Here is a 115,343-nt window from a genome sequence, read left to right as displayed (position 1 = left end):
TGTCTTGCGCTTTTTGGTAATCTTTTACGGTGATCATGCCTTTTAGTTTAAACGCATCATCAACCACTAAGATTTTTTCAATGCGGTGTTCGTGCATTAAACCTAAAATTTCTTCGCGCGATGCGCCTTCTTGAACCGTTACCAGTTTGTCTTTTTTAGTCATAACGCTAGAAACAGGCTGTTCAAGCTTCGTTTCAAAACGCATGTCACGACCAGTAACAATACCTAGTAGGTTATTTTCGCTATCAGTAACCGGGAAACCCGAGAACCCTTTTTCTTGCGAAAGAAGCGTCGCATCTGCAATGGTTAAATCGGCAGACACAGTAACAGGGAATGACACAATACCTGCTTCGTAGGTTTTAACTTTACGTACGTTTCTCGCTTGTTCTTCAATGGTCATGTTTTTATGGATAAAACCAAGACCACCTTCCTGCGCGAGGGCAATAGCTAAACGAGCTTCTGTAACAGTATCCATAGATGCTGAAATAAGCGGCAAGTTAAGTTTGATACCACGCGTTAAGCGAGTTGAAATATTTGCCGTGTGTGGCAAAACAGTAGAATGACCAGGTACTAAAAGTACGTCATCAAAGGTAAGAGCTTCTTTAGCGATTCTAAGCATTTTGGCAACTTCTCACATGTGGATCTAAGATAAGGAATTGCGGCCAAATTTTAACAGCGTTGTGGGCATTCGTAAATAATATTTCGCAAATATTTATGATAAACTTGCCTTATAACTTGCCTCATAATAGTTTTAGGTTGTTTTTTATGTTTTCGAAGCCTTCGCAAACGGTTTACACCGTATCGCGCCTTAATAGAGAGATTCGTACAGTTCTTGAGCAGGGCTTTGCATCGCTAATTTTAACAGGCGAAATTTCTAACTTTATTACCCCTGCTTCTGGGCACTGGTACTTCTCGTTAAAAGATGAAAAAGCACAAATTAAAGCGGCTATGTGGCGCGGCAATAACCGCTCTCAAAGTTACCGCCCCGAAAACGGCGCACAAGTAACAGTAAGAGCCCGTGTTTCACTTTACGAACCACGCGGTGATTATCAGCTTATTGTTGAGCATATGGAACCTGCCGGTGAAGGCCAGCTTAAGCAAGAGTTTGATGCATTAAAAATGCGCCTAGCCGCTGAGGGGTTGTTTAGTTCAGCCTATAAAAAACCACTGCCGCAAAATATAAACCGTGTAGGTGTAATAACCTCAGCAACGGGCGCTGCTATAAAAGATATATTAACCGTACTTAAACGCCGCGCACCGCAATTAGAAGTCATTATTTACCCAGCCATGGTGCAAGGCAAAGAAGCTCATGTGCACTTAATTAACCAAATACAGTTAGCCAATGCACGCAATGAGGTAGACGTACTTATTGTAGGGCGAGGCGGTGGCTCGTTAGAAGATTTATGGTGCTTTAACCATGAGCAGCTTGCGCGTGCTATTTATCAAAGTGAATTACCCATAGTCAGTGCGGTAGGCCACGAAATAGACACAACCATCAGTGACTACGTAGCCGATGTACGCGCAGCAACGCCTTCAGCAGCCGCTGAGCTTGTCAGCCCTAACACGCAAGAGCTACATAGCAAGGTTATTGAGCTCATTAACCGGTTAAATAATGCCTTTAAACACGATATGGCCGATAAGCGCGCACTAGCAACACAGTTACAGCATCGGCTTAACTTGTGTCATCCGCGCAATCAACTTAATCAAAAAGCGCAGCGATTAGATGAGTTAACTATTGCCTTACAACAAGGCATGCGCAATCGCCTTTACCAACAAGAGCGCACGCTTAATAATTTAACCCCGCGTTTAATGCGTCAATCGCCTGATAAAAAGTTATCGCAGGCCAGCCATCAGCTTATGCAGATACAAACTCGGCTTGAGCAAGCAATGCAGCACAAGTTGCAACACGCGCAAAATAGCTTAGCGCTGCAAGCGAGTAGGCTTGACTCGGTAAGCCCACTTAATGTTTTAGCGCGCGGTTACAGCATAACCAAAACCCCGCAAGGCAAAGTGGTTAAATCGGTAGATCACATTAAAACGGGTGACGTGCTAATTACAGAGCTGGCCGATGGCGCTATAAAATCAACGGTGTTGTAAAGCTCTTTCAGTTAAAGCTCTGTGGCCATTAGTAAGGTTAGCTCGGTGTCGCTTGACGTTGAGGTTGTTCTTTTAAATTGCAACCAAAACTCTTGCTTCATTAACTTATCGTTTAGCTCTCGCCATTGGGTATGATCAAACGAGTCGTTATCAGTAGGTGCAGCAAGTTCAAATTTACATACGGTGGTTTTACACGCTGCACTAACAATCTCTGGGATAGAGCTTAGATCAGAGGTAAGTAAAAAATCTTGTAAAGCTATTTCTGTTTGATAAGCCCACTCTTCATTACGTATTTGCTCATCAAATTGCGCTTGCAAAACGGCTTGCGCATCAGAGGGGTCACGCAGCTGCTGCGCCGCGTTTTTCATCAAGGCTTTTTGCGCTGCTAATTGCTGTTTAAGCTGCGATACTTGCTCTTCTAAAGGAAGCTCATCTACCGGTTCTGGTTTAGAGGGATTATCTTTTTGCTCTATACGAGCGCTTTGCTCAGGGACTGCTGGTACAACACGCTTTGCTGTTGCCTCACTGCTTTTAACTGGCTGAACAAAAGATGCCTGCTGTTTTGTATCAGCATGTTGTAACTTTGCGGGGTTTGCGTCACTTGAAGATAAATTAAAGTAGCTCCACGTTAAACCTACACCCGCAATAAATCCTATCCCTAGTGTTAATAAGCTATTTTTGTTCATTTTAATTCCTTTTAAAATTATTTTTATTTATACAGGCTGCTATTACAGCATGGCGCTGGTGTGTGATTCATTTTCAGGCTCTGGTGTGGTTAAAAAGTTTTGGTTCATACTTTGCGCCGGACACGGACAATCCGGTCTGCCAATAATTTTAGCCGGTACGCCTACAGCGGTGGTATGTGGCGGTACCGCAGTTAAAACGACTGAACCTGCGCCAATACGTGCGCCCTCGCCTACTTCAATATTACCCAGCACTTTAGCGCCTGCACCAATAAGCACACCGGCTCTAATTTTAGGATGACGGTCGCCCTGCTCGTTACCCGTACCACCAAGCGTGACCGATTGCAGTATTGATACGTTATCTTCAATTACCGCCGTTTCACCAATAACAATACCGGTGGCGTGGTCAAACATTATCCCTTTACCAACCTGACATGCAGGGTGAATATCAACCCCAAACACTTCTGAGGTTCGGCTTTGAATAAAACGAGCAAGCTCTTTACGGTTTTGCTGCCACAAGCAGTTAGCTAAACGATGCGCTTGAATAGCATGAAACCCTTTTAGGTTTAAAATAACCGTAAGGTAGGTTTCGGCTGCCGGGTCTCTGTCTTTAACGGCTTTAATATCTTCGGCCACATAGGTAAGCATACGGTCGCACTTTACAAACGCTTGGTCAAACAACTCACGTATTGTAAAAGCCGATACAACAGCATCTGCCAACTTATTAGCAACAATAAAGCTTAACGCCGAACCTAAACACTCATGATTTAAAATGCATGAATACACATGACTTGCTAAAAGTGGTTCGCGAGTTACAACTTCATTCGCTTCACTACGAAGCTGTTGCCAAATTTCATGACGCATAATACTACACTGCCTTAAATTGATATAAAAAGAGCCTTTTCCTAAGTTTAACGGATTTAAAGCCTAAGGTGTTAACGCCTTAGTTATTTGTTCTGGTTATTAGGTATAACTAAGAGTAAAAAAATTATATGAGTGCTAAATCACTCACACACAAAGCATCTTTTCCTTTATCTTTTGCTTTATAAAGTAAATCGTCTGCTTCTTTGATTAAATACGCGCAGGTAAAGTCACTACTGGGTGTAATAGTAGTGAGGCCTACACTCACTGTAAGGGTTTGGCTGGGTAATGAATGTTTATTTTCAATGTTTAAATGTTTTAATTTTTCTAAAATATCGTTCAATACTAACAAGGCCTGATCTGAGTTTGTATTTCCATACACTAATACAAATTCTTCACCACCAAAACGGGCACATAAATCCCCTGGGCGTTTAGTAAATTCATTGAGTACTTTAGCCACCCTTTTTAAGCATGTATCGCCTTGTTGGTGGCCGTAAGTATCATTGAGTAATTTAAAATCATCTATATCAATAATAGCCAACGAAAGCGGCATACCTAAACGCTGACAACGATTCCATTCTTGCTCTAAAAAGGTATCAAAAAAGCCTCGGTTAGCAATATCAGTTAAGCCATCAATAGCGGCAAGTTTTTGTACTTGCTCTTCAGCCAGTTTACGCTCGGTAATATTTTGATGGCTAATAGCGTAATACGCTTTATCGGTATGGCTAAACGACACTACTCGCATCATAAACCAACGCTTTTCATCTTCACTATGGCATGGATATTCTAAATAGAAGTCGTCATTAGCCCCCGAAATAACTGATTTAATGCCGTTAAATGCCTTTAAGCCAAAGCTATCTCCTTTTTGCGCAGCTTTTTCACACTCTGCTAAGTAATTTTGCTGCTCCCACATATCACAGCAGGCACAGTCGTTTTGCTCACCAAAGCTTTGCCAGCTTCGGTTTATATAAACTATGTCGCCGTTAGAGTTAATAACCACTACTTGGTCGGGCGTGGTATCTAGTACCAACTTAAAAAACGCTTTATCGTCAATCACGAGCTTTCCATTTTAGCTTTGTTGTTAATCAGTATAATCAATAACAATTTTTTAACACAATATTGTTACTTTACTTCACGCTAGTTGCATAATTTATTAATGTGAAGTAATACTCCGTATGACAGCTAAGCAGTCTATAAAAAATATAAAAAATTTACTTTTACATTAAAAATCAGATACTAAAGCAGCATGACAGGGTTACTGTCATATGCCAAACTAGCTACTGGCATACTACTGACGGCGTAAAAAATAAAAACAAACGCTAAATTAGCATCATCAACTCAACAAGGATAACGATGATGAAAAACGATATATTGAATACAAAAAAGCTTGGTTATAAATTTTACTTTCAAGATGGCGACAATCAAATAGCCTGTTTTGGAAGCTACTTTACTGGTAAAGAAGAAGTATTTGTAAACGATGACCTATTCAGTAAAAAACGAAATATCTACTGTGCAAGCACGCACTCTTTTGCTTTTGAGGGTTCACAGTACCAAGTAAAATTTGACATGCTTAATATACTTACGGGGCGTCTGGAGTGCACTCTTTATAAAAATAGCAGTGTGATAGCCAAACAAGTTCAAAGTAGTCTTTCAGACGATCCTAAAAAGGCAGCATTTTTTCTTGCTGGCTGTACATTAGGTGGGGCGGTGTTTGGCTATACAACGGCAACTATTGTTGAACTATTTGTAGGGAAGCTTTAACGTGCAATTAAATCCTACAACAGTTAAATCGCTTAGAAATAAGTTAGATTGGACGCAGCAACAGCTCGCAGATGCCTGCGATGTAAGTTTGCGGACCATTCAACGGGTCGAAAAAGAAGGCGCCGCTTCTAAAGAAACCACTATGGCGCTTTGCGCGGTACTTGAAGTACGCCAAGGCGAGCTAATTAAACTTGATGAGCCTATAAATAATGACGTTAAAAGTACGCCAACTAAAAGCTTTTTAGCGGGAGTGGTTATTAGTTCCTTAATAAGCTTTGCTCTAGGCGCAGGCTCAGTGCTTTTAGCGACTAACTAATATTACGCTTTAATAGCATTAATTAAATAAAAATGCCCCAGGCTATAAGCACTGGGGCATTTTTTATATGTTATAAAAAGAGATTAATTACTGAAACACTTTTTCAACAGCCATTACTTCAATGTTGTTAGCTGGAATAGCTAATTTATAATCGGCAATGACTTTATCCTCAGCAACAAGCGCTGCTGGTTTTTCTGTGTTGTAAACCATTGGCGATGTTTGCTCTGACACTAAACGTTTTTTCATGTCTTCCCCGTCACCGGTAATAAACACGTACTGTACGTTATCTGTTTGTAGATTATCTTTAATCACGCGATTAACATCAGCAAGCGTTAGCTTTTCAAGTTTACTTGTCACGTATTTTACAAACGACTCTGTGTTATAAAATTCGCTATCAAGTGCATAACCTAATTGGCGGTTTTGACTTGCGACAAGCTGCGGTACGTAGTTAATTAAAAAGTTACGTGTTGCTTCAAAGTCTTTTTCGGTTAAGCCATTTTTAATAAGCTTATCCAGCTCAAACAACGCGGTACGTGTTGCAAAGTGTGCATCGTTATTAGAGCGCAGCGGGCGTAACCAAATTTGGAATATTTGCTCAGAGCGTCCTAAGTTTGCATCAGGCTTAGTTTGAAACATGCCACGTGGGAAGTACTCAATGTAGGCGTAATCGCCGTAGTTCATACCACGTGTTTGACGAATTCGCTCATACAGATATGAGTTAGAACTACGGTGCTCACCAAAGTACGAACGCACCAGCCAAAGGGCTGTCCAATCTTCACTACTACGAATAGTATCAATTGGAAAACCAAACGATACCGCAGTAGATTGCGCCGACTTTTCTACAATCGTGGCATGGTGACCTTTAAGCGCTGGCGCATCAGGAATACTTAAACGGCTTTGCTCGCCTTTAGGTAAGGTTGCTAAGTCGCTCATGATTTCTGCTTTAAGCGCTTTTGGCACAGCGCCAATTAAACCCAGTGTTAGTTTAGATTGGGTAAGCTCTGTGTTGTAAAATGCTTTTACATCATCAAGCGTTAGTGCTTCTAAATCCGAAATATCACCGTAATTATAGCTTTCGTATGGGTGGCCTTTGTAAAGTGTGCTGTAAAGCACTTCTTTACCTAGCTCTTCATCATTAGAGGCTTTTAAGCCCGATTTAATACCGTCGATCATTTCTTTTTTAAGGCGCTTAAAGTCATCGTCTCTAAAACCTGGGTTAAGTAACTGATCGCTTACAAGCGCATACCATGTGGCAGCGTTATCTTTATGAATACGCCCTTGGAATGACAGCATTTCTTTATCTATTTGATAACCAAAGCTGCCAGCAAGCGGATAAAGCGCTTTTTGTATGTCTTTGTAACTTGTACTTTGCGAGCCACCTTGAGCAAGCATAGCGGCTGTGAGCGCAGCAACCCCTTTTTTACCTTGCGGGTCTGCAGCAGCCCCTGTATTGAATAAAAAGTTTACATCAATCAGCGGCGAGCTATTCGTTTTATCAAGTACTTTAAATACTGGTGCCTCTGGCGCTTTATCATGCTTAGCTACTAATGCGTTTAAGTTAGCCTCTTGCTCAAAGCCTGGCGCTTTATCAAGTGCCGACATAGTTACGGTAGTACGCGCGTCATCTACAAAATACTTATTAGCCACGGTTTTAATGTCTTGTGCTGTGATGTTGTCGGCCGATTTATAAAGCTGGTTAATAACCTCTGGGTCGCGCTCAAAATGCATATAACTTGCAAGGGTTGATGCAATCGCTTGTGATGAATCTAAGCCGTTAATAAAGCTGTATTTAAGGTTAGACTTTAAATCACTTAGTTTTTGCTCATCAACAAGTTCGGTTCGTGCTTTTGCGTAAGTGCGGTTAATAGCATCGCGTGCTTTTGCTAAATCATCTTCGTTTTCTACTTTTACAAACACATGCAGTAAGCCAGGATCTTTTGTCTCTGGGTTGTAGGTAAACATTTGACTCGCTATTTGTTTATCAACAACTAGCTCTTGGTATAAATCGGAGTTATTAGAAAAATAAAGCTGTGAGATTAAATCAAGTGCGGCTCTGTCCTTTTTAGCAGGCTCCCATGCAGCACCTTTGTAAGATACAAGCAACCAATGACCAGGCAAACCTTCGTTTTTCTCATGTACATATTTAGGTGCTTGCTGCTTTGGCTCAGCTTTAATATCGGCAACGTAATCGCCTTTTTCCCAGCCACCCCAATGTTTTTTAACCATAGCCATTGTGGCTTTAGGGTCAACATCGCCCACAATCACTAGCGATACATATTCAGGCTTATAAAACTTATCAAAAAATTCTTTACCGTAAGCCATTTGATCTGGCATGGCTTCTATATCTTCAAAAAAGCCCATGGTGGTATGTTTATAAGTGTGCGTATCAAACGCTTCTTCGCGTACTGCGCTCAATAACTTACGAATTGGGCTGGCGTTATTTTTTAAATATTCCCCTTTAACCGTTAGCGCTTCGGTTCTAAATTGCTCTTCGGTGTAGGTTAAGTTTTGAAAAATATCGGCTTCAATTTCAAGTACTTTATCAAGGTGCTGCTTTGAAAAGTTTAAATGGTAGTTTGTGTAATCGTTAGTGGTGTAAGCACGGTTATCGACCCCTGCATTTTTAAATATGGCTGTGTATTCGTCTTGCGGAAATTTTTTAGAGCCTTTAAACATCATATGCTCAAAAAAGTGAGCAAAACCGGTTTTACCTGCTTTTACTTCATTACGTGAGCCAACCGATACCGGAATTTGCAGCGAAACGACATCGGGGTAATCAGTTTTAACAACCATTACACGTAAGCCGTTATCAAGCTCTTCGATTAAGTACTTTTGCGAAAATACACGTTCGTCAGCTTTTGTTGTTTGCTGTTGCTGTGCCGGTTGGGTGTTTTCGCTTTGCTGTGTTGCGCAGCCTGTTAGTGCCAGCGATACCGCTAAGCTTGTTGCTAGTAATTTAAATTTCATTGTTGTCCCTTTTTAAATTGAGCAAATTTTTTATTAGGTTTAATACTAACTCGCTTAAATTATGCCCCAAAGCCACTAAATATAAGAGCCCATCGGCTATTTATAATGTAAACAACTGTGTCAATTCCCCATTTTAAAAACATTTAAGTATGAAAAAAGCTCAAGTTGATTGAAAAACTTTCACTAAATAAATCTATCTAGACGTCTAAATGGCTGCTATATTAAATTACATACATTGGACTAAGCTGGAATGAGGATTATGGCTTTATCACTACAAGAAAAAATAGAAGACACCAATCAAGGTGTTTATCTTATTGGTACTACTCCACCTAAAATTGGTACTGATAAAGCGCAACTAAAAATCATTGCAGAAAAACTACTTGCTCGCTTACACGAAATTGAATACGACGGCGTGATAATTTACGACATTCAAGATGAAAGTAGCCGTACAGATAAAGCACGCCCATTTCCGTTTAAACAAACTGTAGACCCACGTGAATACAGCCACTTACTACGTAATTTATCTGCTCCAGATGTCATTACTTACAAAAGTGTGGCACAACGTGGTGTAGAGGAGTTTAAAGGCTGGTTGGATGAAACTAAAAACGACTACGATTTAAAAAATGTCGTTTTAGTGGGTAGCCCCTCATCGGTAGGTGATATAAAACTAAGCTTGCCCGATGCCTATAAAACGCTTGCAGAGCAAAGTGATGACTTCTTTTTAGGGGGCGTTACCATTGCTGAGCGACATTCAAATAAGCGAAATGAACACGAGCGCCTTATAGAAAAAACAGCACAAGGTTGTCAGTTTTTTATATCGCAAGCGGTTTACGACGCGCAAGCAACTATAGAGCTAATAACAAGTTACGCGCGTACCTGTAAAGCACAAGGTATTACACCAAAACGGATTATTTTAACGTTTACGCCGTGCGGTGGCGATAAAACCTTAGAGTTTATGCAATGGTTGGGTATCTCAGTGCCAGAGGCCACTAAATGGCGCATGCTTGATGCAGACAATACCTTAAGTGAATCTGTACGTATTTGCCGAGAAAATCTCGACCTAATACTCAAAAGTTGTGCGCACCTAGATGTGCCACTGGGCTTAAATATTGAAAGCTTAACAAACCGTAAAGAAGAAATTGACGCATCAATAAACTTATACCGTTTATTAAAAGCCATTATGGAATTAAACCTAGCCGAAAAACAAATCGCTTAAAGCCTAATTATCCCCGTTTATAGCAAGCCTAATGGCTTGCTTTTTTGTTGCTATGTTTAAGTGTATTACTTTTATTATTATGCTTTTTAGCCAATTTGTACGCTTGTTTATTTTTATACATTTGGTGATCGGCCAAATTTAATAACGTATCAAAAGGTTGCTTTTGTTTATTAGTAAAACTTTCGCCTATGCTGAGTGTCAGCGCGCACACGTTGTTTTCTAATAGTGCGTTTTTATACTCAATTTTTATTTTATCAATAATATGGCTAAGCTTACTTCTATCACTAATTTGCATCACAGCTACAAATTCATCGCCGCCTAAACGCCCTACTATATCAGCCTCTCTTAAATGTGTTTTTAAGGTATTTGCTAAGAGGATTAACGCTTGATCGCCTATTTCATGGCCATAAGTGTCGTTTAGTTTTTTAAAGTCGTTTACATCAATAAACAAGCAACACACATCAAAACCTAAACGCAGCGCTAAATTAAGTTTGTGTTGGGCAAGTAAGCTAAGTGCACGGCGATTATAAATATTGGTAAGCGGGTCGAGCATGGCTATTTCGCGCATTTGCTCAAAGCTATAAATAAGGGCTAAATCGTCTTCAATTAAATCACGAAGCTGCTCTATTAGCTCAAAATATTCATCGGTATAACTGGTTTTTTTTGAATCTTTTAAACACAAGGTGCCAAATACTTCACCTTCAGGCCAGTGAATTGGCAAGCCCAGGTAGGATTCAACGCCATCTTCAATAACCTCGGGCATGGTATTCCACTGCGTATCGCTGCGGGTATCGCTAACATACAAAGTGTTGTTGTTTTCGGCTACATATTTACAAAATAAGGGAGTTTCGGGAGGGAGTATAGGGTTGGTTTCAAAGTGTGAGCCACCTTCATTAGCTCTAATAACTACACGATAACCTTTACTAGTAGCTTGCACTATATAACCAGAGGGGGCCGAAAAAAGCCCCGTAATAAGATCAATGGTTTTTTGCCATTTATGTAATGATATTTGGCCATCGACACCAGAAAACGCCCATTGATCTGTTTCAAACATAACTATACCTCAGCTATTTAGTGGCCTTAGTATAGCCAAATAAATATGTTTAAGGCTACTTTCTGCGGCGTTTACTTGGTGCTCTTTGCCCGGTAATGCGCTTTTTATCGCGATCTTTACGCGCTTTGTTGGTGTTTTTACGGTTATCTTTAGGGGGCTTGTTTAAATCAGGCTCGTAACCTTCTAGCCATTGTGGTGCTAAGCGGGTATCCAGTAGTACTTCAATTTCTTCCAGTAACCACTGCTCGTCAATACTTACCAGTGACATAGCAAGGCCTTGCTCGCCAGCGCGCCCCGTACGGCCAATTCGGTGTACGTAATCTTCTGCTATGTAAGGTAGCTCAAAGTTTATTACGTATTTAAGCGCTGGAATATCTAAACCGCGGGCAGCTACATCGGTAGCAACTAAAACCCGCGTTGTGCCTTCTTTAAAGTTTTGTAATGCACGGTCGCGTGCACCTTGAGTTTTATCGCCATGGATAGACTCAGTTTTTAAGCCGTCTTTACACATTTCTTTGGCAAGTTTATCGGCCATTTGTTTTGTGCGTGTAAATATAAGTACTTGGCGCCAATTTTTCATGCCAATCATGTGTGATACAAGCTCACGCTTTCGCTCTTCATCTACTGCGTAAATAACTTGTTCAACCTCTACAGCAGCAGAGTTGCGTTTATCAACTTCAATCAGCTCGGGGTTTTTAAGTAGTTTTTTACTCAGCTCAAACACGCTGTCATCGAATGTGGCTGAGAACAATAAGGTTTGGCGATCGCCCGGAATGTGGCGCAAAATACGTTTTATTTCATCAATAAAGCCCATATCCAGCATGCGGTCGGCTTCATCAAATACTAACGAATCAACACTTGAAAGCACCACACTGCCTTTAACGATATGATCAAGTAAACGCCCAGGCGTTGCGACTATCACTTGCGCCGTTTTAAGCGCTTTAATTTGCGGGCCAATACTTGCACCGCCATACGCTAAAGCGCCTTGAATATTTGTGCCTTGAGCGTATTTTTCAAAGCTTGCAAACACTTGCTGAGCAAGCTCACGCGTGGGCGTTAAAATAACCACTCGGGCTATGCCTGGCTCATCTTTTTTTGGTGTATTTAAAAGCTTATGTAGTAGTGGTAATACAAAGGCGGCTGTTTTACCTGTGCCTGTTTGCGCGCTGCCCATTACATCGCTGCCCGCTAATATGTGCGGAATAGTTTTAACCTGAATTGCGGTAGGCGTGGTGTAATTATTTTGCTCAATTGCGGTTAGTAATAACGAATCGAGTTTAAGAGATGAGAACGATGTGGCAGACATAGGCTTAGCTTTAAAATAACAAAGAGCGCTATTGTACGCATATTACGGTACTGCGTAAATTAACCAGCTCAGAAAAGTATTCAGCCTAGCTGCATTCGCTAATCAATAAAAAAGGCGCTAAATAACAATGTATTTAGCGCCTTTTTTATACCAATCCGCTTAATTAAGTGAGCTATTTTGAGGACAGATAAACGTGTTGATAGCTAGGTAAAAAATTCGCTATTTAGTTGTTCTAAATGAGAATTTCTTAATGCAGATAGCAACACTTTTAGCCCCTAAAAATGATTAAGTATTATTGCGGATAGGTATTATAATTTAATAACGTTTTAAACCGGTTTTAAGGTGGCTTTTCGCTCATTATAAAACGCGATTAAGTCATCGACCGTTGCTTGGCAGTATTCACGAATACCCGACACCACCATGTGCTTTTCACCAAAACCCACTTTTTCGCCGTTTTCTAGTAAATTAAAGCGCAAGGTAATTTTGCCGCGCTTACCCGTGTACTCAAAACTTGGCTCAGCAAACTCAAGGGTTGGCGCTTGAATATTAATGTTATCAAGGTTAATGATCATCGACTCGTAAATAACCATAGGGCGCGCTGGGTTAATCATTACATCTTGCTTACCCATTAGCGGAATAATTACGTGCGGAAATGCAGCACCAGAAAACTCAACATAGTTTTTTATTAAGCTATTTGTAAGTGTTGGGCATTTGCTGGTTTTACCTTCGCGTTTTACCTTTAAAATTACTTTGTCGCCGTTGGTTACATCAAACTCGTCATCCCCTTCTGGGAAGTTAAGTTTGGTGTTTTCATCAACCATACCGGCAAAGGTAAATTCCATTCGCTCACTTATACCGTAGCGGTCTAACACTAAAGAAAAAAGTAAGTCTCCTGGCGCGCAAAACTTTTTGGCATCTTTGTCATGAAGTGGGTTGTAATCATCGGCAACGCACTTTGCGAAACGACACCCTTGCTCACGAGAGATAGAAACATAATCAGCATGCTGCTGAAAGTAAGGACTTAACATAGATTGTTCACTGCTTAAACTGCTTATAACCTGCCCATACTACCAGAAAAAATTTAAAGAGAGGTCGAATCACTTACAAATTCATACAATTAACTTAAGAGTAAATGTTGCACACACCTGTTTTAGTTAGTAATTTAGGTACCAAACTAAATAAGGGACTAATTATTATGTTACGTGTTTTTGCAGTAATAAGCGTACTCACTACTTTGGCTGGATGTTCTAGCGTGACTTTTCATACCGATATAGATAACGATGTTTTATCTGAGGAAATTGGTACGTACGTTAAAAAACGAGATTTACAACAGTTTTATAGCGACCAAGAAGCACACGAAAGTGGCGCCACACTTTTAGGCCGAATTGAAGGCGAAAGCTGCAATGGCGACGGTAGAGGCGACAATAATATAAGCTACAATCGCTTAAAATCAAATGCTATAGATTTACTTAAAGCAGATGCAATGCGCAGAGGCGGTAATGCCTTTACTATAAATTCTTGTAGCGAAATCTCTGTATCGTATTGTGACCTGTCTGTTTTATGCAGCGGACAGGCCTACGACTATTAATAAATTATATATTAAGCGCAAAGCTAAGTAGTACGCGCTTTCCCGACTCAATTTTAGAAACGCTATGCTCGTATTTGTCGGGTCTAAATAAATACACGCGGTTAAACCAATTAATAATGCATTTTGAGCATTTAAAAACCCCACCAGCTTTAGGTTTTACTAGTACAAAATTAAGTTTGTAGTAGCGCCCTTGCTGTACTGGGTCTATATGGTTCATCACACTGTGATGTGTAGGGTAAGTAACTAGGTTTATTGAAAAGGCATTACTGCTAAATAAAGCTTTATTTTTTACAGGTGCAATCATACTGCCTCCTTTTAATTTACATGCAGCATTGTAGCATTTGCTAAAGCGCCACGGCTTGCGCTAAACAATATCAAAACGCGATGACATATAGCCAAACGGCCTGAAACAAAAAAGCCGAGCTTAATTAATAAGCTCGGCTTTTTATAAAGTACGACTAAAGATTATGCACTTGGGTATGTGCGGTACGCACGCTCAATATTTTTAGCCTGCTTTTTAGAAATGCCTAAATGAGCAAGCGCTACACGTAAACGCGCACGTGATAAGTCTGAGCCTAAAATTTCCATTGCATCAAGTACTGACGTTGAAGACGTTTTACCCGTGATTGCTACAAATATTGGCTCTAAAAAGTCTTTAATTTTAAGCTCGTGGAATGTAGCAACTTCTTTTGCAATGGCAAAAATAGCTGGCTTATCAAAACTACGTAAACCTTCAAGCTGCCATACAAAAAACTGTAGCGCTTGGCGTATTACGTTTTCGTCAGCTTTGCCCGCCGTTAACAGTGCTGGGTCGTAAGTTGGAATGCCGCCTACAAAATGCCCTGCTAAATCAACCATGTCCGAAAGTGTATTAATACGCGTTTTAGCTTCTGGTAATACTTTAGCTAGCATTTCGCCATTAAACTTCCAATCAACAAAGCGCTGTACAAGCTCTTCGTCTGTTAGGTTTTCGCGGATCCACATGCCGTTTAACCAGCTTAGCTTATCAACATCAAATACTGGGCCACCAAGTGATACACGCTTCATATCGAAGTGTTCAATCATCTCGTTAAGAGTGAATTTTTCACGCTCATCTGGCATTGACCAACCCATACGGCCTAAGTAGTTAAGCACGGCCTCTGGTAGGTAACCCATTTCTTTATAGTAATTAATAGACGTTGGGTTTTTACGCTTAGAAAGCTTTGATTTATCAGGATTACGCAGTAGTGGCAAATGCCCTAGTACGGGTGCTTCCCAACCTAAATCTTCGTAAAGTTTTAATAGTTTAGGTGCTGAGTTAATCCACTCTTCGCCACGGAAAATATGGCTTATTTGCATGTGGTGGTCATCCACTACGTTTGCTAAAAAGTACGTAGGGAATCCATCGGCTTTTAATAGCACTTGCATGTCTACGTTTTCCCACGGGATCTCAATTTCGTCGCGTAGGTAGTCGTTAAATTTAAAAGTGCCTTCGCTTGGTATTTTCATACGTATAACGTAAGGCTTGCCTGCAGCTAGGTTTGCTTTAATTTCATCTTCGGTGTGGTTTAAGCCACGGCCGTCGTATTTAGGGCGCAGACCTTCTGCCATTTGCTCTTCACGCATTTGGTCAAGCTCTTCGCTGGTTGCAAAACAGTAAAATGCTTTACCTTGCTCAACTAATTGGTGTGCGTATTTTTTGTATAAATCGCTGCGCTCTGATTGACGGTAAGGGCCAAATTCGCCACCTACGTCAGGGCCATGATCCCACTCAAGACCTAACCAACGTAAGCTATCCATAATCGCTTGTTCTGACTCTGGCGTGCTACGAACTTGGTCTGTATCTTCAATACGAAGCACAAACTCGCCACCTTGTTGTTTAGCAAAACAGTAGTTAAATAAAGCAATATAAGCGGTGCCAAGATGCGGGTCACCTGTTGGAGATGGGGCAACACGAGTACGGATTGTCATGATAATGTCTCTTTTAATAAGTGAGATAAAAATTAAGGGGGTCGTTTAAGCCGCTACTTTGTTTAAGTAAGCAATAATATCGTTAGATTCGTATAGCCACTCTACTTGGCCATTTTTTTCTATACGAAGGCATGGCACTTTAATTTTGCCGCCTTGCTCTAACAGCTCTTGACGAAATTGTTGATTATTTTTTGCATCACGCGTTTCTATTTTTAAGCCTTCGCGCTTAATTGCACGGCGTACTTTTACGCAAAACGGGCATGCTTTAAATTGATAAAGTTTAAATTGTGAGGTTTGCTGATCAAGCTGCGCTTGCACATCGCTTGCACGCTTTTTACTGCGAGGAGTAAATACAAAATTAAAGAATAAAATTATACAACCTAAAAACCAACGAACGAATTTCATGTTTTGTGCCTGCCTACAACAATTTAAGGAGCCAGATTTTAGCACAAATTTACAATCAAAAAAGCTCAATACTATTATCGGTGGTCACTTCTTCATTTACCTCAAGCTCGCTATAAGCGGTCACTTTATTACGGCCGCTATTTTTAGAATGATACAGCGCCATATCGGCTTGGTTTACGATACTAGATACAGTATCAATACTTGCCAGCTCTAAAAAGCCAATACTTATTGTAAGCTGCCCAACTTGCGGAAAAGGATACTCAGCAATATTTGAGCGTAAACGGTTAAGTGCTATATGTGCTTGTGCCTCGGTTTTGGTTTGAAATAACACTGCAAACTCTTCGCCTCCATATCTGAATACGTAGTCTTCTAGCCTAAAGTTATTTTTTAACAGCCGCGCCACAAGTAAAATAACTTCATCGCCTATTACATGGCCGTAGCTGTCGTTTACGCGTTTAAAGTGATCGATATCTGCAATGGCTAAATACCATCGTCGCTTTTCGTTGGTATCATCACGGGGTAATAAAAAGCCTTTGCCTGAGACAATTTCGATCACTTTTTTATCAAAGGTTTGTCTATTTAAAAGCTCGGTTAAAGGGTCTAATCGCGATTTATGTAATAGCCCTAGCTGGTTGGCATAAATATTTAAAATATGCACGGCGAGCATTGTGGTGGTTTGCGCTAACTCTTTTGTGGTTTCTATTAGTAATATGCCAATTACTTTACCAAAGTAATACACTGGCACATACGTAGTTACTACACCTAAGGCACGGCTTACTCTTATTTTGTTTTGGGTTACTTTATTAAGCAGCGCTAAGGCTTCGTTAGACTCTAATACTTCAAGGCGGGTGTGGGTGTTTATTAGCGTAGGCGGTAATTGCGCACTAAAGTGCTTATTAATATAAATAGCAAAATTTTCAACTTCGAGTAGGTCGCCAATAATCTGCACTAATGATGCATCTAAATCACTTTCTTCTTCTTGCTGAGTTAGACTGATTATCCATTCGTGCCCGCAATTGTTTGCCTTCATTAGTTTGCCTAAACTGTTTTAACTTCAATCAGTTTAGACAAAATCATCAACTTTGCTAATTAATTAACCAATACTTTTGAATTAGGTCGAATTGAGCTATGTGGATTAAAGTTTGTTTTAGCTAAGCGCTATTAAATCGTAGCGCGAGCTTAGTAACTTAGTGAGCTCAATAACTACTGCGGTATTATTTAATAACTTACACACAGCAGAGCCTAAAACAGCCTATGCTTTGCATTTATGCTTTGTATTTATGTTTTTGTACAACCAGTTATTCTAAACACAACATAGGCTCTGCCTTGCTTAAATACCGAATATACGGCCGCAACACGCGCTATTTAAAAAAGCTAAATAAAACTAAAGCAAAACTAAGTCGTCTCTGTGTAGCACCACAGCGCCACTATCAAAGTCGAGTAGCTCGCCTATTTGCTCTGAATGAGCACCTTTAATTTTATTTACTTCAACTTGATTAAAACGTGTTAACCCTCGTGCAATAACTTGGTTGTTGGCGTCTATTAAATCTATTAAGTCGCCCCGCTCAAAACGGCCAAACGCATTAGTTATGCCTTTTGCCAGCAGGCTTGCCCCTTTGTTTTGTAGCGCCGAAATAGCCCCTTTATCAATCATTATTTGGCCGGTACTTTTAGGCCCTGCCATTAGCCATTTTTTACGGCCATCTTTTGGCGCAGTAAGTTTTAAAAACCGCGTGCCGGGTAATTGCTCACTCATGCATTTTAAAATAACGTTGTTGCCAGCGCCTTTTGCAATAATAACCTCTACCCCTGCGCGCCTTGCTACGTCGGCGGCTTGTAGTTTTGTGGCCATACCGCCGGTACCTAAACTTGTACCGCTACCACCAGCCAGTTGGCGTAACTCATCGTTTATATGAGTGACTTCGTCAATCAGTTTTGCGTCGGTATTTGTGCGCGGATCGCTGGTAAATAAACCTTCTTGATCGGTAAGCAGTAATAGCTTATTGGCATTAGCTAAAATAGCCACCAGCGCCGATAAATTATCGTTATCGCCTACTTTTATTTCGGCGGTTGCTACCGCGTCGTTTTCATTAATAATAGGCACCACATCGTGGCTTAATAACGCATTTAAGGTATCGCGCGCATTTAAATAGCGTTCGCGGTCATCTACGTCTGCACGGGTAAGCAGCATTTGCCCTACGTTTATGCCATACAAGGCAAATAAGCTTTGCCAAATATGTATAAGCTGGCCTTGCCCAACGGCTGCCAACATTTGTTTATCTATTAGGCCACGGCCACAGGGTTTAATAAGTTGTTCGCGACCCGCAGCAACCGCGCCACTTGATACTAATATAACTTGGTGGCCTTGCTTTTTTAATTCGCTACATTGGCGAACCAGCTCAACCATATGGGCTTTATCTAACTTATCGGTGCCGCCGGTTAGTACACTTGTACCAAGCTTAACAACAATTACCTGTTCCCTACGCATTATTATTTACTATTAAAATGAAAGATAAATAAACTTATACCAGCTCGGTATTTTTGAACAAGTTAAAATTATTCATGCTAGGATCGGCGTTAATTTAATTTGATAAAATTTCATTTATGCCAGCCAGTTTATGCCTAATTATTGCCACCTTTTTATGGGGTAGCTCCTTTATTGCACTTAAGTATGCTATTGCCGTTTACGACCCTGCACTTGTTATATTTTTACGCATGCTAACCACCTTAGTTTTATCGCTGTGTTTATGGCGTTATGTAATTAGGTTTGAGTATTTAAAAGGCGATTGGAAGTACTTATTAGGTATGTCGCTCGCAGAGCCATGCTTGTACTTTTTATTTGAAGGCCACGCAATGGAATACACCTCGGCCTCTCAGGCGGGAGTTATTGTTTCGTGTTTGCCTATTATTGTGGCGTTGATGGCGTTTTTTATGCTTAAAGAGTATATAAGTAAAGCCATTGTGATTGGGTTTACCCTATGTATTGGCGGCAGTATTTTACTTACTTTGCTTTCACCAAATACCGATCAGGCCCCTAATCCATTATTGGGTAACTTTTTAGAGCTTATGGCCATGGTATGCGCGGCGTTTTACACCATTAGCATTAAGCACTTGGCCAATCGCTACTCGCCGTTAACGCTAATTGCTTTACAAGGCATAAGCGGCAGTGTGTTTTTTGCACCGTTTTTGTTTTTTATCGACTTACCCAGCGAAAACCAGCATGACCTAACCGCCCTTATGAGTATTTTGTATTTAGGCTCGTTTGTCACCTTAGGTGGCTATGGTATGTATAACTATGCAATTGGCAAAGTGTCGGTATTAACGGCTGCGGCTTATTCAAATTTAATTCCTATTTTTACGCTTATTTTATCGGCCATTATTTTGGGTGAAGTACTCGATTTTTGGCAATGGGTGAGTATATTTGTTGTTTTTGCAGGGGTGATGATAAGCCAACGACATCAAGAGCTGGTGGTAGACATACCGCTTAATGACGCTGGCGATGACCCTATCAACTCAGCCGATACAAGCCATCTTAAATCAGTACCTGATGCCAGCGAGTCAAAAGGGTAACAGGTTAATAAATAAAGGCCTGGGGTTTGTAAAAATGCCTGCTGGGATTGATGAATAACCTCAATCCCCTTCACTTTATAATGCTGTATTACGCCACTTTGCAGCTGCAGCGTAAACGTTTCACCCACTTTGGTGTGTTTTAAAAATGCAAAGTGGGTATCGTTGTGACCCGCTATTAACGCACCGCCATGTTTATCTCCAAGCTTTGCCCCTGGTAAAAAATGGCTTGGTGCAAATGCTAAATTACGACCACTTGCCCCAGCTAAAACGCTAAGCACTTTATTATGCACAGGCCAGTTAAGCTGCGCGGTTACAAAGCTGTCGGCGTAAAACCACGGTTTAACACGAGCGTGTGGCGTAATAAGTGCCTCTTGCCAGGCCTGCTCTATTAATACTTGGGCAAGCCATGCCTTAGCTTGCATATAAGCACCATGAGAAAACAGCCCCAGCCCGGCGATTAATAAGCCCGCACTTAGCCACTTATTCATTTAGGCCCTCGGTTTATTTTAAACGCGCCATAGCCAAGTAATAAAATGCAGCCCAGCAATATGTACAGTCGGCTTTGCCCATCAGTTTGTGGTAAACGCATAGCCAGTCCTTGTGGCGCTGCGTTCTTAGCCAGTGCCGTTTGCTTTGCAGGCTCGTTAATTTGAGTGTGTTCAATAGCTATAAAAGCAGTAAACGGGCTCAGTAGTTGATGTGTGAGTGCAAGCCCCTGCACCTCATTTTTAACTGACTGACGGTCATTATACAAAAGCAACGATTTAATTTTTTGGCGCGCCCACAGCTTATCAATCCCTTTTGCGCTGGCGCTATTTTGTGCGCTTAGCTTTATATTTAAAGGGCCTTGAGCGGTTTGCCCACTAAGCGTAATTTGATTTGTATCATTTAGTTTTATAGCCACCATTATTGGCTCGCCAAAATATAAATCAGGCAAAGGTGATGGCCAAAAATCTAAACTGTGAGTGCTTTCATCGCGAAGTGCTAAATTAGTGATAGCGGGATGAGCAAGCTTATCAAATAACTGCTGCATTTTAGGCTGCACCTCATTTGTGCTGCCAATAAACGTAAATGACCCTTTACCTATATCAGCTGCGCGGCGCATAAAAAAGCTATTGGGTGCACTGCCAATGCCTACAGTAAATAAGCGGCTATCACCCAATTTACGCTGAATATTTTTAAATAAGGCATCTTCGTTACTCACACTGCCATCCGTTAAAAACACCACTTGGCGTACAAAGCCTTCAAAGCTGCTGCCATCAAGTACCGCATCAAGCGCACCTTGTATTTCGGTACCACCGTCGGCCTCTAGGCTATAAATAAAGCGCTCAGCGCGGCGTAAGTTAAAGTCACTAGCAATAAGGGGTTTATCGCTCATGGGGGTAACCACGTTATCAAAGCCAATAATGTTAAAACTGTCGTCGCTATCAAGCAAAGACAGCGCATAAAACAGGGCCTTTTTAGCTTGCTCCATAGATTGCCCGTGCATAGAGCCTGAGGTATCTACAACAAACACCATTTCGCGAGGTAGGCGCTGCGTTTGTGTAAAGTGATCTGCTGGCGGCATTAGCATAGCAAGCCCGTACCGGTCGCCGTTTTCAAACTGCTGGGTAAAAAATGCTGCTTGTGCGCTTTCTTTTTGCAGCGGTTTAAACTCAAGTACAAAGTCGCGATTAGCCCCCGCTTGCTCATTTAAAGCAACCGTATATTGCCCAAAGGCCGGGTTTTGTACTTCTACACGATGAAATTTAGACGTTATATCTACAAGCTCTAAGCCTACATCTATATCAATATTTAAACTAAATTGGCTGTTTGGCGCCTCACTGTGCTGCGTTTTGCTATACACAGGACTTAACCATCCTTGTGGTGCATGGGTTAGGCTAGTTTGCTCAGCTTCAATATTTGCGCTTATTGTGTGATAGCGCGGCGTAATAGTACTTGGGAAGCGAATAGCAAATGTGCCATTGCTGTAATCAATAATCTCTTGGTATTCAAGCTCTATCACAATTTGCTCGCCAGGGCCTATATTTGCCACGTTAGTAATAAACATATTAGCGCGCTGCTGGCGTACAAGTGCGGCTTGCTTGCCAGCATTTTTAGCTGCCTGATACTTTTTTTCGGCCTCTACTTTTTTATCTATTTGGCCTTTTATGACTCGCTCACCTATGCGCATCGTCATCGCATGTACGGCGCTTTCATCAGGTAACGGAAACACATAACGCGCATTTACCGCAAACGGATTATCGTTTTGATAAGTTTGCTTAACGACCACGTGATTTATCAGCCCGGTTAGGGTCATGTTAGCATCGCTTTTTAATATAATTGCCGGCGCGACAGGTGTACCGCTGCTGTCAAAAAGTTCAAGCTTGGGCGACTGTGCACGGCTATTAAAACTAAGTAGAAGCACAGCCACTAAGAAAATAAAAATGCTTACTTTAGTAAGCATTTTGGTTGGGTTACTCAACATAAAATCACTCCATCGAACGCTTAACTTTACTCAAATAAAAGTGGCTTTAGTTACTTGCCGTTTGGCCATTTACTGGGTTTATTGAGCGGGTAGTAAGTGTTACGCGTCGATCAAAAAAGTTATCTTCTACGGTATTGCTGCGCGCTAATGTTTGTTGCTCGCCAAATGCCTGCGCACTTAAACGTGTATGGCTAATGCCGTGCTTTATAAGGTAACTTTGCACTGCGTTTACACGTTTTTTAGACAATAAAAGATTCGCTTGCTCATCACCGCGCTGATCGGCAAAGCCACTTAAATCTAATGCTAGTTGCGGCTGATTTTTTAACAGCACCACAAGCTGGTCTAACTGCGTAGCAAAGTGCGGGGCAATAGCACTTGAGCCTGTTTTAAATTGTACTGTCATGGCAAGTAAGTTATTTATTTGCGATTGTGTTAACTGCTCATTTTGATTAGTCAGTACATCTAACTGCTGTTCTAGCCTATTGTTTTGATTAAGTACCTGTTGGTAGTCACTGGTTTTTTGCTGCATCACTGTTATTGCTCTCTGCTGCTGGGCAATTTTGTCATCAGCTACTTTTGAATCACCAATTAAGCCCCCGGCAAATGCGCCAATAAAAGCACCAATTGGCCCACCAACGACACCACCAATAATGGCGCCAGTACCTAAGCCGATGGCGGTTTCTTTATGTGCTTCTTTAGAAGGGGTGTTAGCGGCTGCTGCAAATGCAGGTGTAAACACTGTGGCTACTAGCGTTAATGCGATTAATGTCTTCTTCATAATGTAATCCTTAAACTTGTTTTAATTTGTGATGTTTTGTTTTGATGGTTGTATTAAAACAGCTGCAAGTGGCAACAAAGGGGAGCAAAAATGGCAAACCGCTGAGCAATTGTGGCAAAAAAATGGCAATTGCCTTTTTAAGCGTACATAACTGAAAAACTTCGATATAGTGCGTTTTAAAATAAATAAGGGTGAGTAGAATGAAAAAAATAGCCATCATTGAAGATGAAACCGCCATCCGCGAAAACTATATTGAAATGCTTAGCGCCCAAGGTTACCAGGTAAGTGGTTTTGCTAACCGCGTCAGCGCAGAGATTGCATTTAAAGACGCCTTACCCGATTTAGCCATTGTTGATATTGGTTTAGGCCACGAAATAGACGGCGGTTTTTTACTTTGCCAAACCTTGCGTACGCTTTCTAAAACACTGCCTATTATTTTTTTAACCGCCCGCGATAGTGAAATAGATACCGTATGTGGCCTGCGTATGGGCGCCGATGACTACCTAACAAAAGATATTAGCTTAGCCCACTTGGCTGCCAGAATAGGCGCGCTATTTAGACGCATGGAAGCGCTTGAGCAACCCGCCGATGCCAATGCATTAATTACACGCGGCCAGTTAACGCTCGACACCCAGCGCATGCAAGTATTTTGGCAGCAGCAATTGGTTGATTTAACCGTGACCGAATTTTGGATGTTGCACTCACTTGCGCAGCGCCCAGGCCATGTAAAAAGCCGTAACGATTTAATGAGCGATGCAAAAATTTACGTAGACGACAGCACTATCACCTCGCATGTAAAACGCATTCGTAAAAAGTTTATCGCCCTTGATAACAACTTTGACTGCATAGATACGGTGTACGGCATGGGCTACAGGTGGGAACAACGCTAATGTTACGATTTGGCCTGCGCAGTAAATTTATATTACTGTCGTGTTTTTTGTTTTTACTGCCTTGGCTTGGCTACGAGTACGTGTGGGAAATGGAAAAATTTTTACGCCAAGGCCAAGAAAAAACCCTCGTAGGCACCACACGGGCGCTCGCCACCGCCCTGCATGAACGCCCAGCCCTTTTTGATGAGCAAACCAACTTTTTAGACCAGGTAGTAAAAGGGCGCGACTTATATGCGTACAATGTTAAAAACGCCATTCAACTCGATGGCAAACTGAGCGACTGGCAAAGCTATCAACCACTCTTTTGGCATTACGATAAACGCTATTTACAAAAAGCAGACAAGGAGCATAAAGCTGAGGATTTATCGTTTGATCATATGGTTGGCAAGTTTGATAACTATTTATATGCCGTGTTTAAAGTAACTGACGCTCACCTTGTATATCGTGCTAAAAATAGTTTAAGCATTACTAATAACGACCATTTAATAATTGGCCTAAAAAGCCCAGACGGAGATTTTAATACGTACATTATTGCCCCACGCCAAGATGGCTGGGTAAATGCGTTTGATGCTAATACCAAAACACCGTTTACAAAAATTCAGGGCTATTTTATACGCACTGAATCGGGATATAACGTAGAGCTGCGCTTTCCTATAAATATGCTTGGTAACAAGCTAGGCTTTGCCGTGGTCGATATTGACACAAAAAAAGCGCCGCTCGATTTTAAAACAATGTCGACCTCTAATTTAAATAACCCAAGCGATTTAGGCTCGGTATTGGTGCCCTCACCAGAAATTAACCGAATTTTAAAAGGTATGGGTCACAGTGGTAGCCGTATTTGGGTGGTTGATAATCATCATCGCGTATTAGCGCAGTCGGGCACAATTCAAAATGCCGATGGCGTATGGGCCGACGGCCTTAAAAACCAGCCGCCTAAAAATGCCTGGCAACGCTTTGAGCAAACGTATTTGCACCCGCTTTATTATAAAATTTTAACTCGCCCCGAAAACGAATTTTTAGATACCCTGCACGATGTTGCCTCAATGCAAGGCACGCATTTAGCTAAGGCACTGAAGGGGCAACCAGCGTCGTCTTGGCGGTTAACCCCCGACAGTAAAGCCGTTATTTTATCGGCGGCTTACCCTATTTGGATAGAAGATAAAGTGATTGGCGCAGTAATCGCCGAGGAAACCACTAACGGTGTACGCACCCTGCGTAATAAATCGCTCGAAAAGCTTTTTAACGTTATTTTAGCGGTGATGCTAATTGGCACCGTTACGTTGTTCTTTTTTGCCTCGCGTATTTCGAGCCGCATTAGGCGACTGCGCGACACCGCAGAGCAAGCTATTGATGCTCAAGGGCGCATTACCGGCAGTATTAATTACAGCGACTCAAACGATGAAATAGGCGACCTTTCACGAAGTTTTGCCAATATAGTTGGCCGCTTAGGCGGGTACACGAATTATTTAGAAAATATGTCATCGCGGTTATCTCATGAGCTACGTACACCGGTGGCTGTGGTTCGCTCTTCTTTAGAAAACCTACAAAGTTTAGAGCAAAATGAGCTTAGCCAAAAATACCTAGAGCGAGCTAGTGAAGGGGTTGAGCGATTAGGTAAAATAATAACCACCATGAGCGAAGCCACGCGCCTTGAACAAAGCATTCAAAGCAACGAGAGCGAGCCGTTTGATTTACAAAAAGTAATTAATGGCTGTATGCAAGGCTACCAGCTCACTTACCCTGAGCAGTTATTTGAGCTTGATGTATGCCAAAGCCCTTTACCTATGCAAGGTGCTCCCGAATTTATAGCTCAGCTACTTGATAAGCTTATTAATAATGCGCTGGAATTTAGTGAAGCAAATACAGCTATTAATGTAGGTCTTAAGCAGAGCGAAAATAAAGCAATATTAACAGTGAGTAATACAGGCCCCGCCCTGCCTGAAGGGCTAACTGAGCATATTTTTGATTCTATGGTGTCGGTGCGTAGCCAGCAAATGCAGCAACAACCGCACTTAGGCTTGGGGCTTTATATTGTAAGGCTGGTGTGTGATTACCATAAAGGCAGTGTCACTGCGCAAAACAACGAGTGCGGTAATGGCGTGGTGTTTAAAGTAACCCTGCCTTTACAAAGCTAGGCTGTGCATAAAGTGGCGCCTTGCTGAACCGCCCTTATTTTTTGCACATCGATTACAATTTACTACAACTTAAAATGTAACTATTCACTTTTAATTCAGTCAAACGGCCATACCCTGAACGCTAATTAAGGAGAATAGATCATGAACAACCCACTTGAGCGTGAAGAGATCGAATTTATTTTTGATCTATACAGGCCCCAAGAGCAAGCACCTAGCTTGCCTTCAGAGCCTGCCACCTCTACATATAAAAACTTACGACAGCCAGAACAAGTTAAAAACGAAGGCGTGTCTGAATACCTCAGCTAGGGTATTGCCTATTGCGTTGCTTGCTCGTTTTGTAAAAACGCTTTAATGCAGTTTATTTCTGCCAGTTTTACCTCTTCGCCTATTTCTGGGCCTTTTTTGCCATTTTTAAGTGCAGTTTGCACTACCTGCTTTTTATCCATTTTTTGTAATTCATTAAAAATTGCACGCAGCTTAGCCCCTTGCGGATAGGGCTTATTTACGAGCGTTTCTCCGCGCCCTTGCGCATCACATTGGCATGCTTGGGTAAACGCAATAAATCGCTCAGGGTGCACTAATGCATTTAAATTAGCGACGATTAATTTATGAATCGTTTGTGGCCTTAATTGCTCAAGCGTATGACATAAGGTGTGATTATCACTGGTGAGTACGCCAATATCACGAAAACGATTAGGCACTTTTAAACGCTTACAAAACTTTTCTATTACGGCTACCCCTTCGCGTTCATGACCGCGTAAATTACCGTGTTTTTTAAAGCTCAGGGCCTTACCAAAATCATGAGTGAGTGCCGCAAACCGTGTTTCTAAATTAAAATTTAAATCGGCAGCGCGCCTAAGTACCAACATAGTATGAACAAATACATCACCTTCTGGGTGGTGGTTTGCAGGTTGCGGCACCCCTTGCATACTCTCTATTTCAGGGAAAATACCTAAGCCATGTAATGCTTGAAAATACAGTTCAGGGTGTTTTTCACCCAGTGCTTTTTCGGTTTCGAGCCATACGCGCTCGGGCACTAAATGATTAAGCTCACCTTTGTTTTTAAGCTCGCGCATTAATGCATAAGTACTTGGGTGAATACGCCATTCACTTCCGTAGCGTGCTAAAAAACGCGCTATGCGTAATACCCTTACTGGGTCCTCTACAAAGGCTTCTGTGGTGTGGCGCAGTATTTTATTGTGTAAATCGCTTTGGCCATTAAAAGGGTCAATAACGGTGCCGCTTTCATCAAGTGCCATTGAGTTGATGGTTAAATCGCGCCGTGCTAAATCTTCTTCAAGGGTGACATTAGGGCTGGCATCTACCACAAAGCCGGTATAGCCTTTACCGCTTTTTCGCTCGGTGCGACCCAAGGCGTATTCTTCTTTTGTTTTTGGGTGTAAATAAACCGGAAAATCACTTCCTATAGGCACAAAACCAAGCGACTCCATAGTTTGGGGTGTTTCGCCTATAACAACATAGTCGTTATCTTTTGATGCTATATTAAGTAGCTGGTCGCGTACCGCGCCACCAACAAGGTAAACTTGCTTAAGGTTGTGTTTCACTGTTTATCCTAATCACACTGGGTGGTTATTTGATGTCGATCATACCATTAAAATCACCATAGTTTGCCAAGCTTAAATAAGCTCATTACAATAGCGCTTTATTTTAAGCCATAGCCTTACACTCAATGAAAAATCATTCATCAAAAAAAGAACTTATGCTACTGCCTATATTACTTGTGGTTATTGTAATGTGCGTGGCGGGTCACTTTTTACTACAGGCTAACTTTCAAGATAGCAACATGGTTGAATACATGTTGGCAGCGCTGCCCTTTGCGATGTTTGGCCTAGTTATTGTGGCATTTAAAATGGCAGCTAAAAGCGAAGCCAATGAGCAAAGCGAGCAAGACTCTTAATTTTACTGTTAAAGAATATAATACCCAAACCAATCTGGTTTTATTGGTTGAGCATGCCCACTTGGTGTAAGCTTAATATTTAGTTGGCTGTCGAGCAGGTCTATAGCAAAGCAGTCATCTACATCATGTAAATCATCTTTATGAATATGCCTAAGGCCTGCAAGCAAATCGCTTTTAGCGCGCTGCTTGGCCTCTGCTGCGCTACTGGCAACATACAATGCAAAGTCGTGTTGCTCAGCCATAGAGTCGCTTCTGTAAGCGCCTAAATTAACAAAATACAGCTGCTTATTTTGCTCAACGTAGGTATCAACGACTTCTACTTTATAACCGTCGATATGGTTAATTGCCATGTAGCTGTCCATATGCACATTGTTTTTATCGCCCACCCATTGGCTTTTTAGCTTTGAGTAGGTTTGCTCAATGCTTTGCCCTACAACAAAGCGAATATCGTGCATTTCTATGTGGCAGCCTTGAATTCGCCCGCCTAGATACACCATAAATAACTGCATTTAATAACCTTACTCTTAAATTACACTAAATTATCGACATCAATATTGTGTTTTTTTATTAACTTATAAAAATCCGAACGATTACGTTTGGCAAGCTTTGCGCCTTCGGCTACGTTACCGCCGGCCATTTTTAGGGTGTTTATTACATAATCGCGCTCAAACTCTTTTTTGGCATCATTTAGAGAAAGCGGCTCTGCACTGGCTTGGTTTGAGTTAAGTGCGTTTAACACTAAGTGCGCAGAAATTACCTCGCTGGCGCTCAATGCGACCACTTGCTCTACAACATTTTGTAGCTGGCGAATATTCCCAGGCCAGTCGTAACGTACTAGTGCATGCATGGCATCGTTTGCAAAGCGCTTTTCTTTTTGGTTCATACGTTTAGCAATACTTGCGCTAAAGTGCTGGGCGAGCAGGCTTATGTCTTCTCGGCGCTCACACAGCGGCGGTAATTTTAAATTAACAACATTTAGCCGGTAGTATAAATCTTCCCTAAATTGTTGATTACTAATCGCATCGGGTAAATTTTTGTGAGTGGCCGATACAATGCGCACATCAATAGGAATCTCTTCTTGAAAGCCCACCGGGCGTATGGTTTTTTCTTGCAGTACACGCAGTAACTTAACTTGTAAATTAAGCGGCATATCGCCAATTTCATCTAAAAATAAGGTGCCGCCTTGAGCTTGCTGAAACAAACCTTGGTGATCTTTCACCGCCCCTGTAAATGCGCCTTTTTTATGGCCAAATAATTCTGACTCTAAAAGCTCCCCAGGCACTGCGCCACAATTAATAGCCACAAAAGGCCCTTCACTTACATGACTGTGTTGATGAATCGCCTGAGCCAGCAGCTCCTTACCTGTGCCGCTGGCGCCTGAAATAAGTACATTTACTTGGGTTGGCCCCAGTAACTTTACTTGCTCAAGGAGGTGCAACATAGCGCCACTGCGCGTTACTATATTACTTTTTTGGGGCGATTCTTCCGCGTTTACGCCATGTATTTCAATGGCTTTGGCTAGGCTGTCAAACAGCTCGTCTTTATCAACCGGTTTTGTAATAAACGCAAAAATACCTTGTTTTGTCGCCTCCACCGCATCGGGTATAGAGCCATGCGCTGTCATCATTATAACCGGCAGCGCTGGGTAACGGCTTTGTAATTGGCGATGTAAGGCCATGCCGTCCATTTCGTCCATACGCAGATCTGTTATAACTGCATCAAACACTTGGTTTTTAAGAATTTGTAATGCAAGTATGCCGCTTTCACAGGTTGTTACGTCATACCCTTTAGACTCGATTCTTAGCGCGAGTAATTTAAGTAAACTTGCATCGTCATCAACGAGTAATACTTTTGCACCTTGTGGTGTGTGTGTTGCCATAATTACTGCTCCTTAGTGTCTTCGCGTAGTAACAGCTGCTGCTCTATGGTGGCTAAAGACGATAACGTTTGCTGCATTTTGTCATTTAACGCCTGCTGCTCTTTTAGAGCATTTATTTGCCGAGTAACATGCTGCTTTTGAAGCCATAAATATTGTTTTATTGGCTCAGGCCAAAAGTAGGCTAAATCGAGTTTTTGTAATCGTGTCATTACCTCCTCTGGTGCACTTGAGGTGTTAACACACATGAATTTAAAAAAACGTTTTAGCTCTTTTTCACCTAAATAAGTATGTAGGCTTGGTTTTACTTTAAAACCGCCACATTGATTAGCATGCCATGCAACAACACGTTCTGCGCTGGGGTAAACGGGGTCACTTTTAGGGCGCTTTTTAGGATTTGGCACCGCATTTTTTGCAGGCTTAACCTCCTGCGACACTGCTGTTTGTGTGTTATTTGTTTCACACCCAGCTAAAACAACCGTACTACTGAGCACACATAAAATAGCTATTAAACGCGTACGCATGCTATTAAACTCCTTGATTAATTAAAGGTATTTTTATTGTAAATAAGCAGCCTTGGGGCTGGTTATGCTCAACACTAAGCTGGCCTTGTAACTGCTCAACCGACTCTTTTACTATGGTTAAACCTAAGCCACTGCCTTGCAGCGTAACATCTTTATTATGCTTGCCTTGGTAAAATGCGCTGAATATCTGGGTTTTTTCTTGCTCTTTAATACCACAGCCTTCGTCGCGCACTTGCATTATTAATAGCTTTTGCTCAAGTGCTAAGGTTACATCAACACTTTGCCCTGTATTTGAAAATTTTAATGCATTAGAAATGAGCTGAATGAGGGTCATTTCTATCAGCTCTGCGGGTAATGCAAGTGGCTGTTTTGTTATGCTGTTGTGCCAATTTAAGCGTTGCTGCTTAGCCTTTAAACGGTGCTCAAAATGGCTGTTTATTTTATTTATTAAATTGCCAAATTCGACTTCGCTAACGCTGTCTTTACTGGTTCTGATAGCGTTATAACTAAGTAGGCTGTCAATCATAGTGCGCAAACGCACCATAGATTGGCTAATAAGCTCAAGTACGGCTTGCTGCTCTTTTGTAATGGGGCCGACTATTTCATCGCTAAGTAAATCGGTGCCCTCGACCATTGAAGCCAACGGCGTTTTAAGCTCGTGGGTTACATGGCGTAAAAAGGTATCTTTTTGTTGTTCAAGCATATGTAACTGCTCTTGCACCCATTGTAGTTTTTCGCCTAATTCCACTAACTCACTTGAGCCTTGCACTGCAATTTTTTGCTGCCAGTGGCCTTGCCCTAGTTTATCTATTACCGACGTAAGCCCTTTTAAGCGCTTACTTATGCGCCATAAAAAGCCCCCACCCACTAGTAAAGTAAGCGGAATAAGCGCCACTAACCAGTTAATAAACGAGCTTTGTAAAGTACTTAATTCACTTTGGTTGTTTTGAATTTGTGCTGCATTCGTATCGCGCAACCACACCGTAAGCTCAGCCACTAAATCGCTAATAGGCACAAACAATGCAGCATCTTGTTGGTTATTTTCAATTAAAGCTTGATGAGTGCTACGCAATGTTGTTGCTAAGCGGCGCCACTGCATAGTGTATTGCTGTGTGGCACTGGCTTGGCTGAGCGTGTCGATTGTTTGTAAGGAGGATTGCCACTTTTCGTTTATTAACGTGTCGAGCGACTCGCTTTTTAACACCCAGTTTTGTCGCGTTGCCCGCTCTAGGCTATTAAGCTCTTGCTTTAAAAAATTAAACGACTTAGTAACTTGGTAATTATTACTGACAATAAGCTGGGTAACAGCGAGCTGTTTGTTTAACGCATTTAAAAAAACAATAACCACCAAACTAAGCGGCAGTAACGACAGCAGCATACTAATTATAAACTGACCTATTAAGTTAGGCCGCCAATTAAGCATTGCACGATACTTTTTAGCCAACGTTACAGGCATTATCATTTCCTTTTATTATTTTAAGCGCCCTATTTTAGTTACTTACCTTATACTCTCGCTGAATCAACTTCTATATTTAACCCAATATATCCACCTGTTGCCATTTAGCAACACACTAAGCTATTGATAACTATATCAACGACTAATAGCACGTTCCGCCTGTTGCAAAAATAACACACATTTAAGTAAAAAATTCCGACTAGCGCCCCTCAAACAACATAAACCTTTGATTTTAAGCATTTATTTAAATTGGCACCATTTTTGTAATAGTGAGTGCAACTTTAATCAATAAGGAAATTAAATGAACAACCGCTTTTTAGTAATTTTACCCATGCTGGCTTTTGGGTTTATGGGCACAGATGCAATAGCTATGGACGTTCAAGCTACATTTAATGAGCTAGATAAAGACAGTAACGGCACACTTAGCGAATCAGAAGCGGGTGAAGATGCCGTACTACACGAAAACTTTTCACAAATAGACACTAACCAAGATGGCCAGTTGTCGCTAAGTGAATTCAAAAAGTTTATTCAGTAAATTCATTTAATTAGGGAACATGATTATGAAACAACTTATCGCAGCATTTGCATTAATGTTTTTAGCCATTAGCGCCACGGCTTTAGCCTCTTCTGTCAACATTCGCTTTGCTCATTTAGACAAAGATATGGATGGAGCAGTATCGCTTGCAGAAGCCAAACAAGATAAAGAAGTAATGAGGCAATTTGCCGATTTAGACGAAAACCAAGACAAGAAAATTTCTAAAGAAGAGTTTCAAAATTTTAAACCTTAATTGTGATTAAGCGCTTTAATAACAAACTCAATAGTAACGATGTTTAAGTCTTTTTCTCTGGCTAGAAATTTTAAGCAGTTAGCGCTAAAGCTGACTGCTTAAATTAGATTTATTATCCACCGCTGAAGTTAATTAAGTTTTACTTAAGCTTTTACCTAGTAAGGTAGGTTTCAAAAGCATTTGCCATAATCCCTGAGGGAATGTGTAAACGGATTTAATGTTGGGAAGTTAAATTATGGCAAGTGCTTTTTTTATTAATCTACAAACACTGTATGTTGGAAGGAAAACCATGAAGTGTGTTTTTTTTAGTGTTATCGCTATTACTATGATCAGCTTTAATGCTGTTGCGTTAGATGTTAAACAACGTTTTGATCACCTTGATGCCAATAAAAGCGGCTTCTTAACAGAAGACGAATTAGAGCCACAGCCTCAGCTACTCAGCACCTTTACTCGCTGGGATAAAAACCAAGACAAACAAATCTCGCTTCTTGAGTTTAAAGACTATTTAACCAATAACCTTTACTGAGTATAAGTATGAAGACTGTAAGCTATTTAGCGCTTGTTGCGCTGGGCCTTTTTAGCGATGTAAGCCTTGGCCAAAGTACAGAAGTTGCCGATAAATTTGAAAAGTTTGACCGTAACCACGATGGCTTTTTAACCCGTTCAGAAACTGCCATTGACCCCGCCCTTTGGTCGCGTTTTTCAAGTTATGATAAAGATAAAGACGGCAGACTTACTCTTTCGGAATATGGCATATACGCCAGTAAGTAACTCTTTTTTATAAGCGTAAGCGCTAAATTTTTAACAGCCCTTACGCTTTTAAGCTATCTACCTCAACATATTGGTATTCTAAAAGTGAGTTTGCTAGTGTTATTTTACTAACAATAAAAAATAACCAACTTATGCAACTCAAAAAACTATTTAACCCACTACTGCTTGCCGGCTTATTTGTAAGCAGCACTGCGATTGCGCAAACGCAGGTCATTTACAACGCTAATGGTTACACTCCCTTGTACCAAGGTGGTATTCAAACGTTTTCTACTTTAGTGATTAAAAACGGTAAAGTTGTTAAAACTGGTGATGATACGCTTAAAAACACTTTTCCTGATGCCACACTTATTGATGCCAAAGGTAATACGTTACTGCCAGGGTTGATTGACGCTCACGGGCATGTAATTGGCCTTGGCGATAACTTATCGCAACTTGATGTACGCGGCGCTAAATCGGTCGCTGAAATAACCACAAAGTTAGAACAATTTGCGAAAAATAAACAAGGCTGGATACTAGGGCGAGGCTGGAACCAAGAGCTGTGGAGCGACACGCGCTTTCCTACCGCCCAAGACTTAGACAAAGTAGTCAATGACCGTCCAGTGGTACTTTCGCGCGTTGACAGCCATGCAATTTGGGTTAACAGCAAAGCCTTAGAGCTGGCCGGTATTACCGCAGCCACTCAAGCCCCTGACGGCGGCGAAATTATTAAAGATGAATTTGGTAATCCAACCGGTATTTTTGTTGATAAGGCCGAGTCGTTAATTACCCAGCATATGAGCGCTCCTTCAAAACAAGCTATAAGCGACTCGTTAGATGCCGCAGGCGCGCACTTATTAAGCTTAGGCATTACCTCTACTCACGATGCCGGTATTGATAAAACCACCTGGGAAGTTTACAAAGAGCGCAGCGAGCAAGGTAATTTGCCACTAAGAATAGTCGCCATGCTAAGTGCTGCTAGCCCCGATTTAAAGCACATGCTTAAGGCAGGGCGCTATCAAGATGCAGCATCGTTTATGTCTATCCGCAGTGTAAAAGTATATGCCGATGGCGCATTAGGCTCGCGCGGGGCTGCGCTAATTGATGACTACGCAGATAGAAAAAACCACCACGGCCTTATGCTAGAAACCCAAGCCAAGCTTGAAGAATTATTTACTTTAAGCTTTAAAAATGGCTTTAGCGCCAACACTCATGCAATTGGTGATAAGGCAAATAAAGTGGTACTTGATGCGTATCAAAACGTGTTTAAGCAAACGGGCGGTATGTTACTGCGTAACCGTATTGAACACGCGCAAATAGTCACCCCTGATGACATTCCGCGCTTTAAAGCACTTAAAATCATTCCATCTATGCAGCCTGTGCATGCCACCTCAGATATGCATATGGCTCAGCAGCGCTTGACCGATAACCAATTACAAGGTGCATATGCATGGCAAACATTTTTAAAGCAAGGCTCTGTAATTGCAGCAGGCTCTGACTACCCAGTAGAGCTGGCAAACCCTTTTGATGGCTTGTATTCAGCCATTACCCGTATGGATCATAATATGCTGCCTGAGAGCGGCTGGCGCGCAAGCGAAGTGCTAAGCCGCGAACAAGCCTTAAGAGCGTTTACCCTCGGCGGCGCGTATGCAGCGCACCAAGAGTTTAAAATAGGCAGCTTAGAAAACGGAAAATGGGCAGACTTTATTTTAATAGACAAAGACTACTTTAAAGCCCCTGTCGATGAGATTTATAAAACACAGGTTTTACAGACTTGGGTAGCTGGAGAATTACGCTATAAAAAAGAATAGCTTATAAAACAGGCAAATTTAAAAATAAACAAAGTAATTACGAATATTTACTAAAGTAATCAAAAAGAGTGTCGATAAGTGAGGGAATTTAAAAAATCTCTTATGTTTCAGGAAGAAAACATGTTTTCAAAAAAACTATCGCTTACTTTATCGGCTCTTTTTACTTTATCACTTAGTGCATGCTCTACTCACCCAGTTTATAATGGCCACGCTTCGCATAATAATATTGGCCATCACAATAGCCATAATCGTTACACAGACGTTCATCAGCCACGCGTAAATAACTGGCAGTTCCCAGAAAATAACTACCGCCCTATTAACAGCAGTAAATTATTAAGTAACTATACAGAACAATTAGCAATGAAGCTGATTGAGAATATGAACTACATCAACAGTGGAACGCCTGTTGCAATTACTTCGTTTGTGAACTTAGATGACAATTTACAAACCACAAATATATTTGGTAATCACTTGGCTGAAAGCTTTATTACTGAAATGCAGGAGTTTGGCTTATCGGTAGTTGATTACAAACACACAGGCGCTGTGCATGTAACCCCGTTAGGTGATTTCTCGTTTAGTCGTAATGGTAAAGAAATTAAAGGTTACCCACATATTGAATACACTTTATCAGGCACTCTAACTTACACGAATCGTGGTGTAATAGTTAACGCTCGTATTATTGGGGCAAAGTCTAAAGTAGTGGTCTCATCGGCTAAAGGATTTATCCCAAGCTTTGTTGTTGAGTCACTTTATCCAACCCGTAGAACTGATGGCATTGTTTTAGACGCGGTGCTTTAAAACAAAAAAGGGTTAACTTAAATGTTAACCCTTTTTTTGAATTTTTAGCTTCACGCTTCTTTGACTTTAGGCTGTCGGTAGAGCTTTATAATATGGTACATATTTACCAGCGCTAATAAGCCATTAGTAAACGCAACAGGCACTGCACCAATAGCCACACCGTAAATAGTAAATACAATACAACCAAACATATTATACCAACGCAGTTTTACTACATCGGTCATTGTTAACGATGCAACCAAGAAAGCTGATGCAATATAACCTAAATATTCCCAACTCAATTGTTCTCTCCTACCCTTTAGGTTAGCATTACGCCAATGCTAACGTGTGGCACTTGTCAGTGTTACAACGTTTAATACCAATTCGCAATAATACTCAATCATTTTGTGGGGCTAAACGTGTCGCTACCTGCGTTAAAAAATGCTCATTTACGACTGCATGGATGCAGAAGGTAGAGCAATACAGGAGCAATTGCCGAGAACGACTAGATAGCGATTTTTTGCCTAGCTATCAACACGTTTTCCTAGCCTTAGAATTGATCACTTAATTAGGTTGATTGGTATAAAATAAAAAAACTAACTTGCTTAAAAAACCTTAAAAAGTATATTGGTTGTAGCCAATAGCTTCCTAAATCATTACACGGGAAATGAAGGTATTACGTACTTAGCAAGGCTAAATACAGTAGCAAGTTAGCGTAAATTCTTAGAGCCTTAATAATATCGTCATTAAGGTGTAATAAATAGGACAATTGTCCGAAGAGCATATTGATGTTTCAATACCATTTTTCTAGTTACCTTGTTGAACAATTACTCACTTTTGCAGGGAGTAGCTATCAACAATCAAAAAAAGAAGTGCTGATCCACCAAGATCAACCACTTAGTAAACTTGTGCTGGTGCGCAGCGGTACTATTTCATTTAGTTATGATGTAGGTAACGGACGCCGACTATTATTAGGCCAATTAGATTGCAACAACACCCTAATTGGTGAAATAGAAGCACTAAACAATAACCCATGTATTTATACGGTCACCTGTTTTAGCGATGTAACCTATAACTTAATAGAGCTTCGCCACTGGCGAGCATTACTACTCGAAAAGCCAGAGCTGAGCTTATACACCGCGCAAACCATTGCGGCTAAATTTCAAGAAAACCAAAAAATTAATTTAGATAAGTTACTGCTGCCTTTAAGCTACAACATAGCTAAAGACTGCTTACTACGAGCCGAGAACAATAACCCAACGCTACTGCGCGCATACCCAACCGTTAACGCCGAAGCAGAGCGCTTTGCAACCACTGAGCGAGCTTATCGTCGCGTAGTTACCGAGCTTGTTGAAAAAGGCTTAGTGCAGCGCAGCTCCCATGGGCTAAAAGCGGTCGATACACAAAGTTTAAGTGATTACGTAGACAGTTTTGCGCAGCTGTAAAAAAATCAGACACAAAAAAAGGCCGTAATGGCCTTTTTTAGTTTTTGTGGTATTTATTAGCACTGCGCTATAGCAGTAATTTATTTAAAACGAGTACACAAACACGCCCCCGCGCAAATAAACTCCTACTTAACGCTTTGGCAATTACTTATCTAATAAAATATCTTGGATATTTACTAAATCAGATTTACCTTCAATTATTTCATCTGGCGTTAAACCCGATAACTCATGTGGGAACACTAACCACTCTTCTGACTCATGAATAAAGTAATCTGGCACCATCTCTACTTTTGAGTTTTTAGGCTTATAGTACGGACATGCCACACGAATATCGCGTGGTAAGTTTAAGCGCATAAGCTCAGAAAGCTTTTCTTTTAGTGCAAATATACTGCGGCCAGAATCAAACACATCATCAACAATAAGCAGTGAGTCACCTGCATTAGCGTTTTCTACAATGTAGTGTAGGCCGTGTACTTTTATTTCTTTAGATTGCTTGCCAATACCGTAATAAGACGACGTACGCACCGCAATGTGATCAGTCTCAATGCCTTTGTAATCGTAGTATTCTTGCACAGCAATACCAATAGGTGCACCACCTCGCCAAATACCAATTATAAAGTCTGGACGAAAGCCATCTTTATAAACTTGTGCCGCTACGCGGAATGAATCTTCAAGTAGCTGTTGAGCTGTGATGTAGCACTTATCTGACATAGTTTAGAACCCCAGTGGTGAGTATAACATTTGAGTGTAGGCACTTTAGCCAATAATTAAACACCCAAACAGGTATTGGCGAAGGATTTTACCGTAAATAAAAATAAATTGCTTGCCTGCAAATAGCAAAATAGGCACCAATTGGTGCCTATTTTATGTATTAAACGCCTAGTTACGTACTATTAAGCTTTTTCTAACAATGTACGTGCCACTGTGCGCATACCTTGCGTAGTTGCACCTGCAGCCCATTGGCTAGTGCTACCCATATTAAATGCTGCAGCTAAATCAATGTGTACCCAACCTTTACCATCGTTTGGTACAAAGCGAGATAAAAAGCCTGCTGCATTTGATGCGCCGCCGTAACCGCCACCTTTTTGAGCACGGCTATTTGCCGTATCAGCATATGGAGATGGGCAGTTTTGCTGGTGCCATTTTTCAAGCGGAAGAGGCCATGCAGCTTCCATTTCTTGCGATGCAAAGTCTTCTACTTCGCGAACCAGCTCTTTATCAAGGGCAAATAATGCGTTGTACTCTTGCCCTACAGCAACGAGTGCAGCACCTGTTAGTGTTGCCGCATCGATAATTAGCTCTGCGCCAGTTTCGCCTGCAGCCATTAGGCCATCGGCAAGCACTAAACGCCCTTCAGCATCGGTGTTTACAATTTCAACGGTTGTGCCATTTTTGTAGGTTAAAATATCACCTAGTTTGTAAGCGTGGCCCGAAATTAAGTTCTCTGCACAGCATAAAAATAGCTTAATGCGTTTTTCTATACCGCGGTTAATAGCCAGTGCTAAACCCGCTGTTACCGTTGCCGCGCCACCCATGTCGCACTTCATTCCTAGCATACCTTCGCTAGATTTAATTGAGTAACCGCCAGAATCAAACGTAATACCTTTACCTACAAGCGCTGCGCTTACCGGTGCGTTTTCATCGCCTGTTGGGTTGTAATCAAGCTCAAGTAAAACAGGTGGACGCTCAGAGCCACGGCCCACAGCATGAATACCAATCCACTGTTGCTCTAATAACGCATCGCCTTTAATAATTTGGTAGCTTACGTGTTCAGGCGCTAACGATTGAATAAATTCGGCGGCTTTTTCAGCAAGGCTTTCAGGGTAAATGTCATCGGCTGTGCCGTTTACCATTTCTCGTGCCCACGTAGCTGAGGCTTTTAAATGCGCCAGCTCGTTTAGATCTGATTGTGCGTTATCAACAAATTCAACACCATGTAATGATTTAGGTGTTACAAAACCTTGGTAAAAAGCCCATTGGCTTTCTGTGCACCATGTATCGCCCGCAAGCTCAACCTGTTTAACACCTTGGCTTGCAATTGTTCGCGCCGCTTTTTGAACATTTTTTAATGTTTCTTGCTCAGATAAATGAACCGTTGCGCCTTGCTCGTTAAAAGACAACGCCGCGTTTTCGCCCCAATGGCTTGGTGCTGCTTGCTCGCTTAGTTGAACAACAAATTTTTCACTCATGTTAGAATACCCTTACACTTAAATGTGCCACCGAGTTTACTATAGTGAGTACAAGTTCCCAACAGCTTGAGATAAATAACATAAACCAACGCATCTGCAGCGTTTAGCATTGGAATTTAAATGAAATACACCCCAGCTTTACAGCCCGCCACATTATTAAAACGCTATAAACGCTTTTTAGCCGATCTCCAACTTAACGATGGAACTGAATTTACCGCCCACTGCGCCAACACCGGTAAAATGACAGGTTGCGCAGAGCCCGGTTTTAGCGCTTTTTATTCAACCAGCGATAACAGTAAACGAAAATACCCTCAGTCGTTAGAGCTCACTCAAAACTCCCTCTCGCAATTAATATGCGTTAATACCGCCGTGGCAAATAAAGTGGTCGAAGAGGCTATCAACAACCAGGTTATTACAGAGCTTAACGGCTATGAGCAGCTTCAAAGTGAAGTAAAATACGGCAGCGAAAACAGTCGTATCGACTTTTTACTCACCAGTGACAATAAACCCGCTTGCTATGTAGAGGTAAAGTCAGTCACTTTGTTAAGCGAAACCGCACCACAAAGTGGGCAAGGCTACTTTCCGGATGCGCAAACCGTGCGTGGGCAAAAACACATTCGCGAATTAATAGAAATGATCGAACAAGGCCACCGCGCAGTATTACTGTTCGCTGTTTTGCACCAAGGTATTAATACGGTGAGTGCAGCAAGCCACATAGATAAAAAATACAGCGACTTATTAAACCACGCGATTAAAAAAGGCGTGGAGGTGTACGCTTATAAGGCATCTATTTCACCAAATGAAGTAACGCTTAGTGAGAAAGTGGCCTTTAAATAAAAAATTTAACTTGCTTTTAAACTTTATGCCCATATAACTAGGCAAGTTTAAATACCGAAATAACGATTAATAAAGCATCAAAATCAAAATATGAGCCTTTTTAGTCAACACACTGGTTGAAGCTAATTCGATTAATTAAAAAATAAATTTGCCTAGGGTATAAGATTCTGCTATTTATACCGCCGGCTAATGCTGAGGCATTAAATTAAGGATTTAGGAGAGAGTTATGCCAGACCAACAAAGACATGGTTTATTGGCTCAAGCCGGTTTAGAACCATACCAAGAAAAGCCGGGCGAAGAGTATATGAATGAAGCACAACGTGCTCATTTTAAAGCGATTTTAGAAGCGTGGCGTAACGACTTACGTAATGAAGTTGACCGCACGAAATCGCATATGCAAGACGAAGCTGCCAACTTTCCTGATCCAGTTGACCGCGCTGCGCAAGAAGAAGAGTTCTCTTTAGAACTTCGTACTCGCGACCGCGAACGTAAACTGATCAAAAAAATTGAAAAAACAATTATCTTAATTAAAGAAGATGATTTTGGCTTTTGTGAGTCATGCGGAATCGAAATTGGTATTCGTCGTTTAGAGGCGCGTCCAACTGCAGATTTATGCGTAGACTGTAAAACCCTTGCAGAAATTAAAGAAAAACAAGCTGGGCGCGGTTAATTAAAATTAGTTAACTATGTCTCCTACAGCCGTTACCACGCCAAAGCGTGACTATCGCGGTCGATTTGCACCGTCTCCTTCTGGGCCACTTCATTTTGGCTCACTTGTGGCGGCTGTGGGCAGCTACCTTGATGCTAAAGTAAATCAGGGTAAATGGTTAGTGCGCATTGAAGATATAGACACCACCCGCGTGGTTAAAAATGCCGACACCCATATTCTAAATACCTTACAAGCCTACGGCCTTTACTGGGACGAATCCGTTGTTTATCAAACTCAGCGCCTACCTCTTTATCAAGAGGTAACAAATAAGCTGATCCACCAACAATGTGTATATGGTTGTCGCTGTTCTCGCAAACAAATAAAAGCCATGGGTGGCATTTACCAAGGTCACTGCAAAACGCTTAACTTATCAACAGAGCAAGGTGCACTTCGTCTTAGCCAACAGCACCCAACATGCCATTTTAACGATTTGATTCAAGGCGATATTACTGTAAATAGTGCATTAGCCCATGAAGATTACATAATAAAGCGCAGTGACGGATTATTTGCCTACCAACTAGTGGTGGTTATTGATGACATTGAGCAAGGTATTAATCGTGTGGTACGTGGCGCCGATTTAATCGAGCCTACAGCACGGCAAATCAGTTTATTTAAACAGCTTAATGCGCCCATCCCCCAATACGCACATTTACCCCTTGTGGTGGCCGAGCCTGGTTTTAAACTCTCTAAACAAAATTATGCGCCCGCTATTAGCACAGACAATCCAAAACCTGCGCTTATTGATGCGTTTGAATTTTTAAACTTACCTGTACATAGCCAATTGAATGATTTGTCTGTAGAGCAATTAATTACGTGGGCTATTAACGAATTTAGCTTAACAGCGGTGCCAAACATACCCGAAATTCAAATTTCGCAAGGTCAGCATCCAAACAGCACTAAATTTACGCATTTAAGCAAATAAAAAACTTAAAAACGGCTTAATTTCAGTCCATCAACTTAATTTTTATACCGCGCTGGTATATGATAGCCGCCTAAATAGAGGCTATTTACAATAAATACAAAGCACCGCACTATAATACCTAATTTATGTGCTTTTTGATTGCGATGACCAGCCAATCATCATTTCTGTAGGAGACAGATTATTATTTCCAAGCTTTTTCAATTTTGCAGGCAAATAATCGGCCCAAATGCCGATGTGCAAAGCACTCAAACAAGTGATGAACCGGTTGTTGTAACACGCGGCGAACATGGTATTTCACGTAAACAATTTAGCCCAAATGCAATCAAAGTACTTTACCGTTTAAAAGACGGTGGTTACGACGCTTACCTTGTAGGTGGTTGTATTCGCGATATATTGTTAGGTCAACAACCAAAAGACTTTGACGTTGTTACCAATGCCACCCCAGAGCAAGTTAAAAAACTATTTAGAAATTGCCGCCTAATTGGTCGTCGTTTTCGATTAGCACATATTGTTTTTGGTCGCGAAATTATAGAAGTAGCCACCATGCGCGGGCACCACGAAGCGCAAGAAGACAAAAACCAAATTAGCCAATCAAGCGAGCACGGGCAGTTACTGCGCGATAACGTGTTTGGTAGCATTGAAGAAGACGCCGAGCGCCGTGATTTTTCTATCAACGCGCTGTATTACTCTATTAACGATTTTTGTATATACGATTACGCCAATGGCTTAGCGGCCATACAAGCAAAACAAATTGAGTTAATTGGCGACCCAGAAACACGCTACCGCGAAGACCCTGTACGTATGCTACGTGCGGTGCGCTTTGCAACTAAGCTTGATATGAGCATAGCGCCAAAAAGCGAAAAGCCAATTACTGCGCTTGCCAGCCTACTTGATAACATACCGCCAGCGCGTTTATTTGAAGAAGTTCTAAAGCTGTTTTTAAACGGTAAAGCCGAAGCTAACTATTTAATGCTACGCCAATACGGCTTGTTTAAGTCGTTATTTCCGGTGCTTGATAAAATTTTAGATAAAAACCCTGGCGGCTTAGAAGCGGCGTTTATTCAGCAAATGTTTCAAAACACCGATAAACGCATAAATGCAGATAAAAAAGTAACGCCTGCGTTTATATTTGCTGCTTTAATGTGGTTTCCGCTGCTTGAGCGCACAACTAAAATTAAACAACAAGAACAGCTGTCTTACTTTGATGCCTTTGCTCAAGCCATGAATAAAGTTCTGAGCGAAAATGCCCAGCATATTGCAGTACCTAAACGCTTTACCTTAGGCGCGCGCGACATTTGGCATATACAGCAACGTTTAGATAAACGTGCCGGCCAACGCGCTTACAGACTTACCCAGCAGCCACGATTTAAAGCCGCTTATGACTTTTTATTATTACGAGTGGATGCCGGTGAGCACCAACATAGTGAGCTTGCCCAGTGGTGGACACAATACTTGAGCCTAGATATTAATGGCCAAAAAGAAATGGTAAAAAACCTAGGCCACCAAGGTGGACCAAAACCACGTAAACGTCCGCGCCGCCGCACCACTAAAAAGCCAGCTGAGTAATTGCATGCAGTGTGTATATTTGGGTTTAGGTGCCAACCTAAACTCACCCAAAGAGCAGCTTGATAACGCCGTTTGTGCGCTTAAAAAGCTGCCTCATTGTGAATTTATAAGTGTATCGCATTACTATGCAAGCAAACCAATGGGCCCACAAGATCAACCCGACTATGTAAATGCCGTAGCGTGTATTAAAACCGCGCTTGAACCTGAGCAATTACTTGATTTAACTCAAGCCATAGAGCTTGAACATGGGCGGGTAAGAAAAGCCGAACGTTGGGGGCCGCGTACGCTCGATATAGATACCTTACTGTTTGGTCAGCAAGTGATTAATACCCAGCGCTTAACTGTGCCACATTATGGCCTGTGCGAACGTGAGTTTGTAGTTTACCCTTTACTTGAGCTTGCCCCAGAACTGATTTTACCAAGCGGCATTGCATTAAAAACCATTGCGCAAGACTTACCGCTCAACGACTTACAACAATTACCTCTGTAATTAACCAAGGCTTATGCCTGCGAGGATATTATGTCTAAAATAACCGTTTCTACTTTAAATAAAATGAAAGCAGAAAATAACAAAATCACCGCATTAACCGCTTACGATGCCAGTTTTGCTAAGTTATTTCATGATAACGGTGTGGACGTTATTTTAGTTGGCGACTCTTTGGGCATGGTGCTGCAAGGTGGCGACGATACCCTAGGCGTAACCAATCAAGATATAGCCTATCATACCCGCTGTGTACGCGGTGGCAGCCGTGAGCTTTTTGTAATAGCCGATATGCCCTTTATGAGCTATTCAAATGTTAGCGACACCTGTAAAAATGCAGCAGAGTTAATGCGTGCAGGCGCTAATATGGTAAAACTTGAGGGCGGTGAATGGCTTTACGACAGCATTAAAAGTTTAACGCAGCAAGGGATTCCTGTTTGTGGCCATTTAGGATTAACGCCGCAATCAGTACACGTATTTGGAGGCTTTAAAATTCAAGGCCGCGAAGACGACAAAGCGCAAAAAATGATTGATGATGCAAAAGCCCTAGAAGCCGCAGGTGCTCAATTATTAGTGCTTGAGTGTATCCCAAGTGCGCTCGCTAAACGCATTACCGATGCCGTCACCATTCCTACCATAGGTATTGGCGCAGGTAATGTAACGGATGGCCAAATACTGGTAATGCACGACTTAGTCGGTATTTCGGCAGGATACATTCCTAAATTTTCTAAAAACTTTTTACTGGAAACTGGCAACATGCCAGATGCAGTTAAAAAATATTGTACAGACGTTAAAAGTGGCGCATTTCCAAGCGCCGAACATGAGTTTAAATAATGCAGTCAATTACTGAAATTAAATCATTACGTAGTCAAATTAAAGCTTGGCGCCAAGCAGGTTTAAGCGTGGCTTTAGTGCCAACCATGGGCAACTTACACCGCGGCCACTTTTCATTGGTTGAAAAAGCAAAAACAATGGCCGATAAAGTGGTTGTGAGTATTTTTGTCAACCCAATGCAATTTGGTGCCAACGAAGATTTAGATAGCTACCCGCGTACATTAAACGAAGACAAACAAGGCTTAGCCGACTTAAACACCGATATTGTGTTTACCCCAAGCGTAGACACCATTTACCCAAATGGGCTTGGTGAGCAAAGCTTTGTAGATGTACCTGGCGTATCTATGGGGTATTGTGGCGGCACGCGCCCAGGACACTTTAGAGGCGTAGCCACGGTAGTGACTAAGTTATTTAATTTAGTACAACCAGATTATGCATGCTTTGGCGAAAAAGACTTTCAGCAGCTGCAAGTGATTAAAACCATGGTACGCGATTTATCAATTCCGGTTGAAATTGTTGGTGTACCGACCATGCGTGAAGTTTCAGGCTTAGCTATGAGCTCGCGAAATGGCTATTTATCTGCAGAGCAAAAAGCCACGGCTACCGCATTATTTAAAACACTAAACAGTTGCGCTGAGCAGCTCAAAGCAGGCAATACCGATTATAAAGCACTTGAGCAAAGCGCACAGCTTAGTTTAGAGCAAGCCGGCTTAAAGCCTGATTATTTTGAGATAGCTCAACGAGATACATTAAAAGCTGCTACACTTGATGATACACAACTTGTTATTTTAGCTGCCGCCTTTTTAGGCAATGTTAGATTAATCGACAACTTACAAGTTGAGATTTAACAAAAGCGCAGTTCAACGTTAAGGATAAGCATGCAAACATTTATTAAAACGAGTGCCCTCGCCCTTTCATTTTCATTTTCATTGTTAGCAGCTTGCCAAAATCAAGTGAAAAACCCTGAGTTAAACCAATGTGCACAACAAAACTATCAGTGCGAAAATAGTTGCGATCAGCAATCAATTGACAAAGGTTTAAAACAGCAAGTGTGCTCTGCCAAATGTGTAGAGAGCTATAATCAGTGTAAAGCACAAGCGCAAAAGCTGACTGATCTGTAATCGCTTTTTAGTAAGTTAGTCTGTTTTACGTTTTAAATTTTACACAAAAAAAAACCGCTCATTGAGCGGTTTTTTTATTGGTTGGGTTTAAATTATAAACCTAACTTTTTAAGCTCTGCTTCTACTAACTTAGCAGATAGTGGTACGTAACCATCTTTTTCAACGATTTTTTGACCGTCTTTAGAAAGTACCATTTTTAAGAACTCAGCTTCAATTGGTGAAAGCGGCTTATTAGGGTGCTTGTTCACGTACACGTATAAGAAACGAGAAAGTGGGTATTTACCTTTAGCAACATTATCAAGCGTTGCATCTACGTAGTTAGTGCCTTTTTTAGATAAAGGAACCGTACGTACACCCGACGTTTTGTAACCAATACCTGAGTAACCAATCGCGTTTAATGAAGATGAGATTGACTGTACAACAGAGGCTGAACCTGGTTGCTCATTTACGTTGTTACGGAAGTCACCTTTACACAGCGCTTTCTTTTTAAAGTAACCGTAAGTACCTGATACAGAGTTACGTCCGTATAATTGAATGTCTTTTGCAGCCCAGTCGCCCGTTAGGCCAACATCGCTCCAGCGGTTAACTTGCTCAGACGCACCACATTTACGAGTAGATGAAAAAATAGCATCTACTTGGTCAATACGTAAGCCTTCAATTGGGTTATCTTTGTGTACAAATACCGCTAGTGCATCAATCGCTACACGTACTTCTGTAGGCTTGTAACCGTAGCGTTTTTCGAACGCTTCGATTTCTTTTGATTTCATTTTACGGCTCATAGGACCCATGTTAGAGGTGCCTTCGGTAAGCGCTGGTGGAGCAGTAGACGAACCTGCCGCTTGAATTTGAATATTTACATTAGGGTAAATACGTTTGTACTCTTCAGCCCAGAAAGTCATCATGTTAGCTAAAGTATCAGAGCCTACAGATGAAAAGTTACCTGAAACGCCGTTAATTTTTTGATATTCAGGAATTGCGTCGTCAAGAGCAACAGCCTGTGCAGATACTAATGTTGTAACAGCCACACCCATTGCGGCAACTAAGTTTTTAAATTTCATGCGGGGTTCTCCGATTTGTTCGTCCCATTTCCTAACTGTCGTCTACTGTAAAGTGAGTAGATGACAGTTACATTACTCTTAAATGACACTTTTATGACTTTGCTTTTTATTGCCTTTAACTTGCTAAGTTAACAAGCTTATCCTTTGAAAAGTCGAAAGAAAAACACGAGCCTTTACCAAGCTCACTGCTTATATTTAATTTACTATCGTGACGTGTAAGCACATGTTTAGTAATTGCTAAGCCTAAACCTGAGCCACCGGTTGTGCGACTCCTTGCTTTATCTACGCGGTAAAAGCGCTCAGTTAAACGATTTATATGCTCTGGTGCAATACCATCGCCATTATCATTTACGCTAAAATGCGCAAGCCCCTCTTTACGCTGCCAGGTAACAACAATTTTTCCGCCCGCTTTAGTGTAATGTATAGCGTTAAACACTAAATTAGAAAATGCACTGCGTAGCTCATCTTCAGAGCCTTTAATATCAAGCTCATTATCTATATCAAAAATAAGCTCATGGCCTTTATCTTGGTTTATAGATTGCGCTTCGGTTTTAATGTAGTTGAGCATTTGCGGCACATTAATGGCTTTGTCGTTGTCTTGCCTACGCGCCCCTTCAATACGCGAAAGAGATAAAAGCTGATTAACTAAGCTGTCCATACGCTTACATTGCTCAAGCATGGTATTTTGCGCTTTATTCCACATTGCAGGCGGTGGCATCATATCGCCATCCATCATCTCAAGGTAGCCAGTAACAACCGTAAGTGGCGTACGCAGCTCATGTGATACATTGGCAACAAAATCTTTGCGCATTTGCTCTAGCTGCTTTAGGCGTGTTACATCACGTACTACCACCATAAGCTGCGTGTTGGCATACGGCATTACCCTAAATTCAAGCACTTGGTCAACAATATGTCCGTTATCAAGCTCTAATGGCTCTTCAAATTCACCGCGCAGCATGTACTTGGCAAATTTAGGTTCGCGTATTAGGTTATCTAGGCGCTGGCCATGATCGGTCGGCCATTGGAGCCCCAATACTTTAAGTGCAAGTTGGTTACACCAAACAATGCTTAAATCACTTTGCAACACCACTACGGCATCGGGTACGGCTTCAGCTCCATCGCGAAAGCGACGAATTAAATCGGCCAGTTCATTGCGTTTTTTACGATTACGGTGCTGTAAATGATAAATGCCTTCAAATACTTGTTCCCACGCACCCTCGCCCTCTGGTGGGTTAAAGCTACGTTGATTTAAAAGCCAATCGCTTAAGCGATAAAGTTGATGATAATGCCAGACTAAAAGAGAAGAAGTGCCTAAAAATAAAAGCAAAAATGGTGCACCAATAAGCACACCAACTAATAACAGGGGTAAAAAATAGATAAACAGACGTTTTACTAACGCCTGTTTATTAATAACTCGATACATACACTCACTTTACCTTTGAGTAGTAATTTATGCGTACTCACACCCTAGCTGCGGTACCTTATAATTTACTAGAAAAACGATAACCTGCACCACGTACTGTTTGTACTAAGCGATCATGCCCCAGCGGTGCAATCGCTTTGCGTAAACGACGTATGTGCACATCAACTGTACGGTCTTCTACGTACACATTAGTTCCCCAAACATGGTCAAGCAGTTGCTCACGGCTATAAACACGCTCTGGGTGAGTCATAAAAAAATGTAATAATCTAAATTCGGTTGGGCCCATATCAAGCTCGCTTCCCTCAGAGGTAACGCGGTGCGATATTGGGTCTAAACGCAAGCCATGTACTTCTATGGCTTCTTCTAATGAGGTAGGCGATACACGGCGAATAACCGCTTTAATACGAGCCATTAACTCTTTAGGAGAAAAAGGTTTAGTGACGTAGTCATCTGCCCCTACTTCTAGGCCGCGTACTTTGTCTTCTTCTTCGCCGCGGGCTGTAAGCATAATGATTGGAATTTGGCGTGTGTATTCACTTTGCTTAAATTGCTTAGCAATTTGAATACCGCTACCACCTGGTAACATCCAATCGAGTAAAACCATATCTGGGTATGGTTCAACCATAGCTGCAATTGCAGAATCGTAATCTTCTGCTTCAATTGCTTGAAATCCATTTTGCTCTAAAACAAAAACTAACATCTCTCTGATAGGAGCTTCATCATCTACGACTAGTACTTTACGTGACATTCCAAATTATCTCTTACGCTATCGAATTAGTTTTCATTATTATGACTAAGTATGACATTTTTATGAAAGTGTAACGTGTAAATTAAAATCCTGGTAAAAAAAACACAAAATAGTGACAAAAAACCTCATTAACGTCATATTTTTAAAACTATTTTGCAAATTACGGTTAATCAAAACATATTTACAAAAAGATGACAGTTTTATTTCTAAGTAGATACTCATAGCGGGATCATTGCTTTACTAACACAGTAAAAAACCAGATACGAAACTGAGTTTGCACTGGAAGATGTCATTACGTGGTTAAAAATAGATCTGTTTTTTACTAAGCAGCCTATAAAAAGATCAGATTTTTACTAAGCCGATCGGGTTTGGGATCACGGTTATACTTAGTCAAACAACTAAGCATCTGATCTATTGTACAAATAAAAAACGATCTGATTGATTGAGCGCCTAACATGGCGTAAATTTATGCGCTAGTTGGTAAATAAATGATCCGAATGCGGGGCGGTTAGTAAATCAGTGATCCCATTTTATTAAGTTGGTACAACAGTGATCCCAGTGCTTTGCGGTATAAAAAAACCAGCTGGATTACGCCAGCTGGTTTTTATAACGCTATTTATTAATCAAAGATCATTATTTAATTTGTGGGTCTAACTCACCACTTAAATATTTAAGGTGCATGTCATCAAGTGAAATTGGCTTAATTTTACCTGCTTGACCAGCTGTACCAAACGCGTTGTAACGCGCAACACAAATCTCTGTCATTGCTTTAGTTGCTTCTGCTAGGTATTTACGCGGATCGAAGTTAGATGGGTTAAGCGCCATATGACGGCGAATAGCACCGGTAGAGGCCAGGCGTAAATCGGTATCAATATTTACTTTACGTACACCGTATTTGATCCCTTCTACAATTTGCTCAACAGGTACACCGTACGTTTCAGGAATTTCGCCACCGTATTGATTTATGATCTCTAACCACTCTTGTGGTACAGACGACGATCCGTGCATTACTAAGTGCGTGTTCGGGATACGTGCGTGAATTTCTTTAATACGATCAATCGCTAAAATGTCATCTGTGGGTGGGCGCGTAAATTTATACGCACCGTGCGATGTTCCACAAGCAATTGCCAAGGCATCAACATGGGTTTTATTTACAAAATCAGCGGCTTCTTCTGGGTCGGTAAGCATTTGATCAGTAGTTAGTTTACCTTCTGCGCCTACACCATCTTCTTCGCCCGCTTCACCGGTTTCAAGTGAGCCAAGTACACCTAGCTCGCCCTCTACCGATACGCCACAAGCATGTGCCATAGCCACGGTTTCGCGTGTTACTTCTACATTATATTCGTAGCTTGATGGGGTTTTTCCGTCAGTCATTAATGAGCCATCCATCATAACTGATGAAAAGCCAAGTTGAATTGAGCGTTGGCAAACACCGGGTGAGGTACCGTGATCTTGGTGCATTACTACTGGAATGTGCGGCCATTCTTCAACGGCTGCTAAAATCATGTGGCGGATAAATGGAGCACCAGCATAAGCACGTGCGCCTGCTGATCCTTGAACAATTACTGGGCTGTTTGTTTTATCAGCCGCTTCCATTATTGCGCGCATTTGCTCTTGGTTATTCACGTTAAAGGCTGGAACGCCGTAACCGTGTTCAGCTGCATGATCTAAAAGTTGTCGCATACTGATTAAAGCCATTGGGTATTCTCCAATTTATCGACAGCAGTCTCCTGCCATCTAGTTTGAACGGATATGTTAGTTTGACGCAATCACTGCGCCACAAAATAAAGCAATTTACACTGCTTAGTTTTGTCTTAATTAACTATTAAATAAGGGTGAGAGGTATTTAATAATTAATCGTTGGTGAGGGTTTCCCCTCACCTAATGCGGCTAAAAATTTATTATTTAGCGCGCGACTCTAGCATTTCTACTGCTGGAAGTTTTTTGCCTTCTAAAAACTCTAAGAACGCACCACCACCGGTAGAAATGTAAGATACTTTATCGGCAATGCCGTATTTATCAATTGCCGCTAAAGTGTCACCACCGCCTGCAATCGAAAACGCATTAGAGTTAGCAATTGCCTGAGCAATAGCACGTGTACCATTACCAAACTGATCAAACTCAAATACGCCAACTGGGCCATTCCATACAACAGTACCGGCGTTTGCAATAATTTTTGCAAGCTGGCTGGCTGTATCAGGGCCAATATCAAAAATCATGTCATCGCTTGTTACTTCGCTTACATCTTTAAGCGTAGCGACTGCAGAGTCTGAAAATTCATTACCTACCACAACATCAGTCGGTACCGGAATTTCACCATCGTTTGCTTTAGCTGCTGCACATAAACGATTTGCTTCATCCATTAAATCAGCTTCATAAAGTGATTTACCAACCGGATGACCCGCAGCAGCAATAAAGGTATTAGCAATACCGCCACCTGTTACAAGCTGATCTACAATCGTTGAAAGCGAGTCTAAAACAGTTAATTTAGTTGATACTTTAGAACCACCTACAATGGCCACTAATGGGCGTGCTGGGTTATCTAGTGCTTTACCTAGTGCTTCAAGTTCTGCTGATAATAACGGGCCAGCACAGGCAACATCTGCAAATAAGCCAACGCCATGAGTAGACGCTTGTGCGCGGTGCGCGGTGCCAAATGCATCCATTACATACACATCACACAGTGCAGCAAGTTGTTTTGATAAGGCTTCGTCGTTTTTCTTCTCGCCTTTATTAAATCGTACGTTTTCAAATACAACTACTTCGTTATCGGCAACTTCAACGCCGTTTAAGTAGTCTTTTTCAAGGCGTACATTTTGCTCAAGTGCATCGTTTAGGTAATCGGCTACAGGGGCAAGTGAAAATTCGTCATCGTACTCGCCTTCCGTAGGGCGGCCAAGGTGCGACATAACCATTACTTTAGCGCCTTTTTCAAGAGCTAGCTTAATAGTAGGTAGTGCAGCACGAATACGTGCATCTGAGGTCACTTTACCTGCTTTAACTGGTACATTTAAATCTTCACGAATTAATACGCGCTTGCCGTTTAAATCTAAATCTGCCATTTTTATGACCGACATAACATCTCCTTAGTTAACGATACTTGAACCTGAAAAATAAATTTTAAAATTATTATAAAATGCTTACTTAGCCATCATCGCACGTGCTGTATCTAGCATGCGATTGGCAAAACCCCATTCGTTATCACACCAAACAAGTAACTTTATCAGGCGTTTGTGACTAACGCGTGTCTGCGTGCCATCAATAATACAAGAATGTGGGTCGTGATTAAAATCAACCGATACCAATGGCTCTTCGGTGTAACTTAAAATACCTTCTAAGCGGTCTTTTGCTTGGGCTTTAAGTGCCGTATTTACCGCGTTTAAATCTACATCGGCATTTACTGTAACACTTAAATCCATTGCCGTTACGTTAATTGTCGGCACGCGAACCGCAATGGCTTCAAAGCGCCCTTCAAATTTGGGTAAAATGCGGTCTATTCCTCGTGCTAATTTTGTATCAACTGGAATAATAGACTGACTCGCAGCGCGGGTACGACGTAAATCATGATGGTACGCATCAATCACTTGTTGATCGTTCATCGACGCGTGAATAGTGGTAATAGCGCCCGATTCAATGCCAAACGCATCATCTAGCACTTTAATAACAGGCACCACACAGTTTGTAGTACATGAGCCGTTAGATACTATAGTGTGCTCGCGTTTGAGCTCATCATCGTTAATGCCATACACAATGGTGGCATCTACATCGTTATCAGCTGGGTGCGAAAACAACACCTTTTTAGCACCCGCAGTAATGTGTAATTGTGCATGCTCGCGCGAGTGATAAACACCGGTACATTCAAGCACTACATCTACATCAAGGGTTTGCCAAGGTAATTCTACTGGGTTTTCTTCACAAAATAGTGCAATGGTATCGCTTGCAACGCTAATGGTGTCTTCACCAAGTTTTACAGGAAAAGAAAAACGACCGTGGGACGTGTCGTATTTTAATAAATGAGCAATAGCTTCAGGGTCAGCAAGTTCGTTAATCGCAACAATTTTTATCTCGTTGCTCAAACCTGACTCGTACAACGCGCGGACAATATTTCGACCAATACGACCAAAACCATTAATTGCAAGTTTGATTGCCATGAAATATAAAATCCACTCTCTTTACGTGCAGACAAAGGCATCGATGCCTTTTAGATGGCTGTATTGTAATCGACCTTGAACATTATTATAAGAGGGAGCGATTAGAAACTTTAAATTAACCCAAAAGTAGCTAATTTACTTGGCTACTTTTGGGCATAAAGCGAGCTTGCTTGAGTGCTTACTGTAGTGCTTTTAAAGCATTAATTATATCTTGTGGCTCTGAGCGGGTGCGGTAATCAACATCGACATAGCGCCACGTCACTTTACCTTCGCTATCTAAAACAAACGTGGCAGGGATAGGTAAAATACTGCCGTTGCCGTTATTAAGCGACTCTAAATCAAGGCCGCGGTCTTCGCGCATATGCTCTAATAAAAATGCAGGTACTTGCCACGCTACGCCATAGCTTGCTGCTATATCTGCATTTTGGTCACTCAGCACAACAAAATCCATATTACGTATGTCGTTTTCGCTCATTGAGCCATCGGGCGCTTGTGGGCTAATAGCCACCAGCTGTGCGCCTAATGCGTGAATTTCAGGTAGGCGTGACTGCAATGCTTTTAGCTGTAAATTACAATAAGGGCACCAACTACCACGATAAAAAGTTATAACCACAGGCCCTTTTGCAAGTAGCTCATCTAATAAAACTTGCTCACCGTGCTGGTTAGGCAGTTCAAAGCGTGGGGCATTTTGATCTAAATTAAGTGCATTTGCCCCTTCTTGAAACGCTTTTGCCTGAGCAATGGTTTCATCAACGCCTTTCATAAAATCAGGATTACCTTTTCGCCCTGCTGCTATTTTTGCTTCGGTTTGTGCTTTTAATGTGTTGCTTTCATCGCTCATAGTATTGCTACCTTCAAATTAATCAAAAACATAAAACTAGCTTACAGTACGAACATGTATTTGAAATGAAATTATTAATTTAATCAGTTATCTCTAAATCAAACACCACGTTTATGGATGATTTAAAGCTTATTGTTGCCTGTAAATCGTTACTAAGTATTTGAGGAAAAGAGTTATTATCATACTGCGCCCTGTGCATCTTGGTTATAGCTGTACTAAAACCACTGTCATAGTTGTTTTTAGTTGAGCGAATAGTGCGTACTTCACCTACTTTTGCATTGAATGAATCAGCAAGTAAATCCGCTTTTATTTTTGCATCTTCAATTGCTAACTGTGTGGCTTGCGCTTGTAATTGCTCAAATTTTGAAGATAAAAACGCAATATTTTGAATCGCATTTACTTCTTGGTTCAATAAAAAATCGGTTAAATCGCTCACACGCTCAATACTGTTTAGCGTTACTTCAAACGTTCTTATCGCTGCGTATTCGCTAAGTGCCTGATGCCCTGTTTCAATATAATCCATTCCTGTTTTTTCAATTTTAACGTTTGAGGCAACTACGTCATCGGCGCTTATTTCAAATTGATTGAGCCCATCTATTAATAACTTCACTTTATTCTCAAGCGCGTTATTGGCGGCATTCGGCTCATTTTTAACACTATTCACCTTAAATAGTATTTTAGCCATGTCAGGCTCAACTAATACCTCAGCAGTGCCTTGCACTGAGATATGACGATTGGCAGGTAAGCTCGAATTAGCACAAGCGATCACAGGGAATAAGGTTAGAAGAATAGTGGTAATGAGTCTCATAATTTGTCCTGAATAAGTGCCATGCTTGGTTATGCGTCCATACTAATAAATAGCAGCCAATCGTGTTTCAGCGAATGTTTAATTACTGTGTGCTTGATGCAGCTTTTGACTTTGGCTTAATCGTTTTTTCTTGGTGTAGATTAGGTATCAAAGCTGAAATATTTTCTTGTGAAATAATAAGTAACTCATCTTGTTTATTATCATAAACAAATAAATTCCGCATTGTTGAGGCTACTATTTGAACATTTTGAAGTTGAGTTACTTTACTCTGAGCAATTGGATAATTTAATGACAAGTGATAATTCATTGTTCTTTCATTTATTATATCTTTACTGTGTGAATGCGCCAACATAGTAGGGTATGTAGATATTATAAGTGCTAAAAATAACATTAATGAGTAACTAGGTTTTAATAAATAGAACGGGTAACCAAAGCCATAATAAAGTTTTTTTAACACGGTTGTTTTACTAGGATCTGGCATGTGTCCTGAGCGCCAATTTAAATAAATAGCTGTTAAAACGATGATCGTAGTATAAAGAGTAATAAGTAAAAAATTTGAAATCAGTGCCAGTAAAAAGTCACTTATTTCAATGAAATTGAATATATCAACCGAGAAGTTATTAAGTAAAACGTAAAGATACACAACGCCTGATAAACTACCCAGTAAGTAAAGAATAGTAAGAAACACACCAAAATTATTGTGAATGTACTTTTTAACTGCTTTAAGGTCATTGTTTAACTGGTTGTAATACTTACTGGCGGCTTCAATTACCATAATAAATCCTTTTAAAATTCTTATCTTAACAAAATAATTAGTAAATGCTGTAGCTTTGTTAAATTATTGACCTCAACTGCAACTCCTTCCCACGGTTTATTTGGTAGCACTGGGCTAGTAATAATTCGGCGGTGGCCTGTGCGTCTGTAAGTGCGTTATGACAATGATAGCTTGGTAACTCATAACGTTTGCGACACGCACTTAGGGTTAAATCATCTTGTTTTATTTCTGCACCTTGGCAAATAAGGCGCTTTTTTTCTATGTGGAGGGTGTCGAGTATCAACTTAGGTTGTGCGTTTATATTGGAACCTTTAAGGGCTGCTTTTAAAAACCCCCAATCCAGTATGGCGTTATGAAAAACCAAAATATGGTCACTAAAATCACGGCTTAGCTGCGTTAATATAGTGTGCAGGCTTTGTCCTTTAGCCACTGTGTCGTCAATAATGCCGTGAAAAACAGGGCTTTGCTCTAGGCTTTTTACATCCTTGTTTATTAAATGCTGCGACTCGCTCATTTTTATACATTGGTTGTCTATTTTAACCCAGGCTACTGAGACAATTTCATGCTGGTTTACATCAAGCCCAGTAAGCTCTAAATCAATCACTAAATAGCGTTGCGTTAACGCATTTTGACTTAATAAATTACGCCTTTTTATATACTTACTGAGCCATTTTTTTACCACAGCGCTTACCTCTTATTACAAACTGCCACGGGCAAATTTAAACGCCGCGGCTTGCTGCGCTTGTTTTACTAAATAAAAAGCCTCTTTAAGCTGATGGCGCTCTAATGAACTTAATTTATCGGGGTTTATACAGTTACTTGGCAAACCTTCTTCGTTTATTTGCGTACTAAAACGTAACTGAGTTAAAAATCGCCAGCAATCTTTTAAATTATAAATATCGTCTTTATTTAGCAGTGAATGCTTAAGTAAAGCATCTAAGCGCTCTTGGGTATTGGCGCGTTTTATTCCGGCTTTTAACGCATATAAACGCACTATGTCGTTAATGATCACCACACCGCGTTTTTTTAAATCTATGTACTTATGGTTGTTGTCGCTTTTTTGCGTTTTAAGCTTATTAAATAAACCTATAGGCACTGAGCTGGCTCTTATATCGGTTGCCATAGCAGCATAAAATAACTCATCGCGCGATATCCTGTTTAACTGCTCGCAAAAGCCGCTGTATAGAGCATTGGAGCCTTCTATAAAGCGCAAATCAAAAAATATTTTGCAGTTAAGCATGGCGCTTGGGGTTGGGCTTTTTATCCATTTAAAAAAGCGCTCGCACCACTGGCTTACACTCATTCTGCATTCATCGCTGCTGGCCATAATATTCCCCGGGCAACGCCTAATGCCACATTCTACTAACTGCTCACATACAAACTCCCCCATGTGTTTAAAGTAAGCTTGGTGTTGCTCGCTTAAATCATTTGGGAGTAATAAGCCGTTGTCTTGATCTGAATGTAAGGTTTGCTCTTCGCGTGCTTGCGAGCCAAAACATATAAAGCAAAAACTGGTGGGCGCTGCGCCATTTTCTTCTTGAAATAAATGAATAAGACGCGAGGTGAGTGCATCGGTTAAGCCGCTGAGCAGTTTACCAATTAGCGATATGTCTTCTATGTTGTACGAAAAACTTCGCAGTAACTCAGGGATTTCGCCTGCATAACGTTTTAAATCGGCAATGCTGTGGGCTTTATAAATGCGGCCAATAAGCTGCACAGGGTCACTTTTTTGCTGGCGCAGTAAATCGGTACTAGTAAGCATACCCAAAGGCTTATGGTTTTCATCAAGTACAGGTAAATGATGAATATTGTATTTAAGCATTAAATGCAAAGCAGAAAACACCCGATTGTTTTCAAATATAAATTTAGGCTTTGCACTCATTATGCTGCTAACCGCATCTTGTGGGTCGACTTCATCGGCCAGTACACGGTTACGTAAGTCGCGGTCGGTCACTACGCCAACTAAAATGGCGTGTTCGGTGATCATAATTGACGATACACCGTGTTTTTTCATTTTTTTAGCGGTTTGCCTAATACTGGCATCGGGTGCTAAGGTTATGGCGGTGCGGGTCATCAGCTCAGATATTCTGCGCTCAGACCAGCTATCGTTTTTACTTTTATAATGTGATGAAAGTAAACGATTGGCGTGCGCGCGTACAAAATATTGCTCAAACGGTTTGTATTGATGACGTAAAAAGTCAAAATGCGTTTGCGCAAGCATATACACTATGCCCTCTTTTTGTACCTGTAACCTATTTTGAATCGCCTCTCCGGTTAACAAAGAAGGATAGCCAAAGTAATCCCCCTGCGCTAAACGCTTTACTACATCACCTTTTGCATCCACTAGGTCGTATAAACCAGAGCGAATTAAAAAAAGCTTTGGGGTTTGCGTTTGCAGCCACTGCGCTTGGTTTTCTCGGGTTAAATAAACACTATCAATATGGCTTACAAAATACTCACACGCACTGTCGTGTAGCATGCTAAATGGCGCCTGCATACACACAAACTGGGCAACTTCCTGCTGCTCTACACTCATTGCTGTACTCTTAAAAAGTATACACAAAATCTAATGTACTCATTATTTGAACAAATAAAAAGCCCGACTAAAGTCGGGCTTTTGGTGCTTTATTTTTAAGTAGGCTTAGCGCATTAATGTGCGTGTGCTTCACCTGACCCTTTAGGATTACGAATACCTTCCACCATTTGTTGTATTTCAAGCGGTGTCGATTTTGTTAATTTAAGTACGGTTGCAGCAACCACAAAGTTAATGATCATCCCCACTAAGCCAATTCCTTCGGGCGAAATACCTAAGAACCAATTTTCTGGGCTATTAAGCTCAGGGCTTACAAATTTAAAGAAGATAATATACGCAGCGGTAAAGCCTATACCGGTCACCATGCCAGCAATTGCGCCTTCTTTATTCATTGTTTTAGAGAATATCCCCATAATAATTGCCGGGAAGAAACTCGCCGCCGCTAAACCAAAGGCAAAGGCGACCACCGATGCAACAAACCCAGGCGGGTTAATCCCAAAGTAAGCTGATATAACAATGGCAATCATCGCGGCTAACCGAGCAGCTAGTAGCTCTTGTTTATCGCTTATGTCGGGTTTAAGGGTGCGTTTAAGTAAATCGTGCGACACTGATGTTGAAATAACCAGCAATAACCCCGCTGTGGTTGAAAGCGCAGCAGCAATACCACCGGCCGCAACTAATGCGATTACCCATGCTGGTAAATCAGCAATTTCAGGGTTAGCCAGTACCATAATATCGCGGTCTACTTTTACTTCGTTTGCGCTTGTTGGGTCTTCTACCTTGCCGGCGGTGTAAAACATTTTGCCGTCGCCGTTTTTATCATTAAAGGTAATTAAGCCCGTGCGTTCCCAGTTTTTGATCCACGCTGGTGCTTGAGCGTACTCTGTACCGCTACCATCTTTACCGTTAATGGTGTCAATCATGTTTACGCGTGCAAACGAGGCAACCGCCGGTGCAGTAGTGTAAACAATAGCAATAAATACCAGTGTCCACGCTGCTGAAATACGGGTATCTTTAACGCGTGGTACAGTGAAAAAGCGAACAATTACATGCGGTAAACCTGCAGTACCCACCATTAAAGCGCCGGTAATAGCAAATACGTCAATCATGCTTTTAGAGCCTTCGGTGTATTGTGCAAAGCCCAGCTCTGCGCTTAACCCGTCTAGCTTATCAAGTACATACATGCCTGAGCCATCACTCAATGTGGCACCAAAGCCGGTTTGCGGGAAAAAGTGGCCTGTCATCATCATTGAAATAAAGATAGCGGGCACAAGGTAGGCAAACACAAGCACACAGTACTGCGCTACTTGCGTGTAGGTAATGCCTTTCATGCCGCCAAGTACCGCATAAAAGAATACAATCACCATTCCAATGTAAACACCGGTTTCAATTTCTACTTCTAAAAAGCGCGAAAATACCACGCCTACACCACGCATTTGCCCAGCAATATATGTAAAACAAATAAAAATGGCACACAAAATAGCAACAACACGTGCTGTTTGTGAGTAGTAACGGTCGCCTATAAAGTCAGGTACAGTGAATTTGCCAAATTTACGTAAGTAAGGCGCTAAACACATAGCGAGTAATACATAGCCGCCAGTCCACCCCATTAAGTAAACACCGCCATCGTAACCTGCAAACGAAATAATACCCGCCATTGAAATAAACGACGCTGCGCTCATCCAATCGGCTGCGGTTGCCATACCATTGGCAAGCGGAGGTACGCCGCCCCCTGCCACATAAAACTCATTTGTAGAGCCTGCACGCGCCCAAATTGCAATGCCGATATAAAGCGCAAAACTTAAACCAACAATTATAAATGTGAGTGTTTGAACATCCATTACCTAGCTCCTATTCGTCTACGCCGTATTTTTTATCTAACGTGTTCATTTTGAAAACGTAAACAAAAATCAAAGCTACAAAGGTGTAAATAGCGCCCTGTTGTGAAAACCAGAAGCCAAGTTTAAACCCAAAAAAACGTACTTCATTCAGTACATCTACCAGTAATATGCCAAAGCCAAATGAGACCACAAACCACACTGCTAGTAACTTAAACAGTAGTGAAATGTTTTCTGCCCAATAAGCTTTTGCTTGTTCTTCATCTTTAAAAGCCATTTTTATTTTCCCCTTTAAGCATTGCATAATTGCAATGAGTGGTTTTTTTATAGTCGGTTATTAATTTAGCAACGCGGCGTGAAGAGTGAAGTGAGACCATAGTCGTAACAGACTATTAACGTTTACGTAAACTGCAAATGTGATTGTATTTAAAAATACAATTACACATAATTTTCAGTAACTTAGCTTTTAACAAAGGGCGTTAACGGCAAAATTTAAGTGGCTTTGTGTAAAAATGCGACATTAGTCTAATAAATCACCAGAAATAAAAATAATCATTTAAAATCAACACAATAAAAACAACGTTAATATTTTGCATAAAATTGTGCACGCACACTTAAAGTTATCTCTGTTATTGTGTGTGGGTATAAATAATAAGGTTTAACAACAACATGACTGCTGTACTGATTTTTGTAGCATTAGGCTATATTGGGGTGCTGTTTTGGCTTGCTAATTGGGGCGATAAAACAACACCACTTGCTAAACGGATTAGCCATCATCCTTTTGTGTATTCGTTATCGTTAGGGATTTATTGTACCTCGTGGACGTACTATGGTTCGGTTGGTACCGCCGCCACCAGTAGTTGGAGCTATTTACCCATTTTATTGGGGCCTTCATTGTTGTTCTTTTTTGGCCAAGGCTTTTTACGCAAACTGGTATTAGTAAGTAAAAAACAAAACATTACCACCATTGCCGATTTTATTTCTGCCCGCTACGGTAAACGCCAAACCAGTGCAATACTGGTCACTGTTATTGCCCTACTTGCTACCATTCCCTATATTGCGCTGCAGTTAAAAGCACTCAGTACCAGCTTTTTGCTTTTGCAAAACAGCAATCAAATATCTGGCGAAATGCTTACCCTCACCGCCACGTTAATTATGGCGCTGTTTGCAATATTTTTTGGTACCCGTAAGGTAGATGTTACCGAATACCGCTCTGGGCTTATGCTAGCAGTCGCCTTTGAGTCAATGATAAAGCTCATTGCGCTTATTGCCGTCGCTGGCTTAGCCTTGTACACCTTATTTAATTTACCCACCCTTAGCGGCGACAAAGTCACAGAGTCGATTTGGCAACACTGGGGCAACTTTAACTTTTTTAGTTTTAACTTTATTGGCCAGTCACTTATGGCTGCCGCGGCCATAATTTGTTTACCACGACAATTTCATGTCACCGTGGTAGATAACCAAGACAAACGCCATTTATTTACTGCTCGCTGGGCTTTTCCGCTGTATTTATTACTCACCGCCGCGATGATAATTCCTATTGCTACTGCCGCAATTCACCCAAGTATTGGTAGCAGTTTTTCACCCGACAGCTTTGTATTAGCGCTACCGCTTATTCACGACCAAGCTTTTTTAAGTACCTTTGTATTTATTGGCGGGCTTTCTGCAGCCACCGCCATGATCGTGGTGGCCACACTTACGCTTAGCACCATGATCTCTAACGATGTAGTGCTGCCGCTTATGCTACGCCGTAAATTTAAGCGCAACTTAATTACCAGCAGTTATAAATCGCAAATTTTATTAGTCAGGCGCTTTACCATAGCCGGCATACTTATATTGGCTTATTTTTATCAGCAATGGTTTGGCCATGGTAGTGCGCTGGCCAGTATGGGACTGGTGGCATTTTCGTTAGTAACGCAGCTGCTCCCGGCTATTGTGGGTGGGCTTTACTGGCGAAAAGGCCATGCTTATGGTGTATATGCGGGGCTATTAGCGGGTTTTATTTGTTGGGTATTATTTTTAATGATGCCAATTTTAGATGCCGGTAGCGCTCTTGATAGCGAGCTTCAGCAAACACTTATTACACGCGGCACTCTGATTGCCTTATTTGCTAACATTGGCTGTTATATTAGCTTTTCGTTAGGGGCAGAAGAGCGCTTGATAGACAAAATTCAGGCGGCTGCATTTGTTAACCCTAAAGATCAGGCTATTTTATCGCGCCGCTTAAACAAAAATGTTAAAGCCACGGTTTACGACTTTAAAATACTACTGCAAACCTTTTTAGGTATTCAGCGTAGCCAACAAGTACTGGCGCACTTTTCACTTTCGCACCAGCTAAGTGACAATAATGCCCACCCCGAGCCCGAATTTATAGCCTACTGCGAACGTGCGTTAACTGGGGTATTAGGGGCGTCTTCGGCGCAGGCGCTAATCCGTACGGTTTCATCGGGTAAACGTATGGCCTTTGAAGAGGTGGTTAACTTTTTTGACGAAACCACACAAGCATTGCAGTTTAACCAAAACTTGCTGTATACCTCGCTCGAAAACTTAAGCCATGGTATTTCGGTGGTCGATAAAGACTTAAAACTGGTGGCATGGAATAAGCGCTACAGCCAAATGTTTGGCTACCCCGACGGCTTTTTAGAAGTGGGGCAACCCATTGAAGATATAATAAGGTACAACGCAGTACGCGGTGAATGTGGCCCAGGCGAAATAGAGCGCCAAGTAGAAAAACGCGTTCAGCATTTAAAAAATGGTAGCTCGCATCACTTTATTCGCCACCGCCGTAATGGCCAAGTGTACGAAATGATAGGTAACCCCCTGCCCGATGGCGGCTTTGTAACGAGTTTTTCAGACATTACAAACCATATAAGTACGCAAAATGCGCTTGAAGAAATTAACATGGATCTTGAAAACCGCATTGAAGCGCGAACCCAAGAAGTGCAAACCATTAATAAAGATTTACAAGCACAAATAGATAGCCGAGTAAAAACAGAGCAAGCACTTACTTTAGCCAAGCGCGAAGCAGAGCAAGCCAACGACAGTAAAACGCGATTTTTAGCACTGGCTAGCCACGATATTTTACAGCCTCTTAACGCGGCGCGTTTATACCTTGCAGCCATTGATGAAAAGCAGCTTGATACAACTAACCAAAATAGCTTTAATAAGCTTGGCCACAGTTTAGACTCAACCGTGCATTTAATGTCGGCCTTACTAGAAATTGCCAAGTTAGAGCAAGGCGCAATGACCCCAACTCCACGGCACTTTTGTATAAACGATATACTTATGCCACTGCAAAGTGAGTACGCTATTTTATCAAGCGATAAAGGCTTAAAACTAACCGTGCGTTCAAACGCACAAATTGTGCATAGCGACATTACCTACTTGCGCCGAATTATACAAAACTTGGTGTCTAATGCGGTTAAATACACCGAAACAGGGCGAGTATTAATAGCGTGCAGAAACCGTAAACACAATTTACGTATAGAAGTATGGGACACCGGCCCAGGTATTAGCCAAATAGAACAAGCTAAAATATTTAACGACTTTTACCGTATAGAAGCCGGTGATAACAAAGGCGTTGGTTTAGGGCTTGGCGTTGTAAAACGTATGGCCGATTTACTTAGCTTAGAGCTTGATGTGCACTCAGAGCCCGGTAAAGGGAGCCGCTTTAGTATTGAAGTACCCTATGGCGATGCGCAGTTTGTACAACAAAAAGCAACGGCCAGCAGCTTAGTAGAAAACCGCGCCGCGATTAACATAGTCGCGGTAGACGATGACCCCGAAAACCTAGCAGCAATGGCCAGTTTACTTAAAAAGTGGCAAGCCAATTACACCTTGTTTGACGATGTAAATAAAGTACTCGCGCATGCTAAACAGCACGCAGCGCCCGATGTAATTTTAATGGATTACCAATTAGGTAATGATTGCGATGGTATTTCGCTTATAAAAACACTGCGTGATACATGGCAAAGCGAAGTGCCCGCCATACTTATAACCGCCGTACGCGACACCGAGCTTAAACAAGAAACCAAAGCGGCTAATATTCATTATTTAAGTAAGCCGATTAAGCCGGGTAAGCTTAAAGCTTTACTTAATCACAGCACGTAATAGCCAATTAGCAGCAAAAAATAAGCCCAGCATTAGCTGGGCTTATTTATGTGCTTAACAAAGCGTAGGAACACTTAATTATTAGGCTGGTTTGGCTTGGCTTCGCAGTTTTTGAAATAACCAACTAAGCCCCACTAACGACAAGCCTAAGCCAATAAACGACAGCGCTTTTAAAAGCCCCGTTAAATTAGCCATGTCCACTAAGAATACTTTTAAAATAACGGCTGCCAATAATCCTAACCCTATTTTTTGGATTAATAGCTGATTTTTTAAATGCCCTAGCACCACAGTAATAGCCCCTAACACAAGCCAAATAACCGAGTAGCTATAAAGCTCTGCGTTGCTTGCACCTGTTGATAAGTAAATATAAGGGCCTTGCCAGTATTGGCGTATAAAGCCATTAATTGCCAACACACTCAATACACCCGCTACTGTGAGTATAAATGGCGCAGCTTTTGTATACAGCGGTTTAATTAACGTATAAAGCCAAAGCACGAGACCCGCAGGCACTAACCAAAGCAAAAATAGCCAATTAAATACAAAATATTCGCCAATATAAATAGAGCTTAAAAATGGATTAGCGTTTAGTAAGGTGCTCAGTGCAGTAACACCCGCAGCACCTGCTAATGCCATGCCTGCCACTTGGTATAATTTAGCTAAGCTACCGGCAATACGAGCACGGTGTAAATATACACAACCCAGTGCAAGCCAATTACAGGTGAGTAAAGCTTGTTCGTAAAAGCTCAAAGAATCAAACTGCGGATAGTGCCCTACCAGTTGATAGCTGGTTTCGGTGGTAATAAATAACGCCAAGCAATGCAGCGCTGCGCCTTCAAGCCAAACTTTTAACTGCGATGCGTTAAAGCATTTGGCTGCAGTGTAAAATAACACCACACACAAAGGATAAACTACTAAGCTCCAGTGTACACCCAATACACTAAGCGCCTCGTAACTTGGGGTCCACGGTGACAGTGTTAGGCGAAGTAGTAATGCAGCCACCAGCGCTTTAATAGGCCAATGTGGCATAGGCACCCGATAGCGGTTTATTAACACGCTAATAAGTAAAACTTGAATAGCCAGTGCAATGGTTAGCCCGCTGTCATTTAATAACATAGTGATAGCAAGCGTGATGTTGGCATTTGCCCCCACCCAATATGTAAAGCGCTGAAAAAGCGTTGCGCCACCTATTGCGCACTTAATTAAAATGGCGCTACTTGTAAGTAGTATCACTGCCCACAATGGATAGGCTGTGGCCAACGCATGGTTTGGGATTATAGCGTATAAGGTGGCAATCATTATAAATACGCTAAACGAGGCAGTAATATGAAAAGCTAATCGTTTAGGTTGCAACTTTATACCAAAATAAAGCCCATATACGCTGAGCGCTAACCCTAAAAATATAGCGCCACCATATTGGTGCCTAAATATAAATAGCGAGTCAGAATAATCAGCATAATAAGAAGGCGTGCTTAATAGCCAGAGTACAGCTATTAACATCGCCACCCCTTGCCATAAATCCCAGCGGCTATTTTTAAGCACTAAAAACAGCAGTGTTAATATGCTTAACGCATTTATTATTTGCCACTGTAAGTAGTTATTACTATCAAAAAGCATAGCCAGTAACAAAGGGACAATACAGGCAAGCATTAAAGGGTTACTAGGGAGTGCATTTATTAGGCGCTTTAAACTATGTGGGCGAGTTTCAACAACCGCAAGTTTTAACCCCAAACGTGGCACGGCAATTAAACCAATAACACTTAATAGCCCATAGGTGCCCATAAGCCAAATGGTGCTGCTGTTAGCTAAAGTAAAGCCAACAACATACCAGCTCAAATGCCCCGCCCAAAGTAAATACCACAGCCATGCACGCTGTACTTTATGCGCGACCAGCGCAGCAGATAAGCTCACAAACCCAATGTACATATAAAGCGCAAATAAATTATTGCTGCCAGTATTAATCAGCACGGGGACACAATAAGCACCAATAATACCTAGTACGGCTAATACTGGGCCAAGCATTATTGCCATAGCGCTCGCACTTATGGCAATAACCCCAAGGACAACAAATGCTGTTAAAGGGCTGATCATGTTATAGCTGCTATACGCTAATAAGGTCAGTGCAAAGCACGTAATAAAACCCCCACTGGCAAGCGCTGCAGGTATATAGTTATTAAACCCTTCAAATACACTATTTTTGTAATGCATATAAGCTGCGGCTGCAATTAAGCCACCACCAAATAAACCGCCTAGGGTTAATCGCATTGCAGGAGAGAGCAACCCGGCTTCTAAACTGTACTTTGCTAAAAATATACCGCCTAGCGCCAATGCGATTGCGCCTATCCAGGTCATCCAGTTTTGTTCAAAGTCGCTACGCAGTTTTTCAAAAAAAGAAGTAAATAGTGTGGGTTTGAGATTTTTACTGCCTTGCTTATGTTTACTGGCAGAAGCATTACCGGGAGGCTTTATTGCTGAAGCTGGCGTTTTTACCTGGTCACGAGGCTGACTTGGCTGATTGGATTGATTAGGGCTAACTTGATTAAAAGTCGCCTCATTGCTATTTGCTTGAGCCGTGTACGCATGTTCAGCTGTGGAGCAATCGGTGCTTTTATCGGCGTTTTCACCGTGGCTTTGTGCGTTGTTAGCTAATTCTAAACTAAGTACTTTTGCTTTTAATTGGGTAATTTCTTGCTTTAAATTACTAAGCTGTGCAATTGCGACAATACCGCAAATAGCACCGGCCATTATTGCAAATGCAAATAAACCCACTATTCCTAAAAACTCATCCATGGCACACTCTTTTTATTTATTATGTTATGAGTGTACCTAAAATTTTTAAAAGTTATAGCAATCTGCTTATATATGGGTTTATTTAATGTAAACAAAATCACGCTACAGCCAGGCAAAAAAAAGCCCCAAACAATAATGCTTAGGGCTTTTACTTTCTAGAACGTGTTACATGTTACTTATTCTACGCTGTCTGTAATTGTGCGCGTTACACTCATTTTAAAGCCTGAACTGGTTGTCTCATCGTGCTCTAAAATTAAGATATAGTTACCTTCTTCGGTAAAATCTATATCGCTTTGTTGAATTAACACTATTTGTTGGCCGTTATCTTCGTATACGGCATACACAGTGTAAGCTTCATCATCTACATCAATTTCTTCTTGATCGTATCTATCTAAGCCATCAATTACATTGGTGGCGTCATCAACAGTTTCACCATTTAAGGTAAAGTACACGTCAACTTCGCTTACTGTTTGCCCTGCGTAGCTTTCAATTAGGTTAACAACCGAAATAGTATGGCTATAGCTGCTAGGTGTTAGGTTTTCCTCAACACTCATCATGCGTAAACCATTATCGACATCGTTGTAAAAAACGCCTACCGCACTTTGCTCGCGCTCTAGGGTCATTAAAAAGTTATCGGCAAGCTTAGTGCCCTCTTCGTCGTACATTGCAACGCTGTAACTATTTGGCGAAAGCTCAACGTAATCGGTGTAGGTATCGCTTGCTACCGTATTGGTATCGTTAACTGTGGTGCCACGGGTCGTGCTAAAGCTAACTGGCGAGTAATCGTCAACGGTATTTATAAAGCGCAATTGGCCTAACGCTGATTGGTGCTTTAGCGCTGTAACATAGTTATTGTCAGTCACAATATCGAGCGTGATACCGTTTTCTTCTGTTGCATAGCTTGGGCGGATCATGGCTACGTAGCTTTCTTCATCGTAAAAATAAACCGACTCCGACTCATACACTACATCAGTGCTACCTGCCTCAGTGATATAAATTGTGTAGTAACCCTCATCAAGGGTTTGTAAATCTAGTTCACTTAAATACTGTGTTGATGTAAATAGTTCAGCACTTTCAAATACGCCATCATCGGTTGCTAGGTAAATATCGTAGCTAGTGTCTTCACTGGTGATATTGTAAAAACCTAAGTTAAACTCATCTGTATCACTTGAAATGGGCACGCTTAGCTCTGTGAACGTAGGTTCGTCAAAGTTACCGCTCATTACAATTAGTTCGGTTTTGTCACCTTTGATTGATACTTCTTGTTCGCTAATTGTAATGTAGCTGTCGTTTGCATCTAAGTATTCAAAGCTTAAATCGTAAGTGCCGGTGCTGTAATTATGACGCGTGGTTACATCAGCAAAATCAGTGCCTGAGCGCTCAGTTTCGTCTACAAATAAACGCGTATATGGGCTGTTATAAGAGCCATTATATAATTGTACGTAGCCTGTATCACTTGAGCCGTCGCTGCCGCCACAACCAACTAGAATAGACATTAAACTTAGAGGTAAAGCAGCTTTCAACAGAGAGTTGGTCATTAAAGTTTCCTTATTATTAAAATCACTATTATGACTTCTTTGCTGCATTTTAATTTCATAGTTTACAAAGTATTACCCTCGCTGACAGTTCTTTACGAAAACGTTTAAAAGTGTAATAAATGTGCAAATAATAAGGATATTTGCGTAGAAAGCTTAAGGGGCTATTTTATATTGATCTCGGCCATTATTTTTAGCAACGTATAAAGCCATGTCTGCCCGCTTCATTACCTTGTCGAGGGGCTCGTTAGCGCTTTGCAGCGCCATACCAATACTTACGGTAAGCTGTTTGACCTGTTTAACTTTAATATTGTGTGCAATGTCTATTAGTTGCCCACAAAATTCAGCCGCTTGGCTTATATTACCGGTAGGCAAATAGCCGCCAAACTCCTCACCGCCTAAACGAGCAAATACTGCATTATTAACAAATGCACTATTATACTTAGTAGCTAACTGCTGTAGTACTAAGTCACCCTCATCATGGCCAAACTCATCATTAATAGCCTTAAAATGATCAATATCTATAATTAAAATAACGTAAGGCGTACTAGGGGCAGTTTTAACATGCCGATAAAAATAGCGTCTATTATGTACTTGTGTAAGATCGTCCGTTATCAACTCGTGCGCTAAACGGTTATGTATACTTTGTACAAAACGCATGGTCTTAAATAACCCATAGGCGGTAAAAAGCATTCCCATGGTTCTGCATAAGTCTTCAAAATAAACACTCATCCAATAAGGCTGCACAACTAATTCATCTATTACATCAGCTGTTGTACCCATACTCCATAGCAATAAACCTAAAGTAGAAAACACGTACGCTTGTTTTGAAAGCTCAGAGCATTGCACTATCCAAAATAAAAATACGAGCACGATGAGATTGCAAAAATCGGTAGTAAAACCGTACACGTTATTTTGCACATCTAAAGGGGGGAAAGTATTTAAAGCATAAAGCGAGAAGGTAATGATATAAAGCAATAATGCTATACTTACCGCTTTATTTACCCAACTCATTTTATAAAAGTTTGACAATCTAACAGTAAGTTTTACAGTTTCAATCATATGCTGTAGTTATTTGGTGCGTTATTAACAAACTATAGCATATAAGAAAAAACCGTTATGAAAGTGTACCTTAAAGTATTTGTTGCTTTGGTCCTTTAGCATAAAAATGACCTGAGACTAAAGCCAAGTAATGCAAAAAAATACACAGCTCAACTATAGAACTGCAGCTTTGGTATCAAGCTGCAGTTATGGCGTAGTGTAGTTAACTTTAGAGTTTAAAAGCTATATTAGGGTGCTTATACCCCACAATGCCAATACTAAAATAGTAATAGCAATCATCGCTTTAGTTTTATGTTTACTGATTATTTGTTCAGCTTTATTACCTGCGTAATACACCACTATTGCTAATCCAAAATAGCGAATTGAACGAGCAATACCAGAAGCTAATAAAAACAAAGCTATAGAGTACTTTGTAGCGCCTGCAGCGAGCATCGCAATCTGAAACGGAATAGGCACAATTCCCAGCGTCATTACAAACCAAAACCCTTGATTTTGCATTTGCTGCTTTACATTTTCAAACTGCTCTTGGCTCGAAAACATTTCAATAACCCAGTCACCTATCGCGTCAAATAAATAATAACCCAGTGCATAACCAAATAAAGCACCAATAATACAGCCTAATGTCGCCATAAGGGCGATTAACCACAGCTTCTCACGACGCGCTTGCATAAGCGGAACAAGCACTGCCTCAAGCGGGATAGGCACTATCGTAGATTCTAAAAACGACGCTACGGTAATGCCTGTTAGCATATGTTTAGAATCTATAAAGTGCCGTGTTTTTTCTTTTAGTTTTTTTTGAATAGCCATGTAAATCCTTTTTTTGCTTGTGATGATAAGCCGTTGCTCAATGGGTTAATTCTTACATATTTACGTTAATACACGCTGAAAAAAGTTAAAGATTTACCTCCCACATAACCGTTAACAAATTAGCAATATTTATAAGAATATTTTATTATGTGCCAATGTAGTTAAATACCTACCAAAGCAGTTAAAATTTATGCAAAGTGCACGTTTTATCCCCTTTAGAAAACAAGATATTGTTGATATGTGCAGCGCTGAGCTCACAAACAACTCAGAGCAAACATCGTTTAAACAATTTTGCGATTTATTAGCAAGCCTTATCCATTACGATTACCATTCAACACTTGAGTCGCTCAAAAATAACTACGCGCCCTTTGATCCCGATAGCGATACGCGATCTTTAGCGCCAGTATCAGCTGATCAAAAAGCGCAGTGCCAACGCGAATTTGCTAAAGATTTTGCTAAGGTACTTAATGCAGCTAACTTTGAAGTGATCACCCATCAAGACCTGCAAGATGCACTCAACGAAGAGTCACTATTTAAAGTACGCCTTGAGGTAGAGTTTGACGACTTTGAAGAAGTGGTTTTTTACCGCCGTGGCGAATCACAACTTACTGAAACAATAACCAGCTTTTGGGGCTTGCGTAAAAAGCCCCTGCACTTTACCAATTACGACCGCGTTGCGGTGTTTATTCGCTTTAAAGATAAAGCCTACTTTGAGGCTAAAAATAAAACGCCTTTAGGGTTTGAGCCAAGCTCTACCATAGTTAAGCTGTTTCAAAATGTACCAAAAGCCGACCTTGAAATGCTATTTCCGAATAGCGAAGTACGTATGCGCCCTATAGATAAAGTAATTATTGGCTCATCGGCTTTAGTAGGCGGTGCTGTGGTATTAATCACTAAGCTTGGCGCATCTATTTTATTGTTATTTGCTTTATTTGCTTTTTGGGGTGGCTTTAGGAGTGAGGCCGTAGAAATGACCCAACAACACTTTATTACCTTTGCTATTGGAATGGGAGTTTTTGGCAGCTTTATTTTTAAAGAGTGGAGTAAATTTAAAAACCGTAAAATTAAGTTTATGAAAGCGCTAAGCGATAACCTCTACTTTAAAAATCTAGATAACAATGCCGGTGTTTTTCATACCCTTATAGACGCCGCCGAAGAAGAAGACATAAAAGAAGCCCTGCTTGCCTATACATTTTTACTAAAATCAGAAAGTGGCTTAAGCGCACAAATGCTTGATGAGCAAATAGAGGCGTGGTTTAAAACAAAGTATAAATGCGAACTCGACTTTGAAATTAGCGATGCGCTTGAAAAGCTCACTCGGATGCGTTTAGTAACCTGCACTAACGATGTGTATAGTGCAATAAATTTAGATCATGCAAAAACTATTTTGGATGAGCGCTGGGATAATCTTTTTCAATATAATTAAAATATTTAAAACGACTTATTTCTAAAATCAGTAGGTGACACGCCCACTGATTTTTTAAACCGTTTTGAAAAATTAAATATATTAGGGTACCCCACATAAGCGGCAATATGGGCAACCGGCCAGCGGGTATTTAGTAGCAAGTTTTTAGCCCGTTTAATACGTAAGTAAATAAGCTGCTGCATTGGGCTTTTACCAAATTGCGCTTGGCATAACCTATGTAAATGCGGTGCTGAGTAATGTACTTGTTCGCACATAGCCTCTATTGTCCAATCAAACTGCAGGCGCTCTTCTACTTCTAAAAACAAGCTGGTTAATCTGTTGTGTGAGCCTATTTGCGGCTCGCTTTGAAGCGTAGTGTTTAAATAGTGGCTTAAAATAGGCATTACACCTTCGCGCAAAGTAGCGTTTGCCTCGCTGTATAAAAGCTCCATCGCTAAATGTAATGGCGCTAACTGCTGATTAGTTAATACTTTAGCCTGCGCTAAATTTAAATGTTGCCAACGCTTGGTGTTTGCAAGGTTTAGCCAAATCACATCCCATTTTTCGCTCGCTATTTTAACCTCAAAACTTTGCCTTGCAGGCAATATAGCTAAGCTATTTTCGGCAAGTGCATATTGGTTATTAATGGTTTTTAGCGTGCCCTGGCCAGCCAAGGTATAAAAAAGAGTGTGTTCAAGCGGGTTAGTACGCGCAACACAATAATCACCCAATAAATTTGAGCAACCTGCCAGCTCTATTTCAAGGCTTGGAATTTGCGAAAGCGTGTTTAAATCAATAAACCGCTCTGTACACTCTGGGCCAATATTGAGTACATCTACAATGGTGTTGCGCATAATTTAAAATAATAGTTTTGGATAAATAAAAGAGAGCTTTAAGCATAACCGCAACGCATTATTTTAGCTATATTTAAGCCACTATAATTGCCACACATGCAATAGGACACGAATGAACTCACTACAGCACATAATTAACCGCCGCGATTGGGAAAACCCTATTTCGGTGCAAGTTAATCAAGTAAAAGCGCACAGCCCACTTAATGGTTTTAAAAGCGTTGACCATGCCCGTACCAACACACAATCACAAAAACAAAGTTTAAACGGCCAGTGGGATTTTAAATTATTTGATAAACCCGAAGCGGTTGATGAGTCATTGCTAAGTGAAACACTCGCCAGCGACTGGCAAAGTATTCCAGTGCCTTCTAACTGGCAACTACACGGCTTTGATAAACCTATTTATTGTAATGTTAAATACCCCTTTGCTGTAAACCCGCCATTTGTACCAAGCGATAACCCAACAGGTTGCTACCGCACTGAGTTTTCTGTTACGGCAGATCAATTAGCGCAGCGTAACCATATTATTTTTGAAGGCGTTAACTCGGCGTTTCACCTTTGGTGTAACGGACAATGGGTGGGCTACTCGCAAGATAGCCGCTTACCCAGCGAATTTGATTTAAGCAAACTGTTAGTGGCTGGTACCAACCGCATTGCGGTTATGGTTATTCGCTGGAGCGATGGCAGTTACTTAGAAGATCAAGACATGTGGTGGCTAAGCGGTATATTCCGCGATGTTAATTTACTTACTAAACCGCAACACCAAATACGCGATGTATTTATAACCCCAGATTTAGACGCCTGCTACCGCGATGCAACTTTGCATATAAAAACCGCAATAGATGCGCCAAATAACTACCAAGTAGCCGTACAGGTTTTTGATGGTGAACAAGCACTGTGTGAGCCACACATACAAAGCACTAACAATAAACGCGTTGATGAAAAAGGCGGTTGGAGCGATGTCGTATTTCAAACAATTGATATACAAAGCCCTAAAAAGTGGACCGCTGAAACCCCGATCTTATACCGCTGTGTTGTAAGCCTGTTAGATGAGCAAGGCAATACAGTAGATGTAGAAGCCTATAATATTGGCTTTAGAAAAGTAGAAATGCTCAACGGGCAGCTTTGCGTAAACGGCAAACCGCTACTTATTCGCGGTGTTAACCGCCACGAACACCACCCCGAAAACGGCCACACGGTGAGTACCACCGACATGATTGAAGATATTAAGCTGATGAAGCAAAATAACTTTAATGCTGTACGTACCGCTCACTACCCTAACCACCCTCGTTTTTACGAGCTGTGTGACGAGCTAGGTTTATACGTAGTAGACGAAGCCAATATAGAAACTCACGGTATGTTTCCTATGGGTAGGCTTGCAAGCGATCCGCAGTGGGCTGGCGCATTTATGTCGCGCTATACGCAAATGGTTGAGCGCGATAAAAACCACGCCTCTATTATTATTTGGTCACTGGGTAACGAATGCGGGCACGGTGCCAACCACGATGCGATGTACGGCTGGTCTAAAAGCTTTGACCCATCGCGCCCAGTGCAATACGAAGGTGGCGGCGCAAATACCACCGCAACCGATATTATTTGCCCTATGTATGCCCGTGTAGATACCCATGTTGCCGACGACGCCGTACCTAAATATTCTATTAAAAAATGGTTAAGCCTACCGGGTGAAACGCGCCCACTTATTTTATGTGAATACGCCCATGCAATGGGTAACAGCCTAGGTAGCTTTGACGATTACTGGCAAGCATTTAGAGAATACCCACGCCTGCAAGGTGGCTTTATTTGGGATTGGGTAGACCAAGGTTTATCTAAAACAGATAAAAACGGCAAGCATTATTGGGCTTACGGTGGCGATTTTGGTGATGAACTAAACGACCGCCAATTTTGTATAAACGGCTTATTATTTCCAGACCGTACACCGCACCCAAGCCTGTTTGAAGCTAAATACAGTCAGCAACATTTACAATTTACGCTGCGAGAGCAAACTCAAAACCAATACACCGTTAATATATTTAGTGATTATGTATTTAGAGCAACCGATAACGAAAAGCTTATTTGGCAGTTAATAGAAAATGGCCAATGTGTAGAGCAAGGCGAGCAAGTTATTAATATTGCTCCGCAAAGTACGCAAACGCTAACTATTAATACAAAAACGGTGTTTAAAGCAGGTGCGCAATATCACCTTAATTTAGATGTTGCACTGATTAACGACTCAAGCTTTGCAAGTGCCGAGCATGTATTAAACACCGAGCAATTTAAGCTTATAAATAGCCAAAGTTTAAGCGCTGATACATTTTCGCCTGCTTTAGCAAACGCCTCAACGCACGGCGCACTAAATATTAGCGAAACCAACACACAGCTAAATATTGAAGGCGATACCTTTAAACTTGTGTTTAATAGCCAATCAGGCCTTATTGAGCAATGGTTACACAATCAAACCCAAGTTATTAAAAGCCCATTGGTTGATAATTTTTACCGCGCCCCGCTTGATAACGACATAGGCGTAAGCGAAGTAGACAACCTAGACCCTAACGCATGGGAAGCACGCTGGTTAAGAGCAGGTATTGGGCAGTGGCAGCGTACATGTCGCTCGTTTGAAGTAGTGCAATCAACCGTAGATATACGTATTACCTGTGTATTTAGTTATGAATTTAATGGCGCAGTACAAGCAAAAACAACTTGGCTTTATACACTTAATAATACCGGTGAAATTAGCTTAAATGTTGATGTACAACTAAGCGATACTCTCCCGCCCATGCCACGCATAGGGGTAAGCACAACGCTTAATAAACCAAGCGATACACAAGTAAATTGGCTTGGTTTAGGCCCATTTGAAAACTACCCAGATCGTAAAGCGGCTGCGCGCTTAGGGTATTACAGCGCACAATATAATGAGCTATATACACCGTATATATTCCCAACCGATAATGGCGTACGTAGTGATTGCCAATTACTTTGCATTAATAACCTAAACATAACTGGTGCGTTTTTATTTGCCGCCAGCGAGTACTCACAAAGCATGTTAACGCAAGCAAAACACACTAATGAGCTAGTCGCTGATGATTGCTTACATGTACATATTGACCATCAACATATGGGGGTTGGCGGCGATGACTCATGGAGCCCAAGTACCCATAAAGAGTATTTACTAGAGCAAAAGCAATACAACTACTCTTTAAAATTTAGCGCTAAATAAAACAGCGCTTAATCCATACAAAAATAGCGGCTAATTTAGCCGCTATTTTTTTAACACTGAATTGTTATTTATTACTACTGAGGCAGCGATTTATTCGCTAACTTTTTAGCAATTACGTTATCAACCGATAAGCTACCTGCCCCTTGTATAGCCAGTGCAGCCGTTGCAACTAACAAGGTAAGTGCGAACTCATAGCCGTTGTTTGCTACAAATAAACCATGACTAATGTGCACGCTAAATATCGCAATCAGCATAGTAAACGCCGTAACTACAGCTGCTGGGCGCGTTAATAAACCAATAGCTAAGGCAATACCGCCAAAAAATTCAGCGCTGCCTGCCATCATTGCAAGCCAGTAGCCAGGCTCAAGGCCAATGCTTGCCATCCACTGTCCTGTGCCTTCAAGGCCGTAGCCGCCAAACCAAGCAAATAATTTTTGTGCGCCGTGCGCTGCTAAAATCAAACCAACGGGTACACGTAAAATAAGTGCTGCCATGCCTGCGTTAGAGCTTAATAATGAGTGTAAGTATTTCATAGTGTGATCCTGTTTTATTGTTAATAAGGCTAGTAACCAATGAGTACAGTTTACTATCATCATTTAAAACAATTAATACGAATATTATTGCCAAATTATCAACATGGTGTTTTTAATTGCTTAACTAAGTTGCGGCTATTTTGTACTTAGCGGGCATAAGCACCTCAGGAGCTAGTTTAATAGCGCACTTTTAAGCGTTATTAAACAGTAAACTAATAGCTAAATAGTCCGGCTCTGCTAGTATAAAAAAAGTAGTAAAAATTGGATCCGCTTATGAGCTATAAAGGTAATAGATTGACGTTTTTCCCACCTAAAAATAAGGGGGCGCTCTTTTTTGTTTTCATTACTTTGCTCGCGTTATTTATTACTTTTGATTCTCATGCTGCCGATACATGTAAAATAAAGCACTTAAACTCACCCACGCCTGCCTCTGTGCTAAAGGTAAATACTCCTTCTGAACTCACTGCTCAACGCGGTGTTAATCAATATCAAATAAGTTGCTCTGTTAAAAATGGTGGCGTACTAAGCTTTTTACGCCCGGGGCTAGATAGCTTTACTTGGCAGCAAAACAACACTGTAAAAACGCCCTTAAAAGCAGGGCAAGTAGCCTACTTAATGGACTCGGGGGCTTTTACAGCCACAATAACATTAGAATCAAAGCTTAATTACACACCGCGGTTTAAATGGCAGCCAACCCACACTTATTTTAAAAAAGCACAGCAACATTCGCTGATTATGGGCTCATTTTATGGGTTGTGCATTACGCTTATTTTTTATGTATTAATAATGGGGCATAGACTTAACGAAAGTGTATTTAAGCTCTACAGCATTTACATTTTTTGTATTGGCAGCTTTATTTTACTCCAAGAAGGGCAACTGTATTTATTTGTAACGCAGCATGTCTCTGGCGTTATTTTTAACTTATACCTACTTAGCATTGGCTTAACCGTACTAAGTGCCACGTGGTTTATGCTTGCGTTACTCGAGACTAATAAACGCTGGCCTAAATTAACTAAGCTGCTCAAAACATTGGCCTGTACTGTAATGCTATGCGCGGTACTTAAAATGCTCGTTACCGACCTGTTATTTTGGACAATAGCAGGGCATATAATGGCTTATTCTTCGCTGTTTATTGTGGCTGTTATTTTTACTTTAGCAGCCATGCAAGCCCTCAAAGGTGTACGCGAGGCAACACTCGTATTTGTAGCGCTTAGCTTTGTATTAGTAAGTATGATTTTTAGGGTGCTGCTTATTAACCAAAGCCCGTTTATGCAGCGTTATGGGTTTGTGTTAGCGTTTGCGGTTGAATCATTTTTATTAGCTGTTGCGGTTTCAAGGCGCATAAGCCGAATGCGAATTGCACAAAAGCGCGCCGAAACCGAAGCAGACTACGACCCCCTTTGTGGTATTTTAAACCGCAGGGGCTGGGCTAAAAAATCAACCGCGCTTATCAATATGCACGCCAAAAAAGGCGGCGTATTATGCTTGATGTATATAGATTTAGACGACTTTAAACAAATAAACGACAGCTACGGCCATGCTGTAGGCGATGACGCTTTATGCAAGGTAGCCCGTTGCTTAAAAAGCAGTGTTCGCAGCAGCGATGCTGTAGGGCGCTTAGGCGGTGATGAATTTGTCGTACTTGCACATTTTTATACTAATGCGCAGGTAAACCCTAAAACTCATCATTTAAAAACCGCCTTAAATAGGCTCACAATAAATCACAACAACGACCCTATAGCCATTAAAGCGAGTATGGGTACTACCGTATTTAGTGAACCGCCCCACTCTATTGATGAAATTTTAAAAGCGGGCGACACCGCCATGTACCATGAAAAAATACAACGAAAGGTTAAGCCACTCACGTTAGTAGATGGCTAAATTTAGGCAATACTGCTTATTGCTATTAAACCGTAGCCGGCTTGGCAAATTGTTTACGGTTTACATAGTGGCTCATAATAATTGTAAATAAAGTTGAGCACACTGCAGCCGCTGCATATACCTGCCAAATCACAAATTCAAACTTAAGCGCGAGTGCAATCACAGCAAAAAACACACAGCCCCCTAACGAGCCAATAATGCCGCCGTTAAGCACCTTATACGCCGAGTATTTTTTATCACTTGCATGCGCAATACTGCCCATAACCGCCAAAATTACCGGAAAAGTAGAAAGTAACCCGCTCCACATTGCCCCTATTTTTGCCGATATAACCGTAACTAACATAATAAAGCAGCTGACCAATAACATTTTTAGCGGCAGCTCCCACGCAGCGGTAAAAGGTTTGGCATCGGGCGTAAATTTTAACTTACTCGATGCCAGCGCAAGCACCAATAAAGTACTAAGCGAGAGCACCGATGCAAAGGCAATATTCACCGGCAATAACAAGGTAAATGCACTAAAAGCGCACCATAGTGTTAATGCAGCAAACAACGCTTTAACTACCCCATATTTTGCAAGCATGGCAGCATAACAAAAACAAAATAAGCCTATACCGCTCATGCCATACAACGACGCCACAGCCGAGTTACTAGCAAATAACTTACCTTGCTCAAGCGCAATAAAATACGAAATAGGGCCCGATGTAATAGGCAAGCCCGGAATAATACCGCTCACAAAACTGCCAAAGCGTTTTTGAGCAAAGTGAATAAATAATAAAAGTAATGGCGCAATGGTGAGTTTTAACAGCAACATAAATAACTATAAAGTATGAGAGTTGCGCGTTAGTCTACGTTTAAAATTCCGTACTGTAGAGTGAATAAATATCACTCATACGGTGTAATTATTTTCATCTATAGGTACAAAAAAGGCCACTACAAAAGTGGCCTATTCTTTAATAAATATTGCTTACGCTTTTTTAAATAAAACCTCAGGGTTTACCATGGTTTTCATTTCAAGCACGTTGCCGTTTGGATCTTCAATAAAAAAGGTTTCTTGTTCAAACTCATCACCAACAAAACGGCGATACGGTTTATCTAGGTATTCAAGCCCCGCATCTTCTATACGTTTTTTTAAACCGTTAAATTCATCTTCAGATAAATGAATACCAAAATGCGGTACCGCCACTGCGCCCATATCTACATCGTGGCGAACAGTGGGTAAGCGCTCTTCGCTTTGGTGTAATGTGAGCTCATTACCCCAAAAGTCTATGTCTACCCAGCGCCCTTCTTCGCTGTTCCCTGTTTTACAGCCAAGCACATCACAGTAAAACGTTTTCGCTACTTTTAAATCGCCAGCGGGTATAGCCAAGTGCAAACAGTTAGACATAAATTACCTTTAATCTTTTAAATTTGTATATTAATAACCCCTATTATACATAAAATATAATTTATGAAACATTAACAGCCACAAATAAGCATAGTTAATACCAATCCAGCTTAAAAAGTAGCCTTAATAACATTTAACGCTAACACCCATATTTTATTTATTAGAGATAGTTAGAAAGCGTAAAAGGATTAGTTTAAAATGCGCTGCTATGATTAAATTCTTATTTTTAAAGTTTATAACCTTCTTTTTAGGCTTTGTAGCCTGCTTTGCCATGCACACAACTTTTGCATTGCCCTTAGTTATTTCGGCGGCGCTTACAGGGCTAATTGGCTCGTTTATTCCTTTTCCTGCTCGGTTTAAAAACCATCCCTATGCGGCTATTTACGCAGGTAGTTTTGCCGGCATGTGCTCTACACACTTAATTACAAGTTATTGGGAAATAGCCATAATTTCTGTTATTGGCGCCAGTTTATATGTGCTTACCATAAATATGTTTACCGGATTTGGCGGTAAGCTTGGCAGTGTTGCCTTTGCAAGCGTGGCTTTATTTATGTTGGCCAAAGGAATGGTTTTATGAATTTAGAATACCCATTTATAGCCTTATTAGGTGCGTTTTTAACGTTTTACTTAGCCAAACATAATCGTTTTGATGGCATACGTGCATCGGCCTCGCTTTCTATTATTGCTTACTTACTATTAAGTGCTTTAAACCTAAACCCCGACTTATACTCAGTCGTGTTTTTTGGCGGCACATTTATAGGCATGAGCGCCCCACACCGATTTGGTATTTATACCGTGGCCAGCTCATCTATTTTATTTTCGTTTTTATTTGAATACCTAGTACCAAAGCTTGATGGTTATGGCGGTGCCTTAGGTGTGAGTGCGTTTTTATCTATTTGTATTTGCCACATGTTTATTTTACTCGGAGCGCCAAGAAGTAAAAAGCCACTTGGCTAAATCACTCGTTTTTAACTTTAACGCTACTGGTTGGGTAGCCAAATAGTACTTTGCATTTAGCTTTTAACCCTTTCGCCGTATAGGTACTTTTTAATAAATGAGCCCACTGATGAAACGTTATTATTAGTGGGTTATTACTATTTAGCTGCCCTACTATGCCGTATTTACAGGGCTGATTTTTGTCTTCTTCTACAAATGTGCCAAATAATTTATCCCAAATAATAAGCACACCGGCAAAGTTTTTATCAAGGTAGCGTTTATTAATTGCATGATGAACCCTGTGGTGCGATGGCGTATTAAATACGCTTTCAAACCAGCCTAATTTAGCCACTATTTGCGTGTGCACAAAAAATTGATACGCCAAATTAAGTGCCACTACGCTAAATACGGTTAAAGGGTCAAACCCTAGTAGTATCATAGGTAGCCAAAATACCCACATGCCGGCTACTGGGTACATTATGCTTTGCCTAAACGCAGTGGTAAAATTCATTTTAGTGGAGCTGTGGTGCACCACATGCGCAGCCCACAACCAATGAATATGATGCGACGCACGATGAAACCAATAGTACAAAAAATCTTGCAGTAAAAATGCAAAAGCAACGCTTAATACACTTAGCTTTATATCAAATAAACGGTACTCGTAAAGCATGTAAAAAAATGGCATAAGTAGCAGCAGTGCCATTGCATCTGCGCCTTGGTGCAACAAGGCTAAAACGGTGTTTGCTAGGCTGTCTTTTATATTGTAATAGCGCTTAAATTTTACAAATTCAAAGCATACAAACACTAAAAACACAGGGCTTAGGGCAAGTAAAATAATTTCTGAGTTCATACTTTGCCCACCATAAAGTAATGCTGCAGTTTATTTAATGCCTGGGTTATATCTTTACTAATTAGGTGTTTTAGCAAAGCATTTGGCAGCCACCACGGCGCTTTGCAGCGTATACAATAATTAAGATCGGTAGTGATACTTTTAGCCCCTGTATTAGCAACTAAATAAATATCACCTTGATGGTGCGCCACAGGCTTATTACCTTCTATTCGATAGCAAATGTGGCTGGGGTTAGCCATTATTATACGCTCATTAAACGTGGCATTTGCCATTTTCACTTGCCTAATAGCGCCTTTACCGCCTTTTAGCTCACCGCTATTTGCTGTTTTTATTAGCTCAAACTTGGCATTAAAAAAGCGATCTAACTGCTGATGATCCAACAAGGTGGTTATTATTTGCAAAGGATCTGCATTAAGCGTTTGCTTTATTGATATAAAGATCATTGTTTACAGCGAAGATAATTACTCATGTAACTAGCATATAAAAATTGAACATGGCAAGCTTGCTCATACACGACCATTTTTTAGCTTTAGACGACAAATGCATACACTGGCTGATCATTACTTTTCAAGCATTTTAGATTACTTGCAAACCCAAGGTATTGATTCTAATACGGCTCTTAAGGCAATCGGGTTTACTGAATTTAGTCGCCAGCATAGTCAGCAATTAGCCCCCCGTATTAGTTTACAAAGTTACAATGCGCTGCTTGTGTATGGCCAAAAAGCGCTAAACGATGCGCTGTTTGGTTTTACTTTAGGTATGCACATTCGCCCAGCAGATTACGGTATATTGGGCTATTTAATAGAATCGAGCGATACCCTAAGTAGCGCTATAAAGGCACTGTTAAATTACGACAGCTTAGTGGCAGATATTGGTAAAGCGCAGTTTTTGCAAGTTGCAGACACCGCTACGGTGCGCTGGCATGCTCATCCTCATTGTAATGAACAAGTAGTATTACGAAACATGACTGCGTGGGTCAGCGTTATTCGCCAGTTAATAAACGCATCGCTTTGCCCAAGCAGTATCAGCTTTATACATAATTGGCCTAAAAGGCACACACAACAGTTAGAGGCGTGGTTTAAATGCCCCGTTATAAGCGGCGCAGCGCATAACCAAATAAACTTTCCGAGCAGTTATTTAAACCTTGCCTTTAAAACCGATAACGCCATTGTAAATGCTACATTTAAGCAGCTTTCACAACAGCAGCTATCGCGTTTTAAAAGTCAGCAGTGCTTAACAGAAAAAGTTAAACAGCTACTTATTGCAAAAACAACATTACAAAATTGCCAGCTTATTGCAGTTGCAAGCGCACTAAACGTAACACCGCGCACGCTACAGCGACATTTAAAAAAACAACATGTAACCTTTGCGCAATTGCTCGAACAAGAAAGAAAAAGCCGCTCCCACACGTTAATTGGTACGCTCCCACTTAGCGAACTAGCTAACCTGTTAGGCTTTAAAGATCAGAGCTCGTTTAATCGTGCTTTTTTACGATGGCACCATTGCACACCCACACAATTTTTAAAACGTAAATGAACCGCAGTGTTATTCACATTAAATAAACATTTATGGTATACCTTTTAATCAACACTCTTTAAACTAGAGCGCATAATAATTAAAAATGTGGGTTATATTTGTGCGTGTAGTATTAAGTATTTGTGTGTTTATGCTTTATAGCGCCATGTGCAACGCACAAACCATTACCTTTGTAGCAGAAGATCTCCCGCCTTATCATTTTATAAATGAAAATAACGAACCCGACGGCGCATTAGTCGATTTAGCCAAAGCCACTATTAAACACACAAAGCTATCCGCCAAGTTTGAAATAATCCCTATGGCGCGTATTTTTACAATGCTTAAAAACAACCCAAATGCAATTGCGTTGTCTCTTTTAAAAACCCCTATTAGAGCAAGGCAATACACCTGGCTAGGTGAGTCATACTTTGCCGATGCTTATTTAGTTAGCTTAAAAAACCGTACTGATGAAGTTACCCACCTTAATCACGCAAAATTTTACCAAGTGGCCACAATACGTGGCTATTCAAGTGCCACCTATTTAAAAAACGCCGGTTTTACCGAAGACAAAAACCTAGTTCTTGTAAGCTACTATCAGCAACTGTGGCAAATGCTTTATAAAAAACGCATTGACTTTGTACTAACCAATACACTTACATTAAATAACGAGCTAAAGCACTCAGGCCTAAATCCCAATTTAATAACTAAGCGAATTCATTTAACCGACTACCCTTCAAAATTATATTTTAGTGCCAACAAAACCCTAGATAAACACACCGCAAGCGCTATTAGCCATGCACTTAACACGCTAAAAGAAAACGGCGAATATCAGGCTATTTTAACCAAGTGGCAACTACCGCTTCCGGCTACTGCCAACAAGTTGTAATAAACAGGGTCTATAATTTTAGCAACGCAAACACTGCTAGTTGGCTATGCGAACAATTAAAACACCTCAGGGTATAAAACTCAGTTACCAAGACGAAGGCGATAAAAAAGCCCCCGCAATCATACTTATTATGGGTTTAGGCGCACAAATGACCGTGTGGCCGGACTCGCTTTACTACACCTTAGTAAAAAAAGGGTTTAGGGTTATACGCTTTGATAACCGCGACACTGGCCTTTCTACTCATTTAGAGCACCACCCTAGCCCGAGTTTATTTAAATCGTGGTTAAGTAAACGCCTGCCCATACGCACGCAAACGCCCTATTTACTTGATGATATGGCAAACGATGTATTAGCGCTTATGGCGGCGCTTAAAATAAAAAAAGCGCATTTTGTAGGTGCTTCTATGGGCGGTATGATTGCTCAACTAATTGCAGCTCAACATAAAAAAAAGGTGCTAAGTTTAACCACTATTATGTCAAGCTCTAGCCTGCCAAGGCTGAATGCCAAAAGCATTGGCGTATTTATAAAGCTTGCCAAATTAAAGCCCAAAACATCCAGCCGTGATGAGGCGATAAACTACAACATTAAACTTAACCAACTTATTGGCAGCCCCGCTTACCCTCAATCAGAAAACGCACTTCGCCATCATGCAACGCAAATTGTAGAGCGCTCGCATAATCCAAGTGGCTACAAACGCCAGCTTATTGCTATGGCCGCGAGTAAAGACAGGCAACATTTAATTCGTAAAATTAAAACGCCTACTTTAGTAATTCACGGCAGCGACGATGTGGTAATACCCGTAAGTGCAGGCAAAAAAACGGCAAGCCTTATAAAAAAAGCCAAGCTAAGAGTAGTCCCTGGGATGGGCCATAATTTTGCGCCAGAACTTATGCCTCTTATGACAAAGTGGATAGTTAAGCATGTAAAAAAAGCGCAGCGCAAACACCTAAATAAAAAACGCAAAAAACAACAGCAACAAAAAACCACTTTGGTATAACCAAAAAGGCACTATAAAAACTACGAAAACAAAAAATTGGTAATGTTGATATTTTAAATTGGTATGTTAGATTAAAGTTAAGCGAAGTTAATATCGCTCATTTTTAATATCATCACACAGAGACAACAATGAAAAATCTAACATCTACTTTTAAACTCACAGCACTGGCTGCTGTTACCCCTTTGCTATTTATGGGCTGTGCCAGCACAAGTACACCTGTTGATAGTAATGTCGCAGTACCTGCGTCAAAATTTGATTTATCGCAATGGAAAATAAACGTACCTGTAGATCTCAATAACGATGGAAAAATAGATACCGTAGACGTAGAAGAGATCCAAACCTACGCGCACCCTGATTTTTTCTACCTTGATGATCAAGGTTATATGGTATTTACCTCGCCAAACAAAGCGCTTACCAGTGCCAATTCAACCAATACCCGCAGTGAACTAAGACAAATGATCCGCGGCACCAATACCAAAATAAAAACTAAAAATTCAAAGAATAACTTTGCCCTAGCTGTACACCCGCTATCGGAGCGCTTTGGCTCGGTAGGCGGAAAAATGGAAGCCACCCTCAAGGTGGATCATGTTGCACTTCGCGCTAACGATCCTAATAAAAAAGCCGCTTATTCTGTGGTGGTAGGGCAAATTCACGCAGGTAAAGATCAAGCTTTAATAGATACAAAACTGGGTTTTGGCTGGGGTAACGAACCACTTAAAATTTATTATAAAAAATGGCCTGGCCATAAAACCGGATCTGTTTTTTGGAACTACGAACGTAACTTACCAAAAAAAGATCCTAACCGAACCGACATTACATACCCTGTGTGGGGTAATACCTGGGAAAACTCGGACGATCCCGGAGCGACAGGCATAGCGCTTGGCGAAGACTTTAGTTACACAGTAAACGTGCATAAAAACATGATGTACTTAACCTTTAGCGCCCAAGGCAAAAAAGACGTTAACTACGCAATTAACTTAGGCAATAACGTAGATGCCTATGGCAAGGTAGATGAAAAAGATCACCCTAATGGCTATGCTGCCGATTGGCATTACTTTAAAGCGGGTGCTTATAACCAATGTAGCACCAAAAGCGCTAAAGGCATTTGGTACCCAGGCTGTTTAGGCACTGGCGATTGGGCCACCGACAAACAAAATGGTGATTACGCCCAAGTGAGCTTTAAAAAATTAGTATTAAGCCCATCAACTAAGCCGTAAGCGTTGTTGTAGTTAAGTAGTTTTTAAGTGATGTAAACAGTGGCGATGGTAAATTATTAATGTCGCACCAGCGCCACTGCATACATTTATTTGGCTCGTTTAGCACAGGCTCGCCGCCCTCGTAATCGGCTTTTACATATAAAGTAATGTAGTGTTTATTCTCAGCACTAAAAATATCGTTAGTAAAATCAAGCTTAGTAATTTTACTCACATTTAGCCCTGTTTCCTCAAATACCTCGCGTATTGCGCACTGCTCAACACTTTCACCAAATTCTAAATGTCCACCAGGCGTTGCCCATGTATTTGCACCATGTGACCCTATTCGCTCACCTAATAAAATAGTGTTTTGGCGCATTATAATAACCGCAACCCCTACTCTTACTACGTTACTCATATTGCGTTTTCTCTTATTTTAATTGCTCGCCATGCTGAGCCACACGCTTTGTATTGTCAATTTTGTATTTTAAAACCCAAAGTGTTGTTTAACTTTTAGCCGACCATAGTCGAATACCTATCGGTTAAAAAAAAGCCTACCTTTTGTAAGGTCTCTCACACACATTTAGTATTAGGAGCCCACTATGTTAGGCCCATATAAACAACAATACGAAAGCTTTAAACAAAACCCAGCACAATTTTGGCTTGAACAAGCAAAGCGCCTACCTTGGTATAAAAAGCCCGAACACGCCTTCACACAAGACACTGACGGCCTTTACCATTGGTTTGATGATGGCCAACTAAACACCAGTTTTTTAGCGCTCGACCAACACGTTATTGCCGGTTTTGGCGAGCAAACCGCGCTTATTTACGACTCCCCCGTAACCAATACGCAGCAGAAGTATAGCTACTACCAGCTACAGCAAGAGGTAGCTAAATTTGCCGGTGTAATGCAATCGTTAGGCGTTAGTAAAGGCGACCGCGTTGTTATTTATATGCCCATGATCCCCCAAGCTGTAATAAGCATGCTGGCCTGCGCCCGATTAGGCGCTATACACTCTGTGGTATTTGGTGGTTTTGCAGCGCATGAACTCGCCGTACGTATAGACGATGCTAAACCTAAACTCATACTGAGCGCTTCGTGCGGTGTAGAGGTAGATAGCGTAATAGAATATAAACCGCTGATTGATCACGCCATAGATCTTGCCAATCATAAAATAGATCACTGCGTTATTTACCAGCGCGAACAAGTAGCTGCCACGCTTATCCCCACAAGAGATATTAACTGGGATGAGGCAATGCAAACAGCCACTGCAGTAGAGCCAGTACCTGTAAGTGGGCGTGATCCTCTTTATATTTTATATACCTCAGGCACTACAGGCACGCCTAAAGGCGTAGTGCGTGAAAACGGCGGCCATGGTGTTGCTATGCACTACAGCATGGAAACCGTTTACGGCATGCAGCCCGGCGACGTATTTTGGGCTGCCTCAGATATAGGCTGGGTCGTTGGGCACTCCTACATAGTGTATGCCCCGCTAATTTATCGCTGTACAACAGTGTTGTTTGAAGGCAAACCAGTTCGCACACCTGATGCCAGTGCATTTTGGCGAGTAGTAGAGCAGTACCAAGTAACTGCATTATTTACAGCGCCCACTGCGTTTAGAGCCATCAAAAAAGAAGACCCAAATGCAGAGGGCTTTAAGCAGTACAACACCAGTAGTTTAAAACGACTATTTTTAGCTGGCGAGCGGCTCGACCCGCCAACGTACAACTGGCTAAAAGAAAAAACCAACCTGCCAATACTCGATCACTGGTGGCAAACAGAAACCGGCTGGGCCATTGCCTGTAACCCCGTAGGCATAGAAGAATTAGTAACAAAACCAGGTAGCTCTACCGTGCCAACCCCTGGGTTTGATGTGCAAATATTAAATATGCAAGGCGAGCAATGCGCACCAAACGAGCAAGGCGTGGTGGCTATAAAATTGCCGCTGCCGCCAGGTTGCTTACCCACCATTTGGCAAAATACAGCGCGCTTTAAAACCGGTTATTTAACTCAGTACCCGGGGTATTATCTTTCCGGCGATGGTGGTTACATAGATGACGATGGCTACCTATTTATAATGGGCCGTACAGACGATGTTATAAACGTAGCAGGCCATAGGCTTTCAACCGGCGAAATGGAAGAAATAGTCGCATCCCACCCAGCCGTTGCAGAGTGCGCGGTGTTTGGGGTTACCGATACACTAAAAGGCCAATTACCGATGGCCATGATCGTACTTAAAAACGACTTTACCGGCTCCCCTACCGATGTAGAGCAAGAGCTTGTGCAAACAGTACGCAACCAAATAGGCGCTATAGCGTGCCTTAAAACAATAATAAGCGTAGAGCGATTACCAAAAACTCGTTCAGGTAAAATACTACGCAAAAATTTACGCCAATTGGTCGATGGCGACGAACTACAAATTCCTTCAACCATAGACGACGCCGGTATTTTTGAAGAAATAATCCAGCAGCTCACCCTGCGTTAAATCCAACCTAACAAAGCCATTTTATATTTAAAATAAAATGGCTTTTACTTTGACTGAAATTTTATACTCATTAGCACTTTCTTACTTAATGCTAGGGTCTGTTGATCTTTTAAGGTTAAATTTGCAGCTATCTGTTTGGTATTTAGGCAAGGCAGAGCCTATATAGTGTGGTTGTTCCCCACAAATAGGCGATAACGTAGCATTAATGCCAAACAGGCGCTGCCCAAAGGGTTCTTCCTAGGGGCTATTTACTCTTTGTTGCCTACATGGATGTAGGTAAAGGGCGTGAGCAGGACGCGGAAGCTTTGCTCGGCTTTTACTTAGCCCACTAGGTTACAAACCTCGCGCCGCGATTAAATAGCCCCTAGTTTGAACAAATTTTAATCCGCAAAGGTCAACAGACCCTTAGAACATTAAACAGGATTGTGCATGCTTCGCTTATTACTAACACTACTTGCCACCAGCCTACTATTTACAGGTTTTATGGCGCAAAGTTACGAAATTGAAGATTTAGGCGATGGCCTCCACCGCTTTATTGACGACAGACACCGCTCGGTATTTTTAATCACCCCACAAGGTGCAATAGTTACCGACCCACTTAATAAAAAAGCCGCCACGTGGTTAAAGGAGCAAATTAAAACCCGCTATAACGTACCGGTAAAATACGTTGTATATAGCCATAATCACAGCGACCATATTTACGGCGCAGAGGTATTTAAAAGCCCGCACACAACCTTTGTTGCGCACAAACTTACCGCCCAAGATATTAAAAACACAAAAATAAAAACGGTTATGCCTAACCTTACTTTTGATGATGAACTAATACTTAGCCTTGGCGGCTCAACCTTAAAACTTAACTACCACGGCCCTAACGATGGCCGAGGCTCGGTAAGTATGCTGTTCGAAAAGCAAAAAACACTATTTGTGGTCGATTGGATAGTCATTGGCAGAATGCCATGGCAAAAACTATGGAGCTACGATATTCAAGGTATGATTAATTCAACCCAAGCGGCTTTAAATTACGACTTTAATACCTTTGTGGGCGGCCATGCCGATATGGGTAATAAAGCCGATGTTGCACGTTATTTAAGTTATATAGAGCAACTGTACAACCAAGTAACCGCCGCAGCGCTTGCAGGGCAGAGCCTAGAGCAAATAAAACAAAACGTTAAGCTCGATGAGTTTTCAGATTTAAAGCAATATAAAGCATGGCTGCCACTTAATATTGAGGGCGTATACGAGCGCCTTATGGAAGAGTCGGGCATGGGCTGGCGCAGCGATTTATAAATTGTATGCGTGTGCATTTGTAGCTTAAATGCAAGTGCATACGTATTCACATTGAATTAACAATGCAAGCTTGTGATAGTGCACTTTTTGTATGCTAAGGCGCCACCATGAAATTAGTTGCTTTACTGTTTAGCTTATCAATATTTGTAGTGCATACCAGCTATGCAAACACGCCCACCGTGCAAGTAAGCAAGGGCCATATTGAGGTGATCGACAATATAGAATCACAGTTTGTAAAAAACCGTTTTTTAAATGTATGGCTACCGCCAGGTTACAACAAAAACACCACCTACGATGCACTTTACATGCACGATGGCCGCATGCTGTTTGATGCCAATAGCACATGGAACAAGCAAGAATGGCGCGTAGATGAAGTAGCCGGCTCATTAATAGAGCAAGGCAAAGTACGCCCATTTATTGTGGTAGGCATTCCAAACGCCGTTGAAAACCGCCACAGCGAATACTACCCACAACAGCCGTTTGAGGCCTTAAGCAAGCAAAAGCAAAACGCCCTATACCAGTTAGAAAAATACCCAGGCCACAAATTATTTGCCTCTAAGGTGTACTCAGACAACTACTCACGCTTTTTAGTTAAAGAAGTTATTCCTTACATAGAGTCTAACTACAACGTAAATAAAGGCGCGCAGCATCGCTATATTGGTGGCTCTAGCATGGGTGGGCTTATATCGTGGTATACACTACTTAATTATCCTAACGAATTTGCAGGCGCTATTTGTATGTCGACCCACTGGCCAGGTATTTTTAGCCACGACGACGAAGTATTTGCCGAGTTTAAAAATTACATTGCCAACAACATCGAAAAGCTGAGTAACCAAAAAGTGTATTTTGATTACGGCGACAGCACTTTAGATGCCATGTACCCTAAGCTACAAGCGCAAATTGATGATTTATTTATGGCGCAACAATACCCAGCAAAGCTATGGCAAAGCCAGTTTTTTCCAGGTGAAGATCACACCGAAAACGCGTGGGCAAAACGCTTACACATTCCGCTTGAGTTTATGTTTAGAAAAACCAAACAAGCTGCAGCCGAGTAATCATTTATACCAATCCGCTTGATTAAGTGATCTATTTTGAGGATGGGTATTATAAGTAATACGCCCTATCAGTAATCATAAAAAAGCGGCTTAACGTTCATTGCGTTAAGCCGCTTTTTTAATACACTTTTAAACCGTTTTAAAACGTAGGTCGGAAGCGCAGCACCGTCCGACAATTAACGGCGCTTAAAGCTCATTAGTCTTACCAAGCATTCATAGGAACCTCTAAAGGAACTTGGCTACCATCCTCATTTTCTAAAACTAACTGTAAGATGTCCCCTGACTCCTTTCGCATTAATTTTTTTGCTTTACTGGCAGGGCAGCCCGGAATTTTACAGCCTTCTATAGAAATAATTTTTTGCCCTGCAACAATCCCTGCTTTTTCAGCGGGTGAATTAGGCTTTACGTTTTCAATAATAAATGACATTACTTTTGGGCTAAAAAAGCCATCCGCCCCAACGTTCCCTACAACTCCAAGCTTCACTTCTTCTGCTGCCAAGGCATTAAAAGAAATAATTGATATTAAAATAATTATAATTTTGAACATAAAAATAAACACTCCATGTTATCCAACACTAAATATGTTGGTATCGTTTTTTGTATTGTTTGCTAAATATATGACTATTAATCATTCTCTGGGTCGCCGCGTTTGTTATATCGCTCTTTGAATGACTCATAGTCTTCGCTTTCAAGTAATAAAACATTTTGTAAAGTATAATTAGCCGCACCATATGTAAAATCAGCTGAAACAGAAACACTTTCCCCTATTTCAAAATCAGAACGATTAAACCCGCTAATTTCAGACTTGTTTATAGCAGCACACAACGAAGCTAACTTCTTTGGACCACTATTAATACTTATGCATAACTCAGATATTGGTTGGCCTTGCTGATCAACTTCGGGATACATTAGTATTATCCAGCTATCGTCCAAATTTTCACTATTTCCATCAACTAGTCGATGAATGTGTAATTTTTTTGCTTCATCTGAGCTCAGTACATTTTCAGAAATAACAAGCGATGTGTTTTCAGCACTACATACCCAAAATGGGCAAAGTAATATAAAAACTAAAAGTATCTGCATACATCTCCTAAAATAAAACATTCAATAATCGCAACTAGTTTGTACTGGATTGCCCTGATTACTATAGAGCAATTTCCCATTCCCAGTTTCACACTCCACTATCGCATACTATTCAATCAAATGTTTAATTTCACATAAAAAACCGCGCTAACACTTTATAAAAAGCCTTAGCGCGGTTATTAATACTTGAAACCTAATTAACCAAATAACTAACTAAAATCGACCACCACTTCATAGCGCCCTGGCATGTCGTTTACATCGTAAACCCAGCCGTGGCGTTTAATTATTTTTTCGCTTAATTGCAAGCCTAGTCCGTACCCTATACTGGCGTGTTTTGCTGAAGGTGAGCTCGCTTTAGGGGCCTCGTCCTGCTTACTACAATTAACAATAGTGACTTTACTGCCTTGCTGCGTAATATGTACTTGGCCAAATTGGGTATGTTGGTAGGCATTACGAATTAAATTAGTCAGTACAATGTGGCACGCAGTAGCATCGGTTGTAATAACACTCTCTTGTTGGGTGTCTAAAACCACCTCAACGTGCTTAGCATTAAGCAGGTAGTTAAGCTCATTACTCAGGGTCGTTATTTTATCACTAAGGTTTACAGGTTCTGGACTACTTTGCTGCTCTTCGTTGCGGCTTAGCCATAATAACGTATCGGTTAAATCGCTCATGGTTAAACCGGCGCGCTCTATACGCTCAAGTGTAAGCTGTTGTTTATCACTTAACGGGGCTTTTTCGCTCAGCCGATTGAGTAGCTCAACGTTACTGCGAATAACCGAAATTGGCGTACGCAGCTCGTGGCTGGCATAGCTTAAAAAGCGCTGCTCACGCTCTACGCTTTCATTCGCGGAAAGCAAGCTGCTGCGTATTAATGTGGCTAAAGTGTTTAGTTCGTTATATGTAAAATCGGGCGGTGTTTGCTGCAGATTAGTTTGGTTTAACGATTTAGCCCAGCCCCTTAACGACTCCACTGGCTTGGCTATTTTTTTCATTACCATAAACAAAAAAAACGCAAATAACACAATGGCAGCAATGCCTGTAATGGCAATCCATAGCATGCGTTGTTCGGGCTCTATATTAGCGAGCAATTGTGGTTTGTCTTTTTCGAGCATAATGCGCGATATATAACGCGGCTCGCCTTCGGGGCTTGGATAATACACCACAAAAAATAAATTTTGCGGCATAGAAAACATCGATGGCCTGTCTTTTGTTTTATGTAAAAGCCCCACCTCTGTTGGTTTTTTAAAACGCTGCTGAATTGACGCAGGCATGTCTTCCCAGCGGCTTGCTATATTAAAGCCCACCAGCTCTTTTGTTTCCCCTGGCTTTACTTCAGTGGTTTGCGAAAGCTTTAACATAACTCCGTTTAAGCCTTTATCTAGCCCATCAATAAAGTAATTTACACTTAAAAACGAAAAGCCAATGGCCATAGCAGAGCTAAGCACCACCATACTGGCAAAAAAGTAGAGCCTTAAACTAGGCCTTATTTTCATTGTGGTTGCCCTTCATTTGCTGTTATTGCAAAGCCCACACTAGGAATGGTTTCAAGTGTAACTTGGTGTGTGGTGGCTTCTAATTGCTTACGTAAATGATGCACATGCACTTTTAAACTGTTGCTGTCGGGCTGCTCTTCGCCCCATATAGCTTGCATAATGCTACTGCGCGTAACAGGCTGCGGCGCATGGCGTACTAAGGTTTCTAGCAATTTAAATGCAATGGGCGATAACTTTAATGTTTGCCCCTCTACATCGGCACTGCGCTTTGCTAAATCTAAATTTAAATTAGCTAAGGTGAGGCGTTTTGCCTCACCACTTTTGCGCTTTGCCAGCACTTGTACCCTCGCTACTAGCTCTTTCATGGCAAAGGGTTTTACTAAATAGTCGTCACTACCGGCGGTAAAGCCCTCTAGTTTGTTATCGAGGCTATCACGTGCGGTCAACATTAATACCGGAATATCTTTACCTTGTTCACGCAATGTTTTGCACATTGTTAAGCCGTCCATTTTGGGCATGTTTACATCTAAAATAATCATCTGATAATCATTAATTTGCAGTAAATTTAAGCCCAAAACGCCATTACTTGCATGGTCACACTCAATGTCTTCTATATCGAGGTAATCAACAATTGTTGTTGCCAGGTCTATGTCGTCTTCAACCAGTAGTACGTTTATCATTAAGAGGCAGCTCCTTGGGTGCGTTTACCACTTAAAAAGTCTAACACATTGGCAAGTAAGCGCTTAATGTCTATTTGAATCATTAATAATGCCGGAATAAGGATTAACGTAATAACCGTGGCAAACAAAATACCATAACCAAGTGATGCCGCAGCAGGGATTAAAAACTGTGCCTGCATTGAGGTTTCGCTTAATAACGGCACTAAGCCCGCATAGGTGGTAATTGAGGTAAGCATTACCGCGCGCAGGCGGCTTGTACACGACTCTACAATGGCATCGTGCGTGCTCATGCCTTCATCTTTTACCAGCTCGTTAAAGCGCGATACCAATAATAGGCTGTCGTTTACAACCACCCCACTGAGAGCCAAAATACCATTTAAAGAAAGTATGCTGATGGTTAAGTCGTTCCACCAATGGCCTAAAATAGCACCCACAATACCAAAGGGAATCGCCACCATAATCAACATAGGTTGAATGTACGATTTAAGCGGAATCGCCAGCAATACGTAAATAACTAATAGCGCGGCTATAAACATAGTGGCCATTGAGCCTGTTGTTTCGTCTTGCTCTTCGGCTTCTCCGGCAAAGTGAATACTTAAGTTAGGAAATTGCGCGTTAAGCTCAGGTACTAAATCGCGGCTTAAGTTAGCAACTAATTCGTTAGATGCCACAATGTTTTTATCTACTTGTGCGCTTAAGTAAATTGCACGTAGGCCGTCAATGCGGGTTATTTCATCTTGCTGATATTCGCTGCTTATATTGGTTACGTTAACCAAAGGTACTACAGTGCCATCGGGTAACCTAATACGCGATTGCATAATATCGGCTGGTGTTTTACGGGCGTTTTCTGGGTAACGTACACGTACTTTTACTTCGTCTTTATCACGCTGGTAACGCTGTACAATTGCTCCACCAAAAGCTTGTAAAACCTGCTCTGATAGGCTCGCCGTATCCATACCTAAAGCGCGCCCTTGTGCATTTAAGGTAAATTTAAGCTGTGGCTGACCTGGGTTTAAATTATCATCTATGCCATTAACACCAGCAGTATTTTGTAAGCGCTCTTTAAACAGTGCGCCTGCGGCCATTACGGTTTCGTCATCCCAGGCTTTTAGCTCCACTTTAAAGTTATCAACCATTTTACGTGTAGCCAATACTTGTAGCTTTTTGCTGCCCTCTGGCATACCGGCAAGGCGCTGCCATTCTTGTGCAAATTCGCTTGCAGTAAAGTCGCCCTCGTTTAATAGCTCAACACTTACCGTACCGCTAGTATCGCTACTGCTCACTAATTGTAAGCTCGTTATTTCGCTCTCTTGCGAGTCAAACTTATCCATTAAATTTTGCTGGGCTTGTAGTGCACTTTGCTCAAGCGCTAACAAGTTTTTATTAGTTTGCCCATACGCTGCATCGTTTTGCATAACAAGCTCTGCGGTTACGGTATCGCCGGCAATACTTGGGAAAAAACCTACTTTTACCGCACCGGTCATAGGCATACCAACAACCAGAATAAAAAAGGCCACAAATGCAGCAACAATGGCGTACCTAAAGCGTAACGAGTATTCAATAACACGGCGGTACACTTTATCGCTAAACCAAGTTAGGCCGCTGTCGGCGCCATGCTGCACCTTTGACCACAAGCCACTAAGGCCCGACTTTAACTGACGTTTAGTACTTACGTGGGCTAAATGCGACGGTAAAATAAGTTTTGATTCAACAACCGAAAGCAGTAAACAAATCGTCACTACGGTCGCAAACTGAGAGTAAATTTTACCTAAGTTGCCAGATACATTCGAAAGCGCAACAAACGCAGCTACCGTGGTTAATACGCCAAATATGGTGGGTACAGCCACCTTCATGGTGCCTAAAATCGTGTTATTAAGGGTGTCGCCGTGTTTTTTGCGAGTGGTGTAAATACTCTCCCCCACAACCACGGCATCGTCGACCACGATCCCCAGCGCCATAATAAAACCAAAGGTGGTCATTTCATTTATGGTCAGTGCGGTGTAGCTGTCGGTAATAAAGTACAGCGTGCCAAAAAATACAAATGGCAAGCCACCCGCAACCCATAGCGCAACGCGTACATTTAAAAATATCGCTAAAATAACAAACACCATAATAATACCGGTTACGGCATTTTTAGTAAGCAGCGATAAGCGCTCGGTGATCATGGTGCTTTTGTCGTGCCAGCTTTCAAGCTCTACATTTTGCGGTAATAAGCCGCGCTCGTGCCATGTATCAATTACGCTTTGTGCTTGCTCAACTATGGTGGTTATATCGCTATTTTCATCCATTAAAATTTCAATGCCTACGGCATTTTGTTGGTTATAACGACTTAGTGAGTTGGTATCTTCTGCGAATGTGTCGGTAACGGTTGCTACATCACCTAATTTAATTTGTGTGCCTGATTGCGTTGTAAGTAACACTATATTGGCAAAGTCGCGCTGCCAGTAAGCTTGGTCTGCCGCTTTTAGGCGCATAATTTTATTGCTATCGCGCAAGCTAGTAGAAAGCGGGCTCGATGATTCGTTGTTAATCACCTCGCTTACATCGCTAATTGTTAAACCGTAGGCTTGTAGTTTGCCTTCGTCGATTTCTACCGACATCATAGGGTCAAGCACACCCGATTGCTCTACATCGCTAATGCCCGATTTAGCTAATAAATCGGCTTTTAGTTTTTCACCTAGGTTTTGCAACGTATGACGGTCGGCATCACCAAACAATTGTAAGGTTAATGCGTGATCTTGCCTGCGCGCTTTGTCGATCACCGGCTCTTCGGCATCTGCCGGAAAGTTATTTATGGCATCAACTTGGTTTTTAACATCGGTGAGTAGCTCATCAAGCGAGTAATCGGTTTTTTTCTCAATGCTTACATGACTGCCGCTGGCATCGGATGTAGAGGTAATGCGCTTAATACCCGGTACGGTTTCAAGGGCTTCTTCTACTTTTAGGGCGATGCCTTCTTCTGCTTGTAAGGCATCGCCACTGTCGTAAACCACCGATACTGAAATAGTATCTGGCTCAAGGCTTGGAAACGCCTCTTTACGCAAAGTAGAAAGCGACATTATGCCCATAACTATTACGCTAATGAGTAATAAATTGGCGGCCACTGAGTTGTTAGCAAACCAGCTAATAATACCGTGCAAAGGGTTAGTATTATTAGGTAATTGCGGTGCTTGATGCGGGCTCATTATGGCATCTCCTCAACAATTGGGTTTACTAACATATCGTTTAAGTAGCTTACGAGTGGGCGAGCCACCACACGTAAATTAGTGTGTCCTTCAATAGGAGAGATATAAACGTAATCACCGCGCTCAAATAGTTTTTGCGCTTGAATGCTCATTAACGTGTTTTGCTCGTTTACGTACCAAATTAAGCCCTCTTGCGATACTGCTGAGGCGGGTAATTTAATTACGTTGTTAAGCGCTTTACCGGCAATTTGTACCGCTAAAAATGTACCTGGTAACAATGGTGTTGCTTGCTCAAAAGGTTTGTCTAGCGCAACCACTACACTGCGCTGGCGAGAGCTATCGTCAAGATGCTGTTCAAAACGAGCAATGTAACCTTGCCACTGATTCTGTGTTGTTACATCACTTAAAATAACCTCGCCCGACTTATCGCTTGCCAGGTTTTGCCATTGGCTTAATGAAAGCGGTACGCTAATTTCTACTTTGTCGGTGCTGTTTAATGTAGCCAGTGTATCGCCAATGCTTACGTAAGTGCCTAAATCTACATCGCGCGATAAAATAACAGCATCAAACGGCGCACTTATATGGGTGTTTTTTTCATCACGCTGCGCAGTTTGTAGTGCGTATTGGGCGTTATCGGCCGTTGCTTGGGCGGCTTCTAGCTGTAGCGTTCTAAATACTAAAGGTGAGCTTGGCGCTTGTGTTACACCCGAGCGCTGCCATTCACGCTTTGCTTGGTTTCCTAAGTCTTGCTCTTCTTGTAGGGCAAGTTTGGCATCTGCCAATGTGGCTTTAGCGCTCGCGACTGCTTGTAAGTATTCGGTGTTATCTATTTGTGCAAGCACTTGGCCCTTTTTAACTACATTACCGGTAGCAAATTGCTCGCTCATATTCGTTATTTCGCCCTTAACTTGTGCTTTTAAGCTAAGCGCCCAGTGTGCTTTAGCCTCACCGTGGCCGCTAACATAGGCTTGATACGTACTTGGCACAGCATTTATAACCGATACATTGGGTGCCACAGATTTAGCCAGCTCAGGCTTTGGGCCATTTGCTTGCTGCGCCATTTTTTGGCCGTTATATGAAATAGCAAGCCCTATACAAACAATGGCAACAAGAGTTACAACAACAGGTACTGGCGAAATTTTCATGACGATACTCCAAGGCCCAAGGCAAGGCCTAAATCTATACGGTTAGTTAAAAGGGTGTAATTTATTTGGCTAAGCTGAGCTTGTAGGTCGTACACCTGCTGCTGCACGGTGAGTAGGTCTAAAATATCAACCAAACCTTGCTGGTATTTGCTTTGGTAGTTGCTATAACTGCGCTTAGCACTGGCAAGCGCTTTACTAATTTGTAGCTGCTGCTGTGTTAATGATTGATCTTGACCTAGTGCGTTTTCTACTTCGTTTACGGCGCTAAGTAGCGTGTCTTGGTATTCCCAAAAGGCTTGTTCGGCATTTAATTTTGCAATATCAACTTGTGCACGAAGTGCCCCGCCTTGAAACAATGGCGCACTTAAACTGCCTAATAAGTTCCAAACTGGGCTGGTTAATAATACTTGGCTGGGTGTAGTTGCTAAATCGCTAAGCGATGCCGAAAGCGTAATGCTTGGCAGTAAATCTTTGTAAGCTACATCCACTAAATAACGTTTAGATTGAATATTGTAATAGGCACTTTGTAAATCGGGGCGACGCGCTAAATCTTGCTCTGGTAGCGCGCTTAGCGGCTCAATTACCTCAGGTAAAACAGAGGTGGTAGGTAAGTTTTCAAGTTTATCAACGCCCACTAATAATACTAAAGCACGTTTAGCTTGCGCTATTTGTTCTTGATAATCGGCAATAGTGGCTCGGGTTGAAGCGGTATTTGTACGCGCGGTATCAAGGGCTTCTAAATCACCTAAGCCGTATTGGTAACGCTCAACAATACTTTGCTCGTTATTTTCTAAAACCGTTAAGCGCTGCTGCTCTATGTTAAGTAAATCTTGCTGCAAAATAATGTTTAAATACGTGCGCATCACGCTGGCTACTAAGGTGTCTTTAGCGCCTTGGTAAGTGGCCTGATTACTGGCTATGGTCATGTCTTGCGCGGCTACTTTATCAGCAATTTTTTGCCATACGTCGGCCTCCCAGCTAACCCCTAGTGATGAGCTGTACTGTGTGCCAGTTGTTTCGTTGCGCTGAGCGTCAAAATCGGCATCTACACTAAACCACTGGCTTGCTGCGGTAACATCGCGCTGCGCATAAGCAAGTTTTAGCGCCACATGCACTTGGTTAAATGAAGGGTTATTTGCAACGGCTTGGTTAATAAGCGAATCAAGCCCCGCTATATTCACTAAATCAGTGATATAACTTACCTCGGTTGCATCATCTTGTGTGTATTGCCAATTTGCATGCTGCTTTAGCGATTGCTCGGTGCTATTACCTGTATAGCTTGGCTGGCTACTACACGCAGCAAGCGTGCAGCTAAGTGCAAGCAATAAAACCGTTGAGCGCTTTTTAAAATAAACCATTTAACTGTGCCTAATTTACATCATTACACACAGTGTATTAGGGCAAGGGTTAAGGATGGGTTAAAAGGGGTTAACTTACTTAAGACAAATTAGTATTTGCCTCGTTTAGCCAAATTACGTAGCCTTTGGCAAAAATACTCACTTAAAACTCAAATGCATAAATTAATTTTTACCCTTTTTTTAATACTCCCCACGTTATTGCAGGCTCAAGTAACCTTAAGTGATAAAACCATTATATACAGTGGCCAAATCAACAAACAAAATAACAATACGGCAGCTGAGCTTTTAAAAACTAACCCTACAATTAATACATTTACGATTACCAGCGGCGGCGGAAACATTGATTTAGGGATGGATTTAGCCGAATTAATTTTGGCGCATAAGCTAACGGTAAACATAAAGCAGTTTTGCTTTTCGTCGTGTGCAAATTATGTGTTGCTTGCTGGCCACCCTACTACAATTGAGCCCAATACAATTATTGGCTGGCATGGGGATGCAGCCTCAGCTAAGTGGTTAGATAGTGATATTGATGCCATGGTAAAGCACTTAAAAGAGCCACAAAAAAGCCAAAAGTGGCAAACATTACGCGCCCATTACGATGAGGTAATTGCTAAAGCAAGCTTGCGCGAAAAAGCCTTTTACACAAAGCTAAATGTAAATCACGACCTACTCACCGTAGGGCTAAAACCCAGTTTACGCAGTGCCGCCATAAAGCAACGTGCACGTGGCTGGACGTACTCACCTAAGGTGCTTAACTATTTTGGAATTAGCAATATTAGCTATAATAATTGGCAACCTCGTTCAGTTAAAAACTTTCCGCTGCTTATTATTAGCGACTTAAACTAACAACCATCCTCCTCTTTACTAATCTCATTTTTACTCACAATAAAGCCCTGTTAATAGCAGGGTTTGGTGTTTTAGCTGCCTTATAAGTACTTTATGGATACTCACTATTAATATGACAAATACTTTACACACTTTAAAATCTAATTGATATGCGTTATCATTCGCAACATCATTAACTTTTAATATTAACAATAATGAACAAGCTAATTAAATTTACCCCAATATTATGCGCGCTTGCGTTGGCAGGCTGTGGCGGTGGCTCTGGTAATACTGCTCCACAGTTTTCTCAACCTAATTTAAGTTTTACTGTAAACGAAGACACCACTTTTTCAGGCCAAGTAACAGCCACCGACGACGAGGCACTTAGCTACACATTAGCAAACGCGCCAAGTAATGGGACGATAGCGATAGAAGCAAATGGTGAGTTTACGTATACGCCTAACGCCGATTTTTTTGGTAGCGATAGTGCTTCAATTTCAGCTAGCGATGGTTCTCTTAGTTCAAATGTAACGCTAAACTTTACGGTCGAAAATGTTAATGATACGCCGGTATTACAAACAACAAACGTATTTGTTACCTCATCATCAACAACAGAGGGGACTATTAATGTAGTTGATCCCGATGGAGATGAAATAACATTTACGCTGGTAACCTCCCCTGAAAGTGGTGTAATTACAATAAACGAAAGCACGGGCGAGTTTATCTTTGAAGCGCAAACATTAAATTCAGTTAATGAAGCATTCGTAATAAGCTATACGGATGGCGTAATTGATGAACCAATTACGGCCAGTATTACACTAAGCCCTTCTTATGTAACAAATGAAGACAAACGTAATTTTTACTACAGCTCTAGTAAATCACACTTAAAACAAGCCGATATTGTAAACGAAAGCATTAACGATGAAATTTCACGTTATACCGTATACCAAGTTCAAGCAGCGGCGTATGCACGTGCTGGGTTTTTAGATACAGCCGAAGACTATTTATTACTCATTAACGAGCAAACAGCTCTTGCTGGAGGCCTAAGAGATGTAGGTGTTGCGTTAGATAGCATCAATGAAATAGAGCAAGGTGCACAATATCGCTCACGCGCCTTAGCCGCTTACAACCAATATTTAGCTGAAAAAGGGTTTGAAAACATCAACCGTAACGATGCAGCCTGGTTACTTGGTTTAGTAAATGATTATATGGATGTTGGTCAAACCGATGAAGCAGAAACACTGCTGGAAACTATTAACAGTTATGCAGAGATAGTACGTGAAGAGCAATATTCAACAACATATGGTTACTTCCAAACAGCATTTAAAAATGCAGCCGAAGGTGCATTAGATGTATATGCTGCAAACCCAACTGATGCCAATCAACTCACAGCACAAACTTTTGCTACTGCACTAGTAAATATTTCAAGTAACACAGGTTACCAAATTCAAGGTGGTAGTGGCGAGTATGCGGGTGAAAAAGTAGAGAAACTAAGAGCGCTTTATACTGCATGGGCAGCTGAGGTTTTATTTCGAGCCAACTCGCTTGAACTAGCCCGTGAATACGTAAACCTAGCGCTGTCGTTTTATGGTGTAACGGGCATAGATAGCAACTATGACTTTGCTGCTTCAGAATACACTGAGGCCAATTTAGGTACTTATACCTATCCACTACAAACTCTAGCCGGATTACTAGAAGGCCTTTATGACCTCGAAGAAAACCCTGCGTTTGCATTACTTTCATCTGATTTTGATATCAGTGGTGCTAAACAAATTATGTACAGTTTTAGTATAACTAAAAGCATTATAGCGGGTTCATCTGTAGCTGATGCAACGGCTGAAGCCTTCACCTATTTTACAGAGGAAAGTGATTACAATGAGTTTTTTAGAAGTCTAACCAAAACATCAAATAACGCGGGCACAGCACAAGTTCTACATCAGTTTGGCTTTACAGAACAGGCTAAAGACGTATTAACTTATGCTGGTGAGTTTATTTCATCTGACGAGTACATAAGTGCAGAGTCATCTGCTTCTTTCTTAGCGGGTTCTAATGGATGTGGTTTACTGGTTAGCATTAGCGAAGAAATTGGCGCAGATTCTGCAGCTGCCGCAAATCGCTGTTTAACCATGTTAAATAAACTAAATACAGGCACATTACGAACTTTAACCGACACTTCTGCAATTACTGTTCATAACAATGTAATGGTATCACTTGACCGCGGTGGTTTGACTGACGAGATTGCCGCAGTAAATACGCAATTACTAAGTAAAATTAGTGTATTAGATGACATTGAAGTTCGGTTTGAGTACAGCTTAGAAACATTAGGTTATTTAGTCGATGCTGGTTTTACTGATTTAGCCTTAACTACATTTAATAGTGCGATAGCTGAAGTAAACGAAAATTTAAGCACGTTAACAAGCGACCAATTGCTGGATATACTTGAAGCCCTTAAAAAAGAAACGGTCTCACTTAGTGCTCCAACAACTGGCTTTTGGGAACGTTACAGCATGCTTTCTAGCATGGGGGCTAATGCCGGCAGTATTACTGACTTTGCCAGCACTTACAGTAGTGTGAAAACACAAACCTCAGCACTTCTCGCTGATATTGAAACGCTTATTTTAGCGCAAGCCGATACTGTCATTATTGAAGCTATGGAAGATTTAGTCGAAGCACATACCTTACTTGACGAATACGAGCAAGCAACAGCGCTTGTCACTAATGATGTGAACGGTGAAGCCGACCAACTTGACCTTTACACCACAATGGCTGAATTAATTGCAAGCAAAGATGACTTTAGAGATAACCGTGTTGCCAGTGTTGATACTGATAACGATGGGCTTCCAAACTTCTTCTTAGCAAATGTAACTGATGAAGATATTGCCGCTTCGGGTTTAACAGCCGATGAAGATGCTGACAACGATGGTATTGCTGATAGCGAAGACAGCACTCCAATTGGCAACTAAATAAGAGAAAACAATGCAGACACGTTATATTTATGCGTGTCTGTTTTTGCTTGCCCATAATTCATATGGTGCGACCGAGCAAAAACAGACCCCTCCCCCACCTGAAGATTGCAGCACACTCACTGATGAAAAAAAAAGTTTATGTGAAGCTATCGAACACATTGAAGTTAAAGGCCAATTTATAGGGATAGAAGTTCCTGAAGTTATTGGTCGTTCGTATTTAGACCGCAGTTTTATTGATGCAACAGCCAAAGGGAATGGCGACATAAATGAGCTAATTGCACTTTTACCAGGCGTACAATTAAGCAATGAGGCATTAAGCATTGAAAGCTTAGCAGAGATAAGTGCGCCAGAAATATCCATCTCAGGTGCCCAGCCTTGGCAAACAGGTTTTTCACTTGATGGTATGAACTACAATAATCGTATTGATCCCGCCAGTAGTAGCCGCTTAACATCATCAAGTAATGACGTGTCAGGCGGTGTGCAAAGCATGAATGTAAACTCTGATGTAGTTGAGTCTATTACTGTTTATGACCATAACATTCCGGCTGAATTTGGTGGCTTTTCTGGCGGTGTGGTTGATACCAAAACAAAAGAAACGTTTGGCAAAGATAGTTTTAGTTTTACTGTACGCGGGAATCACAGTGATTGGGCTGATTATCATTATATTCAAGCCGACAATGAAACTGAGCAAAGTAGTACAGATGAAGCAGAATTAGAGGCTCCAGTATACGAAAAAATAAGCTATTCATTGAGCGGTAAAAAGCAACTTAATAAACGCCACGGTGTGATGTTTAGTTTAAATTACCTTAACAGTGATATAAGTGACTTATCACTGGGGCAAACAAAAACCCAAAGCCGCCGTAACATTAACGCTATATTTAAATATGGTTATAAGAACGGCTGGGTTGATAATTTTACGATAAGTATGATCTATTCTCCCTACGAGGTGAATGGTTTTATTACTGATGCACTTGATAGTGACTATCAGTTAGAAGGTGGCGCATATGGTAGCGCAATACAATTAAAGCAAGATTTTAAATATGTAACATGGGCAAGTAATTTAAGCTTTAACATAAGTGATAGTAGCCGAGATGGCCCAGCGCATTTTTATAATTGGCTACAAACAAAAGGAAAAGACTGGGGACAATACGCTAACCAAGGCGATGCAGACGAACGCTTTTCACGCCAAGGTGGTTATGGCGCGTTAGATAACCGCCAATTCACCACCAATTGGAAAAATACATTTAATCTAGAAACTTTTAAATTTTTAGGGTTAACCCACTCAGTTGTGGCTGGTGCAGAAATTAAATATCAGCAAATAGAACGTGAGCGCTTTCAAGATGGCTATAACTACAGTTCGCCTGTTATATGGTCTAGTGCTAGTACACCACTTAATTGCAGTGGTTATTCACTTGATTGTCAAGCACTCGAAACCCTCATCCCTATAGAAAAATTAGCTGAGCAATTAGGCGGTGAGATTGACTTTAACAACTCGGAACACGTCACCGCATACAGTAATAATATAACTACTACAGCGCAATTTTTTAATGGCCGAACTGTTAGCCCTGCTGAATACATAGATGTAAATTTAAATCGCAACGCACTCTACGTTACCGACCATATTAACTACGGCAAACTGGATGTGAATTTAGGTATGCGCTACAGCTATGATGACTTTTTACAAAACCATGATGTAGCACCGCGAATTTCAATAGGGTACGACGTATTTGATAATAAAAAAACCATTATTAGTGCCGGCCTAAGCCGATATTACGACTCCGCTATTATCAGTTATAAAATTAAAGAACAACAACAGTTTTCTTATCTACAATATAGGCCTATCGAAAGTGGCTACTTACAAAACTGGTTAGATTCAAATTACACTGGCAGCTTTAAATATCGTTTTAATGACGTTGATACCCCTTACGATGATGAATTTGCACTGGGTATCGCTCACGCATTTGAGACAATTGGTAATATTTCTTTAAAATACGTAAAGCGAAAAAAACATCAGCAGTTCTCTCGCACAACCTCAGACGAAACAGATCTTGATGGGTACACTTATATTGATATTAGTAATGAAGGAACGGGAAGTTCAGAACGTATTTCACTAGCATGGAGCGCTCAATTTGGTGCCCATTCTGTATGGGCAAATACATCGTATGCCGAAAACGAAATATCAAATGACAATTATAATGCAACCGTAGATAACACCCCACTCGATGAACTAGTTTACTATGTTAATGCAAAAGATGAAGGTTCACTGGTCACGTTGAGTCAACTATCTCAGATACGAACTAATTTTGGAGCACCTATCACAGCAGCCTTAGGCTGGAACGTAGATTGGGTCGATTCATTTAGCACTGGATTAAATATCTCATATTCAGGTAGCTACGATACAGCTGTAAGTACAGGAGGAAGCGAAAGTATAGATATAGAAGATGTCTGTGCTAGCTGTCCAGTTGTTTCCACTCTATTTGATGTTTATCAGGAACAGACTATACGTGCTAGAACAATGCTAAACCTAAGTTTAAAATACAAACATAAACTGACCAGCAACCAAAGCTTAGAGTTACGTGCTGATATTTCTAATTTATTAAATACGAGAACGTATACAGTAGCAGAGGGCGCATCAGGTATTGAGCCTGGTCGAGTATTTTGGTTAGGGCTGAGCTACAAATATGATTAAAGTTATTTTTGTAGCCCTTGCTGTATTCTTATTTACGGCTGATTCTAAAGCTTTAAACAATAAAGACTTACGTGCTTTGTATAGTAAAGGCCAAGCTCATTGGCCTGCTATTCAAACCAGTGACGGAAGAAGCGTTGAGCCCATGTCGCTTTTGCCTGTAGCATCGCCTAAACCGGAGCATGTTGCACTAGGCGATAAGCTTTTTCATGATGTGCAGCTTTCACGTAATAATACTGTTAGCTGCGCCACCTGCCATGAACGCGACAAAGGCTTTCATGATGGCCGTACAACCGCCATAGGCATTGACGAGCAAATAGGCACGCGTAACACCCCCGCTATTTTTGGTATTGATCAATGGCAACATTTTTTTTGGGATGGACGCGCAAGCACCGCAGAACAACAAGCACTTATGCCAATAGAAAACCCGATTGAAATGGACTTAGCTCCAAAAATAGCTTTAGCCCGAGTAAATAAAGATAAGAGTTACCGTGCATTTAATAAAAGCGCTTTTAATAGCAGCACGTTAACCACCGAGCAAATGGCAAAAGCCTTAGTCGCGTTTGAGCGCACACTATCAGCTCCAAATACTCGCTTTAAACTTTTTATTTTAAGAGTAAAAAGCAGTCCGAAGAAAGCTGTAATGCAACTATCTGATAATGAACTAAACGGCCTACATTTATTTAGAACTAAAGCTAAATGTATGACATGCCATAATGGCCCCCTACTAAGTGATAACAAATTTCACAACACTGGACTCCATTACTACGGCCGACACTTTGAAGATAAGGGCCGCTTTGATGCCACAAATAACCCTGATCATATAGGACAATTTAGAACTCCTTCATTACTAGGTTTAGCAATAAGTTTTCCATGGATGCATAACGGGTTATTTGAAGATTTAACAGGCATCGTGAGTATGTATAACCATGGCGGGGCTAGACCAAGACCACGAAAAAACCAACTAAACGACCCACACTTCCCTAAAACCACCGACCTGCTTATAAAGCTTAATTTAACCAAGCAAGAAAAAGCAGACCTAGTGGCATTTTTACGCATATTATAAATAGTAAGCTACTCACTAAAGTGCGCGTGAGTAGCTTAGCGATATAAAATCGAGGCCTGGGTTGGGCTTTTTAATACCAGCGTTTGAATAATGAAAATACTTAAGTGACACGCTATGTTGCTCAGCCTCACCAAATTTCATGGCAATGCCTAGGCGGTCTTCAAACTGGTAATGTGTGCTTATGTTTTTTCCCGCAAATTTGGTGTCATCTAATAAGCTTAAACCAATACCAAACTCGGCAAAAACGCGGTTCCCAGCCACACTGCCAATAGGATAAAAAATAACAGGCGAAAGCGATAAGCCTAAATTAGCGTCATAGCGTTTTGGGTCATCGTATTCAAAAAAGTTGGCATTGGCTTCTAGGTAAATCTCTAGCTCTTCAAAGCCTTCTATTTGGTAATCTAAGGCATATTGATAAGCCACCTTAATCCCTCGCACGTCTCCTTCACCTTGAATATAGCTCATCGAAAAGTAATCTTGTGCAGCCGTTGCAGCGCCTGCGTATAGCGTTATAGCTATTAAAAACAATTTATAAAGTTTCATGTTATTCACCTCAAGCAGCTCTATTTTTATTGCAATTGCTTGACCTAAACACAGCAAATTTAGCTGCTATAGATTAAGCAATGATTCAATGAGGTGCATACTAATTGCATTTAACTATTTTGATAATTGCAATTTAAGTGGAATAACTTTCTTCAATATATTGATAATTAAACAGTGCTTGAGCGCACGCTAACGTGTGTTGTTAATCGCTTATATTGCTGCTTAAAAAGCTTCCAACCCACAATACCCGACAAGGTATTACCGCATGCCATACCGATAAATAACCCTGTTAAACCGTAAAAATACGAGCCTAACCAAAGTAGTGGTAAGTAACACAAAAATAGCCGCAATATGGAGATAAATAAGGCCGTGGTCGCAAAGCCCAGCGCGTTACATACCGATACCGTGATCATACATACACCCAAAGCCGCGTAGCTCAGGGGCACAAATGCAAAGTAATCTGTTAGGTTAGCTACTATTTCACTATTATTGCTAAGCGCATTTGCAAGCGGGTTAGCCACACCTAGCATAATAACCGCTAATAAAATTTGTATGCCAATTACAAAACCGCACGCAAGTTTTACTACGCTTAATATTTGCCTAAGCTCGCCCCGCCCTTTTAAATTTCCAACAATGGGGGGCAGCGCCATGGTAAGCGCTAAAATTAAAATAATCGCAATATATTCAATACGGTTTGCAAGCCCCCAAGCTGCTACAGCAAACCCACCATACACGGCAATCAATGCCGTTACTATCATGGCTGAAATAGGCGGAATAAACTGTGAAAGTAAAGCCGGCGCCATCATTTTGGCAATGGCTTTTATTGCCTGCTCGGTGCGGTTTTTTAAAACGTCAAAGGTTACAAGTTCTCGTTTAATAAGCGTGTAAAACACCACTACTAAGCCTATTGAAAAAGCAACACAGCTTGCCCATGCAGCACCCGCTAACTCCATATCAAAGGTAAACATAAACAATGGATCGAGCGCTATATTTAACACGCTGATTAGCACCATAATTCGCCCAGGCAATAAGGTTTCGTTATGAGCACGGCAAATGCTGTAACCAAAATAAAGCAGCGCTCCAAGCCAGCAGCTTATTAGCCAAGGCAACCAGTAAAGCTCAGTTAAATTAAATAACGAAGGCGTTGCACCCAGCGCTAAAATTATAGGCTGCTGAAAAAGCCACAACGCCAAGCACAATAGCGTTACTATTACGGTGCCAATAAGTACGATTAAACTACCTAAGTAGCGTGCGTAGTGAACTTTATTTTCCCCAAGTGCAGTAGAAATGGTCGCAGTTGCCGCAATACCTAAGCCTACTTGTACTCCCACAATTACCTGAAAAATAGCAATACTAAAGGCAACTACAGCGAGCGGCTCAGCGCCTAGCTTAGCAATAAAAATACTATCAACCAGCTGGCTTCCCATAATAGAAAACAAGCCAACCAACATAGGCCAGGTTTGCTTAAATAAATACTTTAAAAGTAATGATGTATTACGGCTCATAAGGCAGGCTCACTCTAAACTTAAAAATTTAAACGAGAAAAATACCGAAAAAAAAGGCGCTTATAGTAAGCGCCACAGGAAAAGTCACAATGAATAAGCTGCTAGTATATTTACACAACTAAGTATTGATAATATAGTTGTTTAAATAATCAGTTTATTGAAAAATTTGATAATGAACATTGCCCATTTAAATCTGTTTGTCAGAATCGCAACAACACATAATATTAGCTTAGCTGGCAAGGAGTTAGGTTTGTCGGCCGCGGTTTCTAGTGCCCAAATGAATAAGCTTGAAGAAACGCTCGGCGTTAAACTTATTCATCGTACAACCCGAAAAGTATCGCTAACCGAAGAGGGCCAAGCTTTTTTACCCCACGCCGAGGAAGTGCTTGCCAATGTTGAAATGGCACGCGCCTCGGTAGGTATAGGCAGTGTAACTCCACAAGGAAAATTGCGCATTACCGCCCCTGCTTCGTTCGGGCGTATGCATATTATTCCTGCATTGGCTGGATTTATTGAGCAATACCCCGACCTGACAATTGATTTACGCTTAAGCGATAGCATTATTGATATGGTCGGCGGTGGTTTTGATATTGCAATACGCGACGCCGCCCTAAACGACTCAACCCTAATTGCTCGAAAAGTTGCCCGCGATAAACGCTTAATTTGCGCATCGCCTAATTACCTTGCAAAACACGGCGCCCCAACAACACCGCAAGATTTAAAAAATCATACTTGTGTTAATTTACATGGGTTAACTACGTGGTCGTTTATTACACCCGAGGGCACACAAAACATTAAAACCAATAACGTATTACAAGCTGACAACGGTGAAGCGGTGCGCGATGCGTGCGTGCAAGGCCTAGGTATTACGTTAATGTCGAGCTGGTGTGCCTATAAAAAACTACAAAGTGGTGAGCTGATACAAATTTTACAAGACTACCCACTTGCATCCGACACCGCTATTTGGAGTGTTTACCCAAGTTCGCGTTTATTAGCGCCAAAAGTAAGGGCCTTTATAGACTACTTTAGCGGCTACTTTGGTGACGAACCCTACTGGGAAAAAATATAATTATTTAACCGTAAAATATAAAAGCACAAACCTAGGTTTGTGCTTTTTGCGTTTTAAATATATGGAGCTTTATTGGTAAACCTTGGGCAAGTAAAAACAGCAGTTGCTAACTTGTACTTTTATACTTCGTATTTAATCGTGTAAGTTTATTAAATAACTTAATAACAACTCCCAATAATGTTAATTAAAAGCTAGCCATGCATTTTAAACATATCAATAACTCTTTTAAAACTTTCATTTTATTTGCACAATTTATTGCCATACTAAAACCTTCGTATATAAATCGTTTTGGGGTAAGTATGAGAACAATTAAACGAAGTCGTTTAAAAGCGCCTAGCGTTAACACTACAAAAACTAAGCTCGCATTTTGCCTGCTTAGTGCCACGGTACTTTTAACTGCATGTGGCGAGCAGATAAAAAGCGAAAGTACACCTGCCTCCCCAGAAGCTAAAAGCGCTAAAAACACGCTTATTAATACCGATGAATTTAATATTAAAGCCATGGTAAAGCTGCCACAAACTGTAGAGTGTACGCTTGAAAACGGCTTACAAACTCAGTGTGCTCAAGTGGTTTTAAAATATCAGCCCGACAACATTGAAGTCGGCCCTTTTTGCCCAGAAACACTCGACGACGTAGGTGGTATTTGGGATTGGGATGGCACCGATGCGGGGCTATATAGGTTAGATAAAGCATTTTTAACCATGCTTAACGAGCAAGGTTTTACCTTTTACGATGAAGACGGCAACGTGCATATTGTTGATAACGCGACCATTCGCCCAACAGTTGATCATGCATGTATTAATGTATCGGTAGATAAAAGCGTAGAAATTACCGCCCTTTTACCACTGCACCCTGTTATGTCTGAGCAATCAACAGCGCTGGGCACTGTATCTAAAGTGGGTATAGCGCTTGCGGGTGTGCCTATTTTTTCGGATGCGCCAAGTGTGCAACATACTGGTAATTTACCCGCGCTTGATACCTGCGCAGGCCATATTGATCCGGGCGGTTGGTACCACTACCACGGCACCGCCAGTGATATAGACAGCGTATATAAACACGAACATGTAAACGCCAACTGTAATAATTTAGCGCAAAAGCCAAGCGCCCTATTTGGTTATGGCTTTGATGGCTACCCAATTTACGGAAGCCAAGAAATTGATGGTACATCCCCAACCGAGCTTGATAGCTGTAATGGCCACACAGGCCCCGCAGGCGAAAGCGGCATAGTTACTTACCACTACCATGCAAGTAATACATTCCCTAACTTACCTAAGTGCTTAAAAGGCGTGGTTGCACAAAATAATTTTACGACCACAGCACAAGCGGGTGTAGGCGCTAAGCCACCTGAAGGCACTAAAATAACTCGCCATGAACCACCTGGTGGCGGTGGCCCAAAAGCGGGTGGCCCTAACGGCGGCATGTCGCCACCGGGGTTTGCTGAGGCAGCTAACAAACTAGGCGTTAGCGAAAAAGTGCTTATGCAAGCAATGCAAAAAGCCGGCGGCCCTAATGCCGATTTAACGGTTGTAGCAAAGGCACTTAACGTAACACCGGAGCAGCTAAAAGCCGCCTTACCAGAAAAACCTAAACGCTAATTAACCTGAACTCTGGTTAGAGATTTACTAACATATTGAACCATAATGATATTTAAGTTTATTTTCTCTAACCAGAAACTTTCAGTGAAAATAAGGCAAATTTACGCGTCAATCGCTGGCCTATTGCAAGTAAGTTAAACGCGGTTTGCACTGAAAATAGCTGCCCGAGATAGATTTATTATCCAAATTCAGGCTAATTATAAATTACGTCAAGCGTTAAAAGCACTTGCCGTAACAATTAGTTACGCAACTTATAGCCTATAAAAGTTCCTAAAATCGTCAAAAATGTGAGAAAACGTTGGCTTGTGTCAAGAACAGTAAACGTTAGTAAAAAGCTGTAAACACGCCCCTGTTATCGGTTACATGTCAGTTACCATTCAGTTTAAAGCGCTAGTATTGAACCCAGTTATGTAACAACATACACGAGGCACTAGTATGAAACTGACTCAATTACTCCCTGCTCTACTTGCCATAAGTGCAGTATCTGGCGCTGCATATGCAGCACCCAATGAGCGAGAACACGCAAAAAGTTTTAATAATGAGCGCGCAAAACGCATCGAATACAAACGAGATGAGCGCCGCGATGACAAAAAACAGCGTATAGAATATAAAAAAAACGACCGTAAAGAGCGCAAACAAGCCAAACGCGAGCACCGCAAAGAGCAAAAGCGCAAAGTTGCCCATTACAAACAGCAGCAACGCACTCGTAATTATTTTAAACATAATCGCCACAACGTAGTGACCTACCGGCCTGGGCATTATTTTAATCATTTACCGCGCAATAGTGCTTCAATCAGATTTAATGGCATTACGTTTACATTTAGTGATGGTATTTACTATAGAAAAGCAAAAAGAGGCTACCACGTAGTTAAGCCACCAAGAGGCTTAAGAATACGCTCACTACCAAGGCATTATTCACACTTTAAACGCCATAATACCACTTACTATACCTACCAAAATGTATATTACGTGGCAGATAATAATGGTTATAGAGTAGTTGATGAGCCTAAAATAGTGGTTAATCAGGCTATTAAGGTAGGCAGTGCTAAAAATTATGATTTAGGGCAAACCTACGACACCCTCCCTATTTCGGCAGAGGCAGTCACGATTAACGATCAACAATATTTTAAGTACCAAGATATTTATTTTTTACCGCAAATAAACGGTGACGAAATAAAATATTTAGCGATAAATTTAGGGTAAACAATTTAGCTCAAACGCAGGGCAAGCTGCTTTATGCATCTTGCTCTTTTGACATTAAGTCGGCCATTCGTTGGTTAATTTCTTGCTCACTTAAATCTTCTTTATGGGTGCCTATGGTCCAAATATGCCCGAATGGGTCTTGTAGGGTGCCGGCTCTATCACCATAAAACTGGTCGTGCACTGGGCGTACTTCTGTAGCGCCAAGTTCAATTGCCTTTTTAAATACGCTATCTACATCTTCTACGTAAAGCATTAAACTTACCGGTGTGCCACCAAGTGCATTGGGGCTTTTAAATGACTCATCCGGGCATGAGTCCGAAATCATAATATGCGAGTCGCCAATTATAATTTCAGCATGGGCTATACCGCCCTCTGGCAGCGGCATTTGCATTACTAACTGCGCATTAAATGCATCACGATAAAAACAAATAGCTTGCTGAGCACCTTCTATAATTAAGTACGGTGTTACCGAACTAAATCCTTTGGGAATTGCTGAAACAGTCATAACGCTCTCCATTATTTTTTTATGGGTGTATGTATTTAGCCTATAGGTTAAAAACACTTCTTTCAACGTGTTAACTCATTTAAGTCACTATAATTAAATTAGCCAATTTGTGGTCAATAACTATACTAGCTGTAATATATATCTTACTTTTATTTGCTTAGGACTTTTATAATGTTAGCTAAAATTAGCCTCGCCGCTAGAAAGTATAAAGTTCTGAAGTATTTAGTTTTAAGCTGGTGTGCTTTATTTGCCCACCAAAGCGTGGCTAAAGTTGTGATTGCCATTGTAGGTAAAACAAAAAACGACTCCTTTTATCAGCAAGCCTTTAAAGGCTGTTTGCACTTTAGTAGTGAGCACCCAGAAATAGAATGCAAGTACGATGGACCAAAAGACTTTCAAGACATTCGTAGCCAATCTATGGTCATTAATAGGTTAGTTGATCAAAAAATAGATGGGTTAATTGTAGCAACAACCGACTCTCAGCATTTGGTCACTCGTTCATTAATGGCGCTTAAAAGCAAAAACATTCCTGTTATAACGTTTGATTCTGACCTGCTAGAAAAACACCAACAGTACCGCCTAGCCTACGTAGGCAGTAACAACTTCGACTTTGGCGTTGCCTTAGGCGAGCAAGTAAAAAAACTGACCAACAAAGCAAATAATACGCTTTGCATGCAGTCGGGGCACCATACAACCCCTAATTTAAACAAGCGTATTGCTGGGGTTAGGTATGCGCTGTCTGATCAAGCGACAGCGCACCTATCAGGTAAAAACGGCTGGCGCGAACATAGTCGCTGCCCCTTATTTAGTTTAGGTAAGCGCGAAGAGTCACTAAAGCAGTTAATGCATTTATTAAAAATGGACAACCCACCCATTTTTTTAGCTGTGGCGGGGTTTGCACAGTTTAACCCTCATTACGTAAATGCCTTAGCGCCTTTTAAGCAACGTATTGCCGATAAAGACATTATTATTGTTTCTGCCGATACAGAAGAGATACAGCTCAATGTGTTAAGCAGGGGCCTCTCTTCGGCTAACATAGGGCAAAATCCATTTGAAATGGGCCGCTTGAGCACCAAGCTAATGCACGACTACATTTTATATAATAAAAAGCCTGCGCAATCTCACTATTACACAGACTTTCATTACTGCACCCAAAGTAACGCCTCAAAGTGCACTGTTAATCATTAAAATTTTACCCTATTAACTGTGGGTTATGACCTTTTAAGTACGATGCAGTGCACTTTAGCCAGCGTATTATTGCTCTAAGTTTAAACGTTGGTGCCACGCTGCAATGCTTTCATCGGGGTATTCATCAAACTGTTTATCATTCTTTTGAATATGCGGGGTAACCCAATTGGCCTTACTGGCAAGCATTAAATGGGTGTGCTCTGGCGGTACGGGTAATTCGCTGTCTATTGCGCCAGCAAAGGGATGAACTT

At 41.3% G+C, this 115,343-nt stretch carries 105 protein-coding genes (2 of these 105 cut by a window edge); 46 read left to right on the top strand and 59 right to left on the bottom strand.

Annotated features, from left to right (window positions below):
* Positions 1-619, bottom strand: partial view of an IMP dehydrogenase gene (guaB, locus tag AN390_RS01995; protein WP_004586134.1) — the 5' end (the start) only. It extends 851 nt beyond the left edge of the window; only the first 619 of its 1,470 coding nucleotides appear in the window; the start codon lies at positions 617-619; its stop codon lies beyond the left edge, outside the window.
* A 146-nt stretch (positions 620-765) separates the two neighbouring features.
* On the opposite strand from guaB, the gene xseA reads away from it, so the two are divergent.
* Positions 766-2,097, top strand: a complete 1,332-nt coding sequence (xseA, locus tag AN390_RS01990; RefSeq protein WP_055252820.1) for an exodeoxyribonuclease VII large subunit — start codon at positions 766-768, stop codon at positions 2,095-2,097.
* A gap of 11 nt (positions 2,098-2,108) precedes the next feature.
* Here xseA and AN390_RS01985 read toward each other — a convergent pair whose 3' ends face one another.
* The 3 genes from AN390_RS01985 to AN390_RS01975 all read right to left on the bottom strand — a co-directional run bounded on the left by AN390_RS01985 (position 2,109) and on the right by AN390_RS01975 (position 4,698).
* A complete protein-coding gene (locus AN390_RS01985) occupies positions 2,109-2,783 on the bottom strand; it encodes a hypothetical protein (protein WP_055252819.1) in 675 nt (224 codons plus the stop codon).
* Between the two features lie 42 nt (positions 2,784-2,825).
* A complete protein-coding gene (cysE, locus tag AN390_RS01980) occupies positions 2,826-3,644 on the bottom strand; it encodes a serine O-acetyltransferase (protein ID WP_004586131.1) in 819 nt (272 codons plus the stop codon).
* 124 nt (positions 3,645-3,768) lie between these two features.
* Positions 3,769-4,698 carry a diguanylate cyclase gene (locus AN390_RS01975; RefSeq protein ID WP_055252818.1) on the bottom strand — a complete coding sequence of 310 codons (930 nt, stop codon included), beginning with the start codon at positions 4,696-4,698 and terminating at the stop codon, positions 3,769-3,771.
* 296 nt (positions 4,699-4,994) lie between these two features.
* On the opposite strand from AN390_RS01975, the gene AN390_RS01970 reads away from it, so the two are divergent.
* Both AN390_RS01970 and AN390_RS01965 read left to right on the top strand, forming a co-directional pair.
* A complete protein-coding gene (locus tag AN390_RS01970) occupies positions 4,995-5,402 on the top strand; it encodes a hypothetical protein (protein ID WP_054982749.1) in 408 nt (135 codons plus the stop codon).
* A 1-nt stretch (position 5,403) separates the two neighbouring features.
* Positions 5,404-5,718, top strand: coding sequence for a helix-turn-helix transcriptional regulator (locus AN390_RS01965; RefSeq protein WP_024033157.1), 315 nt, complete (start codon positions 5,404-5,406; stop codon positions 5,716-5,718).
* A gap of 87 nt (positions 5,719-5,805) precedes the next feature.
* Here AN390_RS01965 and AN390_RS01960 read toward each other — a convergent pair whose 3' ends face one another.
* Positions 5,806-8,685, bottom strand: a complete 2,880-nt coding sequence (locus AN390_RS01960) for a pitrilysin family protein (RefSeq protein WP_055252817.1) — start codon at positions 8,683-8,685, stop codon at positions 5,806-5,808.
* 259 nt (positions 8,686-8,944) lie between these two features.
* Here AN390_RS01960 and AN390_RS01955 point away from each other — a divergent pair, with 259 nt between their 5' ends.
* Complete coding sequence (locus AN390_RS01955) at positions 8,945-9,901, top strand: methylenetetrahydrofolate reductase (protein WP_055252816.1); 957 nt, start codon at positions 8,945-8,947, stop codon at positions 9,899-9,901.
* Positions 9,902-9,929: 28 nt separating this feature from the next.
* Here AN390_RS01955 and AN390_RS01950 read toward each other — a convergent pair whose 3' ends face one another.
* From AN390_RS01950 to AN390_RS01940, 3 genes are all read right to left on the bottom strand, one after another.
* On the bottom strand, positions 9,930-10,955 hold the full coding sequence (locus AN390_RS01950; protein ID WP_055252815.1) for a sensor domain-containing diguanylate cyclase: 1,026 nt from the start codon (positions 10,953-10,955) through the stop codon (positions 9,930-9,932).
* Between the two features lie 55 nt (positions 10,956-11,010).
* Entirely contained in the window at positions 11,011-12,261 is a 1,251-nt protein-coding gene (locus tag AN390_RS01945; protein ID WP_055252814.1) for a DEAD/DEAH box helicase, read from the bottom strand.
* A gap of 326 nt (positions 12,262-12,587) precedes the next feature.
* Complete coding sequence (locus tag AN390_RS01940; protein WP_055252813.1) at positions 12,588-13,289, bottom strand: DUF3581 domain-containing protein; 702 nt, start codon at positions 13,287-13,289, stop codon at positions 12,588-12,590.
* Positions 13,290-13,456: 167 nt separating this feature from the next.
* Here AN390_RS01940 and AN390_RS01935 point away from each other — a divergent pair, with 167 nt between their 5' ends.
* Positions 13,457-13,849, top strand: coding sequence for a hypothetical protein (locus AN390_RS01935; RefSeq protein ID WP_029773896.1), 393 nt, complete (start codon positions 13,457-13,459; stop codon positions 13,847-13,849).
* A 4-nt stretch (positions 13,850-13,853) separates the two neighbouring features.
* Here the strand turns inward: AN390_RS01935 and AN390_RS01930 are convergent, their stop codons facing one another.
* The 5 genes from AN390_RS01930 to proB all read right to left on the bottom strand — a co-directional run bounded on the left by AN390_RS01930 (position 13,854) and on the right by proB (position 18,692).
* On the bottom strand, positions 13,854-14,153 hold the full coding sequence (locus tag AN390_RS01930; protein WP_024033163.1) for a hypothetical protein: 300 nt from the start codon (positions 14,151-14,153) through the stop codon (positions 13,854-13,856).
* 161 nt (positions 14,154-14,314) lie between these two features.
* Positions 14,315-15,799 (bottom strand): glutamate--tRNA ligase, encoded by a 1,485-nt coding sequence (gene gltX, locus AN390_RS01925; protein WP_004586119.1) that lies wholly within the window; start codon positions 15,797-15,799, stop codon positions 14,315-14,317.
* Positions 15,800-15,844: 45 nt separating this feature from the next.
* On the bottom strand, positions 15,845-16,204 hold the full coding sequence (locus AN390_RS01920) for a glutaredoxin domain-containing protein (RefSeq protein ID WP_004586118.1): 360 nt from the start codon (positions 16,202-16,204) through the stop codon (positions 15,845-15,847).
* A 55-nt stretch (positions 16,205-16,259) separates the two neighbouring features.
* Positions 16,260-17,234, bottom strand: a complete 975-nt coding sequence (locus AN390_RS01915) for a GGDEF domain-containing protein (protein ID WP_024033165.1) — start codon at positions 17,232-17,234, stop codon at positions 16,260-16,262.
* 354 nt (positions 17,235-17,588) lie between these two features.
* Positions 17,589-18,692, bottom strand: coding sequence for a glutamate 5-kinase (gene proB / locus AN390_RS01910; RefSeq protein WP_024033166.1), 1,104 nt, complete (start codon positions 18,690-18,692; stop codon positions 17,589-17,591).
* Positions 18,693-18,808: 116 nt separating this feature from the next.
* On the opposite strand from proB, the gene AN390_RS01905 reads away from it, so the two are divergent.
* The gene (locus AN390_RS01905) at positions 18,809-19,774 is read left to right on the top strand and encodes a DMT family transporter (RefSeq protein WP_004586115.1); all 966 of its coding nucleotides are present in this window, start codon (positions 18,809-18,811) and stop codon (positions 19,772-19,774) included.
* On the opposite strand, the gene AN390_RS01900 is transcribed toward AN390_RS01905, so the two are convergent.
* Genes AN390_RS01900 through pdsO form a run of 3 tightly spaced genes read right to left on the bottom strand, consistent with a single transcriptional unit; the run spans position 19,663 to position 23,019 of the window.
* Positions 19,663-20,262, bottom strand: a complete 600-nt coding sequence (locus AN390_RS01900) for a class GN sortase (RefSeq protein WP_029773899.1) — start codon at positions 20,260-20,262, stop codon at positions 19,663-19,665. The genes AN390_RS01905 and AN390_RS01900 overlap by 112 nt on opposite strands.
* Entirely contained in the window at positions 20,259-22,241 is a 1,983-nt protein-coding gene (locus tag AN390_RS01895) for a marine proteobacterial sortase target protein (protein ID WP_055252812.1), read from the bottom strand. Before AN390_RS01895 ends, AN390_RS01900 begins: the two co-directional genes overlap by 4 nt.
* Before the next feature lie 46 nt (positions 22,242-22,287).
* Positions 22,288-23,019, bottom strand: coding sequence for a sortase-associated OmpA-like protein PdsO (gene pdsO / locus AN390_RS01890; protein WP_055252811.1), 732 nt, complete (start codon positions 23,017-23,019; stop codon positions 22,288-22,290).
* A gap of 200 nt (positions 23,020-23,219) precedes the next feature.
* On the opposite strand from pdsO, the gene pdsR reads away from it, so the two are divergent.
* The 3 genes from pdsR (at position 23,220) to AN390_RS19765 (ending at position 26,350) form a co-directional block, all read left to right on the top strand.
* Positions 23,220-23,909: a proteobacterial dedicated sortase system response regulator gene (gene pdsR, locus AN390_RS01885; RefSeq protein WP_004586111.1), complete on the top strand. Its 690-nt coding sequence runs from the start codon at positions 23,220-23,222 to the stop codon at positions 23,907-23,909.
* Positions 23,909-26,044, top strand: a complete 2,136-nt coding sequence (pdsS, locus tag AN390_RS01880; protein ID WP_055252810.1) for a proteobacterial dedicated sortase system histidine kinase — start codon at positions 23,909-23,911, stop codon at positions 26,042-26,044. The genes pdsR and pdsS overlap by 1 nt, the downstream gene beginning before the upstream one ends.
* A 141-nt stretch (positions 26,045-26,185) precedes the next feature.
* Positions 26,186-26,350: a hypothetical protein gene (locus AN390_RS19765; RefSeq protein WP_024033174.1), complete on the top strand. Its 165-nt coding sequence runs from the start codon at positions 26,186-26,188 to the stop codon at positions 26,348-26,350.
* Between the two features lie 8 nt (positions 26,351-26,358).
* Here AN390_RS19765 and AN390_RS01875 read toward each other — a convergent pair whose 3' ends face one another.
* The gene (locus AN390_RS01875; protein ID WP_055252809.1) at positions 26,359-27,609 is read right to left on the bottom strand and encodes a multifunctional CCA addition/repair protein; all 1,251 of its coding nucleotides are present in this window, start codon (positions 27,607-27,609) and stop codon (positions 26,359-26,361) included.
* A gap of 125 nt (positions 27,610-27,734) precedes the next feature.
* Here AN390_RS01875 and AN390_RS01870 point away from each other — a divergent pair, with 125 nt between their 5' ends.
* Positions 27,735-27,962 (top strand): hypothetical protein, encoded by a 228-nt coding sequence (locus AN390_RS01870; RefSeq protein WP_004586108.1) that lies wholly within the window; start codon positions 27,735-27,737, stop codon positions 27,960-27,962.
* Positions 27,963-27,970: 8 nt separating this feature from the next.
* Here the strand turns inward: AN390_RS01870 and AN390_RS01865 are convergent, their stop codons facing one another.
* Genes AN390_RS01865 through AN390_RS01850 form a run of 4 tightly spaced genes read right to left on the bottom strand, consistent with a single transcriptional unit; the run spans position 27,971 to position 31,818 of the window.
* Positions 27,971-28,471, bottom strand: a complete 501-nt coding sequence (locus tag AN390_RS01865; RefSeq protein WP_055252808.1) for a DUF1543 domain-containing protein — start codon at positions 28,469-28,471, stop codon at positions 27,971-27,973.
* Positions 28,472-28,491: 20 nt separating this feature from the next.
* A complete protein-coding gene (locus AN390_RS01860) occupies positions 28,492-29,841 on the bottom strand; it encodes a sigma 54-interacting transcriptional regulator (RefSeq protein ID WP_055252807.1) in 1,350 nt (449 codons plus the stop codon).
* Positions 29,842-29,843: 2 nt separating this feature from the next.
* Positions 29,844-30,362, bottom strand: coding sequence for a hypothetical protein (locus AN390_RS01855; protein ID WP_055252806.1), 519 nt, complete (start codon positions 30,360-30,362; stop codon positions 29,844-29,846).
* 4 nt (positions 30,363-30,366) lie between these two features.
* The gene (locus tag AN390_RS01850) at positions 30,367-31,818 is read right to left on the bottom strand and encodes a HAMP domain-containing sensor histidine kinase (RefSeq protein ID WP_055252805.1); all 1,452 of its coding nucleotides are present in this window, start codon (positions 31,816-31,818) and stop codon (positions 30,367-30,369) included.
* A 301-nt stretch (positions 31,819-32,119) separates the two neighbouring features.
* Here AN390_RS01850 and AN390_RS01845 point away from each other — a divergent pair, with 301 nt between their 5' ends.
* From AN390_RS01845 to AN390_RS01820, 6 genes are all read left to right on the top strand, one after another.
* A complete protein-coding gene (locus AN390_RS01845; protein WP_004586103.1) occupies positions 32,120-32,353 on the top strand; it encodes a calcium dependent protein in 234 nt (77 codons plus the stop codon).
* A gap of 25 nt (positions 32,354-32,378) precedes the next feature.
* On the top strand, positions 32,379-32,606 hold the full coding sequence (locus AN390_RS01840; protein WP_004586102.1) for a hypothetical protein: 228 nt from the start codon (positions 32,379-32,381) through the stop codon (positions 32,604-32,606).
* A 289-nt stretch (positions 32,607-32,895) separates the two neighbouring features.
* A complete protein-coding gene (locus tag AN390_RS01835) occupies positions 32,896-33,132 on the top strand; it encodes a calcium dependent protein (protein WP_024033183.1) in 237 nt (78 codons plus the stop codon).
* An 8-nt stretch (positions 33,133-33,140) separates the two neighbouring features.
* Positions 33,141-33,377, top strand: a complete 237-nt coding sequence (locus tag AN390_RS01830) for a calcium-binding protein (RefSeq protein WP_004586100.1) — start codon at positions 33,141-33,143, stop codon at positions 33,375-33,377.
* Between the two features lie 131 nt (positions 33,378-33,508).
* Positions 33,509-35,164 carry an amidohydrolase gene (locus AN390_RS01825; RefSeq protein WP_055252804.1) on the top strand — a complete coding sequence of 552 codons (1,656 nt, stop codon included), beginning with the start codon at positions 33,509-33,511 and terminating at the stop codon, positions 35,162-35,164.
* A 120-nt stretch (positions 35,165-35,284) separates the two neighbouring features.
* Positions 35,285-35,962: a FlgO family outer membrane protein gene (locus AN390_RS01820; protein ID WP_004586098.1), complete on the top strand. Its 678-nt coding sequence runs from the start codon at positions 35,285-35,287 to the stop codon at positions 35,960-35,962.
* Between the two features lie 50 nt (positions 35,963-36,012).
* On the opposite strand, the gene AN390_RS01815 is transcribed toward AN390_RS01820, so the two are convergent.
* Positions 36,013-36,243 carry a YgjV family protein gene (locus AN390_RS01815; RefSeq protein WP_004586097.1) on the bottom strand — a complete coding sequence of 77 codons (231 nt, stop codon included), beginning with the start codon at positions 36,241-36,243 and terminating at the stop codon, positions 36,013-36,015.
* 486 nt (positions 36,244-36,729) lie between these two features.
* On the opposite strand from AN390_RS01815, the gene AN390_RS01810 reads away from it, so the two are divergent.
* Positions 36,730-37,386: a Crp/Fnr family transcriptional regulator gene (locus AN390_RS01810; protein ID WP_004586096.1), complete on the top strand. Its 657-nt coding sequence runs from the start codon at positions 36,730-36,732 to the stop codon at positions 37,384-37,386.
* A 144-nt stretch (positions 37,387-37,530) separates the two neighbouring features.
* Here AN390_RS01810 and AN390_RS01805 read toward each other — a convergent pair whose 3' ends face one another.
* The gene (locus AN390_RS01805) at positions 37,531-38,097 is read right to left on the bottom strand and encodes a phosphoribosyltransferase (RefSeq protein WP_004586095.1); all 567 of its coding nucleotides are present in this window, start codon (positions 38,095-38,097) and stop codon (positions 37,531-37,533) included.
* A gap of 182 nt (positions 38,098-38,279) precedes the next feature.
* Complete coding sequence (gene pepB, locus AN390_RS01800) at positions 38,280-39,575, bottom strand: aminopeptidase PepB (protein ID WP_054982768.1); 1,296 nt, start codon at positions 39,573-39,575, stop codon at positions 38,280-38,282.
* Positions 39,576-39,695: 120 nt separating this feature from the next.
* Between pepB and sfsA the strand changes: the two genes are divergently transcribed.
* From sfsA to AN390_RS01760, 8 genes are all read left to right on the top strand, one after another.
* Complete coding sequence (gene sfsA, locus AN390_RS01795) at positions 39,696-40,412, top strand: DNA/RNA nuclease SfsA (RefSeq protein ID WP_055252803.1); 717 nt, start codon at positions 39,696-39,698, stop codon at positions 40,410-40,412.
* Positions 40,413-40,638: 226 nt separating this feature from the next.
* Positions 40,639-41,082 (top strand): RNA polymerase-binding protein DksA, encoded by a 444-nt coding sequence (gene dksA / locus AN390_RS01790; RefSeq protein ID WP_004586092.1) that lies wholly within the window; start codon positions 40,639-40,641, stop codon positions 41,080-41,082.
* 16 nt (positions 41,083-41,098) lie between these two features.
* Complete coding sequence (gluQRS, locus tag AN390_RS01785; protein WP_055252802.1) at positions 41,099-42,043, top strand: tRNA glutamyl-Q(34) synthetase GluQRS; 945 nt, start codon at positions 41,099-41,101, stop codon at positions 42,041-42,043.
* Between the two features lie 234 nt (positions 42,044-42,277).
* A complete protein-coding gene (pcnB, locus tag AN390_RS01780; protein ID WP_055252801.1) occupies positions 42,278-43,609 on the top strand; it encodes a polynucleotide adenylyltransferase PcnB in 1,332 nt (443 codons plus the stop codon).
* Between the two features lie 4 nt (positions 43,610-43,613).
* Entirely contained in the window at positions 43,614-44,099 is a 486-nt protein-coding gene (gene folK, locus AN390_RS01775; protein ID WP_029773910.1) for a 2-amino-4-hydroxy-6-hydroxymethyldihydropteridine diphosphokinase, read from the top strand.
* 30 nt (positions 44,100-44,129) lie between these two features.
* Positions 44,130-44,924, top strand: a complete 795-nt coding sequence (panB, locus tag AN390_RS01770; RefSeq protein ID WP_055252800.1) for a 3-methyl-2-oxobutanoate hydroxymethyltransferase — start codon at positions 44,130-44,132, stop codon at positions 44,922-44,924.
* A complete protein-coding gene (gene panC / locus AN390_RS01765; protein WP_004586087.1) occupies positions 44,924-45,772 on the top strand; it encodes a pantoate--beta-alanine ligase in 849 nt (282 codons plus the stop codon). The genes panB and panC overlap by 1 nt, the downstream gene beginning before the upstream one ends.
* Positions 45,773-45,802: 30 nt before the next feature.
* A complete protein-coding gene (locus AN390_RS01760) occupies positions 45,803-46,045 on the top strand; it encodes a hypothetical protein (RefSeq protein WP_055252799.1) in 243 nt (80 codons plus the stop codon).
* 92 nt (positions 46,046-46,137) lie between these two features.
* Here the strand turns inward: AN390_RS01760 and AN390_RS01755 are convergent, their stop codons facing one another.
* From AN390_RS01755 to AN390_RS01695, 13 genes are all read right to left on the bottom strand, one after another.
* The gene (locus AN390_RS01755; RefSeq protein WP_004586085.1) at positions 46,138-47,103 is read right to left on the bottom strand and encodes a PstS family phosphate ABC transporter substrate-binding protein; all 966 of its coding nucleotides are present in this window, start codon (positions 47,101-47,103) and stop codon (positions 46,138-46,140) included.
* A 115-nt stretch (positions 47,104-47,218) separates the two neighbouring features.
* A complete protein-coding gene (gene phoR, locus AN390_RS01750; RefSeq protein WP_004586084.1) occupies positions 47,219-48,526 on the bottom strand; it encodes a phosphate regulon sensor histidine kinase PhoR in 1,308 nt (435 codons plus the stop codon).
* Between the two features lie 58 nt (positions 48,527-48,584).
* Positions 48,585-49,274, bottom strand: coding sequence for a phosphate regulon transcriptional regulator PhoB (gene phoB, locus AN390_RS01745; RefSeq protein ID WP_004586083.1), 690 nt, complete (start codon positions 49,272-49,274; stop codon positions 48,585-48,587).
* 633 nt (positions 49,275-49,907) lie between these two features.
* Positions 49,908-50,972, bottom strand: a complete 1,065-nt coding sequence (gene fba, locus AN390_RS01740; protein ID WP_004586082.1) for a class II fructose-bisphosphate aldolase — start codon at positions 50,970-50,972, stop codon at positions 49,908-49,910.
* A gap of 203 nt (positions 50,973-51,175) precedes the next feature.
* A complete protein-coding gene (locus AN390_RS01735) occupies positions 51,176-52,351 on the bottom strand; it encodes a phosphoglycerate kinase (RefSeq protein WP_004586081.1) in 1,176 nt (391 codons plus the stop codon).
* Between the two features lie 63 nt (positions 52,352-52,414).
* Entirely contained in the window at positions 52,415-53,425 is a 1,011-nt protein-coding gene (gene epd / locus AN390_RS01730; RefSeq protein ID WP_055252798.1) for an erythrose-4-phosphate dehydrogenase, read from the bottom strand.
* A gap of 178 nt (positions 53,426-53,603) precedes the next feature.
* Entirely contained in the window at positions 53,604-54,266 is a 663-nt protein-coding gene (locus AN390_RS01725) for a peroxiredoxin-like family protein (protein WP_055252797.1), read from the bottom strand.
* A gap of 79 nt (positions 54,267-54,345) precedes the next feature.
* Positions 54,346-55,074 (bottom strand): SIMPL domain-containing protein, encoded by a 729-nt coding sequence (locus AN390_RS01720; protein WP_055252796.1) that lies wholly within the window; start codon positions 55,072-55,074, stop codon positions 54,346-54,348.
* 82 nt (positions 55,075-55,156) lie between these two features.
* Positions 55,157-55,849, bottom strand: a complete 693-nt coding sequence (locus AN390_RS01715) for a hypothetical protein (RefSeq protein ID WP_029773917.1) — start codon at positions 55,847-55,849, stop codon at positions 55,157-55,159.
* Positions 55,850-55,907: 58 nt separating this feature from the next.
* A complete protein-coding gene (locus tag AN390_RS01710; protein WP_055252795.1) occupies positions 55,908-56,531 on the bottom strand; it encodes a 3'-5' exonuclease in 624 nt (207 codons plus the stop codon).
* Positions 56,532-56,546: 15 nt separating this feature from the next.
* Positions 56,547-58,385, bottom strand: a complete 1,839-nt coding sequence (locus tag AN390_RS01705; protein WP_055252794.1) for a DUF294 nucleotidyltransferase-like domain-containing protein — start codon at positions 58,383-58,385, stop codon at positions 56,547-56,549.
* Between the two features lie 113 nt (positions 58,386-58,498).
* Positions 58,499-60,223 carry a sodium:solute symporter family protein gene (locus tag AN390_RS01700; protein WP_004586075.1) on the bottom strand — a complete coding sequence of 575 codons (1,725 nt, stop codon included), beginning with the start codon at positions 60,221-60,223 and terminating at the stop codon, positions 58,499-58,501.
* 10 nt (positions 60,224-60,233) lie between these two features.
* Positions 60,234-60,497, bottom strand: coding sequence for a DUF4212 domain-containing protein (locus AN390_RS01695; protein WP_004586074.1), 264 nt, complete (start codon positions 60,495-60,497; stop codon positions 60,234-60,236).
* Positions 60,498-60,889: 392 nt separating this feature from the next.
* Between AN390_RS01695 and AN390_RS01690 the strand changes: the two genes are divergently transcribed.
* The gene (locus AN390_RS01690; protein WP_055252793.1) at positions 60,890-64,330 is read left to right on the top strand and encodes a PAS-domain containing protein; all 3,441 of its coding nucleotides are present in this window, start codon (positions 60,890-60,892) and stop codon (positions 64,328-64,330) included.
* Between the two features lie 81 nt (positions 64,331-64,411).
* On the opposite strand, the gene AN390_RS01685 is transcribed toward AN390_RS01690, so the two are convergent.
* The 4 genes from AN390_RS01685 to AN390_RS01670 form a co-directional block, all read right to left on the bottom strand.
* Positions 64,412-67,117: a DUF2339 domain-containing protein gene (locus AN390_RS01685; RefSeq protein WP_055252792.1), complete on the bottom strand. Its 2,706-nt coding sequence runs from the start codon at positions 67,115-67,117 to the stop codon at positions 64,412-64,414.
* A gap of 176 nt (positions 67,118-67,293) precedes the next feature.
* Complete coding sequence (locus tag AN390_RS01680) at positions 67,294-68,655, bottom strand: DUF4397 domain-containing protein (RefSeq protein WP_024033201.1); 1,362 nt, start codon at positions 68,653-68,655, stop codon at positions 67,294-67,296.
* A 153-nt stretch (positions 68,656-68,808) separates the two neighbouring features.
* Positions 68,809-69,666: a GGDEF domain-containing protein gene (locus AN390_RS01675; protein ID WP_055252904.1), complete on the bottom strand. Its 858-nt coding sequence runs from the start codon at positions 69,664-69,666 to the stop codon at positions 68,809-68,811.
* A 270-nt stretch (positions 69,667-69,936) separates the two neighbouring features.
* Positions 69,937-70,521, bottom strand: a complete 585-nt coding sequence (locus tag AN390_RS01670) for a YqaA family protein (protein ID WP_055252791.1) — start codon at positions 70,519-70,521, stop codon at positions 69,937-69,939.
* 190 nt (positions 70,522-70,711) lie between these two features.
* Here AN390_RS01670 and AN390_RS01665 point away from each other — a divergent pair, with 190 nt between their 5' ends.
* On the top strand, positions 70,712-71,947 hold the full coding sequence (locus tag AN390_RS01665; protein ID WP_055252790.1) for a TMEM143 family protein: 1,236 nt from the start codon (positions 70,712-70,714) through the stop codon (positions 71,945-71,947).
* A gap of 5 nt (positions 71,948-71,952) precedes the next feature.
* Here the strand turns inward: AN390_RS01665 and AN390_RS01660 are convergent, their stop codons facing one another.
* Positions 71,953-72,780 (bottom strand): AraC family transcriptional regulator, encoded by an 828-nt coding sequence (locus AN390_RS01660; RefSeq protein WP_055252789.1) that lies wholly within the window; start codon positions 72,778-72,780, stop codon positions 71,953-71,955.
* A gap of 112 nt (positions 72,781-72,892) precedes the next feature.
* Between AN390_RS01660 and AN390_RS01655 the strand changes: the two genes are divergently transcribed.
* The gene (locus AN390_RS01655; RefSeq protein WP_055252788.1) at positions 72,893-75,991 is read left to right on the top strand and encodes a beta-galactosidase; all 3,099 of its coding nucleotides are present in this window, start codon (positions 72,893-72,895) and stop codon (positions 75,989-75,991) included.
* A 74-nt stretch (positions 75,992-76,065) separates the two neighbouring features.
* Here the strand turns inward: AN390_RS01655 and AN390_RS01650 are convergent, their stop codons facing one another.
* Positions 76,066-76,524: a DoxX family protein gene (locus AN390_RS01650; protein WP_004586061.1), complete on the bottom strand. Its 459-nt coding sequence runs from the start codon at positions 76,522-76,524 to the stop codon at positions 76,066-76,068.
* A 294-nt stretch (positions 76,525-76,818) separates the two neighbouring features.
* Between AN390_RS01650 and AN390_RS01645 the strand changes: the two genes are divergently transcribed.
* On the top strand, positions 76,819-78,405 hold the full coding sequence (locus AN390_RS01645) for a diguanylate cyclase (RefSeq protein WP_236695063.1): 1,587 nt from the start codon (positions 76,819-76,821) through the stop codon (positions 78,403-78,405).
* A gap of 25 nt (positions 78,406-78,430) precedes the next feature.
* Here the strand turns inward: AN390_RS01645 and AN390_RS01640 are convergent, their stop codons facing one another.
* Entirely contained in the window at positions 78,431-79,216 is a 786-nt protein-coding gene (locus AN390_RS01640) for a hypothetical protein (RefSeq protein ID WP_236695062.1), read from the bottom strand.
* Between the two features lie 153 nt (positions 79,217-79,369).
* On the bottom strand, positions 79,370-79,789 hold the full coding sequence (locus AN390_RS01635) for a VOC family protein (protein ID WP_024033213.1): 420 nt from the start codon (positions 79,787-79,789) through the stop codon (positions 79,370-79,372).
* 271 nt (positions 79,790-80,060) lie between these two features.
* Between AN390_RS01635 and AN390_RS01630 the strand changes: the two genes are divergently transcribed.
* Together AN390_RS01630 and AN390_RS01625 are read left to right on the top strand one after the other, a co-directional pair.
* Positions 80,061-80,366, top strand: a complete 306-nt coding sequence (locus AN390_RS01630) for a hypothetical protein (RefSeq protein ID WP_036963831.1) — start codon at positions 80,061-80,063, stop codon at positions 80,364-80,366.
* Entirely contained in the window at positions 80,363-80,746 is a 384-nt protein-coding gene (locus AN390_RS01625; RefSeq protein ID WP_004586056.1) for a hypothetical protein, read from the top strand. The genes AN390_RS01630 and AN390_RS01625 overlap by 4 nt, the downstream gene beginning before the upstream one ends.
* A gap of 1 nt (position 80,747) precedes the next feature.
* Here AN390_RS01625 and AN390_RS01620 read toward each other — a convergent pair whose 3' ends face one another.
* Together AN390_RS01620 and AN390_RS01615 are read right to left on the bottom strand one after the other, a co-directional pair.
* Positions 80,748-81,575: a sterol desaturase family protein gene (locus AN390_RS01620; protein WP_055252786.1), complete on the bottom strand. Its 828-nt coding sequence runs from the start codon at positions 81,573-81,575 to the stop codon at positions 80,748-80,750.
* On the bottom strand, positions 81,572-82,018 hold the full coding sequence (locus AN390_RS01615) for an SRPBCC family protein (RefSeq protein ID WP_055252785.1): 447 nt from the start codon (positions 82,016-82,018) through the stop codon (positions 81,572-81,574). The genes AN390_RS01620 and AN390_RS01615 overlap by 4 nt, the downstream gene beginning before the upstream one ends.
* A gap of 97 nt (positions 82,019-82,115) precedes the next feature.
* Between AN390_RS01615 and AN390_RS01610 the strand changes: the two genes are divergently transcribed.
* From AN390_RS01610 to AN390_RS01595, 4 genes are all read left to right on the top strand, one after another.
* Positions 82,116-83,111, top strand: a complete 996-nt coding sequence (locus AN390_RS01610) for an AraC family transcriptional regulator (RefSeq protein ID WP_055252784.1) — start codon at positions 82,116-82,118, stop codon at positions 83,109-83,111.
* Positions 83,112-83,205: 94 nt separating this feature from the next.
* Positions 83,206-83,976 carry an ABC transporter substrate-binding protein gene (locus tag AN390_RS01605; protein WP_055252902.1) on the top strand — a complete coding sequence of 257 codons (771 nt, stop codon included), beginning with the start codon at positions 83,206-83,208 and terminating at the stop codon, positions 83,974-83,976.
* A 46-nt stretch (positions 83,977-84,022) separates the two neighbouring features.
* Positions 84,023-84,973 carry an alpha/beta fold hydrolase gene (locus AN390_RS01600; RefSeq protein WP_055252783.1) on the top strand — a complete coding sequence of 317 codons (951 nt, stop codon included), beginning with the start codon at positions 84,023-84,025 and terminating at the stop codon, positions 84,971-84,973.
* A 128-nt stretch (positions 84,974-85,101) separates the two neighbouring features.
* Entirely contained in the window at positions 85,102-86,190 is a 1,089-nt protein-coding gene (locus tag AN390_RS01595) for a polysaccharide lyase family 7 protein (RefSeq protein WP_055252782.1), read from the top strand.
* On the opposite strand, the gene AN390_RS01590 is transcribed toward AN390_RS01595, so the two are convergent.
* Positions 86,180-86,584, bottom strand: coding sequence for an NUDIX hydrolase (locus tag AN390_RS01590; protein ID WP_029772935.1), 405 nt, complete (start codon positions 86,582-86,584; stop codon positions 86,180-86,182). The genes AN390_RS01595 and AN390_RS01590 overlap by 11 nt on opposite strands.
* A 184-nt stretch (positions 86,585-86,768) precedes the next feature.
* Here AN390_RS01590 and AN390_RS01585 point away from each other — a divergent pair, with 184 nt between their 5' ends.
* The 3 genes from AN390_RS01585 to AN390_RS01575 all read left to right on the top strand — a co-directional run bounded on the left by AN390_RS01585 (position 86,769) and on the right by AN390_RS01575 (position 90,994).
* The gene (locus tag AN390_RS01585; protein ID WP_055252781.1) at positions 86,769-88,652 is read left to right on the top strand and encodes an AMP-binding protein; all 1,884 of its coding nucleotides are present in this window, start codon (positions 86,769-86,771) and stop codon (positions 88,650-88,652) included.
* Positions 88,653-89,081: 429 nt separating this feature from the next.
* Complete coding sequence (locus AN390_RS01580) at positions 89,082-89,939, top strand: MBL fold metallo-hydrolase (RefSeq protein WP_055252780.1); 858 nt, start codon at positions 89,082-89,084, stop codon at positions 89,937-89,939.
* Between the two features lie 107 nt (positions 89,940-90,046).
* Positions 90,047-90,994: an alpha/beta hydrolase gene (locus AN390_RS01575; RefSeq protein ID WP_055252779.1), complete on the top strand. Its 948-nt coding sequence runs from the start codon at positions 90,047-90,049 to the stop codon at positions 90,992-90,994.
* A 202-nt stretch (positions 90,995-91,196) separates the two neighbouring features.
* Here AN390_RS01575 and AN390_RS01570 read toward each other — a convergent pair whose 3' ends face one another.
* From AN390_RS01570 to AN390_RS01540, 7 genes are all read right to left on the bottom strand, one after another.
* Positions 91,197-91,541: a PDZ domain-containing protein gene (locus tag AN390_RS01570; RefSeq protein ID WP_024033228.1), complete on the bottom strand. Its 345-nt coding sequence runs from the start codon at positions 91,539-91,541 to the stop codon at positions 91,197-91,199.
* Between the two features lie 77 nt (positions 91,542-91,618).
* Complete coding sequence (locus AN390_RS01565; RefSeq protein WP_055252778.1) at positions 91,619-92,077, bottom strand: hypothetical protein; 459 nt, start codon at positions 92,075-92,077, stop codon at positions 91,619-91,621.
* Positions 92,078-92,286: 209 nt separating this feature from the next.
* Entirely contained in the window at positions 92,287-93,573 is a 1,287-nt protein-coding gene (locus AN390_RS01560; protein WP_055252777.1) for a HAMP domain-containing sensor histidine kinase, read from the bottom strand.
* Positions 93,570-94,253, bottom strand: coding sequence for a response regulator transcription factor (locus tag AN390_RS01555; RefSeq protein ID WP_055252776.1), 684 nt, complete (start codon positions 94,251-94,253; stop codon positions 93,570-93,572). Before AN390_RS01555 ends, AN390_RS01560 begins: the two co-directional genes overlap by 4 nt.
* Positions 94,253-97,438 (bottom strand): efflux RND transporter permease subunit, encoded by a 3,186-nt coding sequence (locus AN390_RS01550; RefSeq protein WP_055252775.1) that lies wholly within the window; start codon positions 97,436-97,438, stop codon positions 94,253-94,255. The genes AN390_RS01555 and AN390_RS01550 overlap by 1 nt, the downstream gene beginning before the upstream one ends.
* Positions 97,438-98,583: an efflux RND transporter periplasmic adaptor subunit gene (locus AN390_RS01545; protein WP_055252774.1), complete on the bottom strand. Its 1,146-nt coding sequence runs from the start codon at positions 98,581-98,583 to the stop codon at positions 97,438-97,440. Before AN390_RS01545 ends, AN390_RS01550 begins: the two co-directional genes overlap by 1 nt.
* Complete coding sequence (locus tag AN390_RS01540; RefSeq protein WP_055252773.1) at positions 98,580-99,941, bottom strand: TolC family protein; 1,362 nt, start codon at positions 99,939-99,941, stop codon at positions 98,580-98,582. Before AN390_RS01540 ends, AN390_RS01545 begins: the two co-directional genes overlap by 4 nt.
* A gap of 153 nt (positions 99,942-100,094) precedes the next feature.
* Between AN390_RS01540 and AN390_RS01535 the strand changes: the two genes are divergently transcribed.
* The 4 genes from AN390_RS01535 to AN390_RS01520 all read left to right on the top strand — a co-directional run bounded on the left by AN390_RS01535 (position 100,095) and on the right by AN390_RS01520 (position 107,484).
* Entirely contained in the window at positions 100,095-100,787 is a 693-nt protein-coding gene (locus AN390_RS01535) for a hypothetical protein (protein ID WP_232510938.1), read from the top strand.
* A gap of 194 nt (positions 100,788-100,981) precedes the next feature.
* Positions 100,982-103,729, top strand: a complete 2,748-nt coding sequence (locus AN390_RS01530; protein ID WP_055252771.1) for an Ig-like domain-containing protein — start codon at positions 100,982-100,984, stop codon at positions 103,727-103,729.
* Between the two features lie 13 nt (positions 103,730-103,742).
* On the top strand, positions 103,743-106,421 hold the full coding sequence (locus tag AN390_RS01525) for a TonB-dependent receptor plug domain-containing protein (RefSeq protein WP_055252770.1): 2,679 nt from the start codon (positions 103,743-103,745) through the stop codon (positions 106,419-106,421).
* Positions 106,414-107,484: a cytochrome-c peroxidase gene (locus AN390_RS01520; RefSeq protein ID WP_055252769.1), complete on the top strand. Its 1,071-nt coding sequence runs from the start codon at positions 106,414-106,416 to the stop codon at positions 107,482-107,484. The genes AN390_RS01525 and AN390_RS01520 overlap by 8 nt, the downstream gene beginning before the upstream one ends.
* Positions 107,485-107,499: 15 nt before the next feature.
* On the opposite strand, the gene AN390_RS01515 is transcribed toward AN390_RS01520, so the two are convergent.
* Together AN390_RS01515 and AN390_RS01510 are read right to left on the bottom strand one after the other, a co-directional pair.
* Positions 107,500-108,027: an acyloxyacyl hydrolase gene (locus tag AN390_RS01515; protein WP_055252901.1), complete on the bottom strand. Its 528-nt coding sequence runs from the start codon at positions 108,025-108,027 to the stop codon at positions 107,500-107,502.
* Positions 108,028-108,194: 167 nt separating this feature from the next.
* Positions 108,195-109,532 carry an MATE family efflux transporter gene (locus AN390_RS01510; RefSeq protein WP_055252768.1) on the bottom strand — a complete coding sequence of 446 codons (1,338 nt, stop codon included), beginning with the start codon at positions 109,530-109,532 and terminating at the stop codon, positions 108,195-108,197.
* A gap of 172 nt (positions 109,533-109,704) precedes the next feature.
* Here AN390_RS01510 and AN390_RS01505 point away from each other — a divergent pair, with 172 nt between their 5' ends.
* The 3 genes from AN390_RS01505 (at position 109,705) to AN390_RS01495 (ending at position 113,399) form a co-directional block, all read left to right on the top strand.
* Positions 109,705-110,601 (top strand): LysR family transcriptional regulator, encoded by an 897-nt coding sequence (locus AN390_RS01505; RefSeq protein ID WP_054982809.1) that lies wholly within the window; start codon positions 109,705-109,707, stop codon positions 110,599-110,601.
* Positions 110,602-110,900: 299 nt separating this feature from the next.
* On the top strand, positions 110,901-112,196 hold the full coding sequence (locus tag AN390_RS01500) for a YHYH protein (RefSeq protein ID WP_055252900.1): 1,296 nt from the start codon (positions 110,901-110,903) through the stop codon (positions 112,194-112,196).
* Positions 112,197-112,631: 435 nt separating this feature from the next.
* Complete coding sequence (locus tag AN390_RS01495) at positions 112,632-113,399, top strand: DUF6515 family protein (RefSeq protein ID WP_004588873.1); 768 nt, start codon at positions 112,632-112,634, stop codon at positions 113,397-113,399.
* Positions 113,400-113,430: 31 nt separating this feature from the next.
* On the opposite strand, the gene AN390_RS01490 is transcribed toward AN390_RS01495, so the two are convergent.
* A complete protein-coding gene (locus AN390_RS01490) occupies positions 113,431-113,904 on the bottom strand; it encodes a VOC family protein (protein ID WP_004588872.1) in 474 nt (157 codons plus the stop codon).
* A gap of 171 nt (positions 113,905-114,075) precedes the next feature.
* On the opposite strand from AN390_RS01490, the gene AN390_RS01485 reads away from it, so the two are divergent.
* Entirely contained in the window at positions 114,076-115,092 is a 1,017-nt protein-coding gene (locus AN390_RS01485) for a substrate-binding domain-containing protein (RefSeq protein ID WP_055252767.1), read from the top strand.
* Positions 115,093-115,158: 66 nt separating this feature from the next.
* On the opposite strand, the gene AN390_RS01480 is transcribed toward AN390_RS01485, so the two are convergent.
* On the bottom strand, positions 115,159-115,343 hold the final stretch of the coding sequence (locus tag AN390_RS01480) for a GFA family protein (protein ID WP_055252766.1). It continues 286 nt past the right edge of the window; the window shows 185 of its 471 coding nt (coding positions 287-471); the start codon falls outside the window, past its right edge — the gene reads right to left on this strand; its stop codon occupies positions 115,159-115,161.

Source organism: Pseudoalteromonas sp. P1-11 (genome assembly GCF_001399995.1).
Classification (GTDB): domain Bacteria; phylum Pseudomonadota; class Gammaproteobacteria; order Enterobacterales; family Alteromonadaceae; genus Pseudoalteromonas; species Pseudoalteromonas atlantica.
This window is presented reverse-complemented; position numbering and strand designations above follow the sequence as displayed.

Bases quoted from the DNA above. Each gene is read 5' to 3' on its own strand.
- AN390_RS01655 (WP_055252788.1), top strand. From the start codon at position 72,893: ATGAACTCACTACAGCACATAATTAACCGCCGCGATTGGGAAAACCCT.
- fba (WP_004586082.1), bottom strand. From the start codon at position 50,972: ATGGCTTTAATCAGTATGCGACAACTTTTAGATCATGCAGCTGAACAC.
- AN390_RS01675 (WP_055252904.1), bottom strand. From the start codon at position 69,666: ATGAGTTGGGTAAATAAAGCGGTAAGTATAGCATTATTGCTTTATATC.
- AN390_RS01550 (WP_055252775.1), bottom strand. From the start codon at position 97,438: ATGAGCCCGCATCAAGCACCGCAATTACCTAATAATACTAACCCTTTG.
- folK (WP_029773910.1), top strand. From the start codon at position 43,614: ATGCAGTGTGTATATTTGGGTTTAGGTGCCAACCTAAACTCACCCAAA.
- AN390_RS01850 (WP_055252805.1), bottom strand. From the start codon at position 31,818: ATGCCTGTAACGTTGGCTAAAAAGTATCGTGCAATGCTTAATTGGCGG.
- xseA (WP_055252820.1), top strand. From the start codon at position 766: ATGTTTTCGAAGCCTTCGCAAACGGTTTACACCGTATCGCGCCTTAAT.
- AN390_RS01525 (WP_055252770.1), top strand. From the start codon at position 103,743: ATGCAGACACGTTATATTTATGCGTGTCTGTTTTTGCTTGCCCATAAT.
- AN390_RS01705 (WP_055252794.1), bottom strand. From the start codon at position 58,385: ATGAGTGTAGAGCAGCAGGAAGTTGCCCAGTTTGTGTGTATGCAGGCG.
- AN390_RS01535 (WP_232510938.1), top strand. From the start codon at position 100,095: ATGCATAAATTAATTTTTACCCTTTTTTTAATACTCCCCACGTTATTG.
- AN390_RS01585 (WP_055252781.1), top strand. From the start codon at position 86,769: ATGTTAGGCCCATATAAACAACAATACGAAAGCTTTAAACAAAACCCA.
- cysE (WP_004586131.1), bottom strand. From the start codon at position 3,644: ATGCGTCATGAAATTTGGCAACAGCTTCGTAGTGAAGCGAATGAAGTT.
- AN390_RS01610 (WP_055252784.1), top strand. From the start codon at position 82,116: ATGCATACACTGGCTGATCATTACTTTTCAAGCATTTTAGATTACTTG.
- AN390_RS01590 (WP_029772935.1), bottom strand. From the start codon at position 86,584: ATGAGTAACGTAGTAAGAGTAGGGGTTGCGGTTATTATAATGCGCCAA.
- AN390_RS01485 (WP_055252767.1), top strand. From the start codon at position 114,076: ATGTTAGCTAAAATTAGCCTCGCCGCTAGAAAGTATAAAGTTCTGAAG.
- AN390_RS01720 (WP_055252796.1), bottom strand. From the start codon at position 55,074: ATGAGACTCATTACCACTATTCTTCTAACCTTATTCCCTGTGATCGCT.
- pdsS (WP_055252810.1), top strand. From the start codon at position 23,909: ATGTTACGATTTGGCCTGCGCAGTAAATTTATATTACTGTCGTGTTTT.
- AN390_RS01515 (WP_055252901.1), bottom strand. From the start codon at position 108,027: ATGAAACTTTATAAATTGTTTTTAATAGCTATAACGCTATACGCAGGC.
- AN390_RS01615 (WP_055252785.1), bottom strand. From the start codon at position 82,018: ATGATCTTTATATCAATAAAGCAAACGCTTAATGCAGATCCTTTGCAA.
- AN390_RS01950 (WP_055252815.1), bottom strand. From the start codon at position 10,955: ATGTTTGAAACAGATCAATGGGCGTTTTCTGGTGTCGATGGCCAAATA.
- gluQRS (WP_055252802.1), top strand. From the start codon at position 41,099: ATGTCTCCTACAGCCGTTACCACGCCAAAGCGTGACTATCGCGGTCGA.
- pepB (WP_054982768.1), bottom strand. From the start codon at position 39,575: ATGAGTGAAAAATTTGTTGTTCAACTAAGCGAGCAAGCAGCACCAAGC.
- AN390_RS01985 (WP_055252819.1), bottom strand. From the start codon at position 2,783: ATGAACAAAAATAGCTTATTAACACTAGGGATAGGATTTATTGCGGGT.
- AN390_RS01725 (WP_055252797.1), bottom strand. From the start codon at position 54,266: ATGAGCGATGAAAGCAACACATTAAAAGCACAAACCGAAGCAAAAATA.
- sfsA (WP_055252803.1), top strand. From the start codon at position 39,696: ATGAAATACACCCCAGCTTTACAGCCCGCCACATTATTAAAACGCTAT.
- AN390_RS01560 (WP_055252777.1), bottom strand. From the start codon at position 93,573: ATGAAAATAAGGCCTAGTTTAAGGCTCTACTTTTTTGCCAGTATGGTG.
- AN390_RS01915 (WP_024033165.1), bottom strand. From the start codon at position 17,234: ATGAAGGCAAACAATTGCGGGCACGAATGGATAATCAGTCTAACTCAG.
- pdsO (WP_055252811.1), bottom strand. From the start codon at position 23,019: ATGAAGAAGACATTAATCGCATTAACGCTAGTAGCCACAGTGTTTACA.
- AN390_RS01960 (WP_055252817.1), bottom strand. From the start codon at position 8,685: ATGAAATTTAAATTACTAGCAACAAGCTTAGCGGTATCGCTGGCACTA.
- AN390_RS01955 (WP_055252816.1), top strand. From the start codon at position 8,945: ATGGCTTTATCACTACAAGAAAAAATAGAAGACACCAATCAAGGTGTT.
- AN390_RS01690 (WP_055252793.1), top strand. From the start codon at position 60,890: ATGACTGCTGTACTGATTTTTGTAGCATTAGGCTATATTGGGGTGCTG.
- AN390_RS01520 (WP_055252769.1), top strand. From the start codon at position 106,414: ATGATTAAAGTTATTTTTGTAGCCCTTGCTGTATTCTTATTTACGGCT.
- AN390_RS01570 (WP_024033228.1), bottom strand. From the start codon at position 91,541: ATGTTCAAAATTATAATTATTTTAATATCAATTATTTCTTTTAATGCC.
- panB (WP_055252800.1), top strand. From the start codon at position 44,130: ATGTCTAAAATAACCGTTTCTACTTTAAATAAAATGAAAGCAGAAAAT.
- AN390_RS01920 (WP_004586118.1), bottom strand. From the start codon at position 16,204: ATGAAATTCGTTCGTTGGTTTTTAGGTTGTATAATTTTATTCTTTAAT.
- AN390_RS01820 (WP_004586098.1), top strand. From the start codon at position 35,285: ATGTTTTCAAAAAAACTATCGCTTACTTTATCGGCTCTTTTTACTTTA.
- AN390_RS01940 (WP_055252813.1), bottom strand. From the start codon at position 13,289: ATGTTAAGTCCTTACTTTCAGCAGCATGCTGATTATGTTTCTATCTCT.
- AN390_RS01835 (WP_024033183.1), top strand. From the start codon at position 32,896: ATGAAGTGTGTTTTTTTTAGTGTTATCGCTATTACTATGATCAGCTTT.
- AN390_RS01545 (WP_055252774.1), bottom strand. From the start codon at position 98,583: ATGAAAATTTCGCCAGTACCTGTTGTTGTAACTCTTGTTGCCATTGTT.
- AN390_RS01510 (WP_055252768.1), bottom strand. From the start codon at position 109,532: ATGAGCCGTAATACATCATTACTTTTAAAGTATTTATTTAAGCAAACC.
- AN390_RS01600 (WP_055252783.1), top strand. From the start codon at position 84,023: ATGCGAACAATTAAAACACCTCAGGGTATAAAACTCAGTTACCAAGAC.
- phoR (WP_004586084.1), bottom strand. From the start codon at position 48,526: ATGTATCGAGTTATTAATAAACAGGCGTTAGTAAAACGTCTGTTTATC.
- AN390_RS01665 (WP_055252790.1), top strand. From the start codon at position 70,712: ATGCAAAGTGCACGTTTTATCCCCTTTAGAAAACAAGATATTGTTGAT.
- AN390_RS01540 (WP_055252773.1), bottom strand. From the start codon at position 99,941: ATGGTTTATTTTAAAAAGCGCTCAACGGTTTTATTGCTTGCACTTAGC.
- AN390_RS01595 (WP_055252782.1), top strand. From the start codon at position 85,102: ATGAAAAATCTAACATCTACTTTTAAACTCACAGCACTGGCTGCTGTT.
- AN390_RS01625 (WP_004586056.1), top strand. From the start codon at position 80,363: ATGAATTTAGAATACCCATTTATAGCCTTATTAGGTGCGTTTTTAACG.
- AN390_RS01870 (WP_004586108.1), top strand. From the start codon at position 27,735: ATGAAAAATCATTCATCAAAAAAAGAACTTATGCTACTGCCTATATTA.
- AN390_RS01495 (WP_004588873.1), top strand. From the start codon at position 112,632: ATGAAACTGACTCAATTACTCCCTGCTCTACTTGCCATAAGTGCAGTA.
- AN390_RS01760 (WP_055252799.1), top strand. From the start codon at position 45,803: ATGCAAACATTTATTAAAACGAGTGCCCTCGCCCTTTCATTTTCATTT.
- AN390_RS01865 (WP_055252808.1), bottom strand. From the start codon at position 28,471: ATGCAGTTATTTATGGTGTATCTAGGCGGGCGAATTCAAGGCTGCCAC.
- pdsR (WP_004586111.1), top strand. From the start codon at position 23,220: ATGAAAAAAATAGCCATCATTGAAGATGAAACCGCCATCCGCGAAAAC.
- AN390_RS01830 (WP_004586100.1), top strand. From the start codon at position 33,141: ATGAAGACTGTAAGCTATTTAGCGCTTGTTGCGCTGGGCCTTTTTAGC.
- epd (WP_055252798.1), bottom strand. From the start codon at position 53,425: ATGGCAATCAAACTTGCAATTAATGGTTTTGGTCGTATTGGTCGAAAT.
- AN390_RS01695 (WP_004586074.1), bottom strand. From the start codon at position 60,497: ATGGCTTTTAAAGATGAAGAACAAGCAAAAGCTTATTGGGCAGAAAAC.
- AN390_RS01805 (WP_004586095.1), bottom strand. From the start codon at position 38,097: ATGTCAGATAAGTGCTACATCACAGCTCAACAGCTACTTGAAGATTCA.
- AN390_RS01650 (WP_004586061.1), bottom strand. From the start codon at position 76,524: ATGAAATACTTACACTCATTATTAAGCTCTAACGCAGGCATGGCAGCA.
- AN390_RS01905 (WP_004586115.1), top strand. From the start codon at position 18,809: ATGCCAGCCAGTTTATGCCTAATTATTGCCACCTTTTTATGGGGTAGC.
- AN390_RS01855 (WP_055252806.1), bottom strand. From the start codon at position 30,362: ATGCGTACGCGTTTAATAGCTATTTTATGTGTGCTCAGTAGTACGGTT.
- AN390_RS01945 (WP_055252814.1), bottom strand. From the start codon at position 12,261: ATGTCTGCCACATCGTTCTCATCTCTTAAACTCGATTCGTTATTACTA.
- AN390_RS01825 (WP_055252804.1), top strand. From the start codon at position 33,509: ATGCAACTCAAAAAACTATTTAACCCACTACTGCTTGCCGGCTTATTT.
- AN390_RS01620 (WP_055252786.1), bottom strand. From the start codon at position 81,575: ATGAACTCAGAAATTATTTTACTTGCCCTAAGCCCTGTGTTTTTAGTG.
- AN390_RS01630 (WP_036963831.1), top strand. From the start codon at position 80,061: ATGCACACAACTTTTGCATTGCCCTTAGTTATTTCGGCGGCGCTTACA.
- dksA (WP_004586092.1), top strand. From the start codon at position 40,639: ATGCCAGACCAACAAAGACATGGTTTATTGGCTCAAGCCGGTTTAGAA.
- AN390_RS01900 (WP_029773899.1), bottom strand. From the start codon at position 20,262: ATGAATAAGTGGCTAAGTGCGGGCTTATTAATCGCCGGGCTGGGGCTG.
- AN390_RS01635 (WP_024033213.1), bottom strand. From the start codon at position 79,789: ATGTCTAACTGTTTGCACTTGGCTATACCCGCTGGCGATTTAAAAGTA.
- AN390_RS01810 (WP_004586096.1), top strand. From the start codon at position 36,730: ATGTTTCAATACCATTTTTCTAGTTACCTTGTTGAACAATTACTCACT.
- AN390_RS01640 (WP_236695062.1), bottom strand. From the start codon at position 79,216: ATGTTGCTGTTAAAACTCACCATTGCGCCATTACTTTTATTATTTATT.
- AN390_RS01490 (WP_004588872.1), bottom strand. From the start codon at position 113,904: ATGACTGTTTCAGCAATTCCCAAAGGATTTAGTTCGGTAACACCGTAC.
- AN390_RS01670 (WP_055252791.1), bottom strand. From the start codon at position 70,521: ATGGCTATTCAAAAAAAACTAAAAGAAAAAACACGGCACTTTATAGAT.
- AN390_RS01565 (WP_055252778.1), bottom strand. From the start codon at position 92,077: ATGCAGATACTTTTAGTTTTTATATTACTTTGCCCATTTTGGGTATGT.
- AN390_RS01860 (WP_055252807.1), bottom strand. From the start codon at position 29,841: ATGGCAACACACACACCACAAGGTGCAAAAGTATTACTCGTTGATGAC.
- AN390_RS01715 (WP_029773917.1), bottom strand. From the start codon at position 55,849: ATGGTAATTGAAGCCGCCAGTAAGTATTACAACCAGTTAAACAATGAC.
- AN390_RS01970 (WP_054982749.1), top strand. From the start codon at position 4,995: ATGATGAAAAACGATATATTGAATACAAAAAAGCTTGGTTATAAATTT.
- proB (WP_024033166.1), bottom strand. From the start codon at position 18,692: ATGCGTAGGGAACAGGTAATTGTTGTTAAGCTTGGTACAAGTGTACTA.
- AN390_RS01500 (WP_055252900.1), top strand. From the start codon at position 110,901: ATGAGAACAATTAAACGAAGTCGTTTAAAAGCGCCTAGCGTTAACACT.
- AN390_RS01580 (WP_055252780.1), top strand. From the start codon at position 89,082: ATGCTTCGCTTATTACTAACACTACTTGCCACCAGCCTACTATTTACA.
- AN390_RS01935 (WP_029773896.1), top strand. From the start codon at position 13,457: ATGTTACGTGTTTTTGCAGTAATAAGCGTACTCACTACTTTGGCTGGA.
- AN390_RS01755 (WP_004586085.1), bottom strand. From the start codon at position 47,103: ATGAAATTTAAAAACTTAGTTGCCGCAATGGGTGTGGCTGTTACAACA.
- AN390_RS19765 (WP_024033174.1), top strand. From the start codon at position 26,186: ATGAACAACCCACTTGAGCGTGAAGAGATCGAATTTATTTTTGATCTA.
- AN390_RS01895 (WP_055252812.1), bottom strand. From the start codon at position 22,241: ATGTTGAGTAACCCAACCAAAATGCTTACTAAAGTAAGCATTTTTATT.
- AN390_RS01530 (WP_055252771.1), top strand. From the start codon at position 100,982: ATGAACAAGCTAATTAAATTTACCCCAATATTATGCGCGCTTGCGTTG.
- phoB (WP_004586083.1), bottom strand. From the start codon at position 49,274: ATGTCACGTAAAGTACTAGTCGTAGATGATGAAGCTCCTATCAGAGAG.
- panC (WP_004586087.1), top strand. From the start codon at position 44,924: ATGCAGTCAATTACTGAAATTAAATCATTACGTAGTCAAATTAAAGCT.
- AN390_RS01660 (WP_055252789.1), bottom strand. From the start codon at position 72,780: ATGCGCAACACCATTGTAGATGTACTCAATATTGGCCCAGAGTGTACA.
- AN390_RS01845 (WP_004586103.1), top strand. From the start codon at position 32,120: ATGAACAACCGCTTTTTAGTAATTTTACCCATGCTGGCTTTTGGGTTT.
- AN390_RS01700 (WP_004586075.1), bottom strand. From the start codon at position 60,223: ATGGATGTTCAAACACTCACATTTATAATTGTTGGTTTAAGTTTTGCG.
- AN390_RS01505 (WP_054982809.1), top strand. From the start codon at position 109,705: ATGAACATTGCCCATTTAAATCTGTTTGTCAGAATCGCAACAACACAT.
- AN390_RS01680 (WP_024033201.1), bottom strand. From the start codon at position 68,655: ATGACCAACTCTCTGTTGAAAGCTGCTTTACCTCTAAGTTTAATGTCT.
- AN390_RS01575 (WP_055252779.1), top strand. From the start codon at position 90,047: ATGAAATTAGTTGCTTTACTGTTTAGCTTATCAATATTTGTAGTGCAT.
- AN390_RS01930 (WP_024033163.1), bottom strand. From the start codon at position 14,153: ATGATTGCACCTGTAAAAAATAAAGCTTTATTTAGCAGTAATGCCTTT.
- AN390_RS01735 (WP_004586081.1), bottom strand. From the start codon at position 52,351: ATGTCGGTCATAAAAATGGCAGATTTAGATTTAAACGGCAAGCGCGTA.
- AN390_RS01555 (WP_055252776.1), bottom strand. From the start codon at position 94,253: ATGATAAACGTACTACTGGTTGAAGACGACATAGACCTGGCAACAACA.
- gltX (WP_004586119.1), bottom strand. From the start codon at position 15,799: ATGACAATCCGTACTCGTGTTGCCCCATCTCCAACAGGTGACCCGCAT.
- AN390_RS01840 (WP_004586102.1), top strand. From the start codon at position 32,379: ATGAAACAACTTATCGCAGCATTTGCATTAATGTTTTTAGCCATTAGC.
- AN390_RS01685 (WP_055252792.1), bottom strand. From the start codon at position 67,117: ATGGATGAGTTTTTAGGAATAGTGGGTTTATTTGCATTTGCAATAATG.